This window comes from Pseudomonas sp. RL_15y_Pfl2_60, assembly GCF_963970595.1.
GTDB lineage: Bacteria > Pseudomonadota > Gammaproteobacteria > Pseudomonadales > Pseudomonadaceae > Aquipseudomonas.
The window spans coordinates 1-110,277 of record NZ_CAXAOE010000004.1 but is presented as its reverse complement, the minus strand read 5'-3'; the positions used below and the strand labels follow the sequence as shown (position 1 = coordinate 110,277).

Below are 110,277 nucleotides of genomic sequence, written 5' to 3'. Positions count from 1 at the left end.
GCTGGCCGGTAAGTTTCAGCTGATATAAATGACAAGGCCCGAATATGTCGGGCCTTGTGGTATTGCGACGTAACGCTCGATCAGGCAGCGAGCAGGCTGCGCAGCATCCATGCGGTTTTTTCATGGACTTGCATGCGCTGGGTCAGCAAGTCGGCGGTGGGCTCGTCGTTGACCTTTTCCAGCAGCGGGAAGATGCCGCGAGCGGTGCGGGTCACAGCTTCCTGGCCTTGAACCAGCAGCTTGATCATTTCCTCGGCGCTTGGGATGCCTTCCTCTTCCTTGATCGAAGACAGGCGCGCATAAGCTGCGTAGGTGCCTGGAGCCGGGAAGCCAATGGCGCGGATGCGTTCAGCAATGTCGTCAACGGCAACTGCCAGTTCGGTGTACTGACCTTCAAACATCAGGTGCAGGGTGTTGAACATCGGGCCGGTGACATTCCAGTGAAAATTGTGGGTTTTCAAATACAGGGTGTAGGTGTCTGCCAGCAGGCGAGAAAGCCCTTCGGCGATTGCTGCGCGATCCTGTTCGGCGATTCCGATGTTGATTTCCATACCTTTTATCCTCTCAGGTTGGGCGTGAATTGGGTGCCCTAAATATGGGCAAATTCTAGCATTGGCAGTATGGCACTGTGCCCATGCTTGTCTCAATGGGTGTCATTGCTTGAGTCTATTTGGGGGCTTTTGGTTCAATAATTGTTAGCGATGGACTGGCAATGCGGGTCTGTTTGGCGGTGTATTCAGCCGCCGACCAAGTCGAGTGATCCGGTCTGTGATCGAATAGCCGTAGCGGGGCGGCTGCATGTAGCGGCTTAACCATATATAATCTCGCGCTTTGCCGAGATCTGCAGCTCGTCCGCGATCAGCTGACATCGATGCATACGGCCAGATTTGCCTGAAGCTAAATGTTGGACGCTGGGCGTCCCGGCGTGCAGCCTACGAATTCAAGACTCAAGAGAAGCGATTACCATCATGATGCGCAGCCACTATTGCGGCCAGTTGAACGAGAGCCTGGACGGTCAGGAAATTACCCTTTGCGGCTGGGTTCACCGTCGCCGTGACCACGGCGGGGTTATTTTCCTCGATATTCGTGATCGTGAAGGTCTGGCTCAGGTAGTGTTCGATCCTGATCGTGCTGAAACCTTTGCTGTCGCCGACAAGGTGCGCAGCGAATTTGTGGTCAAGATCACCGGTAAGGTGCGTTTGCGCCCAGCTGGTGCAGGCAACTCAAACATGGCCTCTGGCGCGATTGAAGTGCTCGGCTATGAGCTGGAAGTGCTGAACGAAGCTGAAACACCGCCGTTCCCGCTCAATGAATACTCTGATGTGGGCGAAGAAACGCGCCTGCGTTATCGCTTTATCGACCTGCGTCGCCCTGAAATGGCGGCCAAGCTGAAGTTGCGTTCGAGCATTACCACCAGCATCCGTCGTTACCTCGATGAAAATGGCTTCCTCGACGTAGAAACGCCGATCCTGACCCGTGCGACTCCTGAAGGTGCGCGCGACTACCTGGTGCCTAGCCGCACCCACCCCGGCAGCTTCTTCGCATTGCCGCAGTCGCCGCAGTTGTTCAAGCAGTTGCTGATGGTTGCTGGCTTTGATCGTTACTACCAGATTGCCAAGTGCTTCCGTGACGAAGACTTGCGTGCCGATCGCCAGCCGGAATTCACCCAGATCGACATCGAGACCAGCTTCCTCGATGAAAAAGACATCATGGGCATCACCGAGAAGATGGTGCGCCAGCTGTTTAAAGAGGTGCTTGACGTCGAGTTTGGCGAGTTCCCGCACATGACGTTTGCCGAAGCCATGCGTCGTTATGGTTCGGACAAGCCGGATCTGCGTAACCCAATGGAGCTGGTTGATGTTGAAGACCAGCTCAAAGACGTTGAATTCAAGGTATTCAGCGGCCCGGCCAATGATCCTAAGTGCCGCGTTGCTGCGCTGCGCGTTCCGGGCGGTGCGAGCATGCCGCGCAAGCAGATCGACGACTACACCAAGTTTGTAGGGATCTACGGCGCTCGCGGCTTGGCCTACATCAAGGTCAACGACCGCGCCAGCGGTGTAGAAGGCCTGCAGTCGCCAATCGTGAAAAACATCCCGCTGGAAAACCTCAATGTGATCCTTGATCGCGTGGGTGCGGTTGATGGCGATATCGTCTTCTTCGGCGCCGACAAAGCCAAGATCGTCAGCGAGGCCCTGGGCGCGCTGCGCCTGAAGCTGGGCACTGACCTGGACCTGCTGACCTGCGAGTGGGCGCCAATGTGGGTGGTTGACTTCCCGATGTTCGAAGAGAACGACGACGGCAGCTTCAGCGCGCTGCATCACCCGTTCACCGCGCCCAAGTGCAGCCCGCAAGAGCTGGAGGCCAACCCGGCCACCGCGCTGTCGCGTGCGTACGACATGGTGCTTAACGGCACTGAGCTGGGTGGCGGTTCGATCCGTATCCACCGTAAGGAAATGCAGCAAGCTGTGTTCCGCCTGCTGGGTATCGAAGCGGCTGAACAGGAAGAGAAGTTTGGCTTCCTGCTCGATGCGCTGAAGTACGGTGCGCCGCCGCACGGTGGCCTGGCATTCGGCCTGGATCGTCTGGTCATGCTGATGACTGGCGCGCAGTCGATTCGTGAAGTGATTGCCTTCCCGAAAACCCAAAGTGCTGCCTGCGTGATGACGCAAGCGCCGGGTCTGGTCGATAACAAAGCGCTGCGCGAACTGCACATTCGCCTGCGTGAGCAGCCAAAGGCTGAGTAATAAACATTGGGCGCCCGCGTTAAGTGGGCGCCCATAAGTAATAGAAAGCGGAGTTGTTATGGCGGGTCATTCCAAGTGGGCAAACATCAAGCATCGCAAAGGGCGTCAAGACGCCAAGCGCGGCAAGATCTTTACCAAACTTATTCGTGAGCTGACAGTTGCAGCAAGTCAGGGCGGTGGGATTCCGGCAGACAACCCGCGCCTGCGTCTGGCCGTCGACAAGGCCCTGACCGCAAACATGACGCGTGACACCATTGATCGCGCCATTGCCCGTGGCGTGGGTTCGACGGACGGTGAGAAAGTCGAGGAACTCAGCTACGAAGGTTACGCGCCAAGCGGTGTGGCCATCATCGTTGAGGCCATGACCGACAACCGCAACCGCACGGCCGCCGAGGTGCGTCATGCCTTTACCAAGTGCGGCGGTAATCTCGGCACCGACGGTTCGGTTGCCTATATGTTCGAGCGCAAGGGGCAAATCAGTTTTGCACCGGGCCTGGAAGAGGAGGCGCTGATGGAGGCGGCTCTCGAGGCGGGTGCTGATGATATTGTGACCAACGATGATGGTTCGATTGACGTGTTTACTGCGTTTGTCGACTTTATCGCGGTGAGTGAAGCGCTGACGGCGGCGGGCTATAAAGCTGAGGAATCGGAGGTGGTGATGTTGCCATCCACCTATTCGACGCTTGAGGATGTCGATACGGCGCAGAAAGTGCTTAAGTTGATCGATATGCTTGAAGACTTGGACGATGTGCAGAATGTCCACTCCAATGCCGAGATTCCTGACGACGTCATGGCCCAGTTGGGGTAATGAAAAAGCCGGAGTAAGTTCCGGCTTTTTTAATTGATCGGCGTTTTGTTGTTACCTGAGAGCCTGCTGTTATGACACTGATTCTAGGGATAGACCCAGGTTCACGGATCACCGGCTACGGTGTGGTGCGCGACACCGGGCGCACCTGCGAGTATGTTGCCTCGGGCTGTATTCGTACAGGCAATGGCCCGCTACCCGAGCGCCTGCAAATTGTGTTTCGCGGCGTGCGCGAGGTGATCGAAACCTATGGCCCGGTGACGATGGGCATCGAGCAGGTATTCATGGCGCGCAACGCCGATTCTGCGCTCAAGCTGGGTCAGGCCCGTGGCGCGGCGATTGTCGCGGGGGTCGAGGCGGGGCTGGATATAAGCGAATACACTGCAACCCAGGTCAAGCAGGCCATCGCTGGCACGGGTGGTGCAGACAAGGAGCAGGTGCAAATGATGGTCATGCACTTGCTCAAGCTGGTAAAAAAACCACAGATTGACGCTTCAGACGCCTTGGCCATTGCCTTGTGCCATGCCCATCATCGTCAAAGTCTTATTCCCCATGGTCTGGCCGGTGCTAAACGACGTGGCGGGCGCCTTCGTTTGTAGTTTGAATTTTTTAAGGATTTAACGGTGATCGGACGTTTACGCGGCACCTTGGCGGAGAAACAACCGCCGCATTTGATTCTGGATGTGAATGGCCTGGGTTATGAGTTGGAAGTACCCATGACAACGTTGTACCGTTTGCCTTCAGTGGGCGAGCCGCTGACGCTGCACACCCATTTGGTCGTGCGTGAGGATGCGCAGTTGTTGTATGGCTTCTTTGAAAAGCGTGAGCGTGAGCTGTTTCGCGAGCTTATCCGGCTGAACGGCGTAGGCCCCAAACTGGCGCTGGCGTTGATGTCCGGGCTTGAGGTCGACGAGTTGGTGCGCTGTGTCCAGGCGCAAGATACCTCGGCGCTGGTGAAAATCCCCGGCGTTGGTAAAAAGACTGCAGAACGCTTGCTGGTCGAGCTCAAGGATCGCTTCAAGGCCTGGGAAACCCTGCCAGGCATGACGTCTCTGGTGGTGACGCCAGCGGCTGGTGCGGCTGCACCAAGTGCCGAGAATGACGCGGTAAGTGCATTGATCTCGCTGGGCTACAAGCCGCAAGAAGCCAGTCGTGCGGTCTCGGCCATCAAAGAAGATGGTTTGAGCAGTGAAGACTTGATCCGTCGCGCCCTGAAAGGAATGGTTTAAATGATAGAGGCTGACCGCCTGATTACCGCCAGCACGCGCGATCGCGATGAACAGGTCGATCGTGCGATTCGTCCGCTTACGCTTGCCGAATATATCGGCCAGCCGAGCGTGCGCGAGCAGATGGAGCTGTTTATCCAGGCGGCCAGGGGGCGTAAGGAATCACTGGATCATACGCTGATATTTGGTCCGCCGGGCCTGGGCAAGACCACGCTGGCCAATATCATTGCCCAGGAAATGGGCGTGTCGATCAAAAGTACCTCGGGCCCGGTGCTTGAGCGGCCGGGTGATCTGGCGGCGTTGTTGACCAATCTTGAGCCAGGCGATGTGCTGTTTATCGATGAGATTCACCGGCTTTCGCCAATTGTCGAAGAAGTCCTGTATCCGGCAATGGAAGATTTCCAGCTCGATATCATGATCGGTGAAGGTCCGGCAGCGCGCTCGATCAAGCTTGATTTGCCGCCGTTCACTCTGGTCGGCGCGACCACGCGGGCGGGCATGTTGACCAATCCGCTGCGTGACCGGTTCGGCATCGTCCAGCGTCTAGAGTTTTACAACACCGATGATCTGGCGACTATCGTTACCCGCTCTGCTGGTATTTTGAATTTGCCCATAGAAACCCAGGGCGCTTTCGAGATCGCGCGTCGCGCCCGTGGTACGCCGCGTATCGCCAACCGCTTGCTGCGCCGTGTGCGTGATTTTGCCGAAGTGCGCAGCAATGGCGATATCAGTCGCCAGGTTGCCGATTTGGCGCTCAACTTGCTGGATGTGGATGAGCGTGGCTTTGATCATCAGGATCGTCGCCTGTTGCTGACCATGATCGAGAAGTTCGATGGCGGTCCGGTAGGGGTTGATAGCTTGGCGGCGGCGATCAGCGAGGAACGCCACACCATTGAAGATGTGCTGGAGCCGTATTTGATCCAGCAGGGCTACATCATGCGTACCCCGCGGGGTCGAGTCGTCACACGACATGCTTATTTGCACTTTGGGCTCAATGCGCCCAAGCGCATGGGGGAACTTCCCGCCGCGGATCTGTTCAGTGTTGACGGGGACTCGATTGCATAACCGGGCTTGCCGTCGGCTGATGGGGCGGTGAAGGGGCTAGGTGATTGAAAATATATTTGCTTTACCCAATTGGCAAGAGCAGGAGCTAGCACTACAGTATGCGCGCGCAAAACGGAGTTCAGCCGTTCGCTCATCATTGTCGGGTTTATTACGAAGACACTGATGCCGGCGGTATCGTCTACTACGTCAATTACCTTAAGTTTATGGAACGGGCTCGCACCGAACGGCTGAGAGATCTGGGGTTTTCCCAATCTACGCTGGCAAGTGAGGGCCTGTTATTCGTCGTGCATTCGACTGAAGTGCGCTATCACGCACCGGCGAAGCTCGACGATGAACTATCAGTAACTGCGCAAGTGATTGAATTAAACCGTGCCAGCTTGAAGTTTCGTCAACAAGTCAGGCGGGCTGCGGATGATGTGCTGCTCTGTGAAGGGCAGTTTTTGGTGGCCTGTGTGCGCGCCGACAATTTGAAACCCCGGGCCATTCCCGAAGCTTTGCGTGCAGCCTTTGCTGAGCAGAGCGGCGCGGGTACATCTACAGCAGGAGAGTAAGCGTGGAAGCCAACGCCGTTGACCACATGTCGATGTGGAGTTTGATCAGCAATGCCAGCCTGGTTGTTCAGTTGGTAATGTTGACCCTGGTGGCCGCATCGGTCACCTCCTGGATCATGATTTTCCAGCGCACCACCATGCTTCGCGCTGCCAAGCGTGCGCTTGACTCGTTCGAGGAGCGTTTTTGGTCGGGTATCGATTTGTCCAAGCTGTATCGTCAGGCCGGTAGTAACCCTGACCCGGACTCAGGCCTGGAGCAGATCTTCCGCGCCGGCTTCAAAGAGTTCTCGCGCATGCGGCAACAGCCAAATGTTGACCCCGATGCCGTCATGGACGGTGTGGCTCGCGCCATGCGCGTGGCTATCTCGCGTGAAGAAGAGAAGCTCGAAACCAGCTTGCCGTTCCTCGCCACCGTCGGCTCCACCAGTCCGTATATCGGCCTGTTTGGTACTGTGTGGGGCATCATGAACTCCTTTCGCGGCTTGGCTCAGGTGCAGCAAGCCACGCTGGCGACTGTAGCGCCAGGTATCGCCGAGGCATTGATTGCGACTGCAATCGGCCTGTTTGCCGCGATTCCAGCGGTAATTGCCTACAACCGCTTCGCTTCGCGTGGTGAGATGTTTATTGCGCGTTACTACACTTTTGCTGACGAATTCCACGCGATCCTGCACCGTAAAGTACATACAACAGAAGACTGACCGCCAGTTGATTTGATAGCGGGCGTCAGCTGTTTAGCGAGGGTTAGGCGGGCAATAACCGCACGCCAACCACTCAATGCTGACGCGGTATTCTGCCAAGGGCTGGTTTAGCTGTTGGCTCACTCGATAGGTTTTTAAGCGATGGCCAGAATTCGTAACAGACGCAAGCCGGTCGCCGAGATGAACGTGGTGCCCTACATCGACGTGATGTTGGTGCTGCTGGTTATCTTCATGGTGACTGCGCCGATGCTCAATCAAGGGGTCAAGGTCGATCTGCCGCAGGTCAGCAGCCAGATTTTGCCGCAAGACAACGACGCCAAGGTCCTGACGATCTCGATCAAGGCCGACAAGTCGTATTACTGGAACATGGGCGCGGAAGTCGACACCGACACCGTGCAGGATCAAGCCGTCTCGCTCGACGGCATGACCAAGGCGGTTACGGCGATCATCAATGAAAGCCGCCGTCAGGGTAAGCAGGTCCAAGTGTTCGTGCGCGGTGATAAATCGGTCGACTACGGCACGGTGATGGCTGCCATGGGTGGTTTGCAGCAGGCTGACGTGGGTAACGTCGGGCTGATTACCGAGGCCCCGTGATGCGCGAGCAACGTGAGCGTTCCACCTCGGAAAGCTATTTCTGGCCGATCGTCTGGGCAGTAACCCTGCACACGCTGATGTTCGGCATGTTGTTTGTCAGTTTTGCTTTTGCCCCGGATCTTCCACCGGCCAAGCCGATTGTTCAGGCGACCCTGTATCAGCTTAAGTCGCAGAGTCAGGCGACCACCCAGACCAATCAGAAAATTGCCGGTGAAAAGAAGAAAACAGCAGCTCCGCAGTACGAGACTGAGCAGCTGGAGCAAAAGAAAGCCGAAGAGCAGAAAGTAGCGGCGGCCAAGGCTGCGGAACAAAAGAAAGCGGACGAGGCTCAAAAAGCCGAAGTCGCGAAGAAGGCGGACGAGGCCAAAAAGGCCGAAGCGGCCAAGGCTGATGCAGCGAAAAAAGCTGAAATAGCCAAGAAGGCCGATGAAGCCGCCAAGAAACAAGCGGCTGAGGACGCCAAGAAGAAAAAGGCGGAAGAAGAGGCCAAGAAAAAAGCAGCTGAGGACGCGAAAAAGAAAGCGGCTGAAGATGCGAAGAAAAAGAAGGCAGCAGAAGACGCCAAGAAAAAGGCCGCTGATGATGCCAAGAAGAAAAAGGCCGCCGAAGAGGCGCGCCGCAAAGCTATAGAGGATAAAAAAGCTGCTGCCCTGGCTGAGTTGCTCTCCGATGATGTGGGCCACCAGCAGGCATTGGCTGATGAAGTCGGTGATAAAGTGGCTGGCAACCTTGATGACTTGATCGTCAAGCTGGTCAGTGAACAATGGCGTCGTCCGCCTTCGGCACGTAATGGAATGAGTGTTGAAGTGCTGATAGAGATGTTGCCGGATGGCACCATCACTAATGCCAGTGTGTCGCGCTCGAGTGGCGACGCACCTTTTGATAATTCAGCCGTACAAGCCGTACGTAACGTCGGCCGTATCTCTGAGATGCAACAACTTGATCGTGCAACGTTTGACAGCCAGTACCGTAAGCGTCGCGCCATCTTCAAACCGGAGGATTTAGATCTGTGAATACCCTGATGCGTATCGTTCTACTGAGTTTGACCATGATGGTCGGCGCAGTACAGGCGGCTGATCCACTGGTCATTAGCACCGGTACAGACCGCGCTACGCCAATTGCGGTGGTGCCTTTTGGATGGCAGGGCGGCAGTGTGCTGCCTGATGATATTGCCGAGATCGTTGGCAATGACCTGCGCAACTCAGGTGTATTCGAGCCCATTCCCCGGCAAAACATGATCAGCCAGCCGACCCAGGCCAGCGAAGTGATCTACCGCGACTGGAAAGCTGTCAACGCGCAGTATGTTCTGGTCGGTAGCATGGTGCCAGCCGGTGGTCGTATCCAGGTGCAGTACGCTCTGTTCAACGTGGCCACTGAGCAGCAGGTGATGACCGGTACTGTTGGCGGTACGACTGATCAGCTGCGCGACATGGCGCATTACATCTCCGACCAGGCGTATGAGAAGCTCACCGGCGTCAAGGGCGCGTTCTCGACCCGCTTGCTTTATGTGACGGCTGAGCGCTTCTCGGTAGACAATACGCGCTACACCCTGCAACGCTCCGACTATGACGGTGCGCGCGCGGTGACCTTGCTGCAGTCGCGTGAGCCAATACTGTCGCCGTCGTTCGCGCCGGATGGCAAGCGTATTGCCTATGTCTCGTTCGAGCAGCGTCGCCCGCGGATTTTCGTCCAGCACATTGATACCGGTCGCCGTGAGCAGATCACTAATTTTGAAGGCCTCAACGGCGCTCCAGCCTGGTCTCCGGATGGCAATCGCCTGGCGTTTGTTCTGTCCAAAGATGGCAACCCGGAAATCTACGTGATGGACATGGCGTCCAAGTCCCTGCGCCGGGTGACCAACCAGTTTGGTATTGATACCGAACCCTTCTGGGGTAAAGATGGTCAAACCATCTACTTCACATCGGATCGTGGCGGCAAACCACAGATCTATAAAACCAATATCAATAGTGGTTCAGTTGAACGAGTAACGTTCGTAGGTAACTACAACGCCAATCCAAAACTGTCTGCTGATGAGAAAACCTTGGTCATGATTCATCGCCAAGAAGGCTTCACCAACTTCAAAGTAGCGGCACAAGACCTGCAGCGCGGAAACGTGCGGATACTTTCATCTACAAATTTGGATGAATCACCCACTGTTGCGCCTAATGGCACCATGATAATCTTCGCAACCCGCCAGCAGGGTCGGGGAGTCTTGATGTTAGCGTCCGTAAATGGTCGCGTCAGGCTCCCTCTTCCTACCGCTCAAGGCGAAGTTCGAGAGCCTTCCTGGTCCCCCTACCTGAACTGATGCGGCGTTGTACATTTGTTACTTTGCAATTTTGCTTAACACACTGGGGTTCATTAGGAGCTATATGATGGAAATGCTGAAATTTGGTAAGTTTGCTGCGCTGAGCTTGGCTCTGGCTGTTGCTGTTGGTTGTTCTTCGAAAGGCGGCGACACTGCTGGCGAAGGCGCAATCGATCCTAACGCTGGTTACGGTGCAGACGCCGGTTCGGTTGACGGCAACATGAGCGAAGAAGCTGCTCTGCGCGCTATCACCACTTTCTACTTCGAATACGACAGTTCGGACCTGAAGCCAGAAGCCATGCGCGCTCTGGACGTTCACGCTAAAGACCTGAAAGGCAATGGCGCTCGCGTCGTTCTGGAAGGCAACACCGACGAGCGCGGTACGCGTGAATACAACATGGCTCTGGGCGAGCGTCGTGCGAAAGCCGTTCAACGCTACCTGGTTCTGCAGGGCGTTTCTCCTGCTCAGCTGGAACTGGTTTCCTACGGCGAAGAACGTCCAGTTTCGACTGGCAACGACGAACAGTCGTGGGCTCAGAACCGTCGCGTCGAACTGCGTAAGTAATTCGATATGCAAAAGTGCCGACGTCTCGTAAGCCTACTCGCGCTCAGCCTGCCACTTGTGGCCTGGGCTGAGGTTCCAGTTGTGGACAATAACTCGGGCAGCTATCCAGCGCCGAGTTATGGGACGTCCGGCGCCTATGCAGGAGGCGGAGCGCAAGCTCCGGCCTCTGCACAGGGCATGCTATTCAATCAGTTGCAGCAAATGCAGGACGAAATCGGTCGGCTGCGCGGCATGCTTGAAGAGCAGCAAAACGATATTCAGCGCATGAAGCAAGAAAACCTTGAACGCTACAAGGATCTTGATCAGCGGCTGAGCAGTGGAGCAGCTGGTGCTGCAGCCACACAGAATTCCTCCGCAGGTGGCGACAGCAGTGCTGGCGCGGCACCAAGCGATAATAATGCTTCAGCGGGCGCGAGTGAGCCCGATCCAGAGAAGGAAAAGCTGTTTTATGACGCTGCCTTCGATCTGATCAAAACCAAGGACTTTGATAAAGCCAACCAGGCGTTCAGCGCCTTCTTGCGCAAGTACCCGAAAAGCCAATACGCCGGTAATGCGCAGTATTGGCTAGGCGAAGTCAATCTGGCCCAAGGTAACCTGCAAGGCGCCGCCCAGGCGTTTGCCGATGTAGGGCAGAAATACCCGCAGCACAGCAAGGTGCCTGACTCAATGTTCAAGCTGGGCGATGTTGAGCAGCGTCTGGGCGATCAGGACAAGGCCAAGCGCACCTTTCAGCAAGTGATTGCGCAATTTCCGAACTCCTCCGCAGCACAGCTTGCTCAACGCAACCTGCAGCGGATGTAACCTGCACCCTTTTATTTGTTAAAATTGTAAAAAGAGCGCCGTGCCCAGATCGAGCACGGCGTTTTTATTGGTGGACAGGCTAACTGTGCTTGTCCTTGCGGCTATTGATAATCGATAGTCGCTTTCTTTCCCGCAACGGAGGCGGACAGCCTGTTTAGCTGTTACGCCCGTGGCTTATATGCAAAAGACCCTGCGCATCACCGAGATATTTTTCTCGCTGCAGGGGGAGACGCGTACTGCTGGTTTACCCACAGTATTCGTGCGCCTGACCGGCTGCCCCCTGCGTTGTCAATATTGCGACACTGCCTACGCCTTCAATGGCGGCGAGCTGATGTCGCTTGACGCCATCATCGAAAAAATCGCCAGCTACTCACCGCGATACGTTTGTGTCACCGGCGGCGAACCCTTGGCTCAGCCAAACTGCATCGCATTGCTTGAGCGCCTGTGTGACGCCGGTTTTGAGGTGTCGCTGGAAACCAGTGGCGCCCTTGACGTTTCGGCGGTTGACGGGCGTGTGAGCAAGGTCCTGGACCTTAAAACCCCGGGCTCGGCCGAAGTGGCGCGAAACCGTTACGAAAACATCGACCTGCTCACCCCGAATGACCAGGTCAAGTTCGTCATTTGCTCCCGTGAAGACTACGACTGGGCGACCACTAAACTGATCCAGTATCGGCTCGATCAGCGTGCTGGTGAGGTGCTGTACTCGCCCAGCCATCATCAAGTCTCTGCGCGTGACCTGGCTGACTGGATAGTCGCCGACAATTTGCCGGTTCGCTTGCAGTTGCAGTTGCACAAGATTCTCTGGAATGACGAGCAAGGCCGCTGACCTGCGTTGTTAAGCCGTTGCTGCAAATCTTAACCTGAGCATGGCGTCGCTAATAATGGCGCGAGGAATTTATATGAGCATCAAACGAGCAGTAATCCTGCTTTCCGGCGGCCTCGACTCGGCAACCGTTGTCGCTTTGGCCAAGGCCGAGGGTTATGCCTGCTACACCATGAGTTTTGATTATGGCCAGCGCCATCGTTCAGAGTTGCAGGCTGCGGAGCGGGTGGCGCAGCAGTTGGGCGTTGTCGAGCACAAGGTTATTGGCTTGAACCTCAATGGCATGGGTGGCTCGGCACTGACTGACAACAGCATCGATGTGCCTGAGGCGCCGTCTGAAGGCATTCCGGTCACCTACGTGCCTGCGCGCAACACTGTATTCCTGTCCTTGGCGCTGGGCTGGGCCGAGGTGCTCGGTGCGCGCGATATTTTTATCGGCGTCAATGCTGTGGACTATTCGGGTTATCCTGATTGCCGCCCCGAATTTGTCGAAGCATTCGAGCGCATGGCCAACCTGGCGACCAAGGCTGGTGTGGAAGGCAATGGCTTTCGCATACAGGCGCCGCTGCAAAACATGAGCAAGGCGCAAATCGTTCAGGCCGGGGTTGCCCATGGTGTGGACTACGCTTTGACCGTGTCCTGCTACCAGGCAGACGACCAGGGTAGAGCCTGCGGCAAGTGCGACAGTTGTCGCTTGCGCAGCGAGGGATTTACCGCTGCTGGTGTCGCCGATCCAACCCTATATGCCTAAAAAATGCGTTAAAGGGTTGAATTACTGAGTGAAATCAGTATTATGCGCCTCCGCAACGGGTCGTTAGCTCAGTTGGTAGAGCAGTTGGCTTTTAACCAATTGGTCGTAGGTTCGAATCCCACACGACCCACCATATTGCCTTCATAGTCAGATTGCTTGGCTGTAAAGGACGAAAACCCGAGTGTTCTCTTGCAGAACCTCGGGTTTTTTTATGTCTTTTGTTTGTGCGCTGGCTATGTAGATCAAGTGGTTTGAGCAAAGTTGCCTGAACGCGATATTATGCCCGCCGCATAAATGCGCCGAGGCCTGAAGATAACAGGCCCGCCCCAGCTTCTCCGCTTGTACATCTCTCTGTCGGCGCTTGTATTGCCAACAGCGGGGGTATACTTGAATCCCGTGCTGATAGACCGCTACAGGGCCTGATGACATGACGCAGATTTCCGAACGCCTTCTGGTTCAGGCGCACCTAGACGCCAAGCAACCGGCGCCACTGACCGCCGAGCAAGAGGCGTTTTATCGCGCTGAAATTGCCGCGGAGCTAAAAATGCAGAACGCCGTGCTGGTTGCGCATTATTACTGTGATCCGGTGCTGCAAGCGCTGGCCGAAGAAACGGGCGGCTGTGTTTCTGACTCGCTTGAAATGGCACGCTTTGGTAACCAGCATTCAGCCCAAACCGTGCTGGTGGCGGGCGTTAAATTCATGGGCGAGACGGCAAAGATTCTCAATCCTGAAAAGCGCGTGCTGATGCCAACGCTGGAAGCCACGTGTTCGCTGGACCTGGGTTGCCCGATCAATGAGTTCGCTGCTTTTTGTGATCAGCATCCTGAACGCACCGTGGTGGTGTACGCCAATACCTCGGCAGCAGTCAAAGCCCGTGCCGATTGGGTGGTGACATCAAGCTGCGCGGTCGAGATCGTCGAGCACCTGATGGACAACGGTGAAAAGATCATCTGGGCACCGGATCAGCACTTGGGGCGCTATATCCAGAACAAGACCGGCGCCGACATGTTGTTGTGGGACGGCGCCTGCATCGTCCACGAAGAGTTCAAGGCCAAGCAGCTCGAAGACATGAAGGCGCTGTACCCGGACGCTGCAGTGCTGGTTCACCCGGAATCACCGACTGCGGTGATTGAGCTGGCGGATGCCGTTGGTTCGACCAGCCAGTTGATTGCGGCGGCGCAAAGCCTGCCGAACAAGAAATTCATTGTCGCAACCGACCGCGGTATTTTCTACAAGATGCAGCAGCTGTGCCCTGATAAAGAATTCGTCGAGGCGCCAACCGCCGGTAACGGCGCGGCATGTCGCAGTTGCGCGCATTGCCCGTGGATGGCGATGAACACCCTTGAGCGTACGCTCAATTGCCTGCGTGAAGGCAGCAATGAAATCTTTGTCGATTCAGCGCTGATTCCCAAGGCGATCAAGCCGCTGACGCGCATGCTTGATTTTACCAAGGCGGCGCGAATGAGGTTGTCCGGTAACGCCTAAAGGTGGGAAGGGCTTCATGCACAACCGCTGTTAACGCGCCGCGCTTATGGCTGAGTGACTTGCCGGTGGCGCGGCGGATAAGCTTCGCGTTGTCCGCCATGCGGGGCAGGGTATATGGCGCTTTGTCATACACCCTTGCTGTCAACGAGCTGCACTTCCTGTTGAGTGCATAGTCGTTGGCCGCTTAATTGAGCATTTCATCGATCATGCGCTTCTCTTCGGCCAGCTCACGTTGGCGGGCGTCGATCCGTGAAGCCAGTTGGAAGTTGTTGGCTGCACGACGTTTGGCGTAGTCGAGCTGTTCAATGGCCTGCTTGTAGTCGCCAACCAAGGCGAAAAATTCAGCGCGAGCCTGGTGCAGGCCGATTCTGTCGCCGCTCAGGCCGCGTACTTCTGCAACTTGATACCAGACGTCAGGATCTTTCGGTCGTGACTTGAGCAGGGCGTTGAGCTTGCTCTCGGCGTCTTGAGTGCGGCCTTGGCGGATCATCAGGTCGACACGCTCCTGATTCAGTGGGTAGTTGTCTGGATAATCCCTGAGCATCCGCTCCAGACGGGTTTGAGCATCACTCAAGCGGCTGGCTACGATATCCAGGTCAACCTGGGCGAGGTTGTAGGGAATTGACTTGGGCGACTTGCTCAGCAACTGGTCAAGAATCTCGCCGGCTTCCTTTTGTCGTCCACCCTTGATCAGCGCGATGGCCAAGCCATAGCGGGCCGCGTCGTTTTTAGGGTTTTCGCTCAGCTCGGCGCGAAAGCGCTTTGCCGCCAAGCCGGGTGTGCCTTCATAAAACAGTTGCACCCGAGCGCGCATCAACTGGTATTCCAGGCTGTCTTTCTTACCGCCGCTTGGCAACTGCGCTGCGCGGTTGCGGGTGTCGGCGATACGCGACTCAGACACCGGGTGAGTGAGCAAAAATTCCGGTGGCATGCGGTCATAGCGATACTGACGCATCAAGTGCTCAAACATGGTCGGCATGGCCTTGGGGTCGTAACCGGCTTTTTCGAGGTTGATAATGCCGATGCGATCGGCTTCAGCTTCGTTTTGCCGGGAAAAACGCCGTTGTTCCTGGATGGCCGCTGCCTGGGTCGAGGCGATCGCCGCAATACCTGCATCACCTGCGCCTGCTGCTGCAGCGACAATCCCTGCCAGCATCGCCGCCATCACCGGCAGTTGCATGCGTTGCTGGGCTTCCAGGCCGCGGGCAAAGTGGCGTTGCGACAAGTGGGCCAATTCGTGTGCCAGCACCGAGGCGTATTCGGCTTCAGTCTCGGCATAGAGGAACAAGCCGCCGTTGACCCCGATAATCCCGCCGGGTGCGGCGAATGCGTTGATCTGCGGACTGTTCAGCAGAACAAACTCAAGGCGCCGATCATTCAGTTGGCTGCTTTCGCTGAGCCGGTAGACGCTGGTCTCGACGAAGTCCTTGAGTTGCGGGTCGGATAATTGGCTTACCTGGCCGCGAAGCAGGCTCAGCCACGCTCGACCTAGCTGATGCTCCTGCTGGGGTGAGACAATGGCCGAGCTGGCGTCTCCCAGTGACGGCAAGTCGTTGGCAGCCTGGGCGGAGGCAGACAGGCAGGCGAGCGTCAAAAGGGCTGGGCGCAGGAAATTCATTCAAGGTGCTCTTGGTTTTCTGGTGCCCATACTGTAGCTGTGATCAGGTTGCTATGACCAGTGGCGCGGGAAACCGCGCTGGCCAGTGCGCCGATATCGCTGTTGCCGCGAAGTAATGAGCCAGGCCCATCACATCCACCTGATCAAACACCGCCTTGAGCATGGCAAGCGTGGATCACATCGCGTATGTTGCGTCTCCTGCCGCTGTGCATGCGTCTGCAGGTCAACAGCAATGTTGTTGATCATGAAACAAGCAGTAAAGATATGGCGCATGTTTTCGGCAGAATTTTGGAGATAGTTTGATGAGTGATGTACAAAATTCGCCGCCAGCCTACGATGCGCAGGTGGATGCCAGCGGTTTGAACTGCCCGATGCCGCTGCTCAAAGCCAAACTTGAGTTGAACAAACTGGTAAGTGGCAATGTGCTCAAAGTGATAGCAACGGATGCTGGCTCACAGCGCGATTTTCGCGCTTTCGCTACGCTGGCCGGGCACGGTTTGTTGCATGAAACTGTGGTGGACGGGGTTTATTGCTATTGGCTACGCAAAGCCTGAGACGGCATTGGGTTGGCTGGTGAAGATGCTGCTGATTATCGGTTGATCAAGGATTATTAATGCTTAAGGTTTTACGTGATTGGCTGCACCGCTATTTCTCCGATGAGCAGGCGGTGGTGCTGGCTGTTTTGCTGGTTGTCGGCTTTGCCTTGATCCTGACATTGGGCGGCATGCTCGCGCCTGTACTGACGGGGCTGGTCTTGGCGTTTCTAATGCAGGGCATGGTCGGTGCGCTCGAGCGCATGCGCGTGCCGCATATAATCGCGGTATGGCTGGTCTTTGCATTATTTGTCAGCAGCTTGGGCTTGATTATCCTGGTGCTGATGCCGCTGCTCTGGCATCAGCTCAGTACCTTGTTCAACGAATTGCCGCGCATGTTGGGCGAGTGGCAAACGTTGTTCATGATGCTGCCCGAGCGCTATCCCGGGTTAGTCACCGAGCAACAGGTCGTGCAGTCGATCGAGTCGTTGCGCGGTGGTGCAGGCAAGTTCGGCCAATGGGCCTTGTCGTTCTCGTTGTCGAGCTTGCCGGTGTTGGTTGGGGTGATGATTTACCTGGTGTTGGTGCCAATTCTGGTGTTTTTCTTTCTCAAGGACCGTGAAGTTATCGGCAAGTGGTTCAGTGGCTATCTGCCACAGGAACGTACGCTGATCAGCCAGGTCGCGACTGAAATGAACAAGCAGATTGCCAATTACATTCGTGGCAAGGTGATTGAGATCATCATTTGCGGGGTTGTCACTTACATTGCCTTCGCTGCACTGGGTCTCAACTATCCGGCGCTGCTGGCGCTGGCTGTGGGCTTGTCGGTTGTGGTGCCGTACATCGGAGCGGTCGTGGTGACGGTGCCGGTGGCGCTGATTGCCTTGTTTCAGTGGGGCTTCGGTGACCAGTTCCTCTACTTGATGCTGGTCTACTCGATCATTCAGGCGCTTGATGGCAATGTGCTGGTGCCTTTGCTGTTCTCAGAAGCGGTTAACCTGCACCCGGTTGCCATTATCTGCGCGGTGTTGCTGTTTGGCGGCTTGTGGGGCTTCTGGGGCGTGTTCTTTGCGATCCCGTTGGCAACCCTGTTCAAGGCGCTACTGGATGCCTGGCCACGCGTTGAGAGCAACGAGGCGCCACCGCAGCCTTGCGCTTAGTGTTGCCAATCGCTGCGCACAAAAAAGGCCACTGCATCAGTGGCCTTTTTAGTTTTGAGCACCAGCTTGTGGCTGAGCCCAGTAGGTCAGGCTTTATTCAGCGCTTGTGCCGCCGCCAGCACCGCATCAACGTGACCGGGAACTTTAACCCCGCGCCATTCCTGGCGCAGCACACCGTCTTTGTCGATCAGGAAGGTGCTGCGGTCTACACCCATGTATTCCTTGCCGTAGAGCTTCTTCAGCTTGATCACATCGAACAGATTGCACAGGGTTTCGTCTTTGTCTGAAATCAGCTCAAAGGGGAAGCCTTGCTTGGCCTTGAAGTTCTCATGCGATTTAACACCATCGCGGGAAACCCCAAATATCACCGTGTTGGCGGCTTGGAACTCGGAAAATTGATCCCGAAAACCCTGGCCTTCAGTGGTGCAGCCGGGCGTGCTGTCCTTTGGATAGAAGTAGACCACCACTTGCTTGCCCTTGAGCGCGGACAGCTGAACCTGTTGTTCGCTGGTGGCCTGGGCCTGGAAGTCGGTTACCGGGGCATCAATCTTCACGGTCATACAAGTCTCCTGGGAAAAACCTCTGCAAAGTGGCTACACAGCTGGTTTTAAGGGTTTTGTGGGCGCCAAGGCTCAATCAAGGCATCAAGGTTGAGCGCATCGGCAAAGTCGAGGAACTGGTCGCGAAGCCAGCTGATTTGCGTACCGGCGGGCAGCGTGACCGTTAATGTGGCATTGAGCATGGTGCCGCCTGTCTGCGGAGCCTGATAGGTGTCACAGGTCAGGTTCTCCAGCTCGACATTGTGGTCGATAAAGAACTGGCACAGTTCGTTAAGAATGTCCGGGCGATACACCGAGCTGACATAGGCTACATAAGGCAAGGCCTGGGGCCGGTTCTCGGTAGCCGCGCTGCGAATGACATTGGCGGTAAAGCTGTGCTTTTTGGACAACGCCGGCAAACTCGCCTCCAGGCGGGCGAGGGCATCCCAACTGCCGGTGATTTGCAGCACCAGTGCGCTGAACTCGCCGTGTCGGCTCAAGCGTGTGCTGATCACGGCACAGCGGTTCTCGTGGCTGGTCCGGCACAGGACGTTGGTCAGCTCCATGGCGTTAGGGCCGAGCGCGCTAATAACGAGGAATTGTTCGCGTACTGAGGGGGGGGACATGCAGCCTTCCTAAACAATGAGTGAGCAATTTTTCTTACACAACGTTGCTCAAAGACGGAAGGGTAGCGAAAAGCGCTGCCGAGGGGAATCACTCCTCCAATAACCGCTCCCCAACCTGGCGACTTGAGCGAATCCATATCCAGTCGGTCATATTGATAAAAGCGCATATGGCCGCTGTTCCATTTGCCTGGTAAGCCTCAGAAAAATCCATCGCCAGACAGGGTGTGATAATCAATGAGACAGCGCAAATGGTTCATTTGCAGCAGCTAAGCGAGTTTTTTAACGCTTTTTGCCAGGCAGGCCGGTCTTTTGTTGAGCTTTTCAGGTTGTAAGAATCACAATAATTAACCCTGATCTTGCTGGGTTTCGGCAGTTTCAAGCCCGTAACGCTGGGCGTGGCGCTTGAGTAAGCCTGTGGTGAGTTGCATCCACTGGCCGGTAACCCAAGCACTTCGCTTGTGCAAGGCTCATAGCGCCAGTACCATTACGGCTCTCTTTTTTCGGCAGGAGCGGTTGCATGATTGCGGGCAGTATGGTGGCACTGGTCACTCCTATGGATGCACAAGGTAATCTCGACTGGGATAGCCTGAGCAAACTGGTGGATTTCCATCTGCAAGAAGGCACCAATGCCATCGTCGCGGTCGGCACCACTGGTGAGTCGGCGACGCTGGAAGTGTCTGAGCACATTGAGGCGATCCGTCGCGTTGTCGATCAGGTAGCTGGGCGCATCCCGGTGATCGCTGGCACGGGCGGCAACTCCACGCGCGAGTCGGTAGAACTCACCCGCGCCGCCAAAGACGTCGGCGCAGATGCCTGCTTGCTGGTGACCCCTTATTACAACAAGCCGACCCAGGAAGGCTTGTACCTGCATTTCCGCCACATTGCTGAAGCCGTTGCGATCCCGCAAATTCTTTACAACGTGCCGGGTCGCACCGTTTGCGACATGCTGCCCGAGACCGTTGAGCGCTTGTCGAAGATCGACAACATCATCGGTATCAAGGAAGCCACAGGTGACCTGCAACGTGCCAAAGAAGTTATTGATCGCGTCAGCAAAGACTTCCTGGTTTATTCGGGCGATGACGCCACCGCGGTTGAGCTGATGCTGCTGGGCGGCAAAGGTAATATCTCGGTCACCGCCAACGTTGCGCCGCGTGCCATGAGCGACCTGTGCGCTGCGGCCATGCGTGGTGAAGCGGCTATTGCCCGTGCCATCAACGATCGTTTGATGCCACTGCACAAGAATCTGTTCATTGAATCCAACCCGATTCCAGTCAAATGGGCACTGCATGAGATGGGCATGATGCCAGACGGTATCCGTCTGCCTCTGACCTGGCTCAGCCCGCGCTGTCATGAACCGCTGCGTCAGGCCCTGCGCCAGTGCGGCGTATTGGTTTAATTGAGGAATTACTACGCATGAAGCGACTGGCCGGACTTACAACACTTGCCTTGATTATCTCCAGTACCAGCGGTTGCGGCTGGATCTGGGGCGAAGATGGTTATTTCCGTGATCGCGGCAGCGATTACCTTACCGCCCGCCAGACTGCGCCAATGCAGCTTCCGGCTGATGTGAACAGCAAGCCGCTGGACCCATTGCTGCCTATCCCGCAGCAAGTGGCTACGGAAAACGTCGAAGGCGAGTACGACGTACCGCGTCCTCAACAGCTGCAGGTTCAGGCAGACGCCAGTGAGTTCAGCTTGCAGAAGAGCGGTAGCTCGCGCTGGATTGTCGCGCAGCGTGTGCCTGCTGAAGTCTGGCCAGTGGCGCGTCAGTTCTATGAGTCCAATGGCTTTCGTATCGCCAGTGAGCGTCCGCAAACCGGCGAGTTCACCACGGACTGGCAGCGTTTTGAAGACCTCTCGCCAGCCATGGCGCGTCGCCTGAGCACTCGCGTGTCTGGCTCCACGCCTGATGCCGAAACCCGTGTCCGGGTGCGCATCGAACCAGGTGTGCAACGCAACACCAGTGAAATCTTCGTTGTCAGTGCCGAGCGTTCTGCCGGTAGCACTGCCGATGTGGCCTTCACCGAGAAAAGCATCAATGAAAGCCTTGATGCCGCCTTGCTCGATGAAATGCTAGTAAGCATGGCGCGCAGCACTGACCAAGGTGGTTCTGTATCGCTGCTGGCTGCGCGTGATTACGACGCACCAAGCCGCGTGAGCCTGTCGCAAGACGGCAACGGCAACCCGATCCTCAACCTCAGTTCGGACTTCGACCGTGCATGGTCAGGCGTGGGCCGCTCGCTGGATTCGGCTGACGTGCGCATCGACGACCTTAACCGTAGCTTGGGTGTTTACTACATCAACCTTGCGGAAGGCGCCAAGTCCAAAGAGGAGGAGCCTGGCTTCTTCGCTAGCTTGTTTGGCAGCGAACCTGATCAGGAAGAAATCGACGCACGTGCTGAACGTTACCAAGTGCGCCTGACAACAGTTGGCGACAGTGTCCAAGTGTCGGTCGAGAAAGACGTGAACACGGTTGCACCTGAAGACGTTTCGCGCAAAATCCTCGGGCTGATCCAGGATAACCTGGGTTAAACCGAACATTGTGCGGCCTTGCTGGCCACATGATTTAGACACCGAATAGGGCTGCAGCCGCAGCCCGCATGAAACCGATAGGCGAAACCCGTGTTTCGCCTGTTTCGTTTGTTCAAGACGGAAACTCCGACATGACCACGCCTGCGACCCTCAGCCTGAAAAAAATCTACTCAGGCAAAGTCCGCGACCTCTATGAAATTGATGACAAGCGCATGTTGATGGTCGCAACCGACCGTCTCTCGGCGTTCGACGTCATTCTTGACGAGCCGATCCCAGAGAAAGGCAAGATCCTTACCGCGATTTCAAATTTCTGGTTCGACAAGCTCGCGGGCGTGGTGCCTAACCACTTCACTGGCGACAAGGTTGAAGATGTAGTCGGCGCAGCCGAGTTGCCGCTGGTTGAAGGGCGTGCGGTGGTTGCCAAGCGTCTCAAGCCCGTGGCGGTAGAAGCGATTGTACGTGGCTACATTGCCGGTTCCGGGTGGAAGGAATACCAGAAAAGCGGCACCGTCTGCGGCATTCAATTGCCTGCTGGCCTGAAAGAAGCATCCAAGTTGCCTGCCCCTATTTTCACCCCCTCGACCAAGGCGGCAGTGGGTGATCACGACGAGAACATTTCGTTTGAACAGTGCCAGGCGATTATCGGCGACGAGCTGGCGCTCAAGGTTCGTGACACTGCAATTGCCCTGTACAGCGCTGCTGTTGAATATGCAGCCACACGCGGCATCATCATCGCCGATACCAAGTTTGAATTTGGTCTCGATGAAGACGGCACCTTGACCCTTATGGACGAAGTGCTGACACCTGACTCAAGCCGCTTCTGGCCAGCTGAAAGCTATGTTGAAGGCAGCAATCCACCCAGCTTCGACAAGCAGTTCGTACGCGACTGGCTGGAGTCCACCGGTTGGAATAAACAAGCCCCAGCGCCAGCGGTCCCGGCGGATGTTGCGCAAAAGACTGCCGACAAATACCGCGAAGCACTGACCAAGCTGACGGCTTAGTTGCTTAATTGGTCAAAAGGGCGCTGCGGCGCCCTTTTTTGTGGGCGATTTTTGGCACAGCGCAGCACCGCTTGATAACTCTGAACCTTTCGCGCTAGAGCCTTTTCTTGGCCTGGAACTGTGCGCTGCTAGGCGTCGAACCTCTGAACATACCTGCTGCGGATGGTGTCGATTTGTAATGTCTGGCGCAGTCACGACTCTATCTAGCAGTACAGAGAAACTCAGTGCAGGTGCGTTGTTAGCGATTTGCACGGCTTATGACTCGCAGGAATATTTATATTCAGTCTCTATAGATAGTTTTGGAACGATTACCTGAAACTATTTATCGCGCTAATATTTAGTACCATTCAGGTCAATTTCTCTGGCGAACCCGCGGGTGTTTAACTAACCCCGTACCCAGCAACTACCAGCCACAACCCACAGGCCAGAATGCCTGGACCGGCCCGGTAGAAGCTTGAACATGACCCATTTAATTTACTCAGGAGTGACCCAGATGAAAGCTTCCATTGCCCTCGCAGCAGCACTACTCAGCCTGGCCCCGGCTGCATTCGCCAGCACCAGCAGTGCCGCAAAAGTTGAACCAGTCCAATACCAGTACGGCACCGAATTGGACGTGGCAAAAGTGATCTCGCTGACCGACGTCAGCCAACAACGCGGTGTTGTCCCAGTCACCATGGTGTATCAGGACAGCGAAGGTAATGTGCACAAACTGCAGTTTCTCCAGCTTGGCGGCGCGAACTCATCGGGTTAAGCCATGCGTAACCACAACCGGAAGCCAAACGTCAGCACGTTTGCTTCCGGTTTTTTTATGCCTGTTGTTTAAGCCGCGCCCAGAGTCGGGCCTTTGTACATGCCTAGTCGGCAGTGGACGGTTCTGATGCAAGCTCAAGCAAAGGCCATGTTGCCAGCCAGTTCTTGGTTTTCAAACGCTCTTGATAGATGGCATTTTTCTCTCCAGCAAACCGCCATGTGTGCCTAAGCACCAAGCCAAATAGATCATCAAGCCCAAAGGGCGCTGCTATTTCGCAGGTTTTATCTTTGCCCAGCCTTACCGCTGTTGCCGTTGCGGTTTCAGGCCAGAAGTGCATGGCATGGGTTGCACAAAGATAAGGTTCATCGCCGTTACGAACATGCATCCTTGCCTGGTTTTTCACCGACCAGCTAACCGACGCATCCAGCTTACGCAGCCTGGCTTCCAAAGTCTTGTCCTCCTCGGGCGAGCAGCACTGCGGATCAAACCAAATGACATCGATATCGGTTGAGACTGCGCCAGGCGCACGGCCGTGCAAGTGATCCCAAACAGCGTTTCGGACAAAGCCCGCCGCTATCCAGCAATCGGGTAAAGCCAGGGAATGCACCATTTCCAGCAGGCGCCAGCGGAAGGGGTCAGATGCAAGTAATGCTTGGAGTCTTGATGCATTGTCCATTGGCTGCGCCTTGCTCGGGGGCGGGATTGTTAATAGTCGCAGCAATCGATTAGCTCTAAGTTCGACCGCGTTTTGCGGGGCGGTCCTATCGCAGGTTTACAGGTACCAGCAAATGTTGGATCTGGCTGGGAAAAATAGGTCGCTGGACTGTTGCCGCTACCAGTCATCGCCTTTGGAGGTTTGTTCTGTAATTTCAAATAGCCATTTACCTCTATAGGCACGTAACGAGTGATTAATGCAAGCCGGCGCTCAGGCAACACAAGAACCGGCTCAGAAACACCCAATGAATGGATTCAGGAGTTAACCAGATGAAAGCGACTACCGCCCTTGCAGCAATATTATTTAGCTTGGCCCCTGCAGCCTTTGCCAACCAAAACCATGAAGATATCCAGCCTGTTCAGTACGAATACGGTAACAAGCTGGATGTAGCCAAAGTTATTTCCTTGACCGATGTCAGCGAGCTACGCGGTGTGGTCCCGGTCATCATGGTGTACCAAGACAGCCAGGGTAAAGTGCACAAACTGCAGTTTCTCCAGCTTGGCGGCGCAGACTCTTCGGGTTAAGCCATGTACCGCTACAACAAAAATGCAGAACGCCTAGCGTTCTGCATTTTTTGTTTGATCCCTAGGATCCCAAGCGTTTACCCAGCCCAGATTGGGCGGGCGTAACTATCGGGATTGATCGGCTGCGCAAACAATAGGCCGCCTTACATCTTGTCATGGGACCCCGGGAAGGTATCTTCATTCACAAGGTCGACCACAAACATGACAGCAGGTGCGCCACTTTTATTTACTACCCAATGGGCGTCGCCGTGGCCAGACTGGTAGACATCACCCTCTTTCATCTCATAGCTGACGGTGCAGTTCTCTTCGTAGACCGTTACCGTGCCGTGCTTCATCACCGCTGTCTCGGGGCGCTTGTCGTGGGAATGAAGTTGAGCCACGGCATCCTTACCGAAAACGATTGTCCGTGCGCGGAAACGCCAGCCCTCTGCCTTGATCGCTTCGCTGCCGAGGTCGGTTTGGCTGTAGATTTGCACGTCGAGCGAACCGCTGTTTTCAGTGATTGGCTTGAAGGGGGTTGGCCCTTCCTTGCCTTTGGGGCAACCGGAAGCGAATACGATTGCAGGCGAAAGAGCGAGCACACAGGTCGCAATGATAGAAGCAATTTTCATTGGGTACATTCCTTGTAAAGTCAAAACATCATCCGTGGGTCACTCGCCTAGGCTATAGCAGGCCCGGGCATATTGCCTTCAATTTGCCTTCAGTTCCAGACGTTCGGTATTTACCTCGCTGGGCAGGGAGGGTTGATGGCCGTGTCCCTTGTGGCGGAGATGAGTCCGCCATGTGTTGCAGTGCTATTCGCAGCAGGCAAGGGCAGGGTGGTAGGAAAGGGGTAACAGGCGTGCGAGTGCACGGAAGAAACCAGGCATGAAATGTCCTTGGGGCGAGATCCATCGGTTGCCGGAGGTGAATCGAGCGGTAGGTGCGATACCTGCAGGCTTTGGGGCTGAATGATAAAGCGTGGCAGGGCATGAGGCGAGAATTAATCATGGCTATGTGCCATATTTTGAGTCAATCTCAGTCAACCCAGCGTCCTGCTCTTCAACTAGTAGGGCATCTGGGATCTGTGTTTCACAGATAAATAGCTAATAAAGGGTAATTCCAGTCCTGAGTTATCAGGGGTTGCTCAGGCTATTTTCCAAGTGTTGAATGCTTGCTTCTGGCCGAACTGAGACGTTAATCAACCGTCCGTTGCTGCTGAAGTGGATAGAGTGCTGGCTTGGGCTCTGATGCTGAGGGCTTGCTTTGAGTCAACTGCGCCGATTCATGAGCGATAGATGACTTTGGTTTGAAGAGAACATAATGATCTTTTTCGCGTTTACACAGGAGATGGAACGGTTGAAATACAAGTTATCGATCGGATTTCTGGCTTTGTTCTTAACTGGTTGTACTTTTACGGGGGCTAATGAGATAGCCCCGGGCCAATATATGATTTCCAGCCACGGTAGTATTTTCAATTCAAGAGAAGGTCTGTTAGAGAACATAAATCAGAAAGCCGCTAAGGTATGTAATGGAAAACCTTATCGTCTAGAAGGCGACCAAAGTGCCAACATGCTAGTTGCCACACCCACACAATTTGGAAACACACCTACGACAGTCCTTGGTCTTACAGTAATTTGCGAAGATAGCATTAAAGAAAAGGGCGAAAAATAAGTTTGGATTGAATAATAATTGGGGGAAGACCTCGGTTTTCTAGTTGGGGTTTAGAATAAACGTGGTCTGTCCCCTATTGTTCTGGCCAGTGCCAGTCTTCCTTGGGCTGTGTTTTCGACACATTTTCGACACCACGCTAGACAGGTTATTCCTTTGGTCTTAGCTTTCTGGGAGGTCAAGCTTGGCTATCTACTTGGTAAGACAATGAGATGTATTTTCTGTAAGTTAGACTCTGCTAATTCTACAAGTGTTGAGCACATTATTCCTGAAAGCTTGTGGAATACTAAGCAAATACTTCCGCGAGGTGTTGTCTGTGATAAGTGCAATAATTACTTTTCCCGGAAAGTAGAGCGGCAGTTTTTATGTTCTCCTGAAATGGAATCTTTGAGGTTTCATCAGGCAATACCAAGTAAGAAGGGTAGGGTTCCTCCGATAATGGGAGCTATGCTTGGCTCAGAGGTGCCAATTAGTATTCGGCGTGTGTTGAGTAGCGAGGAAATAGTTACGTCGATAGAGCTGAATGAGGATCAAGTCGAGCTGGTTCGTAGTGGTCAATCCTCGAAAGTGAATTTTCCAATAGCGTCAGGAATTCCGACGGCCAAGATAACGTCTAGATTTCTTGCAAAGGTTGCACTAGAAGCTTTGGCGCAGAGATTATTGCCTCATTATGGCGGTGTTGATTATGTCGTCGAGGAAGAGCAGTTTGACTTGGTTAGGGAGCACGCTAGATACGGCCGTGTTAAAGAGTGGCCGTACTATGTGCGTAGAATCTATGATGCTGATTTAGATGAAAAGATACATGGTTTAGATGGTCAGAAGGTTCATGAATATGATTTTCTGCATACTGATCATGGTGAGTTTTATTTTGTTCTTGCTTTATATGGTGTGGAGCTAACTATAAATATAGGTGGGCCCTGTATTGAAGGGTATGAGACATGGTTGAAAGAAAATGATAATGCGAGTCCGCTCTACTGGGGCAAGAATGCAGAGGGATAGAGTCTATGTGGTTTTAGTGTTTGGTCTATATGGTCTGGGGCTATGATGCAGGTCTCTAAGAAAAATCCGCGCTCTGGGCTTGTTTTTATGCTGTAACTGATTATTCTTGATTTGAATGGAGGTTCATATTCTATGGTGGTTGGTAGATATTTTGGCCTAGAGCGGGTGGCAGATTTATTTGTTAATGACAGAAAAAATAATTCTGTCGCTATTTTTGTGATGGCTCTTAGTCTTCTGTTGTTTGAGTCTGGTTTTTGCTATTTTTTATTTCTTTAATTTCTTGGATGAGTGTCTTGGGTGGCGGTATGCCTAGATCTGAACAGTGCTTAATGTGGTACTCTAATTCATCTATGGCAAAGCAAAACATAACTTTATCGTAGTTCAAGAATCCATCTGCAAGAGTTTTCCACTCTTCAAGCATTTGGGGGTGGCGCTTTTTATCACTCTCTTCTTTGTTTTCTTTTGTTGGTTTTATAGTGTAGTCGTATCGGTCTATTTCTATTTCTTTCATACAGTGCTGAACGAAATGCATGCTCTTGATTTTTTGCCTTACGCTTGCAGAGGTAAAGCTAGCATCTTCTGCTTCGTGTGCAAACGAGTTCCTTAGTTTGCGCAAAATCATTAAGTCCTTATAAGCTATTTCGTCTATTAGGCCGAAAGATCGACAAATGCTTATTTTGGCTGAGAAATTTGATATCGGGCCGCTCAGATCAAAGAGGCTTTTCTCTAGAGATTTTGAAACCGAAAATCTTTTTATATGCTTTCTAATACTATCTTCGAGCTGCTTATCTAATAACGCTGCGGCTACTATAATGCAGCCTCTATCAGACTCGTATGCAATGCCTTTACTCATCGATCTTCCTTTGCTGATAAGTGAAGAGACTTTCCTGAAGATCTTTACTCACTGGCCGTGTTTGGCTCACGTAATAGGGGACAGACCACGTTTAAATCTAAACGACGTCAAACCCTAGCCTGCACCTCTAAATTAATGCAGCCTATCAGCAGGGCGCGCAAGCTAACAAAAGTCGTAGGATAAAGAAGTCGCTTACTCTGTGGTGTTGCCAGCATTTCCATGTGCTTGCTCCTGCATCATGTTGAATTGCCAGCATTGCATTTTTTTCGACGTTTTTCGACACATTGCGTGTCCAGAAAAACAAAAGCCCCCGAAACTCTAGGAATTTCAGGGGCTTAGGTCTTGAATAATGGCGGGAAGATAGGGATTTGAACCCCTCTTTTAAGATTGCTTAACCTCGCAAAGCCCCGCTTTACGGGCCTTGTGCTTCTGCCTACCTCGCAAAAGTCTGCATTTTCGTGCAGTGATTTCGACACTTTTTCGACACCTACATTTACAGCATCAATGTCAAATTGTATCTATTTGATCTTTGTAATGCTTGAAATGAGGGTGAGCATTATTGAATGAGTTGTTGAAAATCAAAAGTAGGCTACTCAAAAAACTATCATTGTTAACAGTTCTACTTGACTCTATTTCTCTTAGCTTATTATTTACGAATCTAATTGATGCTGAGGCTAAGAAATGCCCTCTCAGAAAATCTATTATTCTATTGTTCGATTTTTTAATTTCTTTTTCGATTGTTTTTAATTTTTTATCGAAGTCGAATGATTTGTTGAGTTCAATTAAATGCTCTTTGATATTTTTATCCGAAAACTCACAAGATTTGCGATCAGTCATAAATTTAGCACAATTGTTACCTGTGACTGCTATCCCGGCACAATGTATGTCGTTAAGAGCATCTGCATAAATGAGCTTGCTCAGTTGAGTTTCCACATGCCCAATCCAGCTTTCAAAGTCTGTTTCAATTCCTTTTCTTGACAATATCCTTCCATAACTTCTAACAAGGCCTCCTATAGTGTTAGGCAGAATTAGACTGTTTTCGATTGAGTGGCCATATGTTTGAATTACATTATTGTTTCGCGTGTATTTAGGTGATAGCGTAGTAAAATCAGAGTCTCTTGCTATGAGAGCATCTATGTCGCCGTTCTCGATTTTTTTGGCCATTTTTTTAAGTTCATTTAATCCGCCTACTGACTCAATTTTTACATCGCTTTTTCCTAGGGAATTAAAGATCGTATCCCAAAATATTTCATCATCATCGCCCTCCACATACACCATCTTTGAAGCGCCATAAAATATACTTTTAATATTGAGTGCATCATTGCCATACTCAAGGTCAGCCATTGACAACATCCTTCATGTCAATAATATGAGAACGATACTTTGAGGCAACCTCTGGTGAGTGAGTCGCCGCAATGATCTGCGAGTTTGGGTTTAGCTGTTTTATCGCAGGCAGAATCTTTCTTTGCCATTCAATATGTAAGGATAGTTCAGGTTCGTCAGCTAAATAAACGTAATGTTCCCCTCTCTGTAACAGAGCTTCGGCTAGCAAAATAATAAGTTGCTTTTCACCAGAGGATAGCTTGGAAATAGGGATTTCTTCACGCTCTGGGGTTGCAAATAATACTTTCAGTTCTCCAGCATAAATACCGAAGATTTTGTCAGGTATGAAATCTTTTAATATACTTGTAAATAAGTCTATTGGGCTGAATATTTCTTTTGTATGTTCCTCCGCCTTGAGAGACATACTGACAATTTTTTGTGTTCTAAAATAAGCTTCAACTGCTGCGAAGTCCTTTTCACTGAGCCCTTCGTGTCGATTTGAAGCAAGCAACTTAACTGCCGTATCAATAGCCACAATATGTCGCGCGATTTTTCGTCTAACTTCAGTGTCAATAGCTCCTAATCTTGCATAAGCGCCTACAAGTTGACTTTGCTCTTTTTCCTTGTCGAATTTAGACGGTATTATTTGGCTGGTTGATGATGGGTCAGTGAATAATATTGAAGTAAGAACATCTTTTTGCAAATTTGAAGAAATTTGTCTTGCTTCTACAGATAGGTCGAATTGATATTTTGTTAGATCGCCTCTCAATTGCATTAATCGAAAGTCAACCGGAGAAATTAATCTTTTGCCCGAGCGATCTTTAATCTCAAAATCTTCTGTGCTTTTCAGCCTGTATACAGATAATGAAGATAGGCTAATTATTTTTGATAGATGGTTCTTCACCTCTGAGGCACTTTCAAGCATTCTTTTTTTGAAATTTGTTGGGTATCTAACATCATCAGCAGAGATTGCTCTCAATATATATTTTGAGCTGGATATTTTGTATTCAATTGTATGGAATGCAGCGCTTTCGTGCGTAAGCTTTGTAACTCTAACGACACGGTTTTTTGTTCCGCTTTTAAGCTTTATTAATATTTCAGAAAAATCGTTTTCGGCAAGCCCATCTAAGTCTACTGTCAGTGCAGAGTGAAGTATGTTCATGAAAGTTGTTTTGCCGGTACCATTTCTACCGATAATAATGTTCACATCTTCATTGAATCCGCATTTTGCATTTAGTCGGTGCCAAAAGTCGTCGATTCTAACTTCGCTAATCTTGAACATATTTTTAACCCTGAATTTAAAATACTTATACTTCGCAAGTAACTCCGCAACAGTTTGCACACTTTAGTGGTGCGCCTTATCTGCAGCTTTGGTGTCAGACATACCTATTTGTCTTCGCAATATACCGGCGTTATAAATTTTTATTTTTGTGTGGCTTCCAATATATTATAAAATCATCCTTGCTTCTGAAGTGAAATATGAACTAATAGGTCTAGCTTTAGACTGACAGTTTATAAGAAATGATGGTTGCCATATTTCTTTCATTTTTTTTCATCATCTTTATCCTTCCCTGTTTTATCTCGGGCGTACCAGCGCCTAGTTACTTTTTTTGTAATCGCTATCCCGCGTCGGGTTGGCTCAAGTTTCGGTTGGCTTCATCGTATTCAGGGCTTGTCTGCCCTGATTCTGGCGCAACTTCGCCACTTGCAAGCCACAAGGCATATTGCGGATACGCCTTAACTAGAACGTCAATTTCATCTGTCGTGACCCTTACGGCTCCCTTGCTCACGCTCTTCCATCTGTCGTGATCGCCGTTCCCTAATTCACTGGCTTTTTTTGGCCCGAGCTTTTTTATCAACGCTCGTGCTCTGTCTGCGGATGTCGTCATAAAAAGTTTTTTCACTTTTTTCAGGGGAAGCTATTGCCCTAGCATCACGGCAGGGTTATATTTTCCCCGAGAGAAACAATTGCCCCGAGCTGCCCTCGGATCATTGCTGAACATAGTGGATTAAAGCGAATGGATACGGAAGTGCCAGACAATCAAAAACTGATCGGCCCGCCACCTTTAATGCCTTGGCAGGCATTTGCCGAGTGGATCGGCATGGGGCATGAGCCTGTTGTGGTTCGCACCTGGTTAGAGCGGGACTACTTGCCAAGCCGCAAAGTCGGCAAGCGCCTGATGGTCAATGTCGCGTTGCTCACGCAACAGCTCTGCGACGAGGACTAGCCCAAATGAGCCGCCTAGACGCCCAATTAAAGCTCCGTTTACCTGCTGCACTGCGTGCCCAGGTCGAACAAGCCTCTAAGGCATCACGCCGCTCTATAAATGCAGATCTAATCATTCGCCTAGAAGCCAGCTTTGCCCAGGTTAAACAAAGTCAGGAGGACGCCCAGTGATCAACATCACCAACGGACGACTAGGGGAGGGTATGCGCTATGACGCTCAACCGCTACCTGCATCAACCCCACGCCGAGAACTGCGCCTGCTCTGTATGTTGGACTCTGGCCGAAATGGCAAATCCCGCTCTCTGCCAGTCCACACCCTGCAACGACTGCAAGCCCCGTGGGCTGCCGTATCTCGTAAATGGTCGCTGGTTCTGCCAGACGGCTTACAAATGCGCGAAACACACGCCCAGCAACCGACCGCCGAAGTATTGGAGCGTTATCTACGACTCGGGCAAGCCGGTGCCTTACGTCCCAACATGGGGCTTAACCAATGACCTTTTGGGGAACGGGCATAACGTGGACTGAGCTGGCAATAGTCAGCACCTGCGTCACGATCAATCTCAGTATTGTTTGGGCGGTTTTCCGATGATCAATTTACAAATCATCTTGGCAGTCTTCTTTTGCGTTGCTGCCTTCGAGATCTGTCGCAGTGAGATTGCTAAATCAAAGACAGCCTTCCGCACGGCTCGCTATCTAGTTGCATTGCTCTGGCACTGGTCGATTCCCTTTGTACTGGGCTGTCTTGCTGCTTCTGTGATTTCCCTCATGGGCATTCAGCAAGGGCTTATGCAGGTAACGGATGTGCTGGATGAAGCGATTCAACAAGCTGTTCAAGCCTGCGGGGTAGTCGAGCAACCGCCTGACAGTAGATCGCCGCCTGTGTCCGGGGCTGGTTTACCAGGCGCGGGCTCAGGTGGCGAAACGGGATAACAAGGGCCGGGCCCTTGGTTTTAAACAGGCAACACAGCTCACGAATTTAGCGACTTAACAGAAACGCCGCTTCGATCTGAAAACCACCCACCGGAAAAAACTTGAAGTTATCCGGTGCGGGAAAACTCAGCCCGAAGAAAGGCAAAACCGCGCAATCAAGCGCAATTCAAAGAGGTGGTAAACATGGCTCGTTCAACTATGGAAGTAGCATTTCTTGGCACTCAACGTTTCGACGGTGAGAACGGCCAGAAATACATCAAGGTTTTCTACGGTGATGAACCAGACGGCAAAACCGAGCACGGCTTGTCGATCATCGGCATGGCTGCTGACGACGATGTCGCTGATGAAATCTTTCACGCTGGCTCCAAGTTCGAACCCCTGCAGCTTGTGCGCATCACCTTTGATGTAGCTCGCGGCGGCCAGAACAAGGGCAAAAATCTAGCCCTGCACATCGAAGAAGTAGAACGCCCTGGTACTCGCACCACGCCAACCCCGTCCACCACTGGCGCGGCTAAAGCATCAGATTCGGCCAAACCATCCGACCCGGCAAAAGCCAGCTAACCGGAGGGCATGACCGTGCTGATAGTTGATCGCGTCGTCTGCAATCTCTGCCTGCGTGTGATGGGCCAGTTGCATAACACAGCGCCTGACCAGTCCGACTTTTTGGCTGATCTGACTCAACCGCCTTACTACACGGTCTGCCCTGACTGCTCGCTAACTGGCGAGCCTGAAACCAAACCCGTCGCTGAGCTGGCGAGCGACGAATGAATTTTCTGGCGTGTGAGGGCGATTGGTTAGTCAGTGCAGAGGGTGTGCCCACCTGCAACGGCTCGCTGGTGTCCCTCACACAACAGGAAATGCAGGACTTGAACGGTTCTGCGCTCACTTGGGACCAGGTAAGCGAACTACAAAGCCAAACGATCATTTTGTTCGCCACGGTGTTTGCTTTCTTGATCCTCAAAAAACTCCTGAAATAACGAGGTAACACCTTATGAAAGCTCTGCAAGTTCAACTCAAAAACACCGCTTCGGCCTTCGGTCGTCGCTCCCGTCAACTGGCAACCGCTGGTGTTGCAAGCGCCACGCTGCTGGCCAGCACGGCCTATGCAGAAATCCCAGCTGAAGCCACCGCCAAGCTGACCGAGTCCGGTACTGACATCGGCACGCTCGGTTGGACGGTGATGGGCCTGCTCATTGCTGCCGCTGCCTTCAAGTACATGCGCCGCGCCCTGTAAGCGTTCCCATGCACTTTCACCAGTGCCGTAGCAACTCAACCCCGCTTCGGCGGGGTTTCTCTTTTTGGAGTTCGCCATGAACACATTCAGCTACCAGGTCTACGTACTGATCATCACCAGTCTGGCGTTCTACCTGATCTTCTTCGGGCGGGTTTGATATGGCTCGCTCACTGTTCCTGCTTATCGCCTTGTGGCTCAGTGCTTCGCCTGTGAGTGCTGAGGATTATTACTGGGCGTTCAGCTCAACGTCTACAGCTCATTACCCTAGCGCGCTTGCAGCTTGCGAGGGTGTTGCGGCCAGTTACACCGAATCAACCTCCTTTATTTATACCGAGATAATGTCCGATTATTCCGGTTTCCAAAGTGAACATACCTATAAGTGCACCTACAAAAGAATCAGGAAGTCAGATAACTCTGCTGCTCCATCTAGCAACTGGACTGTTACCAGGTTTGGCAATGGTTGCACTAATTCAACCTATAACCCTGAAACGGGCAAATGCGATGCTCCTGAGCCAGATGAATGCGAATCAGAGACTGGTATATTTGTTCATGAGTATGTAGCCGGCGTCGTAGGTTCTGATCAGCCCTATACCGCACCGCCTACGACTATCTGTCAGAACTCTTGCCTGTATAACCGTGCCGGTGTGCTCGACGGCTGCGCACGTTACGAGAACGCTTCGTCCGGCATGGATTTGAACTCAGTTTATTGCCGGGTCCAATACAAAGGCGCTGGCTCTGAGTGCACCACTAACAGCCCGCCACCTGGAAGCGTTTTTGATCAGCCTCCGGCCAAGCCGCCCTTCGATAAAACCCCGGTCTACAACAAAGACAACATTTGCGGCGAGTGGACAACTGCAAGCGATGGCATAGCAACGCGTACCTGTACGGGGACTGAGCAATATGTCGAACCCGGTAAGCTCAACTGTGAGAACTCGAATGGCATGCTCAATTGCGCAAGCGGTAAACCTGCACCTGAACTGAGCGACACCAAGGTCACCGAAACAACCGAAATGACAACCAAACCTGACGGTTCGACCGATACCAACACCAGCAAGACCACTGACAAAACCACCTGCAAGGGCACCAAGCCTTGCACTTCGACCAGTAAAACCGAAACCACAACCTCTGGCACAAATCCTGATGGTACGCCCGGTGATGAAAAGACCGAGTGCACCGGAGATAACTGCAAACCTGGTGATGATGGCGAGGGTGAGGATGAAGAGGGCGAAGATCCCGAGCGCAGTGCTGATGCGGGGGATTGTGATGGTTCGTTTAGCTGTGAAGGCGACCCGATCAACTGCGCCATTCTCAAAAAGCAAAAAGAACAGCAGTGCTTTGCCGAAGAACAAGCCGACTTTGAAGGCCACAAAGACGACATTGAAAGCCTGGTCCAGGGCGACAAATTCGAACTCGACGAAGGCGGCGATGATATCGATGTACCAGGCCTGATCAACAAGGGCACGCGGTTTCTACCTGCCAGTTGCCCGCCTGATGAAACGGTCAATCTGATCACCGCTGGCGGCCACACCTTCAAATTTACCTATGAGCCGCTGTGTCGAGCTGCTACCGACCTCGGCAACCTGTTTGTGGCTTTTGCTCTTGTCTTTGCCGCGCTGTATGTCGGGCGCTCTGTAGGGGGTAGCTAATGCAATATTTATTGATTGTTCAAATGCTGATCATGGTGCTCGGCCCGCTTGTGCGCATGGTGCTCAAGATGCTTGGTTTCGGCTTTGTCAGCTATGTGGGTTTTAACCTGATTATCGATGCGGCCAAAGATGAACTTATATCGCGTATGGGCGAAGTCGGGCCGGTGATTATGCCGATTCTCGGGCTGGCTAAGTTCGATGTGATTGTGAATATCTACTTCGCAGCCATTGCCACGCGCTTTGTTCTTGCGGGTATTGATAAGGCTGCTGATCGTAAGCGTAACCAGGTCTGGCACAAGCCGGGCGGCACTTCGATCGAGGCCTAAGGGGGTTCTCCATGCTCTATATACGCACGGGGAAACCCGGCCACGGTAAAACGCTTAACACTATCCGGGAAATAGACCAGAAGGCCTTAGCCGAAGGTCGGCCTGTTTATTACCACAACATCAACGGCCTCAAGCCTGAGTTACTCCAAGCCGAGTGGTATGAGTTCGAAGATCCTGAGAAATGGTTTGAGCTGCCCCAAGATGCCATCGTTGTGGTGGATGAGGCCCAAGGCTGGTTTGGTTCGCGTGATCCTCGCCAGCGTCCGCCCGAGTTCATCACCCGCTTTGAAACCATGCGCCACCAAGGCCACGAAGTGCACCTGGTTACTCAAGATCCGCGCTACCTGGATGTTCACTTGCGTCGGCTGTGCAATGGGCATGTTCACTACTGGCGTGTCTTCAAATCTCAACAACTGATCCGCTTTGAGTCTGAGGTGGTGATTGAGAAGGTCGAAGTCAAAAGCAGCTTCAAAGACGCCGACAAGAAAACCGTTCGACTCGATAAAAAGTATTTCAGCACCTACACCAGCACCAACGCTAAACACCACTTTCAGGCCAAGCTGCCTACCAAGTTCATCTTGGCTATTCTGGTGATCATCATTGCCGGTGTGCTGACTTACCGTTTTTACGAGCGATACCAAGAAGGTAAAGGCGGCGCTGCATCAACAGCAGAGGGCGCGGCCAGTAATGAAAGTGTTGTTGATAAGGTCACGTCGAGCGTCGGGTCGTTCATCGGCTCGTCACCTGGTAACGCTGATACACCTCGCAAAGAATCGCCTCAACACTACGCACAACGCCGTATACCTCGCATTGAGGGCATACCGTCATCAGCTCCTATCTACGATGAACTCACTCAGCCTGTGAGCTATCCGCGCCTGTATTGCTTGTCCAGCACCGATCCCGACACCTACGCCCGGTCGTTCTCAAAGATGCCTAGCGCAGTGGTGAACGGTAAACCGACTGTGTGCCAGTGCTACACCCAGCAAGGCACACGGGTGGCAACCGAATTCAGCCTATGCAAACAGATTGTTGATAACGGCTATTTCGATCCGTCGATACCTGATCGAGACAATCAACAACAGGTGCTGCAGGCGCAAGACCGACCAAACCCTAATCGTGCTCCAGGTTTCGACCAGGGCAAACCGAGTACGAACATCACCGTTGTAGGCAGTGAAAAGGGCCGTTTCCTGTGGTGAGTGTCAGGGGCGAGGCTCGCGCCGGTTTTGCACGCAGAGCGAGCCCCGAGCCTGCGCGCAAACCGCGCGCTGACGTCCCTGTAACACGTCATATAAATCAAATTTAAGTTTCGCATTGTCCAGCAATAAGAGGTTTTAACCATGGCTAAGCCAAAGCATCAGCTTCGTGTCGCACCGATGACGTTTGAGGAAGACGCTACAAGCCGTCTTTTCATTGACCCATCAGACGCAAAGCTCACTGACCTGTCGAAAGTCAGAATCTTGCGCTGTGGTGTGGACACCGTGCGACAGCATTACCGGGGCGTTTTGCGTCCTGAAATTCTGCCAATGTTCGAAGAACCTGGTTATGTCGAGTTTGCCGGTGAGATTTGGCACAAAGGCAGGGTAGGGCGTGACTCTGGCTACCAGTACAAGCTGCAAAACGCTGACCTGGGCATCATTATGTTGATCAAGAACTTCAACGCCAAGCCAGACAGTGTTGGGCCACACCTGAAAATCGAGGTGTCGCCGCATGCAATTGAAGTGCGTGATCATGGCGAACTGCAAAAGCTCATGGACACCTTTGCCACCGCGGTTCTGAACGCCATGGAAAAGAACCAGTGTGCCGTTCACTTGGCACTCGATGTACAGGGCTGGACACCGCCAGACGACATCGCAGCAAAGTTGCATTGCCGCGCCCGGACACAACGCAGCATCAACGGTATCAACGAGGTGAGCTGGGCAACCAAGTGCTCGACTTATGGTCGTGGTGAAACGGCTATGTTCGGCTCAGCCAGTGGCCTGCAGCTCTGTATCTACAACAAGACTGAGCAAGCCCGAGCTACTGACAAGCTCGACTATTGGGAGAACGTCTGGCGCTCTTCTGATAACCCGTTTGAAGCTGATCCCGAGTATGACTACAACCCAGGGCAAGATGTAACCCGTATCGAGCTGCGCTATCACCATTCAATTGTCCAGCAATTCACCCTGGGTTCCCTCAACGTTCACACCGGGGAAGTGATCGGCGGCCATACCTATGCGGCGTTAGTGCCTCACCTGGACGGATTGTGGCGCTATGGCTGTGAAGCCTTCCGGTTGCTTGACCGCCCTGGCTGCTACAACCCGTTCTGGACGCTGATCAGCCAAGATGTGCGGGTATCTGTCCCTGTCGCTTCCCTCGTCGAGCACACCACCTACAAGCGCCACCACAAGACCGCCAACGGCTTTAGCGGTAAGAACGTCGATCTATTCATCGGCAACATGGTTAGCCTTTTAGCTCGCGAGCGTGTCAGCGCAAAAAAAGCCTTTGCCAGCCTTCAAGAATGGGAGTGCTGGCCAGTAATTCGCGATCACTACGCAGCAAAGGGTAAGACTGAATACGGGATCTACCAGCACATCAGAGAATTGTTAAAGGAACGCACTATCAGGTGGGGCGTAGCGGTCTAATGGCTATTGAGCAGCTCCCAGACGGACGCTGGCGGGTCGATGTAGAACCCATCAAGGGCAAGCGTTATCGCAAAAACTTCAAGACCAAGGGCGAGGCTCAGCGTTTTGAGTCAACCTGCAGGAATAAGGCAATTGAAACACCTGACTGGTCACCAAAACCTAAAGACCGCCGTCGTCTGTCTGATCTGGTAGAGCGTTGGGCAATTTTGCACAGTCACACCCTTGCTGATGGGCCAGCTCGACGTCGCTTATTGGATGCCCTGGTTAAATCGCTTGGTAACCCAGTTGCTATAAAGCTAACGGGAACTGACTACGCAGAGTACCGCGCTTCAATGCTCAACGCTGGAGCAAACCCCAAGACCCTCAACAATCGCTTGGGCTATTTGCGAGCTGTGTTCAACGTCTTGTTTCAGCTTGAGGAAATTGATTACCCAAACCCATTGGCACGAGTTAAGCCTTTGCGGCTTCAAGAACGGGAATTGGGCTACCTTACCCAGGAGCAAATCGAGCATCTGTTTGCAGTGATCCACTCACGTTGCAAAACACCGCATGTCGCAATGGTTGCTGCTATCTGCTTGGCTACAGGTGGTCGCTGGGGCGAGGTTCAGGCATTAACACCTGATAGGGTGCGTGATGGGCTGGTTACGTTCATCAACACCAAAGGCAAGCGCACCAGGTCAATTCCGATAGACCCGGTTTTGCAGGCAAAGATATTGAGCCACTTCAAACAGCATGGTCTTTTTACAAACTGTCTGAATAGCTTTGACCAGACCTTAGCCGCCTCAAAGATTCCCCTTCCTGCAGGGCAATCTTCGCACGTTCTCCGACACACGTTTGCTAGCCGGTTCGTCATGAACGGAGGCAACATTTTGACCCTGCAGAAAATCCTTGGTCACACATCATTGGCTATGACCATGCGCTACGCGCATTTGGCTCCCGATCATTTGCAGGACGCTGTAAAGTTTGGGCCAGTTAATGATTTTTCCTTGTTGCTACCTCACTACGGCTAGCTATTCAGGTGACTTTCTTTCGTTGATCCAGCTAAGTCCACAGCTTGTGTTTTTTTGATCCGCTCTGCCATGGCTGCGTGCACCGCGAATGAAAAAATCACCACGCCAAAGATTATTAGACTGTTGAGGGCGCCGAACCAGGGCGAAACATCCTTAGCAAAAGCAAGCCAAGCGATGTATGCGCCAAGCCCAACCAGTAAAAGAATTGCTAGGAATGTGAAAACTAGAAAGTTCTCAATGGATGTCTGATTTTTTGAGGCCGCCAAGCCCTTCATGAGTGAAATAATAGTTAGGGCGGCTAGAATCATTGCTGCCATTGGTAACTCAGGGCTGGCAATGAACTTTGAGTAGGAGCCGTTTAGAAGGCTTCCAATGCCATAAAAAACGAATGGCAGAAGTACGAAAGCAACCTCGACCCCTACGCCCCTGTGCAACCAACGTGTGTCTTCGTCCTTGCTACCGCTTATGTTGCCTAGCAGCATTATCGCCAGGATAACTATCAGCGCCAGAATGAGGATGTTGCTTATCGCGTGGGGTCCTACCTTTGCCAGCATTTCCATGTGCATATCTCTGCATCACATTGAATTGCCATCATTGTACTTTTTCGACACTTTTTCGACACATTGCGTGTCCGGAAAAACAAAAGCCCCCGAAACTCTAGGAATTTCAGGGGCTTAAGTATTGAATAGTGGCGGGAAGATAGGGATTTGAACCCTAGGAACTGTTGCCAGTTCAACGGATTTCGAATCCGTCCCGTTCGGCCACTCCGGCATCTTCCCACAGCGGCGCGCATGATATCAGTTGATTCGCATTTGGCGAAGCCCAAAGTGCATTTTTTCGCATATTTTCATGTGCTTGCGATGGCTTTGGGCCTTGCCATTGGCGGCTGTGGCTCGGTTTAGCCGCGGTTGGGGATATTCAGGCCGCGCTGGACAGCAGGGCGGGCCAGGAACTTGTCCAGCACGCGCTTGATGTTCGGACACTTGTTGAATTCGACCAAGTCGCCTGCGTCATAGGAGCCAACCAGGTTACGCATCCACGGGAAGATGGCGATATCAGCAATGCTGTAGTCGTCGCCCATAATCCATTCGCGGCCTTGCAGGCGTTGCTCCAACACGCCGAGCAGCCGTTTGACTTCATCTACATAGCGGTCGCGCGGGCGTTTGTCTTCGATGTCTTTGCCTGCGAATTTATGGAAGAAGCCCAGTTGGCCGATCATTGGGCCGATACCGCCCATTTGGAACATCAACCATTGCAGGGTCTCATAGCGTTGCGCGGGGTCGCTGGCGAGCAGTTGGCCGGTTTTATCTGCGAGGTAAATGAGTATGACCCCTGACTCAACCAGCGCAAGCGGCTGGCCGTTTGGTCCGTTGGGGTCGAGTATGGCGGGGATTTTGTTGTTCGGGTTGAGCGATAGATATTCCGGCGAAAACTGGTCGCGGGTTTCGAAACTGACCAAATGCGGCTCGTATGGCAAGCCAATCTCTTCCAGCATGATCGACACCTTGACCCCGTTTGGCGTGGGCAGGGAGTACAGCTGCAGGCGCTCGGGATGGCTGGCGGGCCATTTCTGGGTAATCTTGAAAGCAGATAGATCAGGCATAGGGGCTCCACATCAAAAGGTCTGGCGGGTAGGATTCAGCTAAGCCTACCGAGTTTCATCTGACTAGGTAAAACCGGTATGGTTACACTTTCATCCACGGATTATGGAAACCCTCATGAGCTTGCATGGCGATTACGACTCCCAGAATATTTTTGCCCAGATCATTCGTGGCGATGCGCCGTGCTACAAGCTGTATGAAGACGATGATGTGCTGGCGTTTCTCGACGTATTTCCCCAGTCCTTTGGCCACACGCTGGTAATTCCCAAGCGCTCCGCTGCGCGCAATATGCTCGATATCGACGCCGAGAGCCTGTGCAAGGTTATGCAGGTGGTGCAAAAAATCACCCGTGCATTGGTCGATGAGTTGCAGCCTGCGGGTGTTCAGGTCGCGCAATTTAACGGGGCGCCTGCCGGGCAAACCGTATTCCACATCCATATGCATGTGATCCCGCGCTTCGCCGGTGAAGACCTGGGTATTCATGCCAGCGCCAAAGCGGACGCCAGTGAACTTGAAGCCTTGCAAGCGCGGTTGGTTACCCGTCTCAAGGCGTAAAGCCACTGCTTCGATTGATTGCTCGGTGTAGGCGGCACTCACCGGGTGCGGCTTGAACGGCTGGCGAATTAGCCGGGCTAATCCAGCGTCACATTTTGTTTTCGTTCTGATAGAAGCGCCGGGCCTTGGCCCGGTTGCCGCAGGTGCTCATCGAACACCAGCGGCGCCTGCGGCTGCGCGATGTATCGATAAACAACCATGTGCAGGCTTCACATTCCTTGACCTGCTGGTATTGACCGCCAGTGAGGCCCTTATTCAGGTGCAGGGCCAATCGATGCCGGATGGTTGGCAGCCCTGTTTGCTCGGCGTCGATATCCCAAAAGCCGGGCTCGCCAACGCTGTGGCGCAATTGGGCGCTGGCCAGTGCTTGCTTGATAGCCGTCTCCACCGCTTTTACAGCGACAGCCTCTGGTGCATGGCTGTTGGCATAGGCGCGCATAAGCCCATGCACGGCCTCGCGCCACAGGATTATCTGTTCCAGCTCGCGCCCAGCTGATGCGGTGTCTGCCTTGTCTTGCTGTAACAAGCGTTGGTGCTCGCCTTCACTGATAAGTTGTGCGGCCAAGGCCCAGTCAAAGAGTGCGCGGCTTGAGTGCAGCCTTTCGTTCGTGCGTTGTTTGTCTTTAGCGCCTGTGGTGTTGAGAAAGTCGAGCAGAATATCGTCGGCGATAAAGTCGCTGCTGCTCCACTGAGGGGTGTCGATTGTGTTCATATAACCCCTTTATTAGTTGATAAAGGTTAGGTATGGTAGTCTCAATTCTAACCTTTATAGATTCTAAAAGGGGTTAAATATGAGCGTTGCTGATCAATCACTATCCTTGCCGCATAGCTTTGAGTTTGCAGGTCGACCGGTTCGCTACGGTGTCATGGGTCAAGGCCCTGCATTGGTATTGGTGCACGGCACGCCATTTTCATCCCAGGTTTGGCGGCGCATTGCGCCGCATTTGGCCAGTCATTACCGCCTGTATTACTTTGATTTGCTCGGCTACGGACAATCTGAAATGGCTGAGGGCGAGGATGTTTCGCTTGGTGTGCAGAATCATGTGCTCGCTGCCTTGATCGAGCATTGGGGTTTGGATAAACCCCATGTTGTTGCCCATGACTTTGGCGGCGCTACGGCTTTGCGCTGCTTGATTCTCAACAGGGCGGCCTACGCAACGCTGACCTTGATCGACCCGGTTGCAATCGCGCCCTGGGGCTCGCCTTTCGTCCAGCATGTGCGTCAGCATCAGCAGGCATTCAGCGGTTTGCCCGGTTATATACACGAAGCGATATTGGCCGCCTATATACAGGGCGCAGTGCGTCACGCCATGCCTGAGCGCGATTTGCAGCACTACACCAAACCCTGGCTGGGCGAGGGCGGACAAGGCGCGTTCTACCGGCAGATTGCGCAGATGGATCAGCGTTATACCGATGAAGTGCAAGACGCCTATGCGTCGATAGAATGCCCGGTCCTGTTGCTTTGGGGTGAGCAGGATGAGTGGATACCCATTGAGCGGGGCGAGGCGCTGGCACGGCAGATTGGTAATTGCCAGATGGTACGCGTGCCCGACGCCGGGCATCTGGTCCAGGAAGATGCTCCCGAAGCCATCATCGCTGAGCTGCTGAAGTTCTTGCCTGCCCAATAGAGTGTCGCCATTGATCAGCCGTGGGCTTCACGCTCAAGCAATTGGCGTTTACGTTCAATGCCCCAGCGGTAACCAGACAGGTTGCCGTCACTTCTGACCACGCGGTGGCAAGGAATGGCCACTGCAAGTTTGTTGGCCCCGCAGGCCTGGGCGACGGCGCGAAATGATTTGGGTGCGCCGATTAGTTTGGCGATTTCTGCATAGCTGGCGGTGCTGCCAACCGGAATATTGCGCAGCGCTTGCCAGACCCGCTCCTGAAACGCGGTGCCGCGCAGATCCAGCGGTAAGTCGAGGCCGATTGCCGGTGCCTCGATAAAACCAATGACTTTGGCGATTAGCTGCTCGAACTCATCGTCAGCGCCAATCAGGTTGGCGTGGGCAAAGGTATCTTGCAACTCGTTGACCAAGGCTTCGGGGTCGTCGCCGAGCAAGATTGCGCACACACCACGGCTGCTTTGTGCGACCAAAATGGCCCCGAGCGAGCACTGCGCCACGGCAAAGCGAATATCAGTCCTGGCGCCACCTGCTCGGTAGTCGCTGGGCTTCATGCCCAATACAGCTGCGCTGTTTTCATAAAAGCGGCTGCTGGTGTTGAAGCCGGCGTGATAAAAAGCGTCGGTGACCGAGCTGCCTTGTTGCAGTTGCGTGCGTAGCTTGCGCGCACGGCTTGCCGCAGCGTAGGCCTTTGGCGTCAAGCCGGTTGCGGCTTTGAATAAACGGTGGAAGTGATACGGGCTGACGCCGACTTGTTGAGCAAGTTGGTCAAGACTGGGCGGTTGTTCGGCCTGCTCGATAATCTGGCAGGCCTTGCTGACTATCGCCGCGCGCTGTTGGTTGAGCGATGTGTCGCCGCAATTGGCCCGCTTGCAAGGGCGATAGCCCGCAGCAGCCGCCTGCTGCGGCGTGTCGAAGAACTCAACGTTGTCGAAGTTCGGGCGCCGTGACGGGCAGTTGGGGCTGCAATAGATGCCCGTGGTCTTGACCGCGTAGACGAAGGGCTGGTCCAGCGACGGGTCACGAGCGAGCACTCGTTGCCAGCGCTGCTCATGCTCGCTGGCTGTTATACGGGTTGCTACTGATTTGGTCGGTTTCATCGCGGCGCCCACAAGCAGTGAAAGTGATTCAAGCTTAAGCGGTCAGGCGGTTATCAAAACTCCGAGTCTTGCTTTGCAATTCGCCAGCGGCATTTAGTGCTTTAGTCGTCGCGGGTCAGCACCTCCAGCAACTCTATTTCAAAAATCAGATTCGAGTGCGGCTTGATATGTTGGCCCATCTGCCGTTCACCGTAGGCCAGTTCGGCCGGTACGAACAGTTTGCGCTTGCCGCCGACCTTCATACCCATCAGGCCTTGGTCCCAGCCTTTAATCACGCGCCCTGTGCCGATTACGCATTGAAACGGCTTGCCGCGATCATAAGACGAGTCGAATGTGGTGCCGTCTTCAAGGGTGCCGTGATATTGGGTGGTGATCAGTGCGCCCTTGACTGCCGACTTGCCGTCGCCAAGGCGGATATCTTCGATGATTAATGCGTCGTTCATATTCTTTCTCTAGCAATGTGGCGTTAGTTTTCAATCGCCATCAAGTGACTGGTGCAGGTGTTTACGCAGTGTGACCAGCGCTTGCTTGATCTCTTCAAGCTGCTCCATGGGCATGCCTGTCGACTTCAGGATACAGCCTGGAATCGCCTTGGCTTGTTCATGCAGGGCGCGCCCTTTGGCGGTCAGGCGCAATTCGACTACACGCTCATCGGCCTTGCTTCTGTTGCGCTGGAGCAGGCCCTGGGCTTCCAGGCGCTTGAGCAGCGGTGTCAGCGAACCAGGGTCGGTCAGCAGGCGCGCACTGATCTCGCCCACGGTCAGGCCGTCCGTTTCCCACAGCACCAACATGGCCAGGTACTGCGGATAGGTGAGCCCCATCTCTTGCAGCAAAGGCTTGTACGTCTTGGTCATGAGCAGCGAGGTGGAGTGCAAGGCGAAGCACAGCTGATTGTCCAGCAGCAGGGCCTTGCAAGGTTCGAGTGAGGAATCCATGGGATGAGCTCTACGCGGAAGATGGCCATCAAGTTAACGCACTAATAGCCTGCGCGCCAACAGCCTGGCAGCCTTTGGGGAACCTCTGAAAAACTACTGAGCTCGATATTACTGCGTTTAAAAACTGCTCACAGCCTTCAGGCTGAACGAACTTCAGTTGGGCAGCCCATGCTGCGGCCCCGAAGGGGTGATCAACGCGAATCAAATGCTCATTTAGGCCAACTAAAGTCGAGCGCGACCCCGGTCGCTTTTTCGCATCTTTGACTCACTGGCGCTCGCCCTTCGGGCCAGCCTTTGGCTGTTACTCCCGTTGGTCGTTGCGCCTTGTTCTATCTTCGCTTGCTACCTTTTTCAGAGGTTCCTTGGCGGTCGGTTGGTGGCGATAGAAGGGCTTAATCGAACGGATAGATGAATCTGCAAATATTTATATTGCGCGCTAAATAATTGCGCGATAATGTTGTTTCAAGGCCAACGAGAACAACCACTTGATCCTCGTTGCATCTGTTACCCCTTTTTTTGACTACCAAGAGGAAATCATTATGTCGATCGAAACTGTTGCTTACCGTGCATACGCTGAAGCCACTGGCGGCCGTGATGGCCGGGCTATCTCTTCTGACGGCGTACTGGATGTGGCGCTGACCACTCCAAAAGAATTGGGTGGCGCAGGTGGCGAGGGGACCAACCCTGAGCAGTTGTTTGCCGCGGGTTACTCGGCTTGCTTTATCGGCGCGATGAAGTTTGTGGCTGCCCGCGACAAGTTGCAGATTCCGGCGGATGCATCGATTGAAGGCGTTGTCGGCATTGGCGCCATCCCCAATGGTTTCGGCATCGAGGTTGAGCTGCGTATCAGCCTGCCGGGTCTTGATAAGGCGGCTGCGCAGACCCTGGTTGATCGCGCGCACATCGTTTGCCCTTACTCGAACGCAACGCGCGGCAACATTGATGTCACGCTGACTCTGGTTTAATCCCCCGCATACAACAAAGGCGCCTCAATAGGGCGCCTTTGTTGTTTAGATTGGCCTGGTCGTCTATTTCTTGACCCAGTTGCCGCCTTGCTGGATGTACTGGCCAGGCGGGGTCTTTTCAATTGCCTTCTTGCCGGCAATCGCCTCTACGGCACTCACCTCGATACCATTTTTTTCAGCCAGTTTCTTATACTCGTTACGCCGTGCATCGTTGATCAGTTTGGCAATTTCATCGGCGTTGCCGCCGGGCTTGACCACGCCCAGGTAACCGGTTTGCATCTCGCCCAGTTGACCGGAGGCTTTAGCGCCGCCAAGTGCGGACATTGCATCGTTAAGGTTCATGGCAAAGGCCGGAATGCTCAGGCTGAACAGCAATACCAGGCTGGCAATTCGTTTAGATAGGGTCATTGCATCGCTCCTTAAAATAGACCGCTTGATTCGTTGAACATGCTGTCGAGCTCTTTGTCGACCTTGATATAGATCTCATGCTCGATCTTGACGTTGAGATTGATATTGATGGGCTCGTTAGGCACCGCAAGCTGCACTGTTGGGGTACAGGCAACGCTCATCAAACCCAATGCCAGAGCGGCTAAACCGTTACGTAAACGCATGTTGCGTTCTCCCTTATTAATTGTCCTTCGGCGCTGCTTGTTTATTTCGATTGAGGATAAATTGTTGAACCCGTTGCTGAACGATATCACTGACTTTATCGCTCAACTGGATGCTGGCGAGCAAGGTCGGAATGTTTTCTTCCAGGTTGATGTTGAAGTTGATGGGGCGTCCTTTCTCGATTGCCGGGTTCCTGCCTTCAAGGCGCAAGGCTAGCAAGAGCTGGCCTTGGGGGTCATAACTCACGCCGCTGGAGAGGGTGGTGTAGTGAAAGTCCTCCAGTGACTGCGCGACCAGTTGCATCGCTGGATTACTGGCGCCCAGCGCTTTGATCTTGTCATTGTGGAACTGCAGGCGCCCGCCGGGTTGGCGCGCGCTGATCTGGCCTTGTTCAACGCTCAAGCCTGCAGGGTTGAGATGCAAGGGAATCGAGCCATCGATCAAGCCACTACCAGACAAGCCTTCTGCGGGGTAGGCGGCAAACAGGTTTTCAAGTTTCAGGCCTTTCAAGTTCAGGGCAAAGAGCAAATCAGGCTGCTTCAGGTCCCATTGTCTGGCTGGCAAGGTGACCTGCCCGCCGAGAACCTGGGCCTTGGCCTGCAGCAGTGTCAGCTGGCCTTTATCCAGAGCGCTGAGTGTGGCGCTGTAGCGGCCACGCAGCGCGATGGGGCCAAGGGCGATGCCTGGGTTAGCCTCGGTCAGCTTCAGATCTTTGACCTCGGCGAGGAGGCGTTGGTTCGCCAGGCGCATCTGCACCTCGCTCGTTAAACCACTGAACAGTGTGCGGTCGTAAATGCCTGAGAGTCCTTGGCTGGCAAGGTCGAGGGTCAAGTCTGTGCTTTTGTTGGGCGCTAGGCTCAGCCTGGCGCTGGCATTGAGCCGGCCATTGTTGAGGTCGAGCAGGGCAGGCCAGTCGCTCAGGGTGCTTTTAAGTGGGTTGCCCGCACGAAAGAATATTTCATTGAACTTGGCCTCTAGCTGCAGGCCTTTGATCGCACTGTTTTGTCCCGCCAGCTGCGCTTGCAGGCCAGAGCCTGTCGCCAGCGAGCCATCCAAAACCTGGGTTTGCGGATCGGCTTGCAGTTTGCCCTTGAAGCTCCAGCTTTGTGCTTTCAATGCAGGCTGCTGCAGGGATTTGACGCTAAGCACGAGGGGGCCATCGACTTGCCAGTTATCGAGGCGGGTTGTTGTGCTTAGATTCACTCCGGCGAGCGAAGCGTCAAGGCCAGTGGCGCTGATCTGCGGGTGAGTGAGTTGAGCGAGTTGCAGTCGCGAGCTCTTGTCCAGGTTGAGCCTGATCTGCTGTGCGTCTGCATAACCGTTGAAAACCAACGTCGTGTCGAGGCCTTGGGCTGTCCATTCATTGAATTGCAGGTTCTTGCTGCTGGCGTTCAAGGTTGCGTCGTTGACTTGAACAGCCCACGGCAAGGTATTGGCCAGCGCCACCTTGGCTTGCAGTTGCACCGAGCTGGCACCGCTGCTGCTGAGGTTGAGGGCCAATGGCAGATGACGCCCGCGCAGTTGCGCTTCAAGGGTATTCTCAGCCGTATTGATTGGTTCAGCTGGTTGAATGCTGAGACTGAATTGATCGTTTTGCAGCGGAGCAGGCAAGCGGTTGCGCAGCGCTTCAGCAAGCTGTTGCAGCTTTAGATCAGCCTTGATTTGCTCGGCGATCCATTGGCCGGACTGCGCCTCAAGTGCCAGGCTGAGCGCCCCCTGAACCTGACCGATGCCCGGTACCGGCCAAGGCTCTGGCAGGTTGGCACTCGCGGTCAGTGTTCCACTCGCCTGTAGCAGGTGCTCAACACTGATTGGCCCGGCGGGCAAATCCAGTTGCCAGTTTGCGGATAACGCGGCAGCGCCCGGGGCCTCAGGCAGCTTGACCCTTGCCGGTAATACCCACTGGCTGAGCCAGTGTTGCAAGGCGCTGGCCTGGTTCAGGTTTGGCGCCGCGATTGCGCCGCTCAATAGGTTACTTTCTTGCCCTGAGGCATGGGTCTGCTTGCGTAGGCTCAGGTTTGCCCCCAGCTGCGGCTGGCCATCGACTTGCAGAGCAAATTGCAGGTTCAGGTCGTCTTCTGTGCGCTGCAACTGGCCATCAAGGGTCATTAGCTGGTCTTGGCTGCGCAGGTTGCTCTGCAGGGTCATTGTCAGCGGCTGTTGCGCTGCCTTGTTCAGTCGCAGGTCACCCTGCAAGGTGCAGCGTCCTTGAGCGCAAGGCAGGGTTGCGCTGAGTTGCCCAATACTCAGTGACTGTGGCATCAGCGCCAGCGGGCCAAGCATCTCCAGCAGGTCGATGGCGGCGGAATCGGTGGGCGCGGTGCGGGTATCGTGTTCTTGCCAGTCGAGATTGAGCTGCTCTAATTCAATGTGCTGCCAGAATGGCGTAAGCGTACTGAAGTCGCGCCATCCAAGGGTCAAGCCCTGGCTTTGAACACTTAGCGTTGCGGCATCACTTTGTTGCTCTACCTGGAGTTGGTGCAGATGAATACCATCGAGCGAAAAAGACAGCCCTTGCCAGTCGAAACGACTGATGTGTTGGCGCTGTAAAAATTGCTGCCAACTGACCGCCGCGATGCCCGCCAGCACGCACAGAAGCACGAACAGTCCGGCCAATCGTAGCCAGATTCGTCTCATCGCTTAGCTTCCTTTGTGCAGGTTGGTGCAATCAATTGCGGCGAAACCTCGTGCGGTTCAGTGCTGGGGCCAAGTGTTGGCGGGCTTGGGCGATGACCAGACGTTAACCCATGCCGAATGCAGATGTCAGCCTTGGTGTGCTCTGCGACATCAAGCGCTATCAGTATATTGGCCAACGCGTTTCTCAACCGCCGCGACTAACCTGGGCTGACCCAGCCGGGTAAAACCGGCGAGTTGGCGTTGCTTGAGGCATTACTGCAAACCAGCAAGCCTGCGCGGCCTGATGCAACGCCGGTTTGCACTCTCCTATTGAAAATGTCGTTCAGGTTTCCACCACCGCGCAGCAGATGGTTTAAAAAGCCACTTTCGATTGATGGGCCAAAGGTGTTCAAACTCATCGATTTTCAGCGTAGAGGGTGTCTGTAATTACCGCCTGAAAGTTGATCGACCGGTTGGTTAACTGTGAATTGGCCCTTTTCAGGTAAATAAAATCGCCCTGCGCGAATTTGCCGCAGTTTTTTTGGCGGTTTTGGAGCAATCCGACTGGAGATCGCTTGGTTGCTGGGCTTGGGCTGGCGGGTCAAGTCTTTGACGCTGGCGGGGTCATCTTCGCGGGTGGCCAATATGCGCCCAATTAGGGCATTTCTGACCTGCGGTAAATTGACTTGTGCACAATTTCAATGCGCCTTAGCAAGCTTGATTCAAAGAGCGTCGTAAATCATTGATTATTCATATGGATTTTTTAAGTCAATGAAAAATATCAATTTTTTTTGCTGGTGAAAAAATCGTCAGTTTAAGCTCAGCCCCCAAGCTACAGGCGTTGACGGCGCTTGCTCCCATCTTGTCCACCGAGTTATCCACAGGTTCTGTGGATTGTCTGCTCAGGCCCTACATACGTTTGTCACATTGATCTGTTTAGGGGTTTACCTCTGAAAAAAAGAGAGTAGAGTGGCGCGCCTTTCCACCCTATCGCCGTTATTTATGCCTCGCGTATTACCCCGTACCCATACAGCCCCCGTCTCAATCAGCACCAAGTTACCCATGCGCGTCGCGCTGTGGCTGCTAGATAGCCCACGTTTGGGTCATGCACCTTCGGTTAAACGCTTCGCTGGTCATCTGCTAAAGCAGCCCGCCCGCGAAGGTGTAGTCGCCGCACAGAGCCGTTTGGGGCAAATGCTCTGCCGTGATTGCGGTAACACCCGAGATCGTCGCATGGGCCTTGAGATGCTGCGTCTGGCTGCCCGTGCAGGCGACAGTTGCGCACAGCTGGAGCTGGGGCGTCATTATCTCAAGCCGCGCGTCAACGAGCCGCGCCAGGCACACCAGTGGCTGGAGCAGGCTGCTGCACATGGTTCGCAAGAAGCCAAGGCATTGCTCAAGTCGCTCTGACACCGCCAGACCAGCCAATCAATCTCTTTCAGCCATGCCGCGCTGTATGCCTGGGTTGGGTTTTATTCAACGAATGATCCAGGCTGCGCGACATTCATGGCGATGCCTTGGCTTGGCTATATAAAGGGTTAAGCAACAGGTGCCTGACGTATCGGCAAACTACTGGGTATACTTCCAGTAATGCTGATGCGGAGTTGTGTATGCCAATCGATTTACCGAGCTTGTTTATTGGCCTTGCCGGGGCGGGAATACCCTTGTTGGTGTTGGCTCTGGTGCTGCAGCGCCGAGCCTCGGCCCTAGGCCTTGAATGCAGTTTGCTGCAGGAGCGCCTGAGCAGCGCACAACTGGCGCAAACCGGCTTGAGTGCACAGCTCGATGCCTGCCGCGAGGAAGTCAGCGAGATCGCCGAGATCAAGGCCGATCAGCAAGCCGAGCTTGCAGCCATGCGCCGTGAGGCGGAGTTGTTGCAGCACGAACAGCAGATTTCCCGCGAAGCTGCGCGTGAGTGGCAGCAACAGCGCGAGCAGCAGGAGGCAGAGTTGCGCCGTTTAGGCTCGGAGCGGGCGGGGCTTGCCGCGGAACTACGCGATCAACAAGAACATCATCAGCAGCGCCTTACCGATCTGCAAGGTTCGCGGGATGAGCTGCGTGCGCAGTTTGCCGAGCTGGCCGGGAAGATTTTTGATGAGCGCGAGCAGCGCTTTGCTGAAACCAGCCAGCAGCGCTTGGGGCAACTGCTTGATCCATTGAAAGAGCGCATTCAATCGTTCGAGAAGCGTGTCGAAGAAAGCTATCAACATGAAGCCCGTGAGCGATTTTCCCTGGGCAAAGAGCTTGAGCGTCTACAGCAGCTCAATCAGCGCCTGGGTGATGAGGCGACCAACCTGACCCGTGCACTTAAAGGTCAGAAGACCCAAGGCAACTGGGGCGAGTTGATTCTCGAGCGGGTCCTTGAACATGCCGGTTTGGAGAAGGGGCGTGAGTATCAAACTCAGGTCAGCCTCAAAAGCGCGGAAGGTGAGCGCTTCCAGCCGGATGTTTTGATTCAGTTGCCCGGTGACAAGCAAGTGGTGGTCGATGCCAAAGTCAGCCTGACCGCTTATCAACAATACGTTGCGGCTGAAGATGATGGCTCGCGTCAGCAGGCGCTTAAACAGCATGTGCAATCGTTGCGCAGCCACCTCAAAGGTCTGTCGCTCAAGGATTACCAGCGTCTAGAAGGCCTGCACAGCCTCGATTTTGTACTGCTCTTCGTGCCGATTGAAGCTGCCTTTGCCGCTGCGCTTCAGGCTGAGCCTGGGCTGTTCCAGGAGGCATTCGAGCAGAATATCGTGATCGTCAGCCCAACCACATTGTTGGCCACCTTGCGTGTGACTGACAGCCTATGGCGCCAGGAGCGCCAAGGCCAGAATGCGCGTGAAATTGCCGAGCGTGCCGGAGCCCTGTACGACAAATTCTTTGCGTTTATCCAGGACCTGGACGAAGTTGGCGCACGCCTGCAACAGCTGGATAAAGCCTACGCATCGGCGCGTAACAAGCTGTGCGACGGGCGCGGCAATATCATTAGTCGGGTTGAAAACTTGAAGCTGCTGGGCGCGCGGGCAAGTAAGAGTTTGCCCGCGGACTTGCTGGAGCAGGCAGCGCAATTACCCTTTGAGGACGATGCCTGAGGCGTCTCAGCCAATGGCGGCTGGTCGCGTTGTCGCCGCCTAGGGTATGGATTTCAAGCTTTAAAATGGGGCAGGGCACTCAAAGCGCATGCGTTCGCCTGTCTGCGGGTGCGTGAGGGTGAGCATGTTGGCGTGCAGGCACAGGCGCGGATAAGCGGCGAGGGCTTGCTCATGGGCATACAGGCCATCGCCGAGCAGCGGGTGGCCAATCGACAGCATGTGGACGCGCAATTGGTGCGAGCGACCGGTAATGGGGGTGAGTTCTACCCGGCAATAATCCCCGCAGCGCTCAGTCACTTGCCAGAAGGTCAGGGCGTGCTTGCCGTGTTCGTGATCGACCACGTGACGCGGCTTGGTTGGCGGGTCGTAGCGCAGCGGTAAATCGATGCTGCCGCTGTCGAGCTCAGGTTGGCCCCAGCACAGCGCGGTGTAGGCTTTCTCGGTTTCACGGTCATGGAATTGCCGTGACAGCTCGCGATGGCTGTCAGCGTCGCGCGCCAGCACTATGATCCCTGATGTTTCCCAATCGAGCCGGTGGACGATCCGGGCTTCGGGGTAACCGTTTTCCTGCAGGCGAGTGACCAGGCAATCCTTGTTGTCTTCGGCGCGACCGGGCACCGAGAGCAGCAGGGTTGGCTTGTTGATCACCAGCAATGCGGCGTCCTGGTGGAGAATTTCAATCTGACTGAGGGGCATGGGGCTTCTAGTGTGGGCTTGAGCGAAGGCTAATCTTACCAGCCTGGTGTGGCGATGCATTCATTGGGCAGAAAACACAATGGCGGCTCTAAGGCCGCCATTGTGTTGGGGTGTTGCCTGTGGCCGAGGTTATTAACGCTCGGGCAGGGTGATGTTCAGCTCAAGAATCGAGCAGCTACCCTGATTTTCCAGTGCGACCTGAACATGCTCTGAATCGATGTTGACGTACTTGCGAATCACATCAACCAGTTCTTGTTGCAGGGCCGGGAGGTAATCCGGCTGGCTGCGCTGGCCACGTTCGTGGGCGACGATGATTTGCAGGCGCTCTTTCGCGATAGACGCAGTTGTTCCCTTTTTGCGCTCACGAAAGAAGTCAAAAATATTCATTCACGACCTCCAAATAAACGTTGTAAGAATCCCTTCTTCTGAACATCAAGGAAGCGATGCTCAACGGTTTTGCCGAGCAGGCGGTCAACTGCGTCGCTGTATGCCTGGCCTGCGTCGCTTTGGTCGTCCAGGATTACCGGCACGCCTTGGTTGGAGGCCTTGAGGACTGCTTGTGACTCCGGAATCACGCCGATCAGGCGGATTGCGAGGATTTCTTCGACGTCTTCAACGCCAAGCATTTCACCCTTGACCACACGCTCCGGGTTGTAGCGAGTCAGCAGCAAGTGTTCCTTGATTGGCTCGTCGCCATTCTCGGCGCGGCGCGACTTGCTCGAAAGCAGGCCGAGCATGCGGTCGGAGTCACGGACCGAGGAGACTTCCGGGTTGGTCACGACAATCGCTTCGTCAGCGAAGTACATGGCCAGGTGAGCGCCTTTTTCGATACCGGCAGGCGAGTCGCAAACTACGTATTCGAAGTTTTCCGACAATTCCTTGATGACTTTTTCGACGCCCTCAAGGGTGAGTGCGTCCTTGTCACGGGTTTGGCTGGCGGCCAGCACGTAAAGGTTTTCCAGGCGCTTGTCTTTGATCAGTGCCTGGGTCAGCGTAGCTTCGCCGTTTACGACGTTGACGAAGTCGTACACCACGCGGCGTTCGCAGCCCATGATCAGGTCAAGGTTACGCAGGCCAACGTCAAAATCGACGATGACGGTTTTGTGCCCGCGCAGAGCGAGACCGGTACCGATGGCGGCGCTAGTGGTCGTTTTGCCTACGCCACCCTTGCCGGAAGTAACTACGAGGATCTTGGCCAAGGTGATTCACCCCAAAATGTGAAATAAAAGCGGGAATCGTTCAGCCTTTTGAGGCGTCCAGATGCCCTTATATGTGTCCCAGAAATTGGCGGCAGTATCCGTTAAAGCCGGGTGATGTTCAACTCGTCACCAGACAAGCTGACATGAACTCCCTTACCCCACAACGGATCGCGCCGAAGATCTTCGGACACTTTGTAATGACCGGCAATCGAGAGCAGCTCCGCGCCCAGTTGCTGGCAGAAAATACGCGCTTTGAGGTTGCCCTTGATTCCGGCAAGGGCACGCCCGCGCATAGGTGCGTAAACATGGATGTTGCCATCGGCGAGAAGTTCCGCTCCGGCGCTGACCGGTGCCAAAACCAGTAAGTCCGAGCCTTGAGCGTAGACTTGCTGGCCGCCACGTACAGGGCTGGTCACCACTTTAGTCGGTTTGTGCTCGGGCTCGGCGGGTTTTTGCGGTTTTTCAGGTTTTTTCTCGACGGGCGCCGGTGCCGGGTCGAGCGGTCGCTCGCGAGCGCCGGAAGGCGGCAGCACGGGCAGGTCCAGTGCATTGGCGGCTGCGATATGCTCTTCGCTGCTGGCGCGCACGGCCAGGGTGCGCAGGCCGTGCTTGCGGCACACGGCGATCAACTCGCTGAGTTCGAGTTTGGTTTCTGCGGCGGGTAGCTTGTCCACCGCGAGCACCAGTGGGGTGTTGCTGAAGAAATTCGGTGCTTGGGCGACTTTTGCGGCCAGTTGTTGATCAAGCAGCGCGCTGTCGTTGCGCGACAGCTCCATCACGGTGATGGCCAGCATGCTGCCTTTTAGTTGGAAAACTGGAACTTGGTCGAGAAGGTCAGCTTGACTCATGGTGTGCCTGGAACGCCTTTTGGTTGGACTGCAGCGCGAGTAGTGTGGGGTTTATAGCGAGAACCTTGCTGAGTCGCAAGCGGCTCGCCGATTTACCTGCCAATAGCCGTGCGTGGACAGGCAGTCTCGGTGCGGTTTGAAACTGCGGGGTAATTCTCGCACACGGCATAGACAACAGGCCTGAGGAAAAGTCCTGATAGAATGCCCAGCATTGTGTTTTGGATTGGAAGTGTTCATGGATCGTCCCGTGTTTCGCCGCGAATTTTTGCATCCGAGGTTTTGGCCGCTTTGGCTGGGGCTTGGCTTGCTATGGCTGGTCGTGCAGTTGCCGTACAAGGTCTTGCTCTGGCTCGGGCGCATGCTCGGCGTGGTGATGCAGGTCTTCGCCAAGGAGCGCTGCGAAATCATTACGCGTAACTTGCAGCTGTGTTACCCGCAGATGGGGAATGCCGAGCGCGAGCGCTTGATTCGTGAAAACTTCGCCTCAACCGGCATTGCCTTCTTTGAAATGGCCATGAGCTGGTGGTGGTCCAGGGCGCGCCTGGCCAAACTGGCCAAGGTCGAAGGCATTGAGCACTTGCAGCAAGCCCAGGCTGAAGGTCAGGGCGTGATCTTGATGGCGCTGCATTTTACTACCCTTGAGATCGGGGCTGCGCTGCTGGGGCAGCAGCATACTATCGACGGCATGTACCGCGAGCACGACAACCCATTGTTTGACTATATACAGCGGCGCGGGCGTGAGCGGCATAACCTTGATGCCACGGCGATCGAACGCGAGGACGTGCGTGCCATGCTCAAGGTGCTGCGCGCAGGCCGTGCTATTTGGTACGCGCCTGACCAGGATTACGGGCGCAAGCAGAGTATCTTCGTGCCCTTGTTTGGGGTGCAGGCTGCAACCGTCACCGCGACAACCAAGTTTGCCCGCCTGGGTCGTGCCCGGGTGCTGCCCTTTACTCAGGAGCGCCTGGCCGACGGCAGCGGTTACCGCCTGGTGATTCACCCGCCGCTGAGTGATTTCCCCGGCGAAAGCGAAGAAGCCGATTGCTTGCGCATCAACCAATGGGTCGAGCAAGCTGTCAATGCTTGCCCCGAGCAGTACCTTTGGGCGCATCGACGTTTCAAGACGCGTCCGGTGGGCGAGCCAAAACTCTACAAGAAACGCAAGCGCAAGTAGTGCATGGCGGGTCGACTCTTTACTGGCAGGACTATTTAAGGTGTGCGGATGAGTATCACGCCCAGCGCAAATGACGCCGTTACCGGGTTGATTCTTTCGGGTGGCGGGGCCCGGGCGGCCTATCAGGTTGGGGTGTTGGCGGCGATTGCTGATTTGCTGCCAGACCCACAAAGCAATCCATTCCCGGTCATAGTCGGTACTTCTGCGGGGGCTATCAATGCCGTGAGCCTGGCGTGCGGGGCGATGCATTTTGCCCAGGCTGTTCAGCGCCTGAGCAGTGTTTGGCAAGGCTTCAGCACGGCTTCGGTGTATCGCAGTGACTGGCCAGGGGTGCTGGCGCAGGCGAGCCGATTCATTGGTAATAGCATGCTGGGCCTTGGCGGACACGCTCCCGTTGCGCTGCTTAATAGCTCACCGTTAAAAGAGTTGCTGGCCAGCGAATTGGATTTCAGCGGGATTTCCGCCGCAGTACGTAACCGCAAGTTGAATGCAGTGGCGGTTACCGCATTTGGCTACGACTCGGGACAGGCGGTGACCTTTTATCAAGGTCGCTCCACCATTGATTCGTGGTTCAGGCATCGGCGCATTGGCATACCCACCCGCCTGGGGCTGGATCACTTGCTGGCCAGTTCGGCGATTCCACTGCTGTTTGCCCCGGTCAAAATCAATAACGAATACTTTGGTGACGGCGCGGTGCGTCAGTCTGCGCCCATCAGCCCAGCCTTGCACCTGGGCGCCAACCGGGTGCTTGTAGTGGGGGTGAGTGATCATTTTCAGCAAGGGCGCGCCATTCATATGCCAAGGCACAATGGCGCCGCGAAGCCGCCAACGCTGGCGCAGATCAGCGGGCACCTACTCAACAGCACCTTTATTGATCGCCTTGAGGCGGATATTGAGTTGTTGGAAAGAATCAATCACCTGAGCGGCATGATCACTCCAGAGCAGCAGGAGTCAAGCAATCTCAAGCCAGTGGAGGTGTTGGTGATTGCACCTAGCCAGCCATTGGATGAGATCGCGGCGCGCCATCGCCGTGAAATGCCGGCCTCGGTGCGCCTTTTCTTGCGCGGCCCGGGCGCTACGCGTGACAGCGGTGCCGGCGTGCTCAGTTATTTGTTGTTTGAGCCGGGCTATTGCCGCGAGTTGATCGAGCTGGGTTATCAGGATGCGATGGCGCAGAAGGCCAAACTCTGCACCTTTTTGTCGTTGGGCACTGCCTCTGACCCAATAGCACTTCCGGTGGCGCAAATACCGGTTTAATACCGCGCAGTCATTTTGCGAAAAAATCGCTGTGCCATGCCCATGCAATGTGAGCAGCAGTTTAAACTGCGCCATACCGATGCTTTGTGTCGCATTTCCATAAGCGCCGGTTTTTCAGGGGGTGGCGCTATAAGAAGTTGTCGCATGACGGCAATGCCATCCGCATCGCAATCCCTACAATCCTTTTCATCACCTGCTACTAAAAGCAGGCGTTTCCTTGTCAGGAGAGTTCAGATGTCTGTTCAGCACGACCCGGTACAGCGCGCCGATTTCGATCAGGTTATGGTTCCAAACTATGCACCCGCAGCGTTTATCCCTGTGCGCGGTAAGGGTTCGCGAGTCTGGGATCAGAGCGGTCGCGAGCTGATCGACTTCTCTGGCGGCATCGCGGTAAACGTGCTCGGCCATGCGCATCCCGTGCTGGTCAAGGTGTTGACTGAGCAGGCCAATACCCTGTGGCACGTGTCCAATGTATTCACCAACGAGCCAGCGTTGCGCCTGGCTAAGAAACTGGTCGATGCAACCTTTGCCGAGCGCGTGTTCTTCTGCAACTCCGGCGCCGAAGCGAACGAGGCCGCGTTCAAGCTGGCCCGTCGCGTTGCCTTCGATAAGTTTGGCGAAGACAAATGCGAAATCATTGCCGCGGTAAACAGCTTCCACGGTCGCACCCTGTTCACTGTCAGCGTTGGCGGCCAACCCAAGTATTCAGATGGCTTTGGCCCGAAGATCAAGGGCATCAGCCACGTTCCCTACAATGATCTTGAGGCGCTCAAGGCTGCTGTTTCAGACAAGACCTGCGCGATCGTACTTGAGCCAATTCAGGGCGAGGGCGGCGTGGTTCCTGCTGACCTGGCATACCTGCAAGGCGCACGCGAACTGTGTGACCAGCACAATGCGCTGTTGATTTTCGATGAAGTGCAAAGCGGCATGGGGCGCAGCGGTTCGCTGTTTACCTATCAGCACTACGGTGTCACGCCAGACATATTGTCCAGCGCCAAGAGCCTGGGTGGCGGTTTCCCGATTGGGGCTATGCTGACCACCAATGAGCTGGCCAAACATTTGGCCGTGGGCACCCACGGTACGACATACGGCGGCAATCCGCTGGCCTGTGCAGTGGCTGAAGCGGTTGTCGATATCATCAACACACCTGAAGTATTGGCGGGTGTGCAGGCTAAACATGAACGATTCAAGACCAAGCTTGAGCAGATCGGCCAGCAGTACGGCGTGTTTAGCGAAGTGCGCGGCTTGGGGCTGTTGATCGGTTGTGCTTTGAGCGAAGCCTGGAAGGGCAAAGCCAAAACCATCCTTGAGGCGGCCGCGGCTGAAAACCTCATGGTTCTGCAAGCTGGCCCGGATGTGGTGCGCTTCGCGCCAAGCCTGGTGGTTGAAGATGCTGATATTGACGAAGGTCTGGCACGTTTTGAGCGTGCAGTCGCCAAGTTGACCCAAGCCTGATTGGCGCTCACCCGCAATCCATTTTGACGGTATGCGGGTGAGTTGTTCTGTTGTTTACTCCAGGCGCGTGCACAGGCCGTATGGGTCGCCTGAAGTTCGCTCATGGATGAATCATCTTGTGTGCTGCAGCCATTGGTTGCAGTTTTCTCCAGACCACTCTGCGCGAGTGTTCTGGGGCTTTTCTTGATAGGAGTGACACCATGCTGGTGATGCGCCCCGCGCAAATGGCTGACCTTGCGGAAGTACAGCGTCTGGCCGCGGACAGCCCGGTTGGTGTGACTTCACTGCCGGACGATGTTGGCCGCCTTAGCGATAAAATCGAGGCGTCTGAAGCCTCGTTCGCGGCTGAAGTCAGCTTTAACGGCGAAGAAAGCTATTTCTTTGTGCTCGAAGACACTGAAACCGGCCGCCTGGTCGGTTGTTCGGGGATCATGGCTTCGACCGGTTATTCAGAACCTTTTTACAGCTTTCGCAACGAAACCTTCGTGCATAACTCGCGTGAGTTGAAGATTCACAACAAGACCCACGTGCTTTCGTTGTGCCACGACCTGACCGGCAACAGCCTGCTGACCAGCTTTTATGTCGAGCGGCCGCTGGTCAGTACGGTGTTTGCCGAGCTTAATTCCCGTGCTCGCTTGCTGTTTGTCGCCACCCATCCTGAGCGTTTTGCCGATGCGGTGGTGGTTGAGATCGTGGGCTACAGCGATGACTCGGGCGACTCACCGTTCTGGGATGCGGTTGGGCGGAATTTCTTCGACATGAACTACGCCGAGGCCGAACGCTTGTGTGGCTTGAAGAGCCGTACCTTCCTCGCCGAGTTGATGCCGCATTACCCGATCTATGTGCCGCTCCTGCCTGATAGCGCTCAAGAAGCCATGGGGCAGGTGCATCCGCGTGCACAAATCACCTTCGATATCTTGATGCGCGAAGGCTTTGAGACGGATCACTACATCGATATTTTCGACGGCGGGCCTACCTTGCACGCTCGCACCTCGGGTATTCGTACCATTGCCCAGAGCCGGATGGTGCCGGTGTTGCTGGGTGAGCGCGAGCAAGGTGGCGGACGCATGTATTTGGTCAGTAATGGCCAATTGCAGGATTTCCGCGCCATCGTCGTTGAACTGGATTGGGTGCCGGGTCGCCCGGTCACTCTTGATTTGCAAACCGCCGAGGCCTTGGGTGTCGGTGAAGGCGTCAGCGTCCGTCTGGTCGCGATTTAAGGAGTCAGCATGATCGTTCGTCCCGTACGCAGTGCCGATCTCGCGGCCCTTATCGACCTGGCGCGAAGCACTGGCGCAGGCTTGACTACATTACCCGCCAACGAAGAGCGTCTGGCGCACCGGGTCGGCTGGGCTGAAAAGACCTTCCGTGGCGAAGCCGAGCGGGCCGATGCCGATTATCTGTTCGTGCTTGAAACCGATGAGGGCGAAGTGGTTGGTATTTCCGCCATCGCCGGCGCTGTTGGTCTGCGCGAGCCTTGGTACAACTACCGTGTTGGCCTGACGGTCAGTGCCTCGCAAGAATTGAATATCCACCGGCAGATCCCGACGCTGTTTCTGGCTAACGACCTGACCGGCAACTCGGAGCTGTGCTCGCTGTTTCTGCGTGCCGACCACCGCACTGGCATCAACGGGCGCATGCTGTCGAAGGCGCGCTTTATGTTTATTGCCGAGTTCCCCGAGTTATTCGGTGACAAGGTGATGGCTGAAATGCGTGGTATGTCGGATGAGCAGGGTCGTTCGCCGTTCTGGGAGAGCCTTGGAAGGCACTTCTTCAAGATGGAATTCAGCCAGGCTGACTACCTCACCGGCGTTGGCAATAAATCATTTATTGCTGAGCTGATGCCCAAGTTTCCGCTCTACACCTGCTTTCTTTCCGAAGATGCGCGTAACAGCATTGGCCGGGTTCATCCTGATACTGAGCCTGCGCTGACCATGCTCAAGGGCGAGGGTTTCAGCTACCAGGGTTATGTTGATATTTTCGATGCAGGCCCTGCTATCGAGGCGGAAACTCAAAAAATCCGTGCTGTGCGCGACAGTCAGACGTTGGTATTGGCCATTGGTACGCCGGGCGACGATGCAAGCCCTTTTGTCATGCATAACCGCAAGCGCGAGAATTGCCGGATCACGGCCGCGCCGGCACGTCTGGCGGCTGGCACTTTGGTGGTTGATGCGTTGACCGCCAGGCGTTTGCAACTGTCGGCGGGCGATCAAGTGCGGGCAGTCAGTTTGTCGGCGCGCGGTTGAGCCGGCGCTAACACGAATCAGGGGTTCGGCGTTTCGTCGGGCCACGAGAATTGTTGGGAGTGGTAGAACAAGATGAGCACTCATTACATTGCAGGGCATTGGCAGGACGGCAAGGGCGCGATGTTTCAATCGCTTAACCCAGTCACTCAGGCTGTGCTCTGGGAAGGTCGTGAAGCCAGTGCCGAACAGGTAAATGCCGCGGTCGAGGCTGCACGCGGTGCATTTCCTGGCTGGGCGTCGCGCAGCCTTGAGCAACGTATTGAAGTGCTTGAAGCCTTTGCCGCTACCCTCAAGCAACATGCAGATGAACTGGCTCATGCCATTGGTGAAGAAACCGGCAAACCCTTGTGGGAGTCGGCAACCGAAGCGAGCAGCATGGTCAATAAAGTGGCGATCTCGGTGCAGAGCTACCGTGAGCGCACGGGTGAGAAGAGTGGCCCGCTGGCTGACGCGACGGCCGTTTTGCGGCATAAGCCGCACGGTGTAGTCGCGGTGTTTGGCCCGTACAACTTTCCGGGACACTTGCCCAATGGCCACATAGTGCCAGCCTTGCTGGCAGGCAACGCGGTGGTGTTCAAGCCCAGCGAGCTGACACCAAAAGTCGCTGAAATCACGGTTAAGTGCTGGATCGAAGCGGGCTTGCCCGAAGGCGTGCTCAATCTGGTGCAAGGGGCGCGTGAAACCGGGGTCGCCTTGGCTGCTAACAGCGAAATCGATGGTTTGTTTTTCACCGGGTCGAGCCGCACCGGCAACCTGCTGCACAATCAATTTGCGGGTCGCCCGGACAAGATCCTGGCGCTGGAGATGGGCGGTAACAATCCGCTGGTGGTTGATCAGGTGGCTGATGTGGATGCCGCTGTCTACACCATTATCCAGTCGGCATTTATCTCCGCAGGCCAACGCTGCACCTGTGCCAGACGTTTGCTGGTGCCGCAAGGCGAGTGGGGCGATGCCTTGCTGGCGCGGCTGGTCAAGGTCGCAAGCGATATCAAAGTTGCTGCCTTTGATGCCCAGCCCGCGCCATTCATGGGTTCGGTGATTTCCCTGGCGGCGGCGCAGCACTTGATGACGGCGCAACAGCAATTGCTGGCTAATGGTGCCAGCGCATTGCTGGAAATGACTCAGCCCCAGGCCGGTGCAGCCTTGCTCACGCCGGGCATTATCGATGTAACAGCAGTGGCCGAGCGTGCCGATGAAGAGTTCTTCGGACCGCTGTTGCAAGTGATCCGCTACGACCAGTTCGCCGATGCAATCCGCGAGGCCAACAACACCGCGTTTGGCCTGGCTGCTGGGTTGTTGTCTGACTCCAAGGCCCGCTACGAGCAGTTCTGGCTTGAAAGCCGCGCCGGAATCGTCAATTGGAACAAGCAGCTCACTGGTGCGGCCAGCAGTGCGCCCTTTGGTGGGGTCGGTGCTTCGGGTAACCACCGCGCCAGCGCCTATTACGCTGCCGATTATTGCGCCTATCCAGTGGCTTCGCTGGAAACTGAGACCCTGAGTCTGCCTGCTACCTTGACGCCAGGAGTAAGCCTATGAGCAACGCCTATGAAGTGAACTTCGATGGTCTGGTCGGGCCGACGCACAACTACGGCGGCCTGTCGTATGGCAACGTTGCCTCGCAAAGTAACAGCCAAGCCAGTTCCAGCCCCAAAGAGGCGGCCAAGCAGGGCCTGACCAAAATGAAGGCGCTGATGGACATGGGCTTCAAGCAGGGCGTACTGGCTCCGCAAGAGCGGCCGGACGTCAATGCGCTGCGCAGTATCGGTTTTACTGGCAGCGATGCGCAGGTCATCAGCTGCGCGGCCAAGGAAGCCATGCCCTTGTTGGTCGCCAGTTGTTCAGCATCAAGCATGTGGACCGCCAACGCCTGCACGGTCAGCCCCAGCGCTGATACGGCTGATGGTCGTGTGCATTTCACTGCAGCCAACCTCAATTGCAAGTTTCACCGTTCGATCGAGCATCCAACAACCAGTCGTATCCTGGCGGGCATGTTTGTTGATCAGCAGCACTTCGCCCATCACCCAGCATTGCCTGCGGTTGCCCAGTTTGGCGATGAAGGCGCGGCGAATCACACACGTTTTTGCCAAAGCTATGGCGAGCCAGGCGTGGAGTTCTTCGTATTCGGCCGCAGTGCATTCGACAGCCGTTTCCCTGCGCCGCAGAACTACCCGGCACGGCAAACCCTTGAAGCCTCGCAGGCGATTGCGCGTTTGCACGGCTTGAGTGATGAAGCTGTTGTTTACGCTCAGCAAACCCCGGCGGTCATTGATCAGGGCGTGTTCCATAACGATGTGATTTCGGTGGGTAATGGTGAGGTGCTGTTCTATCACCAGGATGCTTTTCTCGACAGCGAGTCCGTGCTGGCGGAGCTTGCCGAGAAGCTGGCGCGCCGTGGTGCGAACTTCAAGCCGGTGTGCGTGCCGCGTGATGCAGTCACGGTGGATGATGCAGTCAAGTCCTACTTGTTCAACAGCCAGTTGCTGAGCCGCGCTGATGGCGGCATGTTGCTGATCGTTCCCGAAGAGTGCCGCAACAACTCCAATGTCTGGAATTACCTGCAGCAACTGACCAGCGGCAACGGGCCTATTCGTGAGGTCAAGGTATTCGACCTCAAGCAAAGCATGCAAAACGGCGGCGGCCCAGCATGCCTGCGTTTGCGCGTAGCCTTGAAAGACACTGAGCTGCAAGCGGTCAATCAGGGGGTGATCATGACCCCGAACCTGTATGACACGCTTAATGTCTGGGTGGATAAACACTACCGGGATCGCTTGAGCGAAAACGATCTGGCTGACCCGCAATTGCTTATTGAATGCCGCACGGCATTGGACGAGCTGACGCAGATCCTTAAACTAGGCTCGGTGTATTCCTTCCAACTTGCTTAAAGAGAGTTTTGATAATGTCCAATGACGCCCTGCAACTGATTCTCGAAGACACAGACGGCACACAGCTGGAAACGTCCTGCACGCGCTTTGCTGTGGTCTGGCAGGGTAAGGAAGTGTGGATTCAGCAAGTGGGTAACAACCAGCTGATGATCGGTGTAGATGTGGCTGAAGGCGATACCGAGTATGCCAATCTGCTGCTGCGCCCATTGGCAACCAACCTGGTCAGCCTTGAGCTGGAAATGGAAAGTGCTGATCTTGATGATGACGGTCATGTGCACGGTCCAGATTGCAATCACTAAGTCAGGCTGTTGTTGCAGAGCCGGTGTAGCCGGTTCTGTCTGGCTGAACCTCTGGAAGACTCGGCCTTGGCCCGGGTTCTCTGGGCAGATAATCGGAGTTTTATATGCTTGCCTTAGGAAAATTGCTTGAGCTGACGTTGGCTGGGCGCGAGCCTGCAACGAAGATCCAGGTAACTGCCGAAGGCACGCGTTTGCGTTGGTTGGCCGAAGGTGCGCTGGAAGTGACCCCGCCAGCAGGCAAGGATGATGGCCTTGATCTGTTGTTATCTGCAGGTGTGCACGGTAATGAGACTGCGCCTATCGAGTTGCTCGACCGCTTGCTTCATGGCATCGCCCGCGGTGAGATCAAGCCGCGCGTGCGGATATTGATCCTGTTCGGCAACCCGCAAGCCATTCGCCGGGGTGAGCGTTACATCGAGCAAGACCTTAACCGTATGTTCAATGGCCGTCATGAACAGGCTGAAGGTTTCGAGGCGATTCGCGCCAGTGAGCTTGAGCATCTGGCAAGCGCCTTTTTTCGCGAGCCCGAGCGCTCACGCCTGCATTACGATTTGCACACGGCAATCCGGGGCTCAAAAATCGAACAGTTCGCGATCTATCCTTGGGTTGAGGGGCGTGCGCATTCAGAGCGAGAACTGCAGCGCTTGAATGCTGGCGGCATAGATGCGGTGCTCCTGCAACGTAAGCGCTCGATTACCTTTAGCGCCTTCACTTACGAAACCCTCAATGCTGAAGCCTTCACCCTGGAACTGGGCAAGGCCCGGGCTTTTGGCGAAAACCAGTTGGTCAACCTGGATTTGCTCGAAGCTCGCATCCAGCAAATTATCGAGGCTAAGGAGCCTGAGCAAGTGCCTGTTGGGCTCGATGGCTTGCAGGTTTTCACGGTTTCTCGCGAGGTGATCAAGCGCAGTGATGGGTTCAAGCTGCATTTGCCTGACGACATCGAGAACTTCAGCGAGCTGCCGCCCGGTTACTTGCTGGCCGAAGATGCTGGCGATGAAACCTGGGTCATTGAAAAGGGCGAGCGGGTCATTTTCCCTAATCCTGCGGTGAAGAACGGCTTGCGCGCCGCCATATTGATAGTGCCAAGCGATACGGCTGGCCTGGTCTAGCCAAGCATTTTTCGACGTGTCGTCACTGGCCAATATCGGCCGCAACTGTACCTTGTGAGTCAGGCTGACAGCCTTTAGCATCAGTGTTTTAACCACTGCCGCAGACTTCAAGGAAACCTCGCCCATGCCAATTATCGATCTACGTAGCGATACAGTTACTTTGCCCAGCCCGGGCATGCGCGAGGCGATGCAGGCGGCAGAGCTGGGCGACGATGTTTATGGCGAAGACCCAAGCGTCAGCCGTCTTGAAACCTATCTGGCGAGCAAGCTTGGCTTTGCTGCTGGTCTTTTTGTGCCGACCGGGACCATGAGCAACTTGCTTGGGCTGATGGCGCATTGTCAGCGGGGTGATGAATATATCGTTGGCCAGCAAGCCCATACCTATAAATACGAAGGGGGTGGCGCTGCGGTGCTGGGTTCGATCCAGCCACAGCCGATTGAAGGTGAGGTCGATGGTTCATTGGACCTAGGCAAGGTGGCCGCAGCAATCAAGATGGATGATTTCCACTTTGCCCGCACCCGTTTGCTGGCGCTGGAAAACACCATGCAGGGTAAAGTCTTGCCGCTGGATTATCTTGCTGCTGCGCGTGAGTTTACCCACACGCATGGCTTGAGCCTGCATCTTGACGGCGCACGTTTGTACAACGCCTCGGTCAAGCTGGGTGTTGATCCGCAGCAAATCACTCGTCACTTTGATTCAGTATCGGTGTGCTTGTCCAAAGGCCTCGGCGCTCCCGTGGGTTCAGTGCTTTGCGGCAGCGATGAATTGATCGGCAAGGCCAGGCGCCTGCGCAAAATGGTCGGTGGTGGCATGCGCCAGGCTGGCTTGCTCGCAGCCGCTGGGTTGTATGCGCTGGAGCATCAGGTCGAACGCCTGGCGCAGGATCATGCCAATGCCCAGGCGCTCGGCGAAGGCCTGCGTGAGTTGGGCTACAGCGTTGAACCGGTGCAGACCAACATGGTCTACGTGCAGGTCGGTGAGCAGGCAAACTCGCTGAAAAGCTTTCTTGCCGAGCGTGGTGTAAAGCTTACGGCCGCACCACGATTGCGTATGGTGACGCATCTGGATGTCAGCGCAGATGACATCAATCAAGTGCTTAAAGGCTTTGCAGATTTCAAACAATCTTGACCTTTATCGCACAAACACTGTACCGATTGCTCAGGCCCTATATAATGCGGCCCTTTGCCGTCGCTCCGGTATTTGTTCGCGTGCGCTGAATTTGCGTCTGTAACCTGTTCTGGAGCGCGCGTTTACCCAATGTCATGAGTGTATATAAGCTGTTTTGGCCGATGCTGGTCGCCGCTTTCTACCCTTTGAATGTTATGCAAAAACGCCTAATGCCGTGGAAAAACCTATGAAAAGCGCAGAAATCCGTGAAGCCTTCCTCCGCTTCTTCGAAGAGAAGGGGCACACTCGCGTTGCTTCCAGCTCGCTGATTCCGGGTAACGACCCAACCCTGCTGTTTACCAACGCAGGCATGAATCAGTTCAAAGACTGCTTCCTCGGCTTGGAAAAGCGCGCCTATACCCGCGCGACCACCAGTCAGAAATGTGTACGTGCCGGCGGTAAGCACAATGATTTGGAAAACGTCGGTTATACCGCGCGCCACCACACCTTCTTCGAGATGCTGGGCAACTTCAGCTTCGGCGATTACTTCAAGCGTGATGCGATTCATTACGCTTGGGAGTTCCTGACGTCGGACAAATGGCTGAACCTGCCAAAGGAAAAGCTCTGGGTCACGGTTTATGCCAGCGACGACGAGGCATTCGACATCTGGACTCAGCAAGTGGGTGTGCCGGCTGAGCGAATGATTCGCATTGGTGACAATAAAGGTGCGCCATACGCTTCGGATAACTTCTGGGCAATGGGCGATACCGGTCCTTGCGGCCCTTGCACCGAGATTTTCTTCGACCATGGCGAGCACATCTGGGGCGGTCCTCCGGGCTCGCCTGAAGAAGATGGCGATCGCTATATCGAAATCTGGAATAACGTTTTCATGCAGTTCAACCGCACGGCCGATGGCGTCATGCATCCGTTGCCGGCGCCAAGTGTTGATACCGGCATGGGCCTTGAACGCATCAGTGCAGTGCTCCAGCACGTCAACTCTAACTACGAGATCGACCTGTTTCAGAGCCTGCTCAATGCGTCGGCCAAGGCCATTGGTTGCGCCAATGAAGGCCAGGCTTCGCTGAAAGTCGTGGCTGACCACATCCGTTCGTGCGGCTTCCTGATTGCTGACGGCATCACTCCGTCGAACGAAGGCCGTGGCTATGTGCTGCGCCGCATCGTGCGTCGTGCTTGCCGTCACGGTAACAAGCTGGGCGCCAAAGGCAGCTTCTTCTATAAGATCGTTGCGGCGCTGGTGGCTGAGATGGGTGAAGCCTTTCCTGAGCTTAAACAGCAACAGGCGCATATCGAGCGCGTGCTGAAAACCGAAGAAGAGCAATTCGCCAAAACCCTGGAACAGGGCCTCAAGATCCTCGAGCAAGACTTGCTTGAGCTTAAAGGCACAGTGATTCCGGGTGATGTGGTGTTCAAGCTGTATGACACCTTTGGTTTCCCGGTTGACCTGACGGCCGATATTGCCCGTGAGCGCGAGCTGACCATCGACGAAGAGGGCTTTGAGCGCGAAATGCAGGCTCAGCGTGAGCGTGCGCGTTCGGCCAGTTCCTTCGCCATGGATTACAACAACCTGGTCAAGGTTGACAGCGATACACGCTTCCTCGGTTACGCGGGTACTTCGGGCAGTGGCAAGATTATCGCCCTGTTCAAAGATGGCCAGGCTGTCGAGACCCTGGCTTCAGGCGAGGAGGGTGTAGTTGTTCTTGATCAAACGCCTTTCTATGCAGAGTCCGGTGGGCAGATCGGTGATTGCGGGTACCTTGAAGGTGCAGGCGTGCGTTTTGACGTGCGTGATACCACCAAGGCGGGTGGCGCATTCTTGCACCACGGCATCATCACTCAGGGCAGCCTGGCTGTTGGCGCGTCTGTAAAGGCTGAAGTAGCTGCAGATGTGCGCCAGGCAACCGCCTTGAATCACTCGGCAACTCACTTGCTGCATGCTGCGCTGCGCCAAGTATTGGGTGAGCACGTTACCCAGAAGGGGTCATTGGTTGATAGCCAGCGCCTGCGCTTCGACTTCAGCCATTTCGAGGCGATCAAGCCAGAACAAATCAAGGCGCTGGAAGATATCGTCAACGCCGAAGTGCGCAAGAACAGCGAAGTCGAGACCGACGAAACCGATATCGAGACCGCTAAAGCCAAAGGCGCCATGGCCCTGTTCGGTGAGAAGTACGGCGACGATGTGCGCGTGCTGACCATGGGCGGTGGTTTTTCGGTCGAGCTGTGTGGCGGTACACACGTTTCCCGCACGGGCGATATTGGCTTGTTCAAAATTACCAGTGAGGCTGGCGTTGCGGCCGGTGTTCGTCGTATCGAGGCAGTCACCGGTGCACAGGCGCTGGCTTACCTCAATAGTGCCGAAGAGCAGTTGAAAGAAGCCGCAGCCCTGGTTAAAGGCAGCCGTGAAAACCTGTTGGACAAATTGTCGGGCGTGATCGAGCGCAATCGTCAGCTGGAAAAAGAGCTCGAGCAGCTCAAGGCCAAGGCCGCCAGCGCAGCCGGTAACGACTTGGCAGGTTCGGCAGTTGAAGTCAAAGGGGTCAAGGTTCTCGGTGCCCGCGTTGATGGCCTTGATGGCAAGGCTTTGCTGGCGATGGTTGATCAGCTCAAGAATAAACTCGGCAGTGCAGTGATCCTGCTCGGCGGGGTGCTCGATGACAAGGTTGTACTGGTCGCGGGTGTCACTCAGGATCTGACCGCCAAACTCAAGGCCGGTGACCTGATGAAGCAAGCGGCAGCAGCCGTGGGAGGAAAGGGCGGTGGTCGCCCTGATATGGCGCAAGGCGGTGGTGTAGATACCGCTGCTGTAGATACTGCATTGGCACTTGCTGCAACATTTGTTGAGCAAGGCCTGTAACGACTTCGATGTGTACTCGACTAATGACTAGCGAGCCATTGCAGTCGTATAGGTTACATGTTTAATGGGCGCCCTTCGCGGGCTTAGGCGGCATTGAAATGGCTTTGATCGTACAGAAATTTGGAGGCACCTCCGTCGGCACTGTCGAGCGTATCGAGCAGGTTGCCGAGAAGGTTAAGAAATTCCGTGAACGCGGTGATGACATCGTCGTTGTGGTTTCAGCCATGAGCGGTGAAACCAATCGCCTGATTGAACTGGCCAAGCAGATTGGCGATCAGCCAGTCCCGCGTGAGCTGGATGTCATGGTTTCAACCGGCGAGCAGGTGACTATTGCCCTGTTAGCAATGGCCCTGATCAAGCGTGGTGTTCCGGCTATTTCGTACACGGGTAACCAGGTACGAATCTTGACCGATAGCGCGCATAATAAGGCGCGGATTTTACAGATCGATGATCACAAGCTGCGTACCGACCTCAAAGAGGGGCGTGTAGTTGTGGTTGCAGGTTTCCAGGGGGTTGATGAGCACGGCAACATCACCACTCTGGGGCGTGGCGGTTCGGATACCACCGGTGTTGCCTTGGCCGCGGCATTAAAAGCCGATGAGTGCCAGATTTACACCGATGTTGATGGTGTCTATACCACTGACCCACGGGTTGTCTCCCAGGCTCAGCGCCTGGACAAGATTACCTTTGAAGAAATGCTTGAAATGGCCAGCTTGGGCTCGAAGGTGCTGCAAATCCGCGCCGTTGAGTTCGCGGGCAAGTACAACGTTCCGCTGCGCGTGCTGCACAGCTTCCAAGAGGGGCCAGGTACCCTCATTACTATTGATGAAGAGGAAACCATGGAACAGCCGATCATCTCCGGCATCGCTTTCAACCGCGACGAAGCCAAGCTGACAATCCGTGGAGTCCCGGATGTTCCGGGCGTTGCTTTCAAGATTCTTGGGCCAATCAGCTCGGCAAATATTGAAGTGGACATGATCGTGCAGAATATCGCGCACGACAACACTACTGACTTTACCTTCACCGTGCACCGTAACGACTACCTCAATGCTCAGCAGGTGTTGGAAAATACCGCGCGCGAGCTCGGTGCGCGTGAAGTGGTGGGTGACACCAAGATTGCCAAGGTTTCCATCGTTGGGGTTGGCATGCGCTCGCACGCGGGAGTTGCCAGTCAGATGTTTGAAGCCCTGGCCAAAGAGAACATCAATATCCAGATGATTTCGACTTCCGAGATAAAGGTCTCGGTGGTCATCGAAGAAAAATACCTGGAGTTGGCAGTGCGTGCGCTGCATACGGCTTTTGATCTAGATGCTCCGGCTCGCCAGGGCGACTAGATCGAAATATTCAAAAGGCGCGGCTTAAACCAGCGCCTTTTGTCTTTTTTGACCGTGCGGGCAGGAACTTTCTTTTCTGTTTTACTGGTCAATACTTGGGTGAAGGCTTTACTTGTAATTCGTAGCGCCGACACCATTTTATATCTGCAGACTGTTGTCCCGTTTAATTTCCATGAGGTGAAAGGAATGCTGATTCTGACTCGTAGGGTCGGAGAGACCCTAATGGTGGGTGATGAAGTCACTGTCACCGTCCTTGGCGTCAAAGGTAATCAGGTGCGCATTGGGGTCAACGCCCCGAAAGAAGTAGCCGTGCACCGTGAAGAAATTTACCAGCGAATCCAAAAAGAGAAGGACGAAGAACCAAGCCACTAATTTTATTGAAATTTTGGCTTTGCAAACGGGGAAAACATGGTTATCATGCGCCCCGTGTTGCGGAGAGGTGGCCGAGTGGCCGAAGGCGCTCCCCTGCTAAGGGAGTACATCTCAAAAGGGTGTCGGGGGTTCGAATCCCCCCTTCTCCGCCATATTTTGCAGTATAGGGTTGTAAATCGTAGATTTGATAAGTTGTTGAAATTATTGAATTTAACGGTTGAATTTAGTTTTAACTTCCCTATAATGCGCACGCTTTAGTGCACTCATAGCTCAGCTGGATAGAGTACTCGGCTACGAACCGAGCGGTCGGAGGTTCGAATCCTCCTGAGTGCACCATATTCAAGTTGTCTTGCTTCGGTAAGGCTTCTAGTTTGACCAGATGTGGACTGGTTTAAAAAAAGCACTAAATGCACTCATAGCTCAGCTGGATAGAGTACTCGGCTACGAACCGAGCGGTCGGAGGTTCGAATCCTCCTGAGTGCACCATATAGCGGTAAGAAAAAGGGCCTGCAGCGATGCAGGCCCTTTTTTGTTGCGCGCAAAAATGCGCTCCTTAGCGCTGGTTCTTTTGTTGCAGGTATTTATTTACCTTTGACGCAACCTGCTTGATCAAAGCTGACCTGGCTTTTGTTGCCTTGTAAATCCTGGTAGTGGTAGCGGATCTGGCCATTTTTGCGATCGACCCTCTGCGGTTGACCTAGTGCGCTCTCGACATCTGCCTTGGTCATTCCGGCAAGGATCTGTTTTTTTATAATCGCACTGCGTCGCAGGCTGCCTGTTACGCGATTGCCGCAACCATCTTGGCGCTCTCCAACAACGGTAGCGGTTGATTCGTTTTGTCTGCTGTTCCGGGGCTTTGGAGTGGCCAGCGGGATGGCTTTGCCGCTGCTGGGTGTCGGGTTTTGCGGATTCACAATCTGAAGCTTGTGCTCGGTCGGGCAGCCATGGCTGGTAAAGGTCAGATTGCCCAGGCTGTCTTCGCAGCGAAATACGCGAGCGGCCAAGGTTTCAGGCGCCTGGGTCAGGAGTGAACAAAGCACCAGGATTGAAAGGCGATGCATGGGCGTCCTCCTTGACGGCGGCGATGCAGGCTTGAGGTATTTGTCTTGGCACGTGTCTTGGTGCCTGGGGCGTGCGTCGCATTGCTGGGTAAGCGTATTAACCCTGATGGATTGCTATTGGGCAGCCTACCGAATGGGTTGTGTTGCCGGGTCAGTATTGATGTTGCCGGCTTGCCTGCAATCGTCTGGCGAATATTGTGAGCTATTGTGGTCTTGAGGTTTTCCTTGTAACCATTTGTTCTTGGAAACTTTTGTAACGTGCAATGCGTCTTAGCAGTGTTATCATCGTTTGCGTCAGCCTCGCCGAGGCTTGTGGAATACCACCATGGACTTACCCAGTAGTTACACCGAATCTCGATTGTGCAATCACGGACTGACTGATTGATCCCCTTTGGCGTGCACCGTCGCTGGGGATGGAGTGCGCCACATGACTGAAGTAGAAGCTAAAAAGCCACAAGAAAGCCTGCAGGATCGCCTGGCTCAGGTGGTTGAGCTGTTGCACAAGCAAAAGCTTGTCGAAGACCTGGCGCATCGTCAGGAAGGCCATCACCGCGACCTGGTTGAAAACCTGGTGCATCGGCAAAACCTCGCCGAACTCCAGCGCAAGCTGGATGAGCTGCACTCGGCCGACGTTGCGCACATTCTCGAAGCCTTGCCGCTGGAAGACCGCCTGACGATTTGGCAGTTGGTCAAGGCGGAGCGTGACGGCGATATCCTGCTTGAAGTGTCTGATGCGGTACGCGAAACCTTGCTCGCCGACATGGAGGATCACGAGATCCTTGCGGCAGCCATGGAGATGGACGCCGACGAACTGGCTGACCTGGCGTCCGAGCTGCCGCGTGACATCGTCCACGAGCTGATGGAAACCCTCGATGCGCAACAGCGTGAGCGCGTGCGCTCGGCGTTGTCCTATGAAGAGGAGCAAGTCGGCGCCCTGATGGACTTCGAGATGGTGACCATCCGTGAGGATGTCTCGCTTGAAGTCGTATTGCGTTATCTACGCCGTCTGAAGGAGCTGCCGGGGCATACCGATAAGTTGTTCGTGGTCGATCACGAAGGTGTGCTCAAAGGTGTTTTGCCGGTTAAGCGTCTGCTGGTTAATGATCCGGAAAAAATAGTTCGCGAGGTCATGGCAACAGACCCGGTGAGCTTTCATCCGGACGAAGATGCCTACGACGCGGCCCAGGCGTTCGAGCGTTACGACCTTATTTCGTCGCCGGTGGTGGATAAGAACGGCAAGCTGATTGGTCGTTTGACCATTGATGAAATGGTCGACTTGATCCGTGAGGAAAGCGAAAGCGAAGTCCTCAATATGGCGGGTTTGCGTGAAGAGGAAGATATCTTCGCCTCGGTGTGGAAGTCACTGCGCAACCGTTGGGCCTGGCTGGCAATCAACCTGATAACGGCGTTCATGGCCTCACGGGTGATTGGTCTTTTTGAAGGCTCGATTGAGAAGCTTGTAGCCTTGGCAGCCTTGATGCCGATTGTGGCGGGTATTGGCGGTAACTCCGGCAACCAAACCATCACCATGATCGTACGCGCGATGGCGCTGGATCAGGTCAGCACCGGCAATACCTCACGCTTGCTGCGCAAGGAATTGGCGGTATCGCTGATCAATGGCCTGGTCTGGGGTGGCGTGATTGGCCTGGTAGCCTGGGTTCTGTATGACAGCTACTCGCTGGGAATCGTGATGACTGCAGCGATGACGCTCAACTTGTTGCTTGCAGCCTTGATGGGCGTGCTTATTCCCATGACGTTGGCGCGCATGGGGCGTGACCCGGCGCTGGGTGCCAGTGTGATGATCACGGCTGTGACCGACAGCGGCGGTTTCTTTATCTTTCTTGGGTTGGCCTCGATATTCCTTATCTAGGTTTAATGCCAGTTCCTGAATCCGGGGCCCGTTCTGGGCCCCGATGCGCGCGCCGCTAGCGCTGTCCTTCGCGTTCTGCAATATCGCTTCTCTATCTGTGGCCTAGTCGTTGGTTTGGCATGGCGTTGGCGCGCTTGTGGGGGCATATTCACCCATATTAAGGGGTTTGCTCAAACGCTTGTTTCAGGCTAAGGTTCGGCAACTTTGCTTGGCAATAAAGCAGGCCGGATAGTCGTAATTGACGCAAAAGGACGGGTCATGGCTTCAACTAATCTTGTGCTCGAAGGTGTTGAACTTATGCTGTTTGGCATGGGTTCGGTGTTTGTTTTTCTGACGCTTCTGGTGCTGTCTATTCGCATCATGTCCCGTTTGCTGGAGCGATTTGCGCCGGCAGCGGAGCCGACCCCAGTTCGTGCTTCCAGGGCGGTGATTGAAGCTGCGCAGGAGCCTGCGGCGGATGTTCTGGAAGCTATTCAGGCCGCTATTCATCAGCATCGCGCGCGCCGCGGTTGATCCAACGTCGACAGGGAATCTTGGGATGACAGTTAACAACACTGCTAATCAGCGTGCGCTGGGTATTACCGATGTCGTGCTGCGTGATGCACACCAGTCTATTCTGGCAACGCGCATGCGCCTTGAGGACATGCTGCCGATCGCGGCGAAGCTGGATAAAGTTGGCTTCTGGTCGGTTGAGTCATGGGGTGGTGCAACCTTTGACGCCTGTATTCGTTATCTCGGCGAAGACCCGTGGGAGCGCATCCGCCAGTTGAAGCAGGCAATGCCCAATACGCGCCAGCAGATGCTCCTGCGCGGCCAGAATCTGCTGGGTTATCGCCACTATGCGGACGATGTGGTCGAGAAGTTCGTAGAGCGTGCGGCGGTCAATGGTGTCGATGTGTTCCGCGTATTCGACGCGATGAATGATCCGCGCAACCTGTCGACGGCCCTCAAGGCGGTCAAGCAGCAAGGCAAGCATGCCCAGGGCACGATTTCCTACACCACCAGCCCGGTGCATACGCTGGATATGTGGCTGGATCTGTCCAAGCAGATCGAGGACATGGGGGCTGACTCCATTGCTATCAAAGACATGGCCGGCATCCTCACGCCTTATACGGCGTTCGAGTTGGTGACGCGGATGAAAGCCAGTCTGTCGATTCCGATTCACATGCAGTGCCACGCGACTGCGGGCTTGTCCAGCGTGGCGATTTTGAAAGCGGTCGAAGCGGGGATTGATAACGTCGACACTGCTATTTCATCCTTGTCCATGACCTATGGCCACTCGCCGACTGAGTCGGTGGTGGTAATGTTCCAGGGTACTGAGCGCGATACCGGCCTTGACCTGCTGCTGTTGGAAGAGATCGCTGCCTACTTTCGCGAAGTGCGCAAAAAATACGCAAAGTTCGAAGGCAGCCTGAAGGGGATCGACTCGCGGATTCTGGTCGCCCAGGTGCCCGGCGGCATGCTCACCAATATGGAGGGCCAGCTCAAAGAGCAGGGCGCTCAAGATAAATTTGACCAGGTACTGGCCGAGATTCCGCGGGTACGCGAGGACCTGGGGTTTATCCCGCTGGTCACGCCGACCTCACAAATCGTCGGCACCCAGGCGGTGATCAATGTCTTGACTGGCGAGCGTTATAAGTCCATCACCAAGGAAGCGGCCGGCATTCTCAAGGGGGAATACGGTTCGGCGCCGGCGCCTTTCAATCAGCAATTGCAGGCGCGAGTTCTTGATGGCGCGCAGGCGATTACCTGTCGCCCAGCCGATCTGATCGACGATGAGATGGACAAGCTCAGTGCAGAGCTTGCGGCCCTCGCCAAGGAGCAGGGCTTTGCTTTGGCGGCAGATGCTGTCGATGATGTTCTGACTTATGCGTTGTTTCCGCAGATTGGCCTGAAGTTTCTGCAAAATCGCGGTAACCCTGAGGCTTTTGAGCCTGTGCCGAATGGACAGCAAGCTGTTCCGGTGCAACCTGGCAAGCCAGAGGTTTATACCGTTGCGGTTAACGGCCAGTCCTACGTGGTTGAGGTTAATGAGGGGGGCGATATCACCGGTCTTAAGCCATTGGCTAATGACGCCGGCACGTCAGCTCCTGTGGCTGCTGCACCTGTATCAGATGGCGAGCCTCAGCTAGCGCCGCTGGCGGGCAATATCTTCAAGGTTCTGGTTAAGCCGGGAGATGTGGTCGAAGACGGTCAGTTGGTGATCATCCTAGAAGCCATGAAGATGGAAACTGAAATCCGAGCATTCAAGGCGGGCACCATTGGTGCGGTCAATATCAAGGTGGGTGATGCTGTGGCAGTGGGCGATAGCTTGCTGACTATCGGCTAGGGGAGACTTATGGAAAAGCTCCTGAAATTGTGGCAAAGCACTGGCTTGTATCATCTGGAGGCGGGCCAGGCCCTGATGATAGTCATTTGCTTGGCGCTGATTTATCTGGCGATCAAGAAGGGTTTTGAGCCATTGCTGTTGATACCTATTGGTTTTGGCGGCTTGCTGGCCAATATCCCTGTTGCCGGGATGGCGCAGGGCAGCGGGATCTTGCACCTGTTTTACGAGGTGGGCCTGCCTACCAGCGTGTTCCCATTGCTGATTTTCATGGGTGTTGGGGCCATGACTGATTTTGGTCCGATGTTGGCCAACCCCAAAACCCTGTTTCTCGGCGCAGCTGCGCAGTTCGGGATCTTTGCCACCTTGATCGGTGCGCTGGCGTTGGCGTCGTTGGGGATTCCCGGGCTTGAGTTCACCCTGCGCGAGGCGGCTTCCATTGCAATTATTGGTGGGGCAGATGGCCCAACATCGATTTTTGTAACGGCCAAGCTGGCCCCTGATCTATTGGGCCCGATTGCGGTCGCTGCTTATTCCTACATGGCGTTGGTGCCGTTGATCCAACCGCCGATTATGCGTGCGCTGACCACCAAGGAGGAGCGTGCAATCGTAATGAAGCAGCTACGGCCTGTTGGTCAGGCTGAGAAAATTATATTCCCGCTGATCCTGTGCTTGCTGGTGGGTATGTTGTTGCCAGATGCAGCGCCGTTGGTGGGTATGTTTGCTTTTGGCAATCTATTGCGTGAAGCCGGCGTGGTTGAGCGGTTGGCGGATACCTCGCGCAATGCGCTGATCAATATTGTCACCATTTGCCTAGGCTTGACCGTTGGCTCCAAGCTTTCGTCGGAGTCTTTCTTGCAGTTGAAGACGCTGGGCATCTTAGCGTTGGGGATGCTTGCCTTTTGCGGTGGTACTGCAGCAGGGGTCTTGATGGCGAAAGCAATGAATCTGTTCAGCAGTAACAAGATTAATCCGCTTATTGGTTCGGCCGGGGTTTCGGCAGTGCCTATGGCTGCCCGGGTGTCGAACAAGGTTGGCTTGGAAGCCAATCCGCAGAACTTCCTGCTGATGCATGCCATGGGGCCAAATGTTGCGGGGGTGATTGGTTCTGCGGTTGCGGCTGGGGTATTGCTCAGTTTCGTGGGCTAGCCCATGTATTGATGAAATAGCACCCATTAAAAAACCGGCCTTAGCCGGTTTTTTAATGGGTGCTATTTAGGCGCCTTCAGCCGCCATTTCAGCGTCGTGGGCAATCAGGGCTACAAGAGCGTTCTGTTGCCGACGAGTGAGTTGGCGAAAACGTTGAAGCAGCTCGCGCTCATGAAGCGACAGCTCAGGGCTGTCTAGGCGCACGTTGAGTTCGGCATCGAGATTTCCTTCCTGGAGCATGCTTTGTTCCAGGCGAGCAATAATCTCGGAGTTCATGCTGCGGTGATGATTGCGTGCTACATCAGCAATACGCTCGCGCATACCGTCAGGTAGGCGAACGACAAATTTATCGGCTGTGCGGCTGGAGTAGGTAGCTTGTTTCATAGGTCGCATACTTTGGAAACCGGTTAGTCAGAGAGTCGATGCGTGCGTTTGAGCTGCATAATTGTCACCGGTTAAGACCATATTTTTGCCTAGCCGTTCAGCTAGAAATGTAATCCATATCGTTAAAATACAGTGGAAAGTTGGGTGACTTTTTGACGCCAATTATATGTCGCTATTGTCAGCCAGTCTGCACTTTATTGCCAGAGGAGCGTTGATTATTTGGGCTTTGCTCGGCATAAAAACCAGCCTTTCAAGCCATTCCCTTTACCAGCACTGACTGACAGTAATTGCTTGGTGGTGGTTTTCGGTCACTTTATTGACACCTTCAGGCGCTACTTTCGCTAAAAATCTAGGTGCTTGGGTTCGCTATCAAGTTGTGTTGGGGTTAACAGTGTCGATAACGGTCTTTGCACGGGTCTTTGGCAACGAGTCTCGCGGCACTTGGTGCGTCTTTTGCTCCCTTGTCTTTAACCTGCTCTTCAAAGCAGTGTCGGCTGGGTTGCAGCACAATCGATCTTTCACTGCATTGTCTTGGTGGTAATTCTATTTTGACATCATTTTGCTTTTTGGCGAGGGCAGGATAGCTAAAAGCCGTGGGCTACTGACCAGCGGTGTTTAGCACTTCAGGTTAGGCTGGCTAGTGTTAAAGGTGTAGAGGAGGCAGGCTGATGAGTGCAGCACTCGGTATAGGGCGCGAGTTTGACACTCCGGTGCTGGAAGTGCCGGTAGTCGGTCGGTCGATTGCACGACAAGCGATGGCCTCGCCTGGCCAAATTCAAAGTATTGATTGGATGTATGTGCAGCAACCGCTTGATGAAGCGACCCTTGCTCTGTGCATGGATCTGCTGGATGTGGGTTCGCCGCTATGGGTGGGACCTAGCCTGGACACCCCTGACTTACGCAGGGTTTTGGCTTTGCATTGTGGGTGTTCGATTGTTGGATTGCCTCAGATGGCGCGTTTTGCTTTGTTGGGGGCTTGTGAGTTGGATGATTTGCGTCATTTTGACAATGGTGTTGACGGTATTCCAAGTCATGCATGCACCTTGATTGTTCAGCTGGACAATCTATCCGCTGGGCCAGAGCTGCGTTGGCGCGGTCCCGGTATCAAGCAGGCGACCAGCAAAGGCGTGGTCGATGTCAGGCGGGTTAGCCTTCCCCTGAGCAGGGCCTTCTGGCAGCAGCGCAGTGATCAAAATAGTTTCCCAAGGGGGCTGGATATGTTTTTTGCTGCAGGTCGACAGGTTCTGGCCTTGCCACGCAGCACTCATGTACTTGGCGGTGAGGTCGATACAGATTGAGAGTCCCATCGGCCAGACCAGCTGATAAATCGTCTAGTTAGTCGCCTCGGGGGTGTTGATTGAGTGCGACAAGGCCTATGATTCGCTCTCTGTTAGTCCGTGTTTGAGTATTAAGGTGTATTGATGGCGGGTAGGTTGATCTATCTCATTGGCCCTTCAGGGGCTGGCAAGGACAGCTTATTGAATGCTGCACGCGAACAACTGGCTGCTATGGGTTGTCGTGTTGCGCGCAGGGTCATCACACGCTCTGCCGAGGCTCAGGGCGAAGAGGCGATATCGCTGTCGCCAACCGCCTTTGATGAGCAAAAATGGGTCGGCGCATTTGCCATGAGCTGGCAGGCTAACGGTTTGTCATACGGTATTCCCAGGCAGATAAACGAATGGCTGGCTGCCGGTGACAACGTTCTGGTCAATGGTTCACGGGCGTATTTGGCTGAGGCTCGCGCGCGCTACCCTGACATGCTGGCCATATTGCTCAAGGTCAATGATGCCGTGTTGCGTGAGCGTCTATTGCAGCGAGGGCGCGAGAGTGAAGCTGAGATCGAACAGCGATTAGCGCGCAATGCGCAGTTCGCCAGCCAGGCGACAGCAGGCGATGAGCAGCTACTGGTTCTGGATAACTCCAGTAATTTCGAGCAAACGGTTGCCAACCTGATCAGTCTTATCGGCCCCAGACGGGCCTGCGCCTAGCCTCGGTTAATCCAGGGGTAACTCGGTGGTGCGCTTGACCTCGCTCATGGCGATGTGTGAGTGCGCCTCCTGGACATGCGGACGTTGAAGTAAATGATCGCGTAAAAAGCGTTCATAGCTGGCAATGTCCTTGGCCACGACTTTCAGCAGATAGTCCGAGCCGCCAGCCATGGTGTGGCACTCCAATACTTGTGGATAGCCAACGATAGCCTTCTCAAACTCCTCCAGATTGTTGCGCCCGTGCGCCGACAACTTGATATCCACAAACACAGTAGTGCTGAAGCCCAGCTGCTTGTGATTGAGCAGGGCAACCTTGCGCTCAATCAAGCCTTCTTCCTGCATGCGATGAATCCGTCGCCAGCAAGGCGATTGCGACAATTCAACCCTTTCTGCAATTTCTGCAGCCGACAGGTCGGCATTGTGTTGCAGTAGGCGCAAAATCTTACGATCAATAGGACTCAATTTTTCTTGCATGAATAATCCAGTTTGGTTGTTTTTATTGGATAGCTCATGCTCAGTATTGACGTTTTTCTGCTGATTTAGAAATAAAAAATCAGTACCGACAAGTCATATTCTTAGGCAGATGTTAGCGCGGCGATCCCGCGCTGATGAATAGGGTGGCAATAACCGATGCCGCTCAGGTCGCCAAAATAATAAAAGGAGCGCCCACATGTCTCTGGCCGAAATCCGCCTGGATGACAAGTATCGCCTTGCAACTGGTCATCTTTACCTGACTGGCACTCAAGCTTTGACTCGTCTACCCATGCTGCAAAAGCAGCGCGACGTAGCCCAAGGTCTGAATACCGCCTGTTTTATCTCCGGCTACCGCGGCTCGCCATTGGGCAATCTTGATAAAAGCCTGTGGGAAGCCAAGCAATTTCTCAAAGACAACCACATCCATTTCCAGCCCGGGGTCAACGAAGAGTTGGCCGCTACCTCGGTCTGGGGCAGCCAGCAAACCAATCTGTTTCCCGGGGCACGCTACGACGGCGTATTTGCCATGTGGTACGGCAAGGGCCCTGGGGTTGATCGCTGTGGTGACGTGTTCAAGCACGGCAACTCTGCAGGTGTATCGAAGCATGGTGGAGTGTTGCTGCTGGCCGGTGATGACCATGGCTGTAAGTCGTCGAGTATCGCTAACCAAAGCGAGCACGCCTTTATCGCAGCTTCTATTCCGGTGCTGAATCCTGCCAATGTTCAGGAAATTCTTGATTACGGAATCATTGGTTGGGAACTGTCGCGCTACAGCGGTTGCTGGGTCGCGCTGAAGACTATTGCCGAGAACGTTGACTCATCGGCAGTGGTTGATGTCGATCCGCTGCGCATAGAAGTCAAGTATCCAACCGATTTTGAACTGCCGGAAGACGGTGTGCATATTCGCTGGCCAGACCCGCCGCTGGTTCAGGAAAAACGCCTGAATATCTACAAGATCTATGCCGCTCGGGCGTTTGCCTTGGCCAATAACCTGAATCAGGTGAAGCTCGACTCACCCAATCCGCGCCTGGGTATTATCACCACGGGCAAGTCATACCTGGATGTGCGTCAGGCGCTTGAGGATCTGGGGCTGGACGAGGAGCTGTGTGCGCAGGTTGGCTTGCGCGTATTCAAGGTGGGAATGAGCTGGCCACTGGAGCCGGTTTCCGTGCATCAGTTTGCCGAAGGCCTTGATGAAATTCTGGTGGTCGAAGAAAAGCGCGGCATCATTGAGGATCAACTTACCGGCCAGCTGTATAACTGGCCGGTGGGCAAGCGCCCGCGGGTGGTTGGCGAATTTGATGAAAGCGGCAAGTCGCTGCTGCCAAACCTCAGTGAGCTGACGCCGGCGATGATTGCGCGGGCAATCGCCAAGCGCCTGGAACCGATCTACAGCAGCGAGCAAATTCAATCCCGGCTGGCATTTTTAGCCGCCAAGGAAGCCTCGCTGGCAGCGCCAAAGCACACCACAGTGCGCACGCCGCATTTTTGTTCAGGCTGCCCACATAACACTTCGACCAAACTGCCTGAAGGCAGTCGCGCTCAGGGGGGCATTGGTTGCCATTACATGACCCAGTGGATGGACCGCAATACCGATACCTTCACCCAGATGGGCGGTGAGGGCGCGACCTGGATCGGCCAGGCACCGTTTACCGATACGCCGCATATTTTCCAGAATTTGGGTGACGGCACTTACTTTCACTCAGGTCAGTTGGCGCTGCGAGCGGCTGTGGCGGCCGGGGTCAACATTACCTATAAAATCCTCTACAACGACGCGGTGGCCATGACCGGTGGCCAGCCGATTGATGGAGAGTTACGTGTCGACCAACTCAGCCAGCAAGTGTTTGCCGAAGGCGTCAAGCGTATTGCGCTGGTCAGCGATGAGCCGGATAAATACCCGAGTCGTGACGGCTTCGCACCAATCGTCAGCTTTCACCACCGTCTTGATCTAGACGCCGTTCAGCGTGAGCTGCGCGAATTCAAAGGCGTTTCGGTGATCATCTATGACCAAACCTGCGCCACTGAAAAACGTCGTCGGCGCAAGCGCGGTAAGTTGGTTGATCCGCAAAAGCGCGCCTTTATCAATCCTGCAGTGTGCGAGGGCTGTGGCGATTGCAGTGTTAAATCCAACTGCCTGGCGGTGCTGCCGCTGGAAACAGAGTTGGGGCGCAAGCGTGAGATCGATCAGAACGCCTGCAATAAGGATTTCAGCTGTGTTGAAGGCTTCTGCCCGAGTTTTGTCACTGTGCATGGCGGCAGTTTGCGCAAGCCGGAGGCGGTAGGGGTGAATGCTCTCTTTATTGCCTTGCCTGAACCACGTCAGCCGGACTTGACGCGACCATGGAATATTCTTCTGCCGGGTGTTGGCGGCAGTGGCGTAACAACCGTTGGTGCGCTGCTGGGCATGGCTGCGCACATTGAGGGTAAGGGTTGCAGCGTGCTTGATCAGGCGGGGCTGGCGCAGAAGTTTGGGCCGGTGGTGACCCATATTCGTGTCGCGGCCAAGCAAGACGATATCTTCGCCGTGCGCATCGCGGCTGGTGAGGCCGATTTGCTGCTGGGGTGCGATCTGGTGGTGTCAGCCAGTGAAGATGCATTGGCCAAGCTTAATGATCAAATTGCCCATGCCGTGATCAACAGCCATGAAGCAGCGACGGCTGAATTTACCCGTAATCCGGACGCTCAGGTGCCGGGCGAGCAGATGCGCGAAGCCTTGGTTGAGGCAGTGGGTGCAGCTAAAACGCATTTTGTTGATGCAACCCGCCTGGCAACTCGCTTGTTGGGCGACAGCATTGCAACCAATCTATTCATGCTCGGTTTTGCCTATCAAAAAGGGTTTGTGCCGGTTTCAGCCGAGGCAATCAACAAGGCCATTGCACTGAATGGCGTTGCGGTCGAACTTAATCAGCAGGCCTTTCTCTGGGGGCGCCGCGCTGCGCATGATATTGCTGCGGTTGAGCGCTTGGCCAAACCAGTGATTAGCCAGGCGCCTCGCAGTGAAACCCTGAAGGAGATTGTTGAGTTCCGGGTCGGCTATTTAACCCAGTACCAAAGTGCTGCGTATGCGCAACGCTATAGCAGGCTGGTCGAGCAGGTGGAAAACATTGATAGCCATGCAGATCAGCGCCTGAGCAAGGCGGTTGCACGCTATTACTTCAAGCTCTTGGCTTACAAAGATGAATACGAAGTGGCGCGGCTGTATAGCGATGGCGACTTCATTAAGCAACTGCAGGCGCAGTTTGAAGGTGACTACAGGCTGCAGTTTTATCTGGCGCCATCTTGGTTGAGCGATCATTCGTCTGCAACCGGTGAGCCGCGTAAACGAACATTTGGTCCGTGGATGCTCAAGGCCTTCGCTGTGCTGGCTAAATTCAAGTTTCTGCGTGGCACGCCACTGGATCCATTCGGTTACAGCGTCGAACGCAAGATGGAGCATCAACTGTTGGAGCAATATCAGCAGACTGTGGCTTTTATCATCACCAACTTGAACGCTGATAACTACGACCGAGCGGTGGCTCTGGCAGAAATCCCTGAGCAGATCCGCGGCTATGGCCATGTCAAGGCAAAGGCAGTTGCGCAGGCACAAGCCCTCGCCAGCGAGTTACAGGCGCGCATGCTGGTTAGCGAAATATCGGCAGTCAAGCTCTACGAACCAGCCGCCTAGCCCGGGCTGATCAGTCCTATCTGGCGAGGGCTCGGTTAGCCCTCGCCATCAATAAATATAAGTTGAGGATAATTAATGTCAGTGTTCTCACACGTTGAGTTCGACCACCACCAACAGGTGGTGTTTGGCCACGATAAAGCAAGCGGGCTGAAGGCGATTATCGCGATTCATAACCGCAACCTGGGGCCAGCGCTAGGTGGATGTCGCATGTGGCCATATGCCGATGACCAGGCAGCCTTGCGCGATGTGCTCAGGCTCTCGCGCGGTATGACCTATAAATCAGCACTGGCGAACTTGCCGCTTGGCGGTGGCAAGGCGGTGATTATCGGCGATCCGCATACGGCTAAAAGCACTGCGCTGTTCCAGGCCATGGGTGATTTTGTCGAGAGTCTGGGTGGGCGTTATATCACTGCTGCAGACTCCGGCACGGGCGTCGCTGAAATGCAGATCATGGCTGAGCGAACGCGTCATGTTGCTGGCGCTGGCGTGCGCGAAACCCTTGATGGTGGCCAGCGCAGCGGTGATCCATCACCGGCGACGGCATACGGCGTTTTTGTCGGTATCAAGGTCGCGGTCAAGCACCGTTTAGGGCGAGATGATCTTAACGGTTTGCGCGTGGCTATTCAGGGTGTGGGCCAGGTTGGTTTTAATCTGGCCAGGCATCTGCGTGATGCCGGGGCGCAGGTGTGGGTGTGCGATATCGTTGAGGCCAATGTGCGTCGAGCTGTTGAGCAATTAGGTGTCAAGGCGGTGACGCAGAATGATATCTATGGCTTGGATGCTGATGTGTTTGCGCCCTGCGCCATGGGCGGCATCATCAATTTGCAAGCCTTGGATGTCTTGCGTGCACCTATAGTTGCCGGCGCTGCCAATAACCAGTTGGCCGATGCCCAGTTGGCGGAAGAGCTGCGCAATAAAGGTGTTTTATATGCGCCTGATTACGCGATCAATGCGGGCGGAATTATTGACATCTACTTTGAGCGCAGCGGTGGCAGCGCCCTTGAGCTGAAGGCGCATATCGAAGGTATTGGCGCGACGCTGGAGCAGATATTTACCCGTGCCGAAGGTGAAGGTAAAACCACAACAGCCGTTGCTGATCAGTTGGCCGAGGAGCGCTTTGGCGGTCAGTAGACTGAGTTGCTCGGTTGGTTTTATGCGGATAATTCTCTCGTGCCTGCGTTGCTCAGACATGACAAATCTATCGAGGCTGGGTAACATGCCGGCCGGTCAGGCGTAACCTTGCACGAATGTTGCGGGTTACCTATCCGCTCTGTCTCCTTAGTTTAATGGATAGAACAAGCCCCTCCTAAGGGCTAGATACTGGTTCGACTCCAGTAGGGGACGCCAAATAAAAAAGGCTTACGCATCGCGTAAGCCTTTTTCGTTTCACCAGCGTAAGTTTAGCCAGCTTTGCGCGCGTGACCGAGGCAGGCTGCCGCTGTGAACAGCGCATCGGTCGAAGAGTTAAGTGCAGTTTCGGCGGAGTCCTGCACAATCCCGATAATGAAGCCAACGGCCACAACTTGCATGGCCACATCATTCGGAATCCCAAACAGGCTGCAGGCCAGCGGGATTAACAGCAGCGAGCCACCGGCAACACCCGAAGCGCCGCAGGCACTGATTGACGCCAGTAGGCTCAGCAGCAGTGCAGTTGGCAGGTCAACAGCAATCCCCAAGGTGTGAACTGCTGCCAGGGTCAGCACTGTAATGGTGATGGCTGCGCCCGCCATGTTAATGGTGGCGCCCAGCGGGATCGAGACTGAGTAAGTCTCTTCATGCAGGCCAAGGCGTTGGCATAGCTGCAGGTTGACAGGGATATTGGCTGCCGAGCTGCGGGTGAAAAACGCAGTGATACCGCTTTCACGCAGGCAGGTGAAAACCAGTGGGTATGGATTGCGGCGAATCTTCCAGAACACTATGGCTGGGTTGACCACCAGGGCAACGAAGAGCATGCACCCGACCAACACCAACAACAGATGCAAATAGTCGAGCAGTGCGCTCATCCCGGTTTGTGCAAGCGTTGCGGCGACAAGACCGAAGATACCCAGCGGCGCGAGACGGATAACCATTTTGACAATCGCGGTTACTGCACTCGACAGGTCGCTGAGCACCTGCTTGCTGCCAGGTGCCGCGTGACGGAAGGCAAAGCCCAGGCCGATTGCCCAGGCCAGGATGCCAATAAAGTTGCCTTTGAGCAGTGCGTTGACCGGGTTATCGACAATATTCATCAGCAGTGTGGTCAGCACTTCACTGATACCGCCGGGCGGTGATAGTTCAGCACTGTTGCTCACCAGCGTCAGGCTTGATGGGAAAGCAAAGCTGGCGATTACGGCGATGACCGCTGCGGTAAAAGTCCCAAAAAGGTAAAGAAGCAGAATAGGGCGAATATGGGTCTGTTGGCCGTGCTGGTGATTGGCGATGGATGCCGCGACCAAGATAAACACCAACACCGGAGCGACGGCTTTCAGTGCGGATACAAATACATCGCCAAGTAGGGCAACTTTCAGGGCAAGGCTTGGCAGGAAGAACGCCAAGGCAATACCGGCAATCAGGCCAATAATAATTTGGCTAACCAGGCTGGTGCGGTTAAGCAGGCGGAGCAAAGGGTTTTGTTGGACATCAGTCATAGCATGCGTCTCGTATTGTCTGCGAGTGAGCTGCGCTCCTAAACCTCTTGCGGATAGCTTGAAACGGGCCTTTTAGGGGCTTTTGTCATGTCTCAGTAGGTTCAGAATCGCAGCGTCCAGCGATTCACCAGGCACTGCTTGGGTTAGTCAGCAGTCTAGGCTTAAAAAATCAGCGGCGGACTCTAGCACAACGACGCAAAAAGGGTGTCCGTCTAATCCGCCTTGGCAGATGAAGGGTCAGCTTTGTGCAGAACCTTATGGTCGCCTGCCTCGCCTCAGGGTAGGCTGGGCCATCACTGGGTTTAAGAGTCGTCGCTATGAATGATGAAGTGCTTGAGAGTGAAGACGGTGAGCAGGCTGGTCTGCAACTTAGCGCCAATGAGCTGCGTGTACTCGGATGCCTGATTGAGAAGCAGGCGACTACGCCAGAGGTGTATCCGCTGACCCAGAACGCATTGGTTCTGGCCTGTAACCAGAAAACCAACCGCGAACCGTTGATGAATATGACACAAGGCGAGGTTGGCCAGGCGCTGCGTAGTTTGGAAGCGCAACAGTTGTCGCGTCTGGTGATGGGCAGCCGAGCGGATCGTTGGGAGCAGCGTGCTGATAAAACCCTTGAGCTGGTTGCGCCGCAGCTTGCTCTGGTCGGGTTGTTGATGCTCAGGGGGCCGCAAACCATCAATGAGTTGCTGACGCGCAGCCTGCGCTTGCACACTTTTGATGATGCTGAGCAGGTGCAATATAACCTTGAGCGACTTATCGGCCGTCAACTAGCATGCCTTGTGCCCAAACAAGCGGGTCAGCGGGAGGATCGCTACATGCATATGCTCGGTGATGCTGAGCTATTGCAGGCGGCTTTGGAGGCGAGTGCTGCAGGTCAGGAAGGTAAGAGTGTGGCAAGGGAGCACAATGAAGAACGCTTGCAGGCGCTGGAGCTGAAAATTGCAGAGCTTGAGCAGCGACTGGAACGCCTGGAAGGATAGAGTTAAACGCTACAGACATAAAATACAAAGGCGCCATTCTAGGCGCCTTTTGCTTTTGGGGTGTTGCAGCAGTATTAGCTGATGCGACCGATTGCAGTGTAGTCGGAGCCATCTTCGGCGACACGGTTAACGTTGGTGCGGTCGAAGCCATCTTCGGCGACACGGTTAACGTTGGTGCGGTCGAAGCCATCTTCGGCGACACGGTTAACGTTGGTGCGGTCGAAGCCATCTTCAGCGACACGGTTGACGTTGGTGCGGTCGAAGCCATCTTCAGCAACACGGTTAACGTTGGTGCGATCAAAGCCATCTTCGGCGACACGGTTAACGTTGGTGCGGTCAAAGCCGTCTTCAGCAACACGGTTAACGTTGGTGCGGTCGAAGCCATCTTCAGCAACACGGTTGACGTTGGTGCGGTCGAAGCCATCTTCAGCAACACGGTTGACGTTGGTGCGGTCGAAGCCATCTTCGGCAACGCGGTTAACGTTGGTGCGGTCGAAGCCGTCTTCAGCAACACGGTTAACACCAGTGCGATCAGCGCCGTCAGCAGCGATTGGAGTGACATTGATTGACTGTTGAGCAGCTTCAGGGAGTGCGAAAGCGCTAGCAGACAAAGTAACCAGGATCAGGCTTGCGAGAATTTGCTTTTTCATGTGTTGCTCCTTGAAGGGGCGGTAAGTGGGTATGGATTTAATCTTACTCGCAAAAAATCGATTAAAAAGTTGACCCTGTGAATGGTAAATATCGACATGCTTAATAGTCGTGTTAAATAGCTGATTAATAATGATTTTTATGTATTTTAAGTGGAGTTTTAAGATGATTTTGAGGCTTTCTATGGGGCTGGTAGTCTAGATCTATAAAATCGATTTTTACGATGTAATAGCAAGCTATCTAAATATATGCACGGTTTGCAGCATTCCAGTGCTTGATATTTCGAACATGTGATGCTTATTTTGTGCGCCTAGCCGTTGCAAACGGCCACCGCCAATAACAAGGAATGCAAGATGAGCAGTACAAGTCGTCCAGAGCTGCAAGAGCTACTTCACGGGGTTGATGAAATTGAATGTGTGACTCCGGACCTCAATGGCGTGCCGCGGGGGAAGGTGATGACCGCTGCTGGCTTTCTTGAGGGGCGCCGTCTCCAGTTGGCGCGTGGAGTGTTGTTGCAGTGCATGATGGGCGGCTACCCTGACGCGAAGTTCTACGGCAGCGATGACAGTGACCTCGCATTGATTGCAGAGCCAACGCAGATCCACCGTCTGCCTTGGAGTGAGTCGCCGCGCGCGCTGGCTGTCTGTGATGCGGACGAGTTCGACGGGCAAAGCTCAGGCCTTTCGACGCGGGGGCTGCTCAAGCAAGTGATCGCACGCTACGCCGCGAAGGGCTGGCAGCCAATCGTTGCCACTGAGCTCGAATTTTTCGTGTTCGCACCCAATACTGATCCGATGCAGGCGTTCAAGCCGCCAGTGGGTTTGGATGGGCGTCGTGAGGATGGTTGCTCGGCGTTCAGCGTGAGCTCCAACAATGGCTTGCGACCCTTCTTCAGTGAAGTCTATAAATGCATGGAGGCTTTGGGCCTGCCGCGCGATACCTTTATGCACGAGATGGGCGTCAGTCAGTTTGAAATTAATCTGTTGCACGGTGACCCGCTGTTGCTGGCAGACCAGACCTTTATGTTCAAGCACATGCTCAAAGAGGTTGCGCTTAAACATGGTTTGACCGTGGTGTGCATGGCAAAACCCTTGGCGCACACCCCTGGTAGCTCGATGCACATCCATCAGAGCGTGATAGAGCAGGGCACTGGCAAGAATATCTTCACCGGCGCAGACGACCAGGCAACCGCTGCCTTCTACAACTTTATTGGTGGGCAGCAAGCATTGCTGGCGGACTTCACGCTGTTGTTCGCGCCGCACGTCAATTCCTACCAGCGTCTTTGCCACCCTTATGCCTCGCCGAACAATGCCTGTTGGTCGGAAGACAACCGTGCCGCAGGCTTGCGTATCCCAGCGAGCTCGCCAGTGGCGCGTCGTGTTGAAAACCGCTTGCCAGGCGCTGATGCCAACCCTTATTTGGCGCTGGCAGCCAGTTTGGCAGCGGGGTTGTACGGTATTGAACATGAGTTGCAGCCAAGCGAACCGATTCAAGGTGACTTTGATGTGCCGCAAGAGCTGACATTGCCGTGCACCATGCATGCAGCCATTGAGAAACTGCGCGCCAGCTCGGTTGCGGTCGAGCTGTTTGGAGCCGAGTTTGTGGAAGGCTATATCGCGACCAAGTCGATGGAGCTGACCAGCTTCTTTGATGAAATTACGCCTTGGGAGCGACGCGTTCTGGCGGCCCATGCCTGAGGCGTAATACACTAAGACATTGGGCGCTACTGTAAATATTGGTAGTGCTTAAAACTCCAGCCTATGCTGGAGTTTTAACAATAAAGACTCATCCCCTCGTGCAACATTTGTTGCATTGAGTTCTCTAAACGTAGGGCTGTCGCCAAGCGATGACCTTAACGTTACTTGGCATCTAATTGATGCGTCTCAACAGTTCGCGTGAAACCCCGCCGTGCAGTTTCGTTTGCACGCGGAGGTATGCATTTGTCTAGCCTGATCGTCGTCTAATGAAGAGCGGCGACATTTTATTTTGGAGTATTACGTCGATCGCCAGGGTCGTCGAGGTGTTCCAGGAGAGTTGCACTGCCCATGACGATGATCTTCAAGTCATTTAGTTCGCTGTATTTCGCCACTTTGCTGATGTTGCTTGGCTCAGGTTTGCTCAGCACCTATCTAGGCTTGCGCCTTGCCGAGACTGCCGATGGTCTTTGGGTTGGTGCCTTGATGACTGCGAACTATCTGGGCCTGGTCCTCGGTGGCAAGCTGGGCCACCGGCTGATCGCCAGGGTTGGTCACATTCGCGCCTATGTTGCCTGTGCCGGCATCGTCACGGCTGCGGTGCTCGGTCACGGCATGACTGCGTTGTTACCCGTCTGGCTGGTGCTGCGACTGGTCGTCGGCCTGTGCATGATGTGCCAATACATGGTGATCGAGAGCTGGTTGAACGAGCAGGCGGGCCCAAGTCAGCGCGGCAAGGTGTTTGCAGGCTATATGGGCGCCTCCTATCTGGGATTGATCCTGGGTCAGCTGGTTCTGGTTGTGCACCCTGAACTCAGTGTCGAGCTGCTGATGATGGTCGCTTTGTGCTTTGCCTTGTGCCTTGTGCCGGTGGCGCTGACGCGCAAGCTGCATCCGGCGCCGCTGCATCCTGCACCTTTGGAAATGCGCTTCTTTCTTAAACGTGTGCCCTTGTCATTGCTGACAATTGGGGTCGCGGGTTTGTTGATCGGTTCCTTTTATGGCTTGGGGCCGTTGTATGGCTCGCGTATGGGCTTGAGCACCGAGCAGGTCGGTCTGTTCATGGGGTGTTGCATCCTTGCAGGTTTGTTGGCGCAGGTGCCGTTGGGTTGGCTGTCTGACCGGGCTGACCGCGTCAAGTTGATCCGTGGCTGCGCGGGATTGCTGAGCTTAATGGCGCTGCCACTTGCCGTGCTCCAGGACGCGCCAGTCGAGTTGCTGTTTGCGTGCGGCTTTGCGGTGAGCATTATGCTGTTCAGTCTTTATCCCTTGGCTGTTGCTTTTGCCAATGACCACGTCGAGAGCGAGCGCCGGGTGTCGCTGACGGTCATGCTGTTGGTGGTATTTGGCGTGGGGGCGGCAGTGGGGCCGATGCTGGTTGGTTTCCTGATGCGCTTTCTCGGTGCCAACATGCTTTATGCATTTACTGTGTTAAGCGGCCTGGTGTTGGTCGGTTTTGTACGCACGGCCAAGGTTACGCATGTGCATCAGGTTGATGAAGCGCCGCTGCATCACATTGCCATGCCCGAAGGTATGGCCAGCTCGCCACTGGTGGCCGCGCTCGACCCGCGTAACGAAGAGCAGTACGTGCAAGAGCAAATGTGTGATGAGCACGACGAGGACTGTGAAGATGAGCAGGCCAATGCGCAAGCAGTGGTGGATGCAAGCGCTGCGGACGCTGAGTTGGCGACCATTGCCGCAGCGGTGGTCACGGCTTCGGCGGTCGCCGCTGCAGCCGTTGCAGCCGATGCCGACCTGGAAACTGTGGCCTACACCGATGGCGCGCAGGAAGATGAGGCTGCGCCAGAGCGAGAGCCAGAGCAACCAGAGGCTGCAAAGCACAAGGATAACGATGCGTGAGGCCTTTACTCAGCGTTATCATCCCGGCGCGTAACGAAGCTCAAGCCTTGCCGTTGTTATTGCGTGACCTGAATGCTTTACGCGCGGCAGGGGCTGAGATCATCCTGGTCGATGGTGCAAGTGATGACAGCACCCGTGAGGTCGCTGAGCCCTTGGTCGATCAACTGTTGTCGAGCAAGCCCGGGCGGGCGCTACAGATGAATACCGGAGCTGCCGCCGCGCACGGTGATTACCTGTGGTTTGTGCATGCCGATACGCGGGTCGATCCGGGATCTATCCAAAGCTTGCTCGACACCTTGCTCGAGCAGCCGATCTGGGGGCGTTTTGATGTGCGCTTGTCTGGCCCTGGCCTGCTGCTGCGCTTGATTGGCGCAATGATCAACCTGCGTTCGCGGGTGAGTGCTATTGCCACGGGAGACCAGGGGATTTTTGTTGCGCGTCAAACCTTCGAGTCGCTCAAAGGCTACGCCAATATTGCGTTGATGGAGGATGTCGAGCTGTGCGGCCGACTCAAGGTGCTTGCCCGGCCAAGGTGTTTACGCCCGGCTTTGCTGACCTCCAGTCGGCGCTGGGAGCATAATGGCATCCTGCGTACCGTAGTATTAATGTGGCGTTTACGGCTGGCGTATTATCTTGGCGTGAGTCCTGAGTCATTGGCACGCGATTATCAGCGAGGGCCACGAGTATGAGTTTAGCTATTTCCTTACATATGCTGGCGCGGGCGCCGCGTCCCGGTCGGGTCAAGACCCGGTTGATTCCGGCGCTTGGTCCTGAGGGCGCTTGCGACCTGCAGCGGCGTCTGGTCGAACATACATTGAGTGTTTCAGGTGAAGGTTTTTCTCAGCGCTTTCTCTGGTTGGATGATGGCCCGGATACCGAGTTGCAAGCATTGGCCGAACAGCATGGTTGGACGGTCGTCGAGCAGCCTGCCGGGGATCTTGGTGAGCGCATGCGCTGTATCACCGCCCTGGGCCTGGTTGAAAGCGATGCGGTGATGTTGATTGGTAACGATTGCCCGGCAATTGATCTCGACTATCTGGCGCAAGCTCGCGCCGCCTTGATTGATTCACGCGCTGTGCTTGGCCCGGCCGAGGATGGCGGCTATGTGCTGATTGGGCTACGCCAGAATGATTCGCACCTGTTCAGCGACATGCCTTGGGGGACAGAGCAAGTGCTCAGCCTGACGCAGGCGCGTTTGGCTGAGCTGGATTGGCGCTATGAGCTGTTGCCGGTGCTCTGGGATGTTGATCGCCCTGAAGACCTGCGTCGCCTGGCTTCGTTGGGCATGCACCTGGGCTAGAGATCTAGCCCGGCGCAGTGGTTTCTTAGAGAAAGGTGTCGCTTTCCAGGCGCTTGGCTTCGCGCTGCAACTGATAGACGAAGCGCTCGACCTGACGCTGAACCAACCCGCTCATGCGGTAGAAGCGTACACCGATCATGCTGATGTCGAGCTTCTCATTATAGTGCACATGGCGCAGCTCTATGGGGGCTGTCATTGCGCCAAAGGGCAGTTGGGCGACCAGCTCTTCGTAGATCATGCCAGGCTTGAGGCTCTGGCTGACGTCGCCTGGGATGCGGATTTTGCAGCCAGTGGCCGAAATATCCAGCATCTGCCCGCTCAAGGGTTTTGCCAGCTTTTCACCCTTGAGGCTGATGGCGACCAGTTCGCTGAGCTTCAATGCCGCGCGAAATGCACTGCGGCGTTGATGATAGTGAACTTGCGATGGCATGGCGCAGAAATAACAGCGCAACCCATTGTGCTCGCTGATTTGCGCGGAATCATCACATTGCCAGGCAACGCGCACGCCTTCGCGCGATGACTCAACACTGAAAGGCTCGGCATTTTTCAGGAAGCGCTCACCGTCATTGGGTACTAATTCGTCGAAAATCAGCCGTCCTTTATCTGGATCAACCTCAATCAAGAAGCTTTGAAAGCGCTGGTTTCTTTCGTGGAAACTAATCACCAGCGGATCATGATTCTGTTCGAGTTGACGCAGTGTGGCTGCGATCTCCATTGGCGCTTTTAGCACTCTTGGCGGTTGCGGGCCGTCTTCCTCGGCAAAAGGGCTGGACACAGTCCTGTCTACTCCAAATCCAAACTGATTTTTATGGCGCTAGCATACTGTCAAAATGACATCGTGTGCGCGCTATGTGCTGAGATTTTAAGCTTGGCTCAGAGGGCGCTGGTTAACACCGCGTGAGGCGCTGCCGCTGCTGTCGTAGAGGCTCGGTGTTTCATTGCCATTGAGGATGCTGAGCATGCTGCGCGTTGACGTCTGGCTTGAGCGGATCAAGCGTCCATTACGCAGGTTGCCGGTTTGGCAGCGTTCCAGTAGTTGGGTCAGCTTGCTGCTTTTTTCAAGCAGCTCGGCGCCCATTGGGCTGCTTGCTGCAAGCGCTTGCAAGCCTTCAAGGTCAGCGCTTAGTTGCAGGCTTTGCAATAGCTGTGCGCGGCTCTGGGCGTGCTGGCCGAGTTGACTGAGCAGGGGTTGCTTGGCGTTGAGAATCTGTTGCAGGGTGTCGAGGTCGCGCTCGCCCAACGCTTGATGCTCGCTGTCAATCAGTTCAAGCAATTGCTCGCTGATGCCGATATCGTCGTTGAACAGCTGAAGCATTGAGGAGTCTTGCATCGTAGGCTCTTGGAAGTTAGGCGTCCAACATTCCAGCGCCGCAGCTAGCGCCTGGCAAAACAGGCATCAAGCTTAGCGCTGGGACTCGAAGTTAAGCAGTTTGCTGGCTGTACGCTGGGCATCGACTTTATAGGTGCCGTCAGCAATGGCCTGCTTGATCTGGGCAACGCGCTCTTTGTCCACGGTTGGCAGTTCGTTAAGTTTGTCGCCAATGCTCTGCAGTTGCTGAGCCTCTTGACTCAAATGCACTGTCTCACCGCTCTTGTTCGACTCGGTCTGGGTGTTGCTCGCGGCTGTCGAGTTGGATGTCTTCTCATCCGCGCGAACACCTGACTGGGCGCCGCTGGTCCGCCCGGAGCTTGCCGGGGTAGGTGCGTTGCTTGGTCGATTGAAGTCGATGACCATGATCGTAAACCTCTGATTTGTTTGGACGCTTACCTGCTTATCGGCTGTGCATGCAAAAACTTTAGGGATTCTCGTAATTAAAAAAAGCGTCGAGTTCAGTATGGCTGATGTTCAGTTGAACTGTCGCTGTTGATTCCTTTCCGGGAATCTTTTGAGACACAAAGGCGGCTATAAGTTCTGAAGTACGCCACCTATTTTGCACGCAGCACAGTGTAAGAAAACGTCTTGGCAAGAACAATCAAGAATCATGCCTACATTGCTACTTCGACTTGCCCCGGGCCTGTTACCCGGGCCTTGATAATACGTTGTGAACGCTGGTTGCGGACATTGATTTGTCTGCCCATAGCCCCGTCTGACAAGGCTTCGCCCGGCATTCTCACATTTATCGTACCGGTTTTCGCGCTGATTACGACCTGATCGCCACGCCGGATAACTTCAGCTTGTTCTATATAGACTGGGGTCAACTCCTGATCGGGCCGAACCGGGCGCGTCAGTTTTTTGCCGATTGCCTGCTGGACCGAGGTCAGGTAGCCATGGTTGAGCTGGCCGACATCGCGCTCCGCCAATGTTACGTCGTATTCGCTGATCACGCTGGCACGTTTTAACGGACGTGTTGCCGTGACCACTTCGCGATACAGGCGTACCTGAGCCGGGACAAAAATAGTCCAGGGCGAGGAGCCGCCGCAGCGCACCCGCAGCGTGACGCGGCCAATGGGCTCAGCTGGGCTTTCCAGGGTGGTTGTCAAATCCTTGTCGCACAGGGGCAAGCGCAACCGGGGGTCAAGGCGGTTGATTTCAATCTCATGTCGGCCACTGATATCGCTGCGCTGCAAGTAGTCGACCACCGCGACCTCAAGAAAACCCTGGGCGGCGCCGATAAGCTGGTTAGGCAGGGTTGAAGTTGCCGCAGCCGTTGGGCTGAAACCGACAGTCACGGGCACCAGTAAAGCCATTACTAATTGATGGCTTTTTGCCAAGATCTGTCGAGATAACGTCGTTTTTACGGTCATATTGATTAGCGTGCAAGGCCCGTGCCGCCTGCTAACCTCAGTTCTACGGGCGCATTTTTTAAGGAGTGTGGGCATGGCTAGTGTCATGGACTCGGTGAATCAACGCACCCAGTTAGTCGGACAAAATCGTTTGGAGCTGCTGCTGTTTCGCCTCGAAGGAAAGCAGCTGTATGGAATCAATGTGTTCAAGGTCAAAGAGGTATTGCAGTGTCCGCGCCTGACCGTAATGCCCAAGTCCAATTCCGTGGTGCGCGGGGTTGCCAATATCCGTGGTGGCACCATTCCGATTATTGACTTGTCGCTGGCAACAGGCTGCAAGCCACTGGCGGATCTCAAAAACAGTTTTGTGATCATCACCGAGTACAACACCAAGACCCAGGGGTTTTTGGTCAGTGCGGTTGAGCGCATCGTCAACATGAACTGGGAAGAGATCCTGCCGCCGCCAAAAGGCACGGGCCGCGATCATTACCTGACGGCGGTGACCCACCTCGATCAACAGATGGTTGAAATCATTGATGTAGAGAAAGTGCTGGCTGAGGTGTCGCCAACCTCGGAGGCTATTTCAGAGGGCGTTGTCGACGCCGCCACCCATGTCAAGGCGGTCAAGCAGCATGTGTTGATTGTTGATGACTCGTCGGTGGCCCGTAAGCAGGTGTCACGTTGCTTGCAAACTGTTGGTGTGGAAGTCACTGCACTCAACGATGGTCGTGAGGCGTTGGACTATTTGCGTAAAATGGCCGATGAAGGGAAGCGTCCGGCGGATGAGTTGTTGATGATTATTTCCGACATCGAAATGCCGGAAATGGACGGCTACACACTGACCACGGCAATTCGCAGTGACGCGCGGATGGAGGGCGTGCATTTGTTGTTGCACACTTCGTTGTCAGGGGTGTTCAACCAGGCGATGGTCAAGAAAGTAGGGGCTGATGATTTTCTCGCCAAGTTCCGGCCTGATGATTTAGCCTCAAGAGTGGTCGAGCGTATCAATAAAGTGGATCAGGGCCAGTAAGCTGCAAACCAATTCGACCAGCGGTTGGGTGATGTCTGTGTCTTCACCTGGTGATGGTGCATCAGAGGCCCGCGTAGATTGGTTTATATTGTGCGGGCGTCTCACTAATCAACACTAATATTTTGCGGGGCAAAACGAGTGTCGTCAGGAAATTTGGATTTTGAACAGTTCCGGAGCTTCCTCGAAAAGGCCTGTGGAATTCTGCTGGGCACCAATAAGCAGTACCTGGTTTCAAGCCGGCTCAACAAGTTGATGGAGCAGAACAGCATCAAGAGCCTTGGCGAACTGGTGCAGCGCATGCAGGCCATGCCGCGTAGCGGTTTGCGTGAACAGGTGGTCGATGCAATGACCACCAATGAAACCCTGTGGTTTCGCGATACCTATCCCTTTGAGGTGATGAAAAAGCGCGTTCTGCCTGAGTTGCTCAAGGCCAATGCGGGCCAGCGCCTGCGTATCTGGTCGGCCGCCTGCTCGTCCGGGCAGGAGCCTTATTCGCTGTCAATGACCATTGATGAGTTCGAGAAAAGCAATATTGGCCAGTTGCGTGGAGGTGCGCAAATCGTTGCAACAGACCTGTCACCGACCATGTTGGCTAACTGTAAGTCAGGTGAGTACGACAGCTTGGCCATCGGCCGTGGCTTGTCGCAGGAGCGGTTGCAGCGCTACTTTGAGCCCAAGGCACCGGGACGCTGGGTGGTCAAGGCGCCGATCAAGAGCCGAGTCGAATTTCGTCCGCTGAACCTGCTGGAAAGCTTTGCTGGCCTGGGCAAGTTTGATGTGGTGTTCTGCCGCAACGTGTTGATCTATTTTTCGGCAGACGTGAAGAAGGACATCCTCACCCGTATTCATGCGACCTTGAAACCGGGCGGCTATTTGTTTCTGGGCGCCTCCGAGGCGCTCAATGCGCTGCCGGACCTGTATCAGATGGTGCAGTGCAGCCCGGGTATTATCTACAAGGTCAAATAAGGCCGGCGATGATCCAAAAACAGCAGGCCGATGCCTGCTGTTTTGCGTATAGGCACTGGTCTTTCGCACGGCTGCTGCATGCATTCGCACCCAGGCAAGGCCGCAATGATCGTTGGTTGATTCAAGTCAGTCCCTGTAGCACCTGCTGTCGATAAAGTGCCCGGCACTCGAGTGAGTGCTAAAGGACTTAGGTTATGGAATTACTTGTTTGGCAAAACGACCTCAATACCGGCATAGAGGTCATCGACAACCAACATCGGCGTATTGTCACCATGATCAACCTGCTGATCGTGGCGCAGCAGGAGGGTCATAGCCGCAGCGAAGTAGGGCATGTGCTCAATGACCTGGTCGATTACACGCTTTCGCACTTTGCCTTTGAAGAGTCGTTGCTTGAGGAGTCCGGCTACAATTTTACTCGTCCGCACAAGCGCGTTCATGAAGTATTCATCGGTAAGGTCAACGAGTACAACATGCGTTTCAAGGCCGGCGAGGACATCACTCACGAATTGATCAGCCTGTTGTCGCGCTGGTTGTTCAACCATATCCGCAATGATGATGCAGCCTACGCCAAGGTCGTTATCGACAATATGAATCGAATCACCCAAGACCGACAGCCTGGCGGCTGGTTATCGCGCTCCATGCGCAAGTTCTTTGGCTGATTCGCCAGCGCTGAACAAGCGTTCGGCGCTGCTTTCTGGCTGCTCATGCCGGGCCGCGCGCATCCTTTCAGCTTGATCCAGAACCCAGCTTGGCTTGACCGTGCCATGGCAGGCATTCGCCGTGCAGGGCGGCAAGGGTGCCGCAAAGACCATGCATAGGCATTGCCGCAAGCGGAAAACTGTTGCCGCTTTAGCCTGGTTATTCAATTTATTAATCCATAACTTGCTGTATTTAAAGGATTAAATTAATTGGCACAGGGTTTGCTTTGTTGCTTGCACTGAAAACTGCTTCGGCAAACGGCAAGGGCACAAACCATGAGTATCAGCTTCGCAAGCGCACTCGGCATTCACCAACAGGCACTGGGCTTTCGCGCTCAGCGTGCTGAAGTGTTGGCCAACAACATGGCTAACGCAGATACGCCTAACTATAAAGCGCGTGATCTGGATTTCGCCTCAGTGCTTGCCGAGCAGAATGCCAAGGCCCAGGGCGGCACCTTTTCCCTGAACCGCACCAATGCCCACCACATCAGCGCTGAAGGCATGGCCACTGCCGAAGCCGAGCTCAAGTATCGCATTCCGATGAGTCCCTCGCTGGACCAGAACACGGTCGATACCCAGCTTGAGCAATCGAACTACGCGCAAAATGCGGTCGACTTCCAGGCGAGCTTCACCTTTCTCAATAGCAAGTTCAAAGGGCTGATCAGCGCCCTGCGCGGCGATTAACGGAGACAGATGCCATGTCATTAGCCAGTGTATTCAATATTGCCGGGACCGGCATGAGCGCGCAAAGCACGCGTCTTAATACCATCTCCAGCAACATCGCCAACGCCGAGTCTGTGTCTTCGAATATTGACCAGACCTACCGCGCTCGCCATCCGGTGTTTGCCACCATGTTTAACCAGGCGCAGGGCTCAGACGGCGGCTCGCTGTTTGCCGAGCAAGATGCGGCAGGCAGTGGTGTCCAGGTGCTGGGCATTGTTGAGGACCAGAGCTCGCTGATGCCGCGCTATGAGCCTAACCATCCGGCTGCTGATGAGAACGGTTATGTGTATTACCCCAACGTCAATGTGGTTGAAGAGATGGCTGACATGATTTCCGCCAGCCGAGCTTTCCAGACCAACGTTGAAATGATGAATACCGCTAAACAAATGTTGCAGAAGGTGCTGACCCTGGGTCAGTAAGCCATCAATGAGGAACGCTAAATGAGCGTCGATAGCACCAGTGGCGTTGGCAGTTCGGTCCTTGATCAACTGCAGGTCAAATCGCCCAGCACCGGCACCGACAAAGAACTGGGTAAAGACGAGTTCTTGAACCTGTTGGTCGCCCAATTGAACAACCAGAACCCGCTGGAGCCGCAAGGTAACGGCGAGTTCATTGCGCAATTGGCCCAGTTCAGTCAGGTAGAAGGTATTCAGCAGTTGAACGGCAGTGTCGATACTTTGCTGTCGGGTTATCAGTCTTCACAGGCCTTGCAGGCTTCGTCGCTGGTAGGGCGCAAGGTGATTGTGCCGACCGACAGTGCGGTGGTTGATACCAGCGAAAGCTTCAAGGCCAGCCTGGTTCTGCCGACCAGCAGCAGCAACGTCTACGTCAACGTCAAGGACAGCGCTGGCTCGGTGGTTGGTCGGGTCAATCTGGGTGAGCAGGAAGCAGGTAACATCAGTTTTATCTGGGATGGCAAGGATTCGAGCGGCAATCTCATGCCGCCGGGCACCTACACCTTTGAGGCGGAAGCGACCTATGCGGGTGAAACCAAGGGGCTGTACACCATGCTTCCGGCCAACGTCGACAGTGTCACCCTGGGCGGCAGCGAACTCATGCTGAACTTGGCAGGGCTGGGCAGTGTGCCGCTCTCGCAAGTTCAGGTCATCGGTCAATAATCATCACGATTTAATGGCCGGCTGTTCCGGCAAAGGAGCTTTCAATGGCGTTCAATATCGGGCTTAGCGGTCTGCGTGCAGCGACCAGCGATCTCAACGTTACGGGTAATAACATCGCCAACGCAGGTACCGCTGGCTTCAAACAGTCGCGGGCTGAATTTGCTGACGTGTATGCGGCTTCGGTGCTCGGTTCCGGCAAGAACGCACAAGGCAGTGGTGTATTGCTCAGTGACGTTTCGCAACTGTTCAATCAGGGCAACGTTAACTACACGCAGAACTCGCTGGACTTGGCGATTAACGGCAATGGTTTCTTCCGCACGAGCAATAATGGTGACATCAGTTACACCCGTGCCGGCTATTTCGGGACTGACCGCGCTGGCAATATCGTCAATAACTTTGGTTACAAGCTGCAAGGTTATGCGGTAGACGCCAATGGCAACCTGCAGAACGGCGTTCTTTCGGACCTCAGGGTCGAGAGTGCCAGCCAGGCGCCGAAACCTACCAGCACCATTACCCAGCCGTTCAATCTGAACTCGACCAACGAGGTTCCGACCACAACGCCGTTCAATCCGAATGATCCGACCTCATTCAACTCGTCGACTTCAGTGAATATCTTCGATTCGCAGGGTAATTCCCACGCATTTACGCAGTACTTCATCAAGACAGGTGCCAACACCTGGCAGATGAATGTGTTGGTCGATGGGCGCAACCCGGCGGACCCGACATCGACCGATCCTTACTCGGCCAACCTGACCTTTAATGCCGCGGGTCAGCTGGACACCTCGGCACTGGCATCGACGGATTTCACCATCGCCGCCAATGGCACCCTGAACATGACCAACTGGGTGCCCGCAGCATCTGACGGTGGAACGCCGCCAGTCTGGAGTGGCAATGGTGCAACGGCCAGCACGACTGGGGTTAACTTTGACTTCCGTGGCACCACCCAATATTCGAGCTTGTTTGCGGTCAATAGCGTTGACCAAAACGGCTACACCACCGGTGAGCTGGCGGGTCTTGAAATTGACGATACCGGGGTGATCTTTGCACGCTACACCAACGGCCAGTCCAAGGTGCAGGGGCAAGTGGTGTTGGCTAACTTCGCCAACATGCAAGGGCTGACGCCGGTGGGTAAAACGGCCTGGGTGCAGTCGTTTGAATCGGGTGAGCCGGTGATCGGCACACCAAACAGCGGCACCTTGGGAGCTTTGCAGTCGGGTGCGTTGGAAGACTCTAACGTTGAGCTGTCTGATCAGTTGGTGAACCTGATCGTTGCGCAACGCAATTATCAGGCGAATGCAAAAACCATCGAGACCGAGAGCGCGGTGACCCAGACCATCATCAACTTGCGTTGATCCAGTTGGCCGGGCTGGCTTTGCCGTTCGCGGCAAAGTCTCGCCGTTTGCTCTGATAAAAAGCTCCTTAGGGAGCTTTTTTGTTTTATAAAATCTAAATTTATCAATGGGTTATAGTATTTTTTCGAGTGTGGCACAGGCTTTGCAATATTGCCTGTATAGAGCACAAGGCGGCACGCCTATCTCGGAGAGTTACCATGGATAAAATGCTTTACGTCGCGATGACCGGGGCCCAGAACAACACCCTGGCCCAGCGCGCGCATGCCAACAACCTGGCGAATATTTCAACCAGCGGCTTCCGTCGCGACTTTGAGCAGGCGCGGGCGATTTCATCATTTGGCGAAAGCTATCCGTCACGCGTTTACGCAATGAGTGAACGTCCAGGAACTGACTTTACCCCGGGCTCCATGCAGGAAACCGGTCGTGACCTGGACGTTGCAATCGGCGGTCATGGCTGGCTTGCCGTGCAGGCGCCCGATGGCAGTGAAGCCTATGTGCGCACTGCCAGCCTGAACGTTGACGCCCTTGGCGTCTTGCGCACTGGCAATGGTTTGCCGGTTATGGGCAATGCCGGGCCAGTTGCCGTGCCGCCAGAGCAGGGGATCGATATCGGTCAGGACGGCACCATCAGTATTCGCGCGCTGGGTGAAGCTCCAAACGTGCTGGCAGAGGTTGATCGGTTGAAGCTGGTTAACCCGGACCCCAAGCAGTTGGAAAAGGGCGCCGACGGCATGATGCGTCTCAAGAGCGGCCAGGCTGAGCCTGCCGATGCAAGCGTGCGACTGACGTCGGGCTTTCTCGAATCGAGCAACGTCAATGCGGTTGAAGAGATGACTGCAATCATGTCGCTGTCCCGCCAATTCGAGCTGCAAGTAAAAATGATGCGTACTGCCGAAGACAATGCCTCGGCGATGGCGCGGGTTTTGCAACTTAGCTAATTATCAGCAGGTGGCGACGTGAATACGTCGTCCGAGGAGAACAAATATGCTTCCGGCACTGTGGGTCAGCAAAACCGGTTTGTCCGCCCAGGACATGAACCTGACCACTATTTCCAACAACCTGGCCAACGTTTCGACGACCGGCTTCAAACGCGATCGCGCTGAATTCGAGGACCTGCTTTATCAGATCCGTCGTCAGCCCGGCGGCCAGTCCAGTCAAGACAGTGAACTGCCTTCCGGTTTGCAGTTGGGTACCGGTGTGCGGATTGTTGGCACTCAGAAAATCTTCACCGCAGGCAGCTTACAGACGACTGAACAGCCGTTGGATCTGGCGGTGAACGGTCGTGGTTTCTTCCAGGTGTTGATGCCGGACGGCACTGTGTCCTACACCCGTGACGGTAGCTTCCACTTGGATTCCGATGGCCAGGTTGTGACCTCCAATGGCTTTCCGTTAGAGCCAGCCATTGTGCTGCCAAACGAAGTTAAAACCTTCACCGTTGGTGAAGACGGTACGGTTTCGGTAACCACCGCTGGCAATCCTCAGCCGCAAGTGATCGGCAACCTGCAGACCGCCGACTTTATCAACCCGGCTGGCCTTGAAGCCATCGGCAGCAACCTGTTTCTGGAGACCGCTTCCAGCGGTGCGCCGCAGGTAGGAACGCCTGGTTTGAATGGCTTGGGCACGACGCTGCAAAACACCTTGGAAAACTCCAACGTCAGCGTGGTTGAGGAGTTGGTGAATATGATCACCACTCAACGCGCCTACGAGATGAACTCGAAAGTCATCTCCACCGCTGACCAGATGTTGTCCTTTATTACTCAGAATCTTTGATGGTTTTGGCCAGGCTTTTAGCTGGCCTTTGCGTTAACTGTTACACCGCGAGGGTGGATTTATGAATCGGCTAGTTATTGTTTCCTTAGTGTTGTGCGCCACTTTGTTAAGTGGTTGCGTTGCGCCAGCCGCCAAGCCGAACGATCCGTATTACTCGCCGGTGCTGCCGCGCACACCGTTGCCTGCTGCGCAGAATAATGGCTCTATCTACCAAACTGGTTTTGATAACAACCTGTTTACCGACCGCAAGGCGTATCGGGTGGGCGACATCATCACCATCACCCTGAATGAGAAAACCCAGGCCAGCAAAAACGCCGGTTCGCAGATTTCCAAGGACAGCAAAACCAGCCTGGGCCTGACTTCGCTGTTTGGCGGGGCGGTGTCGGCTGCCAGCCCATTCTCTGATAACGACCTGTCGCTGAGCGCCTCATACAGCGGTAATCGTGACACCCAAGGCGACAGTAAGGCCGCGCAGGGCAACAGCTTGACCGGTTCGGTGACAGTAACAGTCGCAGAAGTGCTGCCCAACGGCATTCTCTCGGTACGCGGCGAGAAGTGGATGACACTCAACACTGGTGATGAACTGGTACGAATTGCCGGCCTGGTCCGCGCCGACGATGTGGCGACCGACAACACAGTGTCCTCGACGCGCATCGCCGACGCACGGATCACCTATTCAGGAACGGGCGCCTTTGCCGACGCCAGTCAGCCTGGCTGGCTCGATCGCTTCTTCCTTAGCCCACTGTTCCCGTTTTGAGGGCTGCAAACATGCGTTTAAGCAAATACCTGGTGCTGTTGTCGATGTTGCTGTTAAGTGCCGCAGCACAGGCTGAACGACTGAAAGACCTGGCCAGCATCCAAGGCGTGCGGACCAACCAGTTGATCGGTTATGGCCTGGTCGTGGGTTTGAGCGGCAGTGGTGACCAAACCACGCAAACCCCCTTTACCGTGCAGACCTTCAACAACATGCTTGCCCAGTTCGGGATCAAGGTTCCGGTGGGCGGCAACGTTCAGCTGAAGAACGTGGCGGCTGTTTCGATTCACGCCGAGCTGCCAGCATTTGCCAAGCCGGGCCAGACCATTGACGTCACGGTGTCCTCTATTGGTAACGCCAAGAGCTTGCGCGGTGGCAGCTTGTTGATGGCGCCGCTCAAAGGTATCGACGGCAATGTCTACGCCATCGCCCAAGGCAACCTGGTTGTGGGGGGCTTCGATGCTGAAGGCGGTGATGGTTCGCGCATTACCGTCAATATTCCATCGGCAGGGCGCATTCCGTCTGGCGCTACAGTTGAACGTTCAGTGCCAAGTGGCTTCGATCAAGGCAATAGCCTGACGCTTAACCTGAACCGTCCCGATTTCACCACCGCCAAGCATATTGTTGACCAGATCAATGAGCTGCTCGGCCCTGGCGTCGCCCAGGCGATTGATGCCGGCTCGGTGCGAGTCAGTGCGCCGCTGGACCCTAACCAGCGCGTTGATTACCTGTCGATCCTGGAGAACCTTGAAGTGGTTGCTGGCCAGGCGGTGGCCAAGGTGATTATCAACTCCCGCACCGGCACCATCGTCATTGGCCAGAACGTGCGTGTACAGCCTGCGGCGGTCACTCACGGCAGTTTGACCGTGACCATCACCGAAGACCCAATCGTCAGCCAGCCGGGCGCCTTGTCTGGCGGGCAGACGGCCGTGGTGCCACGTTCACGGGTTGATGCAACACAGGAGGCCAAGCCGATGTTCCGCTTTGGCCCAGGCACCACGCTGGATGAAATTGTCCGGGCGGTTAACCAGGTTGGCGCTGCGCCTTCCGACCTTATGGCCATCCTCGAAGCGCTGAAACAAGCAGGCGCTTTGCAGGCTGACTTGATCGTTATTTAAGGGACGGATCGATGGACTCTCGACTCTCAGCAGGATTTGCCGGCGCTGGCACCAGCACATTGGATACCGGCGCTGCCACTGACCTTAATCGACTGAATAAATTTAAAGTCGGTGGTGACAGCGAAGCCAATATCGGCAAGGTCGCCAAAGAGTTCGAATCACTGTTTCTCAATGAAATGCTTAAAGCCATGCGCTCGGCCAACGAAGGTTTTAGCGAAGGCAATTTCATGAGCAGTGAAGAGGGTAAAACCTATCAAGGCATGTATGACCAGCAATTGGCTGTGACCATGTCCAACAACAAGAACGGCATTGGTCTGGCGGATGTTTTGGCGCGCCAGATGAGCAAAATGAAAAGCCACAGCGACCGGCCTAATCCGTTCGCCCAGCCCGATAACACCGTGGCCCGCGCGAGCAGTGGCGAAGCCGCGAGTGCCGTCGCCGCCACCAATGCCATCGCCAAGCCCGTGGCTCAGGTTGATAGCAGTCGCGATGACTCCAGCTTGATCAACAGGCGGCGTCTTTCACTGCCGGGCAAGTTGGCGGATCGCTTGCTTGCCGGCATAACGCCAACAACAGATACCGCCGCAGTGCAGGCCTTGGCTAATAACGACTGGATACCGGCGATTGCACACGCCGCGCCCAAGGATAAAGGCCTGAGCATCAATGGTAGCGATGCAATCACCGGCGCCCGCCTGACGCAGAAAGGAAGCAAAGGCGCATCGGCCTTTACTTCGCCCGCCGACTTTATTGCGACCATGTTGCCAATGGCTGAAAAAGCCGCGGCCAAGATCGGGGTTGAGGCGCGTTATCTGGTGGCTCAAGCGGCACTGGAAACCGGCTGGGGCAAATCAATTATTCGCCAGCAAGACGGCAGCGTCAGTCACAACCTGTTTGGCATTAAAAGCCACAACAGCTGGAGTGGTGAGTCCGCCCACGTGATGACCACCGAATACAAAGGCGGTCAGGCTGTGAAAGAGGCGGCGTCATTTCGCTCTTACGATTCTTTCGCGCAAAGTTTCGAAGACTACGTCAGCTTCCTGCAAACCAACGGGCGTTATGAGAAGGCGTTAGACAGCACGCAGAACCCGGAGCAGTTCGTCAAAGAATTGCAGAGAGCTGGTTACGCCACTGACCCGCAGTACGCACGCAAGATTTCGCAGATCGCACGGAAGATGGCGGTCTACCAGACTGTCGCCGCCGTCGATACGACGCCAACTCGTGGATGAGCTGAAAAATGGCTGACTTACTCAATATCGGTTTATCCGGGCTGTCGTCGAACAAGACCCAATTGTCGGTAACCGGGCACAACATCACCAACGTCAACACCCCGGGTTACTCACGGCAGGATGCGTTGCAAGGCACCCGCGTGCCTCAGTTCAGCGGCGCCGGTTTTATTGGCTCAGGCACCACGCTGGTTGATATTCGCCGCACCTACAGTGAGTTTTTGACGACGCAGGTACGCACCAGCACCGCATTGAGTAGTGATGTAGAAGCCTATAGAAGCCAGATTGAGCAGCTTGATTCGCTGTTGGCGGGTTCCACCACCGGCATCACACCGTCGCTGCAAGATTTCTTTTCCTCGTTGCAAACCGCCGCCGAAGACCCTTCCAACGGGCCTGCCCGGCAATTGGTGTTGTCCCAGGCTGAAGGCCTGAGCCGCCGGTTCAACACGGTCTATGATCGGATTGATGAGCAAAATACCTTCATCAATAAACAGATGTCCGCAGTTACCGACCAGGTCAATCGTCTGGCGGGCTCCATTGCCAGTTTAAACGATGCCATCGCCAAGGCTTCGGCCACCGGTCAAGCGCCGAATGACCTGCTCGATGCCCGCGACGAAGCGGTGCGCCAGCTTTCAACCTTTGTCGGCGTGACTGTTGTGCCGCAAGACGACAACTCGATGAACGTCTTCGTCGGCAGTGGTCAGCCATTGGTTGTCGGCAGCACGGCCAGCCGTTTGGAGGCTGTTGCGGGCAAGGGCGATCCAAACCGGATTGAGATTGAATTTGTCAGCGGCGCTTCTCGTCAGGGCATCACCACGCAATTGAGTGGCGGCGAGCTGGGCGGCTTGATCCGTTATCGCTCCGAAACCCTGGATCCAACACTTAACTCCCTCGGGCGACTGGCGCTGTCGGTCAGTGATCAGGTCAACACTCAGCTGGGTGAGGGCGTTGATCTCAAGGGACAAGTGGGGTCGGCGTTGTTTGGTGACTTCAACAGCCCGCAATTGGCGGCGCTGCGGGTTAAAAGCTATGCGAGCAATACCAGCAACGCTCAACCACTGTTGAATATCACTGATACCTCGATTTTGACCACCAGCGATTATCGTCTGGAGTTTGACGGCACCAACTACACCGCCAGGCGTTTGAGCGACAACCAAACCATGGCCGTAACTGAAAACCCACCGGGCACCTTGAGCTTCGCTGACAGCGGCGGCCGTGATCAGGGCTTCCAGATTGTGATCGGTACACCTGCGCCAGCTGCCGGGGACACCTTCGAGTTGCAACCGACCCGTCGCGGTGCGGCTTCTATTTCGACTGTGCTCGATCAGGCGGATCAACTTGGTTTCGCTGCACCCGTGCGCGCGGTCAATGGTGCGTTGGATGCCAATGGCAATATCACCGGCAGCAACCGCGGGACTGGCGCGATTTCACAGCCGGATCTAACCAGCGCAGGCTCCAGCCCGATTGATTTGGCTGCGATCAAGGGCGCCTTGCCAGTGGCGCTGACTTACAACGGTGCTGGCGGCTTTGAAAATCCGCCAGGAACACCGGTGCCCGGCTTGACTCTGGTTGGCGGCGGCACCTTTCAGCCGGGTCAAAAAAACACCTTTGAGCTGGATATGGGTGGCGGTAACGTCGTGACGTTCAGCGTCAGCGGTCGTCCGGAAAATGGCGACACCTTCAGCATCGACTTTAATAGTGGCGGTGTGTCGGATAACCGCAACGCGCTGAAACTGGCGGATTTGCAGAACAAGCAAACCATCGGTATCGACCCCAGCATCACGGGCTCCACCGGGCTGAGTTTTACCGATGGCTACGGGGATCTGGTCGAGCGGGTAGGGACGCTGACAGCGCAGGCACGTCAAGACAGCGACGCCACCAGTTCCATCCTCAAGCAGGCTACCGACAACCGCGATTCGTTGTCGGGTGTGAGCCTGGATGAAGAGGCGGCCAACCTGATCAAGTTCGAGCAGTACTACAACGCTTCGGCACAAGTGATTCAAGTTGCGCGCTCTTTGTTCGATACCTTGATCGGTGCGTTTAGATAATTCCGTTTTTAAAGTTAACTGTGGGCTTGGCGCTAATAACAGCCCGAGCCATTTGATTCGTTAGCAACCAATAGCTGAAAAGCCAATTGTTTGATGAGGCCCCGACATGCGTATTTCTACCATTCAAGCGTTCAACAATGGCGTGTCCGGGCTGCAACGCAACTATTCAAATGTGACCCGCACCCAAGAACAGATCAGTACCGGTAACCGCATTCTCACGCCTGCAGATGACCCGGTCGCCTCGGTGCGCCTGTTACAGCTTGAGCAGCAGCAGAATGTGCTCGACCAGTACAACTCAAACCTGACGGCCGCTAAAAATAGCCTGACCCAGGAAGAGAGCACGCTTAACTCGGTCAACACCATTTTGCAGCGGGTGCGCGAGCTGGCGTTATCAGCCGGTAATGGTGCCTTGAGCAAAGAAGACCGGCAGTCAATCTCTGCTGAACTGGGCGAACGTGAGGATGAGCTGCTGGGCTTGATGAATTCGCGCAATGCGCGTGGCGAGTACTTGTTTTCCGGTTTTCAGGGCAAGTCGCAGCCCTTTGTGCAGAACCCGGACGGCACTTATTCCTACACCGGTGATGATGGCCAGCGGAAGGTGCAGATTGCCAGCTCCCTGGAACTGGCGATCAGTGATAGCGGCAAGGCGGTATTTCAGGATGTGGTCAATGGTGGGCGCTTGAGCCTGACCGACAACTCGGTGCCCGCCGCGCCAGCCAATAGCATCAGTGGCCTGTTGGTTGAGGATGACGTTGCCTTTGCCAATTTCCCGGCGGGTGGCATTCAGCTCGACTTTGATGCAACAGACCCGCTCAATTACACCATCACCACTTTGCCAGCGCCGGGCACTACAACCACGGGGCGCCTGGATGATGAAAATGACACCCAGATCCATTTCTCCGGGGCGACTTTTTTCGTCAACGGCACGCCGCCGGCATCGTCCAGCTTCACCATTGAAGGCCCGGATGCCAACCCGGCAACGCCGCCGCAAAACAGCATCGGTATTCTCGATACCATTGCCAGCCTGCGTCAGTCACTCGAAACCGCTCCAGATGGCCGTGAAGTTCGTGATGCAGTGGCACTGGCGGTGACCAACCTGGATAACAGCATTGGTACGGTGGACAAGGCTCGCGGCAATATCGGCGCGCGGCTTAACGTGATTGATTCGACCCAGACTGATAACGAGAACGTCACCCTGGTCAACAAAAGCGTGCAGGCGGACTTGCGTGAGCTGGATTATGCCGAGGCGCTGTCACGGCTCTCATTCCAGACCATCGTGCTTGAAGCGGCGCAGCAGAGCTATGTGAAGATCAGCAGTCTGAATCTGTTCAATAAGCTCTGATGCGACCAATCCAGGTCGGCCATTGATATTCGGTTATTCGCTGCGTTCAGTAGGTCGGCTGGGTGGCGCTTGTTTGCAGTCTTCAATATTCAGTTAATCGCAGTGTCATGGCGGGCAAACTTCGCGTTGCCCGCCCTTGTATCTCGACTACTGCTTATTTTAGAGCGATAGTTCCCGATTGATCCTCGGGGGAGCGAGTGCAAGCCGTGTC

Annotated in this window: 115 protein-coding genes and 6 tRNA genes; 87 read left to right on the top strand and 34 right to left on the bottom strand. The window is 54.7% G+C overall.

The features are described 5' to 3' along the window. Nucleotides 1-80 precede the first annotated feature (80 nt). Nucleotides 81-551: a Dps family protein gene (locus AACY26_RS12120; protein ID WP_339514328.1), complete on the bottom strand. Its 471-nt coding sequence runs from the start codon at nt 549-551 to the stop codon at nt 81-83. Between the two features lie 417 nt (nt 552-968). On the opposite strand from AACY26_RS12120, the gene aspS reads away from it, so the two are divergent. The 16 genes from aspS to nadA all read left to right on the top strand — a co-directional run bounded on the left by aspS (nt 969) and on the right by nadA (nt 14,417). After that, complete coding sequence (gene aspS, locus AACY26_RS12115) at nt 969-2,744, top strand: aspartate--tRNA ligase (RefSeq protein ID WP_339514326.1); 1,776 nt, start codon at nt 969-971, stop codon at nt 2,742-2,744. 58 nt (nt 2,745-2,802) lie between these two features. Next, entirely contained in the window at nt 2,803-3,552 is a 750-nt protein-coding gene (locus AACY26_RS12110; protein ID WP_339514324.1) for a YebC/PmpR family DNA-binding transcriptional regulator, read from the top strand. 71 nt (nt 3,553-3,623) lie between these two features. Next, complete coding sequence (gene ruvC, locus AACY26_RS12105; RefSeq protein WP_339514322.1) at nt 3,624-4,148, top strand: crossover junction endodeoxyribonuclease RuvC; 525 nt, start codon at nt 3,624-3,626, stop codon at nt 4,146-4,148. 24 nt (nt 4,149-4,172) lie between these two features. Then, nucleotides 4,173-4,778 (top strand): Holliday junction branch migration protein RuvA, encoded by a 606-nt coding sequence (ruvA, locus tag AACY26_RS12100; RefSeq protein WP_339514320.1) that lies wholly within the window; start codon nt 4,173-4,175, stop codon nt 4,776-4,778. Next, entirely contained in the window at nt 4,779-5,840 is a 1,062-nt protein-coding gene (ruvB, locus tag AACY26_RS12095) for a Holliday junction branch migration DNA helicase RuvB (protein ID WP_339514318.1), read from the top strand. A gap of 98 nt (nt 5,841-5,938) precedes the next feature. Further along, the gene (ybgC, locus tag AACY26_RS12090) at nt 5,939-6,391 is read left to right on the top strand and encodes a tol-pal system-associated acyl-CoA thioesterase (RefSeq protein ID WP_445261300.1); all 453 of its coding nucleotides are present in this window, start codon (nt 5,939-5,941) and stop codon (nt 6,389-6,391) included. Between the two features lie 2 nt (nt 6,392-6,393). Beyond that, a complete protein-coding gene (gene tolQ / locus AACY26_RS12085; RefSeq protein ID WP_339514316.1) occupies nt 6,394-7,089 on the top strand; it encodes a protein TolQ in 696 nt (231 codons plus the stop codon). A 141-nt stretch (nt 7,090-7,230) separates the two neighbouring features. Next, nucleotides 7,231-7,683, top strand: coding sequence for a protein TolR (gene tolR / locus AACY26_RS12080; protein WP_339514314.1), 453 nt, complete (start codon nt 7,231-7,233; stop codon nt 7,681-7,683). After that, the gene (gene tolA, locus AACY26_RS12075; protein ID WP_339514312.1) at nt 7,683-8,696 is read left to right on the top strand and encodes a cell envelope integrity protein TolA; all 1,014 of its coding nucleotides are present in this window, start codon (nt 7,683-7,685) and stop codon (nt 8,694-8,696) included. The genes tolR and tolA overlap by 1 nt, the downstream gene beginning before the upstream one ends. Continuing rightward, on the top strand, nt 8,693-9,991 hold the full coding sequence (tolB, locus tag AACY26_RS12070) for a Tol-Pal system beta propeller repeat protein TolB (RefSeq protein ID WP_339514310.1): 1,299 nt from the start codon (nt 8,693-8,695) through the stop codon (nt 9,989-9,991). The genes tolA and tolB overlap by 4 nt, the downstream gene beginning before the upstream one ends. Before the next feature lie 67 nt (nt 9,992-10,058). Then, on the top strand, nt 10,059-10,556 hold the full coding sequence (pal, locus tag AACY26_RS12065) for a peptidoglycan-associated lipoprotein Pal (protein ID WP_087516229.1): 498 nt from the start codon (nt 10,059-10,061) through the stop codon (nt 10,554-10,556). 6 nt (nt 10,557-10,562) lie between these two features. Then, the gene (gene ybgF, locus AACY26_RS12060; protein ID WP_339514307.1) at nt 10,563-11,357 is read left to right on the top strand and encodes a tol-pal system protein YbgF; all 795 of its coding nucleotides are present in this window, start codon (nt 10,563-10,565) and stop codon (nt 11,355-11,357) included. A gap of 178 nt (nt 11,358-11,535) precedes the next feature. Continuing rightward, nucleotides 11,536-12,183, top strand: coding sequence for a 7-carboxy-7-deazaguanine synthase QueE (gene queE, locus AACY26_RS12055; protein WP_339514305.1), 648 nt, complete (start codon nt 11,536-11,538; stop codon nt 12,181-12,183). A gap of 73 nt (nt 12,184-12,256) precedes the next feature. Further along, a complete protein-coding gene (queC, locus tag AACY26_RS12050) occupies nt 12,257-12,931 on the top strand; it encodes a 7-cyano-7-deazaguanine synthase QueC (protein ID WP_339514303.1) in 675 nt (224 codons plus the stop codon). 57 nt (nt 12,932-12,988) lie between these two features. Further along, a tRNA-Lys gene (locus tag AACY26_RS12045) sits at nt 12,989-13,064 on the top strand. Nucleotides 13,065-13,358: 294 nt separating this feature from the next. Beyond that, on the top strand, nt 13,359-14,417 hold the full coding sequence (gene nadA / locus AACY26_RS12040; RefSeq protein WP_339514301.1) for a quinolinate synthase NadA: 1,059 nt from the start codon (nt 13,359-13,361) through the stop codon (nt 14,415-14,417). A 184-nt stretch (nt 14,418-14,601) separates the two neighbouring features. On the opposite strand, the gene AACY26_RS12035 is transcribed toward nadA, so the two are convergent. Further along, nucleotides 14,602-16,035 (bottom strand): M48 family metalloprotease, encoded by a 1,434-nt coding sequence (locus AACY26_RS12035; protein ID WP_339514299.1) that lies wholly within the window; start codon nt 16,033-16,035, stop codon nt 14,602-14,604. Nucleotides 16,036-16,337: 302 nt separating this feature from the next. Here AACY26_RS12035 and AACY26_RS12030 point away from each other — a divergent pair, with 302 nt between their 5' ends. After that, the gene (locus tag AACY26_RS12030; RefSeq protein WP_339514297.1) at nt 16,338-16,589 is read left to right on the top strand and encodes a sulfurtransferase TusA family protein; all 252 of its coding nucleotides are present in this window, start codon (nt 16,338-16,340) and stop codon (nt 16,587-16,589) included. 59 nt (nt 16,590-16,648) lie between these two features. Next, entirely contained in the window at nt 16,649-17,728 is a 1,080-nt protein-coding gene (locus tag AACY26_RS12025) for an AI-2E family transporter (protein ID WP_339514295.1), read from the top strand. An 86-nt stretch (nt 17,729-17,814) separates the two neighbouring features. Here AACY26_RS12025 and AACY26_RS12020 read toward each other — a convergent pair whose 3' ends face one another. Further along, nucleotides 17,815-18,288 carry a peroxiredoxin gene (locus tag AACY26_RS12020; protein ID WP_339514293.1) on the bottom strand — a complete coding sequence of 158 codons (474 nt, stop codon included), beginning with the start codon at nt 18,286-18,288 and terminating at the stop codon, nt 17,815-17,817. Between the two features lie 47 nt (nt 18,289-18,335). Then, nucleotides 18,336-18,893: a glycine cleavage system protein R gene (locus AACY26_RS12015; protein WP_010484923.1), complete on the bottom strand. Its 558-nt coding sequence runs from the start codon at nt 18,891-18,893 to the stop codon at nt 18,336-18,338. A gap of 517 nt (nt 18,894-19,410) precedes the next feature. On the opposite strand from AACY26_RS12015, the gene dapA reads away from it, so the two are divergent. From dapA to AACY26_RS11995, 4 genes are all read left to right on the top strand, one after another. Beyond that, a complete protein-coding gene (dapA, locus tag AACY26_RS12010) occupies nt 19,411-20,289 on the top strand; it encodes a 4-hydroxy-tetrahydrodipicolinate synthase (protein WP_339514290.1) in 879 nt (292 codons plus the stop codon). Nucleotides 20,290-20,306: 17 nt separating this feature from the next. Next, nucleotides 20,307-21,425 (top strand): outer membrane protein assembly factor BamC, encoded by a 1,119-nt coding sequence (bamC, locus tag AACY26_RS12005; RefSeq protein WP_339514288.1) that lies wholly within the window; start codon nt 20,307-20,309, stop codon nt 21,423-21,425. A gap of 131 nt (nt 21,426-21,556) precedes the next feature. Beyond that, nucleotides 21,557-22,426 (top strand): phosphoribosylaminoimidazolesuccinocarboxamide synthase, encoded by an 870-nt coding sequence (locus AACY26_RS12000; protein WP_339515136.1) that lies wholly within the window; start codon nt 21,557-21,559, stop codon nt 22,424-22,426. Nucleotides 22,427-22,919: 493 nt separating this feature from the next. Continuing rightward, on the top strand, nt 22,920-23,177 hold the full coding sequence (locus AACY26_RS11995) for a DUF2790 domain-containing protein (RefSeq protein WP_339514286.1): 258 nt from the start codon (nt 22,920-22,922) through the stop codon (nt 23,175-23,177). Nucleotides 23,178-23,280: 103 nt separating this feature from the next. On the opposite strand, the gene AACY26_RS11990 is transcribed toward AACY26_RS11995, so the two are convergent. Continuing rightward, nucleotides 23,281-23,853, bottom strand: a complete 573-nt coding sequence (locus AACY26_RS11990; RefSeq protein WP_339514284.1) for a nucleotidyltransferase family protein — start codon at nt 23,851-23,853, stop codon at nt 23,281-23,283. A gap of 308 nt (nt 23,854-24,161) precedes the next feature. Between AACY26_RS11990 and AACY26_RS11985 the strand changes: the two genes are divergently transcribed. Further along, a complete protein-coding gene (locus AACY26_RS11985) occupies nt 24,162-24,416 on the top strand; it encodes a DUF2790 domain-containing protein (protein ID WP_339514282.1) in 255 nt (84 codons plus the stop codon). Between the two features lie 143 nt (nt 24,417-24,559). Here AACY26_RS11985 and AACY26_RS11980 read toward each other — a convergent pair whose 3' ends face one another. After that, the gene (locus tag AACY26_RS11980) at nt 24,560-25,027 is read right to left on the bottom strand and encodes a cupin domain-containing protein (RefSeq protein WP_339514280.1); all 468 of its coding nucleotides are present in this window, start codon (nt 25,025-25,027) and stop codon (nt 24,560-24,562) included. 691 nt (nt 25,028-25,718) lie between these two features. On the opposite strand from AACY26_RS11980, the gene AACY26_RS11975 reads away from it, so the two are divergent. Both AACY26_RS11975 and AACY26_RS11970 read left to right on the top strand, forming a co-directional pair. Continuing rightward, nucleotides 25,719-26,069 carry a hypothetical protein gene (locus tag AACY26_RS11975; protein ID WP_339514278.1) on the top strand — a complete coding sequence of 117 codons (351 nt, stop codon included), beginning with the start codon at nt 25,719-25,721 and terminating at the stop codon, nt 26,067-26,069. A gap of 153 nt (nt 26,070-26,222) precedes the next feature. After that, entirely contained in the window at nt 26,223-27,065 is an 843-nt protein-coding gene (locus tag AACY26_RS11970; protein WP_339514276.1) for an HNH endonuclease, read from the top strand. A gap of 226 nt (nt 27,066-27,291) precedes the next feature. On the opposite strand, the gene AACY26_RS11965 is transcribed toward AACY26_RS11970, so the two are convergent. From AACY26_RS11965 to AACY26_RS21375, 4 genes are all read right to left on the bottom strand, one after another. Next, nucleotides 27,292-27,918: an MltR family transcriptional regulator gene (locus AACY26_RS11965; RefSeq protein ID WP_339514274.1), complete on the bottom strand. Its 627-nt coding sequence runs from the start codon at nt 27,916-27,918 to the stop codon at nt 27,292-27,294. A 507-nt stretch (nt 27,919-28,425) separates the two neighbouring features. After that, on the bottom strand, nt 28,426-29,262 hold the full coding sequence (locus AACY26_RS11960; protein WP_339514272.1) for a DUF4435 domain-containing protein: 837 nt from the start codon (nt 29,260-29,262) through the stop codon (nt 28,426-28,428). Further along, nucleotides 29,255-30,523: an AAA family ATPase gene (locus AACY26_RS11955; RefSeq protein WP_339514270.1), complete on the bottom strand. Its 1,269-nt coding sequence runs from the start codon at nt 30,521-30,523 to the stop codon at nt 29,255-29,257. The genes AACY26_RS11960 and AACY26_RS11955 overlap by 8 nt, the downstream gene beginning before the upstream one ends. Nucleotides 30,524-30,860: 337 nt before the next feature. Further along, nucleotides 30,861-31,130, bottom strand: a complete 270-nt coding sequence (locus AACY26_RS21375; protein WP_445261305.1) for a DNA-binding protein — start codon at nt 31,128-31,130, stop codon at nt 30,861-30,863. A gap of 129 nt (nt 31,131-31,259) precedes the next feature. On the opposite strand from AACY26_RS21375, the gene AACY26_RS11950 reads away from it, so the two are divergent. The 13 genes from AACY26_RS11950 to AACY26_RS11890 all read left to right on the top strand — a co-directional run bounded on the left by AACY26_RS11950 (nt 31,260) and on the right by AACY26_RS11890 (nt 39,235). Next, a complete protein-coding gene (locus tag AACY26_RS11950) occupies nt 31,260-31,469 on the top strand; it encodes a DNA-binding protein (protein ID WP_339514268.1) in 210 nt (69 codons plus the stop codon). A 5-nt stretch (nt 31,470-31,474) separates the two neighbouring features. Further along, nucleotides 31,475-31,639, top strand: coding sequence for an Arc family DNA-binding protein (locus tag AACY26_RS11945; protein WP_339514266.1), 165 nt, complete (start codon nt 31,475-31,477; stop codon nt 31,637-31,639). A 39-nt stretch (nt 31,640-31,678) separates the two neighbouring features. Then, nucleotides 31,679-31,993 carry a lysogeny maintenance protein PflM gene (gene pflM, locus AACY26_RS11940; RefSeq protein ID WP_339514265.1) on the top strand — a complete coding sequence of 105 codons (315 nt, stop codon included), beginning with the start codon at nt 31,679-31,681 and terminating at the stop codon, nt 31,991-31,993. A 60-nt stretch (nt 31,994-32,053) separates the two neighbouring features. Continuing rightward, nucleotides 32,054-32,398, top strand: coding sequence for a hypothetical protein (locus AACY26_RS11935; RefSeq protein WP_339514264.1), 345 nt, complete (start codon nt 32,054-32,056; stop codon nt 32,396-32,398). Between the two features lie 183 nt (nt 32,399-32,581). Continuing rightward, nucleotides 32,582-32,959 (top strand): hypothetical protein, encoded by a 378-nt coding sequence (locus tag AACY26_RS11930; RefSeq protein ID WP_339514263.1) that lies wholly within the window; start codon nt 32,582-32,584, stop codon nt 32,957-32,959. A 9-nt stretch (nt 32,960-32,968) separates the two neighbouring features. Beyond that, a complete protein-coding gene (locus AACY26_RS11925; RefSeq protein ID WP_339514262.1) occupies nt 32,969-33,166 on the top strand; it encodes a hypothetical protein in 198 nt (65 codons plus the stop codon). Next, nucleotides 33,163-33,375 carry a hypothetical protein gene (locus AACY26_RS11920; protein ID WP_339514261.1) on the top strand — a complete coding sequence of 71 codons (213 nt, stop codon included), beginning with the start codon at nt 33,163-33,165 and terminating at the stop codon, nt 33,373-33,375. The genes AACY26_RS11925 and AACY26_RS11920 overlap by 4 nt, the downstream gene beginning before the upstream one ends. Nucleotides 33,376-33,389: 14 nt before the next feature. Then, entirely contained in the window at nt 33,390-33,632 is a 243-nt protein-coding gene (locus tag AACY26_RS11915; protein ID WP_339514259.1) for a major capsid protein, read from the top strand. 686 nt (nt 33,633-34,318) lie between these two features. After that, entirely contained in the window at nt 34,319-35,278 is a 960-nt protein-coding gene (locus tag AACY26_RS11910; protein WP_339514257.1) for a virulence factor TspB C-terminal domain-related protein, read from the top strand. Then, nucleotides 35,278-35,604, top strand: coding sequence for a DUF2523 domain-containing protein (locus AACY26_RS11905; protein ID WP_339514255.1), 327 nt, complete (start codon nt 35,278-35,280; stop codon nt 35,602-35,604). Before AACY26_RS11910 ends, AACY26_RS11905 begins: the two co-directional genes overlap by 1 nt. 11 nt (nt 35,605-35,615) lie before the next feature. Continuing rightward, nucleotides 35,616-36,800, top strand: coding sequence for a zonular occludens toxin domain-containing protein (locus AACY26_RS11900; protein WP_339514253.1), 1,185 nt, complete (start codon nt 35,616-35,618; stop codon nt 36,798-36,800). Nucleotides 36,801-36,941: 141 nt separating this feature from the next. Next, nucleotides 36,942-38,225 (top strand): hypothetical protein, encoded by a 1,284-nt coding sequence (locus tag AACY26_RS11895; protein WP_339514251.1) that lies wholly within the window; start codon nt 36,942-36,944, stop codon nt 38,223-38,225. Next, complete coding sequence (locus AACY26_RS11890; protein ID WP_339514249.1) at nt 38,225-39,235, top strand: phage integrase; 1,011 nt, start codon at nt 38,225-38,227, stop codon at nt 39,233-39,235. The genes AACY26_RS11895 and AACY26_RS11890 overlap by 1 nt, the downstream gene beginning before the upstream one ends. On the opposite strand, the gene AACY26_RS11885 is transcribed toward AACY26_RS11890, so the two are convergent. The 3 genes from AACY26_RS11885 to AACY26_RS11875 all read right to left on the bottom strand — a co-directional run bounded on the left by AACY26_RS11885 (nt 39,232) and on the right by AACY26_RS11875 (nt 40,838). Then, nucleotides 39,232-39,795: a hypothetical protein gene (locus AACY26_RS11885; RefSeq protein ID WP_339514247.1), complete on the bottom strand. Its 564-nt coding sequence runs from the start codon at nt 39,793-39,795 to the stop codon at nt 39,232-39,234. The two genes, AACY26_RS11890 and AACY26_RS11885, sit on opposite strands and share 4 nt — an antisense overlap. A 129-nt stretch (nt 39,796-39,924) precedes the next feature. Continuing rightward, nucleotides 39,925-40,014 (bottom strand) — tRNA-Ser (locus AACY26_RS11880). A gap of 119 nt (nt 40,015-40,133) precedes the next feature. Continuing rightward, nucleotides 40,134-40,838, bottom strand: coding sequence for a glutathione binding-like protein (locus AACY26_RS11875; protein ID WP_339514245.1), 705 nt, complete (start codon nt 40,836-40,838; stop codon nt 40,134-40,136). Between the two features lie 115 nt (nt 40,839-40,953). Here AACY26_RS11875 and AACY26_RS11870 point away from each other — a divergent pair, with 115 nt between their 5' ends. Further along, nucleotides 40,954-41,391: an HIT family protein gene (locus AACY26_RS11870; RefSeq protein ID WP_339514243.1), complete on the top strand. Its 438-nt coding sequence runs from the start codon at nt 40,954-40,956 to the stop codon at nt 41,389-41,391. Nucleotides 41,392-41,479: 88 nt separating this feature from the next. Here AACY26_RS11870 and AACY26_RS11865 read toward each other — a convergent pair whose 3' ends face one another. Beyond that, on the bottom strand, nt 41,480-42,103 hold the full coding sequence (locus AACY26_RS11865) for a CGNR zinc finger domain-containing protein (RefSeq protein ID WP_339514241.1): 624 nt from the start codon (nt 42,101-42,103) through the stop codon (nt 41,480-41,482). A gap of 79 nt (nt 42,104-42,182) precedes the next feature. Between AACY26_RS11865 and AACY26_RS11860 the strand changes: the two genes are divergently transcribed. After that, on the top strand, nt 42,183-43,019 hold the full coding sequence (locus AACY26_RS11860) for an alpha/beta fold hydrolase (protein WP_339514239.1): 837 nt from the start codon (nt 42,183-42,185) through the stop codon (nt 43,017-43,019). Between the two features lie 14 nt (nt 43,020-43,033). Here AACY26_RS11860 and ada read toward each other — a convergent pair whose 3' ends face one another. The 3 genes from ada to AACY26_RS11845 all read right to left on the bottom strand — a co-directional run bounded on the left by ada (nt 43,034) and on the right by AACY26_RS11845 (nt 45,048). Beyond that, nucleotides 43,034-44,113, bottom strand: a complete 1,080-nt coding sequence (gene ada, locus AACY26_RS11855) for a bifunctional DNA-binding transcriptional regulator/O6-methylguanine-DNA methyltransferase Ada (protein ID WP_339514237.1) — start codon at nt 44,111-44,113, stop codon at nt 43,034-43,036. A 101-nt stretch (nt 44,114-44,214) separates the two neighbouring features. Further along, nucleotides 44,215-44,556, bottom strand: a complete 342-nt coding sequence (locus tag AACY26_RS11850; protein ID WP_339514235.1) for an FKBP-type peptidyl-prolyl cis-trans isomerase — start codon at nt 44,554-44,556, stop codon at nt 44,215-44,217. Between the two features lie 30 nt (nt 44,557-44,586). Then, nucleotides 44,587-45,048, bottom strand: a complete 462-nt coding sequence (locus AACY26_RS11845) for a MarR family winged helix-turn-helix transcriptional regulator (protein WP_339514233.1) — start codon at nt 45,046-45,048, stop codon at nt 44,587-44,589. Between the two features lie 539 nt (nt 45,049-45,587). Here AACY26_RS11845 and AACY26_RS11840 point away from each other — a divergent pair. Further along, entirely contained in the window at nt 45,588-46,013 is a 426-nt protein-coding gene (locus AACY26_RS11840) for an organic hydroperoxide resistance protein (protein ID WP_339514231.1), read from the top strand. Nucleotides 46,014-46,076: 63 nt separating this feature from the next. Here AACY26_RS11840 and AACY26_RS11835 read toward each other — a convergent pair whose 3' ends face one another. From AACY26_RS11835 to AACY26_RS11820, 4 genes are all read right to left on the bottom strand, one after another. Further along, nucleotides 46,077-46,421, bottom strand: a complete 345-nt coding sequence (locus tag AACY26_RS11835) for a YdbL family protein (protein WP_339514229.1) — start codon at nt 46,419-46,421, stop codon at nt 46,077-46,079. An 11-nt stretch (nt 46,422-46,432) separates the two neighbouring features. Continuing rightward, nucleotides 46,433-46,624, bottom strand: coding sequence for a YnbE family lipoprotein (locus AACY26_RS11830; RefSeq protein ID WP_339487226.1), 192 nt, complete (start codon nt 46,622-46,624; stop codon nt 46,433-46,435). 16 nt (nt 46,625-46,640) lie between these two features. Continuing rightward, entirely contained in the window at nt 46,641-49,259 is a 2,619-nt protein-coding gene (locus AACY26_RS11825) for an intermembrane phospholipid transport protein YdbH family protein (RefSeq protein WP_339514227.1), read from the bottom strand. 197 nt (nt 49,260-49,456) lie between these two features. Continuing rightward, entirely contained in the window at nt 49,457-49,657 is a 201-nt protein-coding gene (locus AACY26_RS11820; RefSeq protein WP_339514225.1) for a hypothetical protein, read from the bottom strand. A gap of 643 nt (nt 49,658-50,300) precedes the next feature. Between AACY26_RS11820 and AACY26_RS11815 the strand changes: the two genes are divergently transcribed. After that, nucleotides 50,301-50,648, top strand: coding sequence for a tetratricopeptide repeat protein (locus AACY26_RS11815; RefSeq protein WP_445261304.1), 348 nt, complete (start codon nt 50,301-50,303; stop codon nt 50,646-50,648). A gap of 314 nt (nt 50,649-50,962) precedes the next feature. Continuing rightward, nucleotides 50,963-52,318 carry a DNA recombination protein RmuC gene (rmuC, locus tag AACY26_RS11810; RefSeq protein WP_339515132.1) on the top strand — a complete coding sequence of 452 codons (1,356 nt, stop codon included), beginning with the start codon at nt 50,963-50,965 and terminating at the stop codon, nt 52,316-52,318. 60 nt (nt 52,319-52,378) lie between these two features. Here the strand turns inward: rmuC and AACY26_RS11805 are convergent, their stop codons facing one another. The 4 genes from AACY26_RS11805 to minC all read right to left on the bottom strand — a co-directional run bounded on the left by AACY26_RS11805 (nt 52,379) and on the right by minC (nt 55,061). Next, nucleotides 52,379-53,074 (bottom strand): RluA family pseudouridine synthase, encoded by a 696-nt coding sequence (locus AACY26_RS11805; RefSeq protein ID WP_339514223.1) that lies wholly within the window; start codon nt 53,072-53,074, stop codon nt 52,379-52,381. A 72-nt stretch (nt 53,075-53,146) separates the two neighbouring features. Continuing rightward, on the bottom strand, nt 53,147-53,401 hold the full coding sequence (minE, locus tag AACY26_RS11800) for a cell division topological specificity factor MinE (RefSeq protein ID WP_339514221.1): 255 nt from the start codon (nt 53,399-53,401) through the stop codon (nt 53,147-53,149). Beyond that, nucleotides 53,398-54,213 carry a septum site-determining protein MinD gene (gene minD, locus AACY26_RS11795; RefSeq protein WP_010490370.1) on the bottom strand — a complete coding sequence of 272 codons (816 nt, stop codon included), beginning with the start codon at nt 54,211-54,213 and terminating at the stop codon, nt 53,398-53,400. Before minD ends, minE begins: the two co-directional genes overlap by 4 nt. 101 nt (nt 54,214-54,314) lie before the next feature. Then, nucleotides 54,315-55,061 (bottom strand): septum site-determining protein MinC, encoded by a 747-nt coding sequence (gene minC / locus AACY26_RS11790; protein ID WP_339514219.1) that lies wholly within the window; start codon nt 55,059-55,061, stop codon nt 54,315-54,317. Nucleotides 55,062-55,296: 235 nt separating this feature from the next. Here minC and AACY26_RS11785 point away from each other — a divergent pair, with 235 nt between their 5' ends. The 16 genes from AACY26_RS11785 to AACY26_RS11710 all read left to right on the top strand — a co-directional run bounded on the left by AACY26_RS11785 (nt 55,297) and on the right by AACY26_RS11710 (nt 71,658). Then, a complete protein-coding gene (locus AACY26_RS11785; protein WP_339514217.1) occupies nt 55,297-56,235 on the top strand; it encodes a lipid A biosynthesis lauroyl acyltransferase in 939 nt (312 codons plus the stop codon). 48 nt (nt 56,236-56,283) lie between these two features. Beyond that, the gene (locus AACY26_RS11780) at nt 56,284-57,492 is read left to right on the top strand and encodes a patatin-like phospholipase family protein (RefSeq protein ID WP_339514215.1); all 1,209 of its coding nucleotides are present in this window, start codon (nt 56,284-56,286) and stop codon (nt 57,490-57,492) included. A 234-nt stretch (nt 57,493-57,726) separates the two neighbouring features. After that, nucleotides 57,727-58,947 (top strand): aspartate aminotransferase family protein, encoded by a 1,221-nt coding sequence (locus tag AACY26_RS11775; RefSeq protein ID WP_339514213.1) that lies wholly within the window; start codon nt 57,727-57,729, stop codon nt 58,945-58,947. A gap of 200 nt (nt 58,948-59,147) precedes the next feature. Continuing rightward, nucleotides 59,148-60,167 (top strand): arginine/ornithine succinyltransferase subunit alpha, encoded by a 1,020-nt coding sequence (gene aruF / locus AACY26_RS11770; protein WP_339514211.1) that lies wholly within the window; start codon nt 59,148-59,150, stop codon nt 60,165-60,167. Between the two features lie 9 nt (nt 60,168-60,176). Then, nucleotides 60,177-61,193 carry an arginine N-succinyltransferase gene (astA, locus tag AACY26_RS11765; protein ID WP_339514209.1) on the top strand — a complete coding sequence of 339 codons (1,017 nt, stop codon included), beginning with the start codon at nt 60,177-60,179 and terminating at the stop codon, nt 61,191-61,193. A 72-nt stretch (nt 61,194-61,265) separates the two neighbouring features. Continuing rightward, nucleotides 61,266-62,729: a succinylglutamate-semialdehyde dehydrogenase gene (gene astD / locus AACY26_RS11760; RefSeq protein ID WP_339514207.1), complete on the top strand. Its 1,464-nt coding sequence runs from the start codon at nt 61,266-61,268 to the stop codon at nt 62,727-62,729. Beyond that, nucleotides 62,726-64,075 carry an N-succinylarginine dihydrolase gene (gene astB / locus AACY26_RS11755; RefSeq protein WP_339514205.1) on the top strand — a complete coding sequence of 450 codons (1,350 nt, stop codon included), beginning with the start codon at nt 62,726-62,728 and terminating at the stop codon, nt 64,073-64,075. Before astD ends, astB begins: the two co-directional genes overlap by 4 nt. A 14-nt stretch (nt 64,076-64,089) precedes the next feature. Next, nucleotides 64,090-64,374 carry a topoisomerase II gene (locus AACY26_RS11750; protein ID WP_339514203.1) on the top strand — a complete coding sequence of 95 codons (285 nt, stop codon included), beginning with the start codon at nt 64,090-64,092 and terminating at the stop codon, nt 64,372-64,374. Between the two features lie 104 nt (nt 64,375-64,478). Beyond that, the gene (gene astE, locus AACY26_RS11745) at nt 64,479-65,486 is read left to right on the top strand and encodes a succinylglutamate desuccinylase (RefSeq protein WP_339514201.1); all 1,008 of its coding nucleotides are present in this window, start codon (nt 64,479-64,481) and stop codon (nt 65,484-65,486) included. A gap of 124 nt (nt 65,487-65,610) precedes the next feature. Beyond that, complete coding sequence (gene ltaE, locus AACY26_RS11740; RefSeq protein WP_339514199.1) at nt 65,611-66,615, top strand: low-specificity L-threonine aldolase; 1,005 nt, start codon at nt 65,611-65,613, stop codon at nt 66,613-66,615. Nucleotides 66,616-66,841: 226 nt separating this feature from the next. Continuing rightward, a complete protein-coding gene (alaS, locus tag AACY26_RS11735; RefSeq protein ID WP_339514197.1) occupies nt 66,842-69,466 on the top strand; it encodes an alanine--tRNA ligase in 2,625 nt (874 codons plus the stop codon). Nucleotides 69,467-69,564: 98 nt separating this feature from the next. Next, the gene (locus AACY26_RS11730; protein ID WP_010490391.1) at nt 69,565-70,800 is read left to right on the top strand and encodes an aspartate kinase; all 1,236 of its coding nucleotides are present in this window, start codon (nt 69,565-69,567) and stop codon (nt 70,798-70,800) included. Nucleotides 70,801-70,986: 186 nt separating this feature from the next. Then, entirely contained in the window at nt 70,987-71,172 is a 186-nt protein-coding gene (gene csrA / locus AACY26_RS11725; RefSeq protein WP_010490393.1) for a carbon storage regulator CsrA, read from the top strand. Between the two features lie 61 nt (nt 71,173-71,233). Then, nucleotides 71,234-71,324 (top strand) — tRNA-Ser (locus tag AACY26_RS11720). A 107-nt stretch (nt 71,325-71,431) separates the two neighbouring features. After that, a tRNA-Arg gene (locus AACY26_RS11715) sits at nt 71,432-71,508 on the top strand. A gap of 73 nt (nt 71,509-71,581) precedes the next feature. Beyond that, nucleotides 71,582-71,658: transfer RNA gene (locus tag AACY26_RS11710), tRNA-Arg, on the top strand. 95 nt (nt 71,659-71,753) lie between these two features. Here the strand turns inward: AACY26_RS11710 and AACY26_RS11705 are convergent. Then, nucleotides 71,754-72,233 carry a hypothetical protein gene (locus tag AACY26_RS11705; RefSeq protein ID WP_339514194.1) on the bottom strand — a complete coding sequence of 160 codons (480 nt, stop codon included), beginning with the start codon at nt 72,231-72,233 and terminating at the stop codon, nt 71,754-71,756. Between the two features lie 427 nt (nt 72,234-72,660). Here AACY26_RS11705 and mgtE point away from each other — a divergent pair, with 427 nt between their 5' ends. From mgtE to AACY26_RS11685, 4 genes are all read left to right on the top strand, one after another. Continuing rightward, on the top strand, nt 72,661-74,103 hold the full coding sequence (gene mgtE / locus AACY26_RS11700) for a magnesium transporter (protein WP_339514192.1): 1,443 nt from the start codon (nt 72,661-72,663) through the stop codon (nt 74,101-74,103). 258 nt (nt 74,104-74,361) lie between these two features. Then, complete coding sequence (locus tag AACY26_RS11695; protein WP_339514190.1) at nt 74,362-74,616, top strand: OadG family protein; 255 nt, start codon at nt 74,362-74,364, stop codon at nt 74,614-74,616. A 25-nt stretch (nt 74,617-74,641) separates the two neighbouring features. After that, a complete protein-coding gene (gene oadA, locus AACY26_RS11690) occupies nt 74,642-76,432 on the top strand; it encodes a sodium-extruding oxaloacetate decarboxylase subunit alpha (RefSeq protein ID WP_339514188.1) in 1,791 nt (596 codons plus the stop codon). A gap of 9 nt (nt 76,433-76,441) precedes the next feature. Further along, on the top strand, nt 76,442-77,578 hold the full coding sequence (locus AACY26_RS11685; protein ID WP_339514186.1) for a sodium ion-translocating decarboxylase subunit beta: 1,137 nt from the start codon (nt 76,442-76,444) through the stop codon (nt 77,576-77,578). 66 nt (nt 77,579-77,644) lie between these two features. Here AACY26_RS11685 and AACY26_RS11680 read toward each other — a convergent pair whose 3' ends face one another. Continuing rightward, nucleotides 77,645-77,971: an Arc family DNA-binding protein gene (locus AACY26_RS11680; RefSeq protein ID WP_010490404.1), complete on the bottom strand. Its 327-nt coding sequence runs from the start codon at nt 77,969-77,971 to the stop codon at nt 77,645-77,647. Between the two features lie 659 nt (nt 77,972-78,630). On the opposite strand from AACY26_RS11680, the gene phnH reads away from it, so the two are divergent. Together phnH and phnN are read left to right on the top strand one after the other, a co-directional pair. Next, a complete protein-coding gene (phnH, locus tag AACY26_RS11675; RefSeq protein WP_339514183.1) occupies nt 78,631-79,260 on the top strand; it encodes a phosphonate C-P lyase system protein PhnH in 630 nt (209 codons plus the stop codon). A gap of 123 nt (nt 79,261-79,383) precedes the next feature. Next, on the top strand, nt 79,384-79,950 hold the full coding sequence (phnN, locus tag AACY26_RS11670) for a phosphonate metabolism protein/1,5-bisphosphokinase (PRPP-forming) PhnN (protein ID WP_339514180.1): 567 nt from the start codon (nt 79,384-79,386) through the stop codon (nt 79,948-79,950). 6 nt (nt 79,951-79,956) lie between these two features. Here phnN and AACY26_RS11665 read toward each other — a convergent pair whose 3' ends face one another. Beyond that, the gene (locus tag AACY26_RS11665) at nt 79,957-80,424 is read right to left on the bottom strand and encodes an Lrp/AsnC family transcriptional regulator (RefSeq protein WP_339514178.1); all 468 of its coding nucleotides are present in this window, start codon (nt 80,422-80,424) and stop codon (nt 79,957-79,959) included. Nucleotides 80,425-80,620: 196 nt separating this feature from the next. Here AACY26_RS11665 and AACY26_RS11660 point away from each other — a divergent pair, with 196 nt between their 5' ends. The 3 genes from AACY26_RS11660 (at nt 80,621) to AACY26_RS11650 (ending at nt 85,435) form a co-directional block, all read left to right on the top strand. Continuing rightward, complete coding sequence (locus AACY26_RS11660) at nt 80,621-84,088, top strand: indolepyruvate ferredoxin oxidoreductase family protein (protein WP_339514176.1); 3,468 nt, start codon at nt 80,621-80,623, stop codon at nt 84,086-84,088. Nucleotides 84,089-84,163: 75 nt separating this feature from the next. Then, nucleotides 84,164-85,219 carry a Glu/Leu/Phe/Val dehydrogenase dimerization domain-containing protein gene (locus AACY26_RS11655; protein ID WP_339514174.1) on the top strand — a complete coding sequence of 352 codons (1,056 nt, stop codon included), beginning with the start codon at nt 84,164-84,166 and terminating at the stop codon, nt 85,217-85,219. Between the two features lie 141 nt (nt 85,220-85,360). After that, a tRNA-Arg gene (locus tag AACY26_RS11650) sits at nt 85,361-85,435 on the top strand. Nucleotides 85,436-85,488: 53 nt separating this feature from the next. Here AACY26_RS11650 and sstT read toward each other — a convergent pair. Then, entirely contained in the window at nt 85,489-86,715 is a 1,227-nt protein-coding gene (gene sstT, locus AACY26_RS11645; protein ID WP_339514172.1) for a serine/threonine transporter SstT, read from the bottom strand. A 317-nt stretch (nt 86,716-87,032) separates the two neighbouring features. Here sstT and AACY26_RS11640 point away from each other — a divergent pair, with 317 nt between their 5' ends. After that, the gene (locus tag AACY26_RS11640; RefSeq protein ID WP_339514170.1) at nt 87,033-87,698 is read left to right on the top strand and encodes a YceH family protein; all 666 of its coding nucleotides are present in this window, start codon (nt 87,033-87,035) and stop codon (nt 87,696-87,698) included. Nucleotides 87,699-87,772: 74 nt separating this feature from the next. Here the strand turns inward: AACY26_RS11640 and AACY26_RS11635 are convergent, their stop codons facing one another. Then, nucleotides 87,773-88,348 (bottom strand): phage infection protein, encoded by a 576-nt coding sequence (locus tag AACY26_RS11635; protein WP_339514168.1) that lies wholly within the window; start codon nt 88,346-88,348, stop codon nt 87,773-87,775. 453 nt (nt 88,349-88,801) lie between these two features. Between AACY26_RS11635 and AACY26_RS11630 the strand changes: the two genes are divergently transcribed. From AACY26_RS11630 to AACY26_RS11615, 4 genes are all read left to right on the top strand, one after another. Continuing rightward, nucleotides 88,802-90,043 carry a glutamine synthetase family protein gene (locus AACY26_RS11630; protein ID WP_339515130.1) on the top strand — a complete coding sequence of 414 codons (1,242 nt, stop codon included), beginning with the start codon at nt 88,802-88,804 and terminating at the stop codon, nt 90,041-90,043. 348 nt (nt 90,044-90,391) lie between these two features. After that, nucleotides 90,392-91,900 (top strand): MFS transporter, encoded by a 1,509-nt coding sequence (locus AACY26_RS11625; protein WP_339514166.1) that lies wholly within the window; start codon nt 90,392-90,394, stop codon nt 91,898-91,900. Then, on the top strand, nt 91,897-92,589 hold the full coding sequence (locus tag AACY26_RS11620; RefSeq protein WP_339514164.1) for a TIGR04283 family arsenosugar biosynthesis glycosyltransferase: 693 nt from the start codon (nt 91,897-91,899) through the stop codon (nt 92,587-92,589). Before AACY26_RS11625 ends, AACY26_RS11620 begins: the two co-directional genes overlap by 4 nt. Then, on the top strand, nt 92,586-93,200 hold the full coding sequence (locus AACY26_RS11615) for a TIGR04282 family arsenosugar biosynthesis glycosyltransferase (RefSeq protein ID WP_339514162.1): 615 nt from the start codon (nt 92,586-92,588) through the stop codon (nt 93,198-93,200). Before AACY26_RS11620 ends, AACY26_RS11615 begins: the two co-directional genes overlap by 4 nt. Nucleotides 93,201-93,225: 25 nt before the next feature. On the opposite strand, the gene AACY26_RS11610 is transcribed toward AACY26_RS11615, so the two are convergent. The 4 genes from AACY26_RS11610 to flgA all read right to left on the bottom strand — a co-directional run bounded on the left by AACY26_RS11610 (nt 93,226) and on the right by flgA (nt 95,888). Further along, on the bottom strand, nt 93,226-93,975 hold the full coding sequence (locus tag AACY26_RS11610) for a flagellar brake protein (RefSeq protein ID WP_339514160.1): 750 nt from the start codon (nt 93,973-93,975) through the stop codon (nt 93,226-93,228). A gap of 87 nt (nt 93,976-94,062) precedes the next feature. Then, the gene (locus tag AACY26_RS11605) at nt 94,063-94,530 is read right to left on the bottom strand and encodes a flagella synthesis protein FlgN (protein ID WP_339514158.1); all 468 of its coding nucleotides are present in this window, start codon (nt 94,528-94,530) and stop codon (nt 94,063-94,065) included. A gap of 72 nt (nt 94,531-94,602) precedes the next feature. Continuing rightward, entirely contained in the window at nt 94,603-94,935 is a 333-nt protein-coding gene (flgM, locus tag AACY26_RS11600; RefSeq protein WP_339514156.1) for a flagellar biosynthesis anti-sigma factor FlgM, read from the bottom strand. A gap of 251 nt (nt 94,936-95,186) precedes the next feature. Next, nucleotides 95,187-95,888, bottom strand: coding sequence for a flagellar basal body P-ring formation chaperone FlgA (gene flgA, locus AACY26_RS11595; protein WP_445261299.1), 702 nt, complete (start codon nt 95,886-95,888; stop codon nt 95,187-95,189). Between the two features lie 130 nt (nt 95,889-96,018). On the opposite strand from flgA, the gene AACY26_RS11590 reads away from it, so the two are divergent. From AACY26_RS11590 to flgL, 14 genes are all read left to right on the top strand, one after another. Beyond that, nucleotides 96,019-96,954, top strand: a complete 936-nt coding sequence (locus tag AACY26_RS11590; RefSeq protein WP_339514152.1) for a chemotaxis protein CheV — start codon at nt 96,019-96,021, stop codon at nt 96,952-96,954. A gap of 138 nt (nt 96,955-97,092) precedes the next feature. Continuing rightward, nucleotides 97,093-97,920, top strand: a complete 828-nt coding sequence (cheR, locus tag AACY26_RS11585) for a protein-glutamate O-methyltransferase CheR (RefSeq protein WP_339514150.1) — start codon at nt 97,093-97,095, stop codon at nt 97,918-97,920. Nucleotides 97,921-98,114: 194 nt separating this feature from the next. Further along, nucleotides 98,115-98,579 carry a bacteriohemerythrin gene (locus AACY26_RS11580; protein WP_339514148.1) on the top strand — a complete coding sequence of 155 codons (465 nt, stop codon included), beginning with the start codon at nt 98,115-98,117 and terminating at the stop codon, nt 98,577-98,579. Between the two features lie 315 nt (nt 98,580-98,894). Beyond that, nucleotides 98,895-99,302 carry a flagellar basal body rod protein FlgB gene (gene flgB, locus AACY26_RS11575; protein ID WP_339514146.1) on the top strand — a complete coding sequence of 136 codons (408 nt, stop codon included), beginning with the start codon at nt 98,895-98,897 and terminating at the stop codon, nt 99,300-99,302. 14 nt (nt 99,303-99,316) lie between these two features. Continuing rightward, nucleotides 99,317-99,760, top strand: coding sequence for a flagellar basal body rod protein FlgC (gene flgC / locus AACY26_RS11570; RefSeq protein WP_089361368.1), 444 nt, complete (start codon nt 99,317-99,319; stop codon nt 99,758-99,760). Between the two features lie 21 nt (nt 99,761-99,781). Then, nucleotides 99,782-100,459, top strand: coding sequence for a flagellar hook assembly protein FlgD (flgD, locus tag AACY26_RS11565; RefSeq protein WP_339514142.1), 678 nt, complete (start codon nt 99,782-99,784; stop codon nt 100,457-100,459). A gap of 44 nt (nt 100,460-100,503) precedes the next feature. Further along, nucleotides 100,504-101,811 carry a flagellar hook protein FlgE gene (gene flgE, locus AACY26_RS11560; protein WP_339514140.1) on the top strand — a complete coding sequence of 436 codons (1,308 nt, stop codon included), beginning with the start codon at nt 100,504-100,506 and terminating at the stop codon, nt 101,809-101,811. A gap of 197 nt (nt 101,812-102,008) precedes the next feature. Continuing rightward, nucleotides 102,009-102,749, top strand: a complete 741-nt coding sequence (locus AACY26_RS11555; protein WP_339514138.1) for a flagellar basal body rod protein FlgF — start codon at nt 102,009-102,011, stop codon at nt 102,747-102,749. Nucleotides 102,750-102,795: 46 nt separating this feature from the next. After that, complete coding sequence (gene flgG, locus AACY26_RS11550) at nt 102,796-103,581, top strand: flagellar basal-body rod protein FlgG (protein ID WP_339514137.1); 786 nt, start codon at nt 102,796-102,798, stop codon at nt 103,579-103,581. 61 nt (nt 103,582-103,642) lie between these two features. Beyond that, nucleotides 103,643-104,338 (top strand): flagellar basal body L-ring protein FlgH, encoded by a 696-nt coding sequence (flgH, locus tag AACY26_RS11545; RefSeq protein ID WP_339514136.1) that lies wholly within the window; start codon nt 103,643-103,645, stop codon nt 104,336-104,338. Between the two features lie 11 nt (nt 104,339-104,349). Then, the gene (locus AACY26_RS11540) at nt 104,350-105,453 is read left to right on the top strand and encodes a flagellar basal body P-ring protein FlgI (protein WP_339514134.1); all 1,104 of its coding nucleotides are present in this window, start codon (nt 104,350-104,352) and stop codon (nt 105,451-105,453) included. Between the two features lie 11 nt (nt 105,454-105,464). Continuing rightward, entirely contained in the window at nt 105,465-106,679 is a 1,215-nt protein-coding gene (gene flgJ, locus AACY26_RS11535; RefSeq protein WP_339514132.1) for a flagellar assembly peptidoglycan hydrolase FlgJ, read from the top strand. A gap of 8 nt (nt 106,680-106,687) precedes the next feature. Then, the gene (gene flgK, locus AACY26_RS11530; RefSeq protein ID WP_339514131.1) at nt 106,688-108,724 is read left to right on the top strand and encodes a flagellar hook-associated protein FlgK; all 2,037 of its coding nucleotides are present in this window, start codon (nt 106,688-106,690) and stop codon (nt 108,722-108,724) included. A 106-nt stretch (nt 108,725-108,830) separates the two neighbouring features. Beyond that, nucleotides 108,831-110,066, top strand: a complete 1,236-nt coding sequence (gene flgL, locus AACY26_RS11525) for a flagellar hook-associated protein FlgL (RefSeq protein WP_339514130.1) — start codon at nt 108,831-108,833, stop codon at nt 110,064-110,066. The last annotated feature ends 211 nt before the right edge of the window (nt 110,067-110,277 follow it).

Coding starts and splice junctions, on each gene's coding strand:
- AACY26_RS12120 (WP_339514328.1), bottom strand. CDS start 551: ATGGAAATCAACATCGGAATCGCCGAACAGGATCGCGCAGCAATCGCC.
- aspS (WP_339514326.1), top strand. CDS start 969: ATGATGCGCAGCCACTATTGCGGCCAGTTGAACGAGAGCCTGGACGGT.
- AACY26_RS12110 (WP_339514324.1), top strand. CDS start 2,803: ATGGCGGGTCATTCCAAGTGGGCAAACATCAAGCATCGCAAAGGGCGT.
- ruvC (WP_339514322.1), top strand. CDS start 3,624: ATGACACTGATTCTAGGGATAGACCCAGGTTCACGGATCACCGGCTAC.
- ruvB (WP_339514318.1), top strand. CDS start 4,779: ATGATAGAGGCTGACCGCCTGATTACCGCCAGCACGCGCGATCGCGAT.
- ybgC (WP_445261300.1), top strand. CDS start 5,939: ATGCGCGCGCAAAACGGAGTTCAGCCGTTCGCTCATCATTGTCGGGTT.
- tolR (WP_339514314.1), top strand. CDS start 7,231: ATGGCCAGAATTCGTAACAGACGCAAGCCGGTCGCCGAGATGAACGTG.
- tolA (WP_339514312.1), top strand. CDS start 7,683: ATGCGCGAGCAACGTGAGCGTTCCACCTCGGAAAGCTATTTCTGGCCG.
- pal (WP_087516229.1), top strand. CDS start 10,059: ATGGAAATGCTGAAATTTGGTAAGTTTGCTGCGCTGAGCTTGGCTCTG.
- ybgF (WP_339514307.1), top strand. CDS start 10,563: ATGCAAAAGTGCCGACGTCTCGTAAGCCTACTCGCGCTCAGCCTGCCA.
- queE (WP_339514305.1), top strand. CDS start 11,536: ATGCAAAAGACCCTGCGCATCACCGAGATATTTTTCTCGCTGCAGGGG.
- queC (WP_339514303.1), top strand. CDS start 12,257: ATGAGCATCAAACGAGCAGTAATCCTGCTTTCCGGCGGCCTCGACTCG.
- nadA (WP_339514301.1), top strand. CDS start 13,359: ATGACGCAGATTTCCGAACGCCTTCTGGTTCAGGCGCACCTAGACGCC.
- AACY26_RS12035 (WP_339514299.1), bottom strand. CDS start 16,035: ATGAATTTCCTGCGCCCAGCCCTTTTGACGCTCGCCTGCCTGTCTGCC.
- AACY26_RS12030 (WP_339514297.1), top strand. CDS start 16,338: ATGAGTGATGTACAAAATTCGCCGCCAGCCTACGATGCGCAGGTGGAT.
- AACY26_RS12025 (WP_339514295.1), top strand. CDS start 16,649: ATGCTTAAGGTTTTACGTGATTGGCTGCACCGCTATTTCTCCGATGAG.
- AACY26_RS12020 (WP_339514293.1), bottom strand. CDS start 18,288: ATGACCGTGAAGATTGATGCCCCGGTAACCGACTTCCAGGCCCAGGCC.
- AACY26_RS12015 (WP_010484923.1), bottom strand. CDS start 18,893: ATGTCCCCCCCCTCAGTACGCGAACAATTCCTCGTTATTAGCGCGCTC.
- dapA (WP_339514290.1), top strand. CDS start 19,411: ATGATTGCGGGCAGTATGGTGGCACTGGTCACTCCTATGGATGCACAA.
- bamC (WP_339514288.1), top strand. CDS start 20,307: ATGAAGCGACTGGCCGGACTTACAACACTTGCCTTGATTATCTCCAGT.
- AACY26_RS12000 (WP_339515136.1), top strand. CDS start 21,557: ATGACCACGCCTGCGACCCTCAGCCTGAAAAAAATCTACTCAGGCAAA.
- AACY26_RS11995 (WP_339514286.1), top strand. CDS start 22,920: ATGAAAGCTTCCATTGCCCTCGCAGCAGCACTACTCAGCCTGGCCCCG.
- AACY26_RS11990 (WP_339514284.1), bottom strand. CDS start 23,853: ATGGACAATGCATCAAGACTCCAAGCATTACTTGCATCTGACCCCTTC.
- AACY26_RS11985 (WP_339514282.1), top strand. CDS start 24,162: ATGAAAGCGACTACCGCCCTTGCAGCAATATTATTTAGCTTGGCCCCT.
- AACY26_RS11980 (WP_339514280.1), bottom strand. CDS start 25,027: ATGAAAATTGCTTCTATCATTGCGACCTGTGTGCTCGCTCTTTCGCCT.
- AACY26_RS11975 (WP_339514278.1), top strand. CDS start 25,719: ATGATCTTTTTCGCGTTTACACAGGAGATGGAACGGTTGAAATACAAG.
- AACY26_RS11965 (WP_339514274.1), bottom strand. CDS start 27,918: ATGAGTAAAGGCATTGCATACGAGTCTGATAGAGGCTGCATTATAGTA.
- AACY26_RS11960 (WP_339514272.1), bottom strand. CDS start 29,262: ATGGCTGACCTTGAGTATGGCAATGATGCACTCAATATTAAAAGTATA.
- AACY26_RS11955 (WP_339514270.1), bottom strand. CDS start 30,523: ATGTTCAAGATTAGCGAAGTTAGAATCGACGACTTTTGGCACCGACTA.
- AACY26_RS21375 (WP_445261305.1), bottom strand. CDS start 31,130: ATGACGACATCCGCAGACAGAGCACGAGCGTTGATAAAAAAGCTCGGG.
- AACY26_RS11950 (WP_339514268.1), top strand. CDS start 31,260: ATGGATACGGAAGTGCCAGACAATCAAAAACTGATCGGCCCGCCACCT.
- AACY26_RS11945 (WP_339514266.1), top strand. CDS start 31,475: ATGAGCCGCCTAGACGCCCAATTAAAGCTCCGTTTACCTGCTGCACTG.
- pflM (WP_339514265.1), top strand. CDS start 31,679: ATGACGCTCAACCGCTACCTGCATCAACCCCACGCCGAGAACTGCGCC.
- AACY26_RS11935 (WP_339514264.1), top strand. CDS start 32,054: ATGATCAATTTACAAATCATCTTGGCAGTCTTCTTTTGCGTTGCTGCC.
- AACY26_RS11930 (WP_339514263.1), top strand. CDS start 32,582: ATGGCTCGTTCAACTATGGAAGTAGCATTTCTTGGCACTCAACGTTTC.
- AACY26_RS11925 (WP_339514262.1), top strand. CDS start 32,969: ATGACCGTGCTGATAGTTGATCGCGTCGTCTGCAATCTCTGCCTGCGT.
- AACY26_RS11920 (WP_339514261.1), top strand. CDS start 33,163: ATGAATTTTCTGGCGTGTGAGGGCGATTGGTTAGTCAGTGCAGAGGGT.
- AACY26_RS11915 (WP_339514259.1), top strand. CDS start 33,390: ATGAAAGCTCTGCAAGTTCAACTCAAAAACACCGCTTCGGCCTTCGGT.
- AACY26_RS11910 (WP_339514257.1), top strand. CDS start 34,319: ATGGATTTGAACTCAGTTTATTGCCGGGTCCAATACAAAGGCGCTGGC.
- AACY26_RS11905 (WP_339514255.1), top strand. CDS start 35,278: ATGCAATATTTATTGATTGTTCAAATGCTGATCATGGTGCTCGGCCCG.
- AACY26_RS11900 (WP_339514253.1), top strand. CDS start 35,616: ATGCTCTATATACGCACGGGGAAACCCGGCCACGGTAAAACGCTTAAC.
- AACY26_RS11895 (WP_339514251.1), top strand. CDS start 36,942: ATGGCTAAGCCAAAGCATCAGCTTCGTGTCGCACCGATGACGTTTGAG.
- AACY26_RS11890 (WP_339514249.1), top strand. CDS start 38,225: ATGGCTATTGAGCAGCTCCCAGACGGACGCTGGCGGGTCGATGTAGAA.
- AACY26_RS11885 (WP_339514247.1), bottom strand. CDS start 39,795: ATGGAAATGCTGGCAAAGGTAGGACCCCACGCGATAAGCAACATCCTC.
- AACY26_RS11875 (WP_339514245.1), bottom strand. CDS start 40,838: ATGCCTGATCTATCTGCTTTCAAGATTACCCAGAAATGGCCCGCCAGC.
- AACY26_RS11870 (WP_339514243.1), top strand. CDS start 40,954: ATGAGCTTGCATGGCGATTACGACTCCCAGAATATTTTTGCCCAGATC.
- AACY26_RS11865 (WP_339514241.1), bottom strand. CDS start 42,103: ATGAACACAATCGACACCCCTCAGTGGAGCAGCAGCGACTTTATCGCC.
- AACY26_RS11860 (WP_339514239.1), top strand. CDS start 42,183: ATGAGCGTTGCTGATCAATCACTATCCTTGCCGCATAGCTTTGAGTTT.
- ada (WP_339514237.1), bottom strand. CDS start 44,113: ATGAAACCGACCAAATCAGTAGCAACCCGTATAACAGCCAGCGAGCAT.
- AACY26_RS11850 (WP_339514235.1), bottom strand. CDS start 44,556: ATGAACGACGCATTAATCATCGAAGATATCCGCCTTGGCGACGGCAAG.
- AACY26_RS11845 (WP_339514233.1), bottom strand. CDS start 45,048: ATGGATTCCTCACTCGAACCTTGCAAGGCCCTGCTGCTGGACAATCAG.
- AACY26_RS11840 (WP_339514231.1), top strand. CDS start 45,588: ATGTCGATCGAAACTGTTGCTTACCGTGCATACGCTGAAGCCACTGGC.
- AACY26_RS11835 (WP_339514229.1), bottom strand. CDS start 46,421: ATGACCCTATCTAAACGAATTGCCAGCCTGGTATTGCTGTTCAGCCTG.
- AACY26_RS11830 (WP_339487226.1), bottom strand. CDS start 46,624: ATGCGTTTACGTAACGGTTTAGCCGCTCTGGCATTGGGTTTGATGAGC.
- AACY26_RS11825 (WP_339514227.1), bottom strand. CDS start 49,259: ATGAGACGAATCTGGCTACGATTGGCCGGACTGTTCGTGCTTCTGTGC.
- AACY26_RS11820 (WP_339514225.1), bottom strand. CDS start 49,657: ATGAGTTTGAACACCTTTGGCCCATCAATCGAAAGTGGCTTTTTAAAC.
- AACY26_RS11815 (WP_445261304.1), top strand. CDS start 50,301: ATGCGCGTCGCGCTGTGGCTGCTAGATAGCCCACGTTTGGGTCATGCA.
- AACY26_RS11805 (WP_339514223.1), bottom strand. CDS start 53,074: ATGCATCGCCACACCAGGCTGGTAAGATTAGCCTTCGCTCAAGCCCAC.
- minE (WP_339514221.1), bottom strand. CDS start 53,401: ATGAATATTTTTGACTTCTTTCGTGAGCGCAAAAAGGGAACAACTGCG.
- minC (WP_339514219.1), bottom strand. CDS start 55,061: ATGAGTCAAGCTGACCTTCTCGACCAAGTTCCAGTTTTCCAACTAAAA.
- AACY26_RS11785 (WP_339514217.1), top strand. CDS start 55,297: ATGGATCGTCCCGTGTTTCGCCGCGAATTTTTGCATCCGAGGTTTTGG.
- AACY26_RS11780 (WP_339514215.1), top strand. CDS start 56,284: ATGAGTATCACGCCCAGCGCAAATGACGCCGTTACCGGGTTGATTCTT.
- AACY26_RS11775 (WP_339514213.1), top strand. CDS start 57,727: ATGTCTGTTCAGCACGACCCGGTACAGCGCGCCGATTTCGATCAGGTT.
- aruF (WP_339514211.1), top strand. CDS start 59,148: ATGCTGGTGATGCGCCCCGCGCAAATGGCTGACCTTGCGGAAGTACAG.
- astA (WP_339514209.1), top strand. CDS start 60,177: ATGATCGTTCGTCCCGTACGCAGTGCCGATCTCGCGGCCCTTATCGAC.
- astD (WP_339514207.1), top strand. CDS start 61,266: ATGAGCACTCATTACATTGCAGGGCATTGGCAGGACGGCAAGGGCGCG.
- astB (WP_339514205.1), top strand. CDS start 62,726: ATGAGCAACGCCTATGAAGTGAACTTCGATGGTCTGGTCGGGCCGACG.
- AACY26_RS11750 (WP_339514203.1), top strand. CDS start 64,090: ATGTCCAATGACGCCCTGCAACTGATTCTCGAAGACACAGACGGCACA.
- astE (WP_339514201.1), top strand. CDS start 64,479: ATGCTTGCCTTAGGAAAATTGCTTGAGCTGACGTTGGCTGGGCGCGAG.
- ltaE (WP_339514199.1), top strand. CDS start 65,611: ATGCCAATTATCGATCTACGTAGCGATACAGTTACTTTGCCCAGCCCG.
- alaS (WP_339514197.1), top strand. CDS start 66,842: ATGAAAAGCGCAGAAATCCGTGAAGCCTTCCTCCGCTTCTTCGAAGAG.
- AACY26_RS11730 (WP_010490391.1), top strand. CDS start 69,565: ATGGCTTTGATCGTACAGAAATTTGGAGGCACCTCCGTCGGCACTGTC.
- csrA (WP_010490393.1), top strand. CDS start 70,987: ATGCTGATTCTGACTCGTAGGGTCGGAGAGACCCTAATGGTGGGTGAT.
- AACY26_RS11705 (WP_339514194.1), bottom strand. CDS start 72,233: ATGCATCGCCTTTCAATCCTGGTGCTTTGTTCACTCCTGACCCAGGCG.
- mgtE (WP_339514192.1), top strand. CDS start 72,661: ATGACTGAAGTAGAAGCTAAAAAGCCACAAGAAAGCCTGCAGGATCGC.
- AACY26_RS11695 (WP_339514190.1), top strand. CDS start 74,362: ATGGCTTCAACTAATCTTGTGCTCGAAGGTGTTGAACTTATGCTGTTT.
- oadA (WP_339514188.1), top strand. CDS start 74,642: ATGACAGTTAACAACACTGCTAATCAGCGTGCGCTGGGTATTACCGAT.
- AACY26_RS11685 (WP_339514186.1), top strand. CDS start 76,442: ATGGAAAAGCTCCTGAAATTGTGGCAAAGCACTGGCTTGTATCATCTG.
- AACY26_RS11680 (WP_010490404.1), bottom strand. CDS start 77,971: ATGCGACCTATGAAACAAGCTACCTACTCCAGCCGCACAGCCGATAAA.
- phnH (WP_339514183.1), top strand. CDS start 78,631: ATGAGTGCAGCACTCGGTATAGGGCGCGAGTTTGACACTCCGGTGCTG.
- phnN (WP_339514180.1), top strand. CDS start 79,384: ATGGCGGGTAGGTTGATCTATCTCATTGGCCCTTCAGGGGCTGGCAAG.
- AACY26_RS11665 (WP_339514178.1), bottom strand. CDS start 80,424: ATGCAAGAAAAATTGAGTCCTATTGATCGTAAGATTTTGCGCCTACTG.
- AACY26_RS11660 (WP_339514176.1), top strand. CDS start 80,621: ATGTCTCTGGCCGAAATCCGCCTGGATGACAAGTATCGCCTTGCAACT.
- AACY26_RS11655 (WP_339514174.1), top strand. CDS start 84,164: ATGTCAGTGTTCTCACACGTTGAGTTCGACCACCACCAACAGGTGGTG.
- sstT (WP_339514172.1), bottom strand. CDS start 86,715: ATGACTGATGTCCAACAAAACCCTTTGCTCCGCCTGCTTAACCGCACC.
- AACY26_RS11640 (WP_339514170.1), top strand. CDS start 87,033: ATGAATGATGAAGTGCTTGAGAGTGAAGACGGTGAGCAGGCTGGTCTG.
- AACY26_RS11635 (WP_339514168.1), bottom strand. CDS start 88,348: ATGAAAAAGCAAATTCTCGCAAGCCTGATCCTGGTTACTTTGTCTGCT.
- AACY26_RS11630 (WP_339515130.1), top strand. CDS start 88,802: ATGACCGCTGCTGGCTTTCTTGAGGGGCGCCGTCTCCAGTTGGCGCGT.
- AACY26_RS11625 (WP_339514166.1), top strand. CDS start 90,392: ATGACGATGATCTTCAAGTCATTTAGTTCGCTGTATTTCGCCACTTTG.
- AACY26_RS11615 (WP_339514162.1), top strand. CDS start 92,586: ATGAGTTTAGCTATTTCCTTACATATGCTGGCGCGGGCGCCGCGTCCC.
- AACY26_RS11605 (WP_339514158.1), bottom strand. CDS start 94,530: ATGCAAGACTCCTCAATGCTTCAGCTGTTCAACGACGATATCGGCATC.
- flgM (WP_339514156.1), bottom strand. CDS start 94,935: ATGGTCATCGACTTCAATCGACCAAGCAACGCACCTACCCCGGCAAGC.
- flgA (WP_445261299.1), bottom strand. CDS start 95,888: ATGGCTTTACTGGTGCCCGTGACTGTCGGTTTCAGCCCAACGGCTGCG.
- AACY26_RS11590 (WP_339514152.1), top strand. CDS start 96,019: ATGGCTAGTGTCATGGACTCGGTGAATCAACGCACCCAGTTAGTCGGA.
- AACY26_RS11580 (WP_339514148.1), top strand. CDS start 98,115: ATGGAATTACTTGTTTGGCAAAACGACCTCAATACCGGCATAGAGGTC.
- flgB (WP_339514146.1), top strand. CDS start 98,895: ATGAGTATCAGCTTCGCAAGCGCACTCGGCATTCACCAACAGGCACTG.
- flgC (WP_089361368.1), top strand. CDS start 99,317: ATGTCATTAGCCAGTGTATTCAATATTGCCGGGACCGGCATGAGCGCG.
- flgD (WP_339514142.1), top strand. CDS start 99,782: ATGAGCGTCGATAGCACCAGTGGCGTTGGCAGTTCGGTCCTTGATCAA.
- flgE (WP_339514140.1), top strand. CDS start 100,504: ATGGCGTTCAATATCGGGCTTAGCGGTCTGCGTGCAGCGACCAGCGAT.
- AACY26_RS11555 (WP_339514138.1), top strand. CDS start 102,009: ATGGATAAAATGCTTTACGTCGCGATGACCGGGGCCCAGAACAACACC.
- flgG (WP_339514137.1), top strand. CDS start 102,796: ATGCTTCCGGCACTGTGGGTCAGCAAAACCGGTTTGTCCGCCCAGGAC.
- flgH (WP_339514136.1), top strand. CDS start 103,643: ATGAATCGGCTAGTTATTGTTTCCTTAGTGTTGTGCGCCACTTTGTTA.
- AACY26_RS11540 (WP_339514134.1), top strand. CDS start 104,350: ATGCGTTTAAGCAAATACCTGGTGCTGTTGTCGATGTTGCTGTTAAGT.
- flgJ (WP_339514132.1), top strand. CDS start 105,465: ATGGACTCTCGACTCTCAGCAGGATTTGCCGGCGCTGGCACCAGCACA.
- flgK (WP_339514131.1), top strand. CDS start 106,688: ATGGCTGACTTACTCAATATCGGTTTATCCGGGCTGTCGTCGAACAAG.
- flgL (WP_339514130.1), top strand. CDS start 108,831: ATGCGTATTTCTACCATTCAAGCGTTCAACAATGGCGTGTCCGGGCTG.